The sequence below is a fragment of the Shewanella indica genome (assembly GCF_033842865.1).
GTDB lineage: Bacteria > Pseudomonadota > Gammaproteobacteria > Enterobacterales > Shewanellaceae > Shewanella > Shewanella indica.
On the sequence record NZ_JAWXXR010000001.1, the window covers coordinates 3354271 to 3469613 of the forward strand.

Genomic DNA, 115343 nt, shown 5'->3' on the forward strand with positions numbered 1-115343 from the left:
GCCTTCCACTTGTACCCAGTAGGTCTTGAAGGTGTGTTTATTGGGTTGGGTCAGTTTGGCCTGCAACTGACCGTTATTGGTGAGCAGTAACAGACCCTCGCTGTCTCTGTCCAGACGACCGGCGGCATAAACACCGGCGATGGGCAGCAGATCTTTGAGCGTGCGCCGTCCGCCTTCATCGGTAAACTGGCATAACACATCGAAGGGTTTGTTGAGCAGCACCACTTGGGTTTCTGCAATCGAGAGTCGTGCCACTTTTGGCCGTGATTTTTGAGGACCAGGGCGCTTTTTATTCAGGCCCTGTCTCTTGTTATTGGGGCTCTTGTTACTGGAACTCTTGCTGTTGGGGCTTGGATTGGTGGAGCGCTGACTCTTTTCTTGGCCAAATTCTTTACCGCCAGGGCCCTTGGGGTGACTGGGTTGGCGTTTGGGTTTACGTCTTGGTTGGGAGGCTGGCGAATTCATTGAGATATCCTGGCTGCTTGAGCTGTGTACTCTGACTATTTGCCAGAGATATGCCAGAGTGTAACACCTATGTCCTGCTTGGCGGCAGGGCGGGTTGGTGACTTTTACCCGAGTGTACCCGGCACTCGCCTATAGTGGCATTTGAATCTTGGCTGGAATGCTCTATGATGTTCGCCAAATTGTGATCTGCAACCAATTTTTGTGCCCGTCAACCGGATCTATGTCGACTGTGAACAACGGCGCTATCCTGGGCGGAAAGAGGCAAGGAAATTAAAGAATAACAACACTTATAACAACTCATTTTTATAAAAAGCGTAGGACTGAAAATGACTGATAAAACCCCCACTATCATCTATACGCAGACAGATGAAGCGCCGGCTCTGGCGACCTTATCTCTACTGCCTATCATCAAAACTTTTACCCAGGCAGCCGACATCAATGTCGAAACCCGCGATATTTCTCTTTCCGGCCGTGTGATTGCCGCTTTTCCCGAGCGTCTGACCGAAGCGCAGCGCATTGGTGATCATCTGGCTGAGCTTGGCGAGCTGGCGACTCAGCCTGAAGCCAATATTATCAAACTGCCTAATATCAGTGCGTCCATTCCTCAGCTGCAGGCTTGTATCAAAGAGTTGCAGGCCAAAGGTTATGATCTGCCCGACTATCCGGCGGAAGCCAAAACCGATGAAGAGCGGGAAATCAAGGCCCGTTATGACAAGATCAAGGGCAGTGCGGTAAACCCTGTGCTGCGTGAAGGTAACTCAGACCGCCGCGCCCCGACTTCGGTCAAGAATTATGCCCGTAAGCACCCGCATTCAATGGGTGCCTGGAGCAAGGACTCCAAGTCTCATGTGGCTCATATGCAACAAGGGGATTTCTACGGCAGCGAGCAGTCCGTTACCCTTAAAGATGCCGATACTGTCAGCATAGTGCTGGAACAAAACGATGGCGGCCAACTGGTGCTCAAGCAGGGGCTTGAGTTGCTGGCAGGTGAAATCATAGATGCGGCCGTTATGAGCAAGCGTGAACTGACCGCCTTCTTCGAGCGCGAAATTGAAGCCGCTCGCCAGGAAGATGTGCTGTTGTCACTGCACCTGAAAGCCACCATGATGAAAGTGTCCGATCCTATTATGTTCGGCCATGCGGTGAAGGTGTTTTACAAAGATGTATTTGCCAAACACGGTGAAACCTTGCGTGAGCTGGGCGTGGACGTCAACAATGGTCTGGGCGATGTCTATGCCAAGATAGCCAAGTTGCCGGCCGAGCAGAAAGCGGCCATTGAAGCCGATATCGCCGCCGTCTACCAGAGCCGTCCTGAGCTGGCGATGGTTAACTCAGATAAGGGCATCACCAACCTTCATGTGCCAAGTGATGTGATTATTGATGCTTCCATGCCTGCTGCTATCCGCTCCAGCGGCCAGATGTGGGGCCCGGATGGCCAGTTGAAAGATACCAAGGCGCTAATCCCGGATCGTTGCTATGCCGGTGTATATCAGGAAACTATCGATTTCTGTAAGGAGCATGGCGCCTTCGACCCTGCAACCATGGGCAGTGTGCCAAACGTGGGACTGATGGCACAGAAGGCTGAAGAGTACGGTAGCCATGACAAGACCTTTGAAATCCCTGCGGCCGGTACCGTCAAAGTACTGGACAAGGACGGCAACCTGCTTATGTCCCACGCCGTTGAAGCCGGTGATATCTGGCGCATGTGCCAGGTAAAAGATGCACCTATCCGCGATTGGGTCAAGCTGGCCGTACGTCGTGCCAGGCTGAGCAACACCCCGGCGGTATTCTGGCTCGATGAAAACCGTGCCCACGATGCCCAGGTGATAGCCAAAGTGAAGGCCTACCTGCCTGAGCATGATACCGATGGACTTGAGTTGCACATCATGTCACCGGAAAAGGCGGCCCGTTTCTCCCTTGAACGTATTAAAGCTGGTAAAGATACAATTTCGGTAACAGGTAACGTGCTGCGTGACTACCTCACCGACTTGTTCCCTATCCTTGAGTTGGGTACCAGTGCCAAGATGCTGTCAATCGTCCCGCTGATGAATGGTGGCGGTCTGTTCGAAACGGGTGCCGGTGGCAGTGCACCCAAGCATGTACAGCAGTTTGAAGAGGAAAACCACCTGCGTTGGGATTCTCTGGGCGAGTTCCTGGCATTGGGAGCTTCACTCGAGCACCTAAGCCAGACGACGGCCAATGCCAAGGCACAGGTGATGGCTGATTGCCTGGATCTGGCGATAGGGCAGTTCCTGGATAACAACAAGTCACCATCCCGTAAAGTGGGGCAGCTGGATAACCGCGGCAGTCATTACTTCTTGGCGCAGTACTGGGCCAGCGCGCTGGCCAAGCAGGACAAGGATGCCGAGCTGAAAGCTTATTTTGCGCCTCTGGCCGAAGGCCTGGTGGCTGCAGAAGAGCAGATAGTGGCTGAGCTCAATGGTGCCCAGGGCGCTGCAGTTGAACTGGGTGGTTACTACAAGCTGGATCCTGTTAAAGCCGAGCAGGCTATGCGGCCAAGTGCCAGCCTGAATCGCCTTCTGAGCGCGTGATACTGAAAGTTGAATGAGGGAACTCTCCCTCATTCAATTGCCAAGCAAGCATTAAAAAGGCGGGGATGACCCCGCCTTTTTTCATCTCTGTTCACCCGGTTATTTAACAGGAGAGATAGCCGAGGCATGCATACCCTTCGGGCCCTTCTCAACTTGAAATTCAACAGGTTGGCCTGCTTTTAGAGTTCTGTAGCCTTCCATTTCAATGGTTGAATAGTGCGCAAAAACATCCTCACCACCTTCATCAGGGCAGATAAACCCGAATCCTTTGGCGTTGTTGAACCATTTAACAGTTCCGCTTGCCATACTTCCACTTCCTTCTATTGTCTGCTTCCCAGTAAGATAGTACAACTTTTGAGCACTTCAGCAGGTGCTCAGATAACAGAATGTAAGTAGTGTTGCTGGATGTCAAGCCGAAATTAACAAAAAAACAACATTGCATATGGTTTCGCTGGAATCTTAGTTTGCCACTGGGAGCTTTTCTTCAATGGAAGTGTCTGGATATTTACTCACTTTATTATATTGAATCAATTTTAACCGATTGAAAAATAAGCATGAGTTAGAAACGCCTTAGACAAGCGCCGCCGCGCCAGAGTATAGTGTGACAAAGGGCAATACCGCCCAGGACCTGCCAAACGGTACTTTGAAACATGGCCGGGCATAGTGTTGGTAGAAGCCAAGTTGAGAGGCTAATATTGAATCATGGGTAAGACTGGACAGATAGAGCGCGTGGAGGAAGGGGTTGAGCAGGAACTGCAACCGCCTCCTATGTATAAAGTGATTCTGAACAACGATGACTATACCCCAATGGACTTTGTTGTGGAGGTACTTCAGCTGTTCTTTCGTAAGAACGAACAGGAAGCCACGGACATTATGTTGACCATACATCATCAGGGAAAAGCGGTTTGCGGTGTTTACCCATTTGGGATAGCCGAAACCAAAGTGGTTCAGGTGAATCAGTTTGCAAGACAAAACCAACATCCGTTACTGTGTTCGTTAGAGGAAGCTTAACCAGCCTGTCTCTGTAGTTTTTTAGGGGGTGCGTATGCTGAACAAAGATCTTGAAGTGACCTTGAACCTGGCATTTCAGCAAGCCAGAGATGCCCGTCACGAATATATGACGGTTGAGCACCTGCTGCTGGCGCTGACCGATAACCCTGCCGCAAGGGATGCTTTACTCGCCTGTGGCGCCAACATTGACCGCCTCAAAGAGGAGGTCGCCAACTTCATTACCCAGACCACACCTATTATCAGCGATCCCGATGATGAGCGTGAGACTCAGCCGACACTGGGTTTCCAGCGGGTGCTGCAACGGGCTGTATTTCATGTGCAGTCGTCAGGCCGCAATGAGGTGACCGGCGCCAACGTACTGGTAGCCATTTTCAGCGAGCAGGAGTCCCAGGCGGTTTATCTGCTGCGCCGTTACGACATTACCCGTCTGGATGTGGTGAATTATATTTCCCACGGCTTTGCCAAGAACGATGAGGCCGATGCACCAGGGTCGCAGGAAAGCCTGGAAGATCAATCAGAAGCCACAGAAGAGCGCAGCATGCTGGCTCAGTTTGCAAGCAATCTCAATGAGATGGCCAAGCAGGGCAAGATAGATCCGCTTATCGGCCGCGACAACGAAATTGAACGCTCGATTCAAATTCTTTGCCGTCGCCGCAAGAATAACCCGCTGTTGGTGGGCGAGGCCGGCGTCGGAAAGACTGCCATTGCCGAAGGGTTGGCCTATCGGATAGTCAATGAGTCTGTGCCAGAGGTGATCAGCGAAGCAACAGTTTACTCTCTGGATCTTGGCGCGCTGTTGGCCGGCACCAAGTATCGGGGCGACTTCGAGAAGCGCTTCAAGAGTCTGCTTAAAGAGCTGACAGCGGATCAGAATGCGATTCTTTTTATCGATGAAATCCACACCATTATCGGTGCCGGGGCGGCATCCGGTGGGGTGATGGACGCATCCAACCTGCTCAAGCCCTTGCTCTCCAGCGGTAATCTGCGCTGTATGGGGTCCACTACTTTTCAGGAATATCAAAGCATCTTTGAGAAGGACAGGGCATTGGCGCGGCGTTTTCAGAAGGTGGATATTCACGAGCCTTCAGTGGCCGAAACCACCAAGATCCTGCAGGGGCTTAAGAGCCGTTATGAAGAACATCACGGGGTGCGTTATACCCTGGCGGCCTTGGCCAGCGCCGCCAGTCTGTCGGATAAGCATATCAACGATAGGCACTTGCCGGACAAGGCCATAGATGTGATAGACGAAGCCGGTGCGCGGATGGCAATGATGCCACAGAGCAAACGCAAGAAAACCGTGGGCCAGAGCGAAATTGAAGCCATTATAGCCAAGATGGCCAGGATCCCGGAAAAAACAGTGACGTCCTCCGAGAAGGACTTGCTGAAGAACCTGGAGCGTAACCTGAAGATGGTAGTGTTCGGCCAGGACAAGGCGATAGAGAGTCTCAGCGCGGCGATTCGGTTGGCACGCAGTGGTCTTGGCAATGAAAACAAACCTGTGGGGAGCTTCCTGTTTGCCGGTCCTACCGGGGTGGGTAAGACTGAGGTGACCAACCAGTTGGCGGCTTGCCTCGGGCTCAAGCTTATCCGCTTCGATATGTCAGAGTATATGGAAAGCCATACTGTGTCGCGTTTGATTGGCGCGCCTCCGGGGTATGTCGGCTACGATCAGGGCGGTTTACTGACTGATGCCGTGATCAAGACACCTCATTGTGTGGTGCTGCTTGATGAAATTGAGAAGGCGCATCCGGATATCTATAACCTGCTGCTGCAAGTAATGGATCACGGTACTTTGACCGATAACAACGGCCGCAAGGCGGATTTCCGCAACGTGACCCTGGTGATGACCACCAACGCCGGGGTGCAGGAAACTGTGCGTAAGTCCATTGGCTTCAAGCAGCAGGATCACAGCTTGGATGCGATGTCGGAGATCAATAAGGTGTTCTCGCCAGAGTTTCGCAACCGTCTCGACTCTATCATTTGGTTCAACCATCTGGATATGACCATTATCGCCAAGGTGGTGGATAAGTTCCTGGTCGAACTGCAGGCACAGTTGGATCAGAAAGGGGTGACGCTGGAAGTCAGTGATGAGGCCAGAACCTTGTTGGCAGAGAAAGGTTACGACAAGACCATGGGGGCCAGACCTATGGCCAGAGTGGTCAAGGATCTGCTGAAACGACCGCTGGCCGATGAAATCCTGTTTGGCAAACTCGAGTCCGGTGGCATCGCCCATGTGGATGTCAAAGATGGCGAACTGGAGATCAATACGGAAGCGCCGGAGAAGATCTCTTGATAAGCTGAATTACAACAAAAAAAATGGCTGCCAATGGCAGCCGTTTTTATTCTGAATCCTGACCCTTATCCGACACATTGATGTCTGGATAGACAACGGCAGGCCAGGTGCGCCTGCTGCGCAGTGGGTCGCCCCCATGGGCTCACCAGCAAAAAAACCGGCACAGCCGGCTTTTGAGAAATAACTGGGATCTTAGCGTGAGCGGAAGACGATACGCCCTTTGCTCAAGTCGTATGGAGTCAGCTGCACAGTGACCTTGTCACCGGTCAGGATTCGGATGTAGTTTTTACGCATTTTACCGGAAATGTGAGCAGTCACAACGTGACCGTTTTCCAGTTCAACCCGAAACATTGTATTTGGCAAGGTTTCAAGGATAGTCCCTTGCATCTCAATGTTGTCTTCTTTCGCCATTAATCAGTTATCCCGTTAGCCTCGAATGTAAAAAACCGCCGTATCATGCCGCAAATTACAGCGGCTGTAAAGGGGAGGCCTCAGTGATTGTCGCTTTTCTGCCAGCCTTGAACGCCGAGGATCTCATAGGGGCGGTAGAGTCGCTTGTAACCCATTTTGTCGTGGTTATCTATTTGATATCCCAAATAGAGGAACGATTTCGACATCAATTTGCCCAGGCGGCATTGCAGCAGTACCAGCAAGATCCCGAGGGAGCGGTCGCTGTAGTCCGGGTCGAAGTAGCTGTAGATGGCTGACAGGCTCTGGGGCAGGAGATCGGTTACTGCCACGGCAACCAGTCGCTGACCGTGCCAAAGTTCGATAAACACCGGGCTGAGCCACTCACAGGCGAGAAAATGCCGGTACTGCTCTTCGCTAGGAGGATACATGGGGCCGTCACTGTGGCGGGCACAGATATAACGCTCATAGAGGGGATAGTGAGCCGGGGTTTCCTCGGTAACTATTCGAAAGTGCAGGTCACGGTTTTTGGCCAGGGTGCGTTTTTGTCTTTTGGACAGGCGAAATTCATCCAGGGGAACTCGGATGGGCTGACAAGCGTTGCAGTGGGGGCAACGGGGCTTGTAGATGGCGCTGCCACTACGACGAAACCCCAGTGCCAACAGGCGCTCAAACAGTGACAAGTCCAGCTCATCCTCCTGGATCACCAATAATTGCTCCTGTTGTCCGCTCAGGTAACTGCAGGCAAAGGGTTGGCTGAGGCCTATGGCAATGGCATGGTTATCAGAGTGCAATTTTGACCTCGTCGGTTTGCCAGCAATCCTTGGCGAGATTGCCGTCCCTGAACTGTCTCAAGAGTACGAGAAAATCTTTGCGCTTTAAACTCTTGGCTCCGAGGCTTTCCAGATGTGGATTCATCACTTGGGCATCAATCAGTCTGAAGCCCTGTTTGAGAGCGTATTGATGCAGGGCGATAAAGGCCGCCTTGGAGGCATTGGTTTTGCGGTGGAACATGGACTCGCCACAAAACACCTGACCTATGGCAAGGCCATACAGGCCACCTATCAGTCGACCATTGTCCCAGACCTCGAAGGAGTGGGCATGACCCAAGTGGTGCAGCTCCTGGTAGGCCAGACGTATCTCTTCGGTTATCCAGGTGCCGGGTTGATCTTTTCGCGGCATGGCACAACCGGCCATTACATCGGCAAAGGCTCGGTCGATACTGACAGTCCAATCCTGCTTTTTCAGATACTTGCGTAGACTGCGGGAGATATTGATGCTGCCCGGAACAAAAACCGCGCGGGGATCCGGTGACCACCAGAGGATGGGATCTTGACTATTAAACCAGGGGAAAATTCCCTCGTAGTAGGCGTTGAGTAACCGCTTGGGATGCAGGTCGCCGCCAATGGCCAGTAGGCCATTGGGATCCGTCAGTGCCAGTTCCGGTGACGGGAAAGGATCCAATTCATGATTTAAAAAAGACAGTAGGTTCACAATTGCGTATGATTCTGCTTAGGGCCTTCTTATAAGTTAGCGGAAAAACAGCTATGTGGAAACTGATACTGAATGCAATGCTGCTGCTCTCATTGTCCCTTGCAGCGGGAACCCAGCCCCTCTATGCCGGTTATGACAGAAACCAGGCACAACCGGTGGAAAAAGTGCTCTACGGCCAAGTGGAGTCGGTACGAAAAATTACCGAAAAACAGCTGATGGAAGACAGAAATCGCGGCTGGAAAACCTTTGGCGGTGCCTTACTCGGTGGCGTGATTGGCCATCAGTTCGGCGGTGGCAGTGGTCAGGATGTGGCAACCGCTCTGGGCGCTCTACTCGGCGCCGGCATTGGTCATCAATATGGTAATAGCAGTTACTATCGTGAGCTCAAGCTGGTGGAGTTGATGATACGCCAGGAAGATGAAACCCAGGTGATGATCATACAGGATGAAGATCCCGGCATGACGTTCAAGGTGGGCGATGAAGTGCGGGTGGTTTATCTGCAGGGCAGCGTCCGGGTTGACCTGGCTATGTGAGATGACAGTGTAGACTTTGAGCCAATAACAGATAAAACAAAGGCGCCGTTAGGCGCCTTTGTTTTGGATGGAGTAATTAAAAACCGCGAGGCAGTTTGTGATTACCGGCTGCCAGTTTTTCACGCCACAGCTCTTTGGGGGTTTTGCCCCCTTGGCCGTCGGCTAGGGCAGGCGCTGCCGGCTTTGGTGTTGCCTTTATTGCTGGCTTGGCCGCCTTGGGTTTTTCCTGTTTGGCTTCAGCCTTGGCCGGTTTGGCGCTATCCGCCAACATCTGTTCCAGTTCAGCGAAACGAAGTGATTTACCGCCATCGATTTTGTACCAGCTGCCATTTTGCTCAATGGTCACTGCTTTGCCCTGTTGCTTACTGAGGGCTTGCTGCAGTGCGCTGATAACTTCTTCTTTGGTCAGTTTTGCCATAATCATAACCTGTTTATTTTTAGAGTTACTTGGAGGTTTGCGATAATTTTATAAGTCAAAGGTTGGCAATGTCCAATTTGCCGGCCAAAAAGCAACAAACTTGTGCCCAAGGGCGCAGCTTTTGGTCGCTTTGGGGACTGAAACCGGCAATCTGGCTTAAGATTTGTGACCTCAACCCAAGGGCTTGCTGTGCTAGAATAGCGACATATATCTGCAACCGAATCGACAGGGAACCCTATGCAAAGAGAGGAACTCAAACAATATCTGCACGAGTTTTTACAACTGGACCAGTTTCGCGATTATGCCCCCAACGGTCTTCAGGTTGAAGGCAAGGCCGAAATTCGCAAGATAGTCACAGGTGTGACCGCTTGTCAGGCATTGATTGACCGGGCCGTTGAAGCCGGTGCCGATGCCCTATTGGTGCACCATGGTTTCTTCTGGAAAAATGAACCCGAAGTGTTGACTGGAATGAAACAGCGCAGGATCAAGACCTTGCTGCTCAACGACATTAACCTGTTTGGCTATCACTTGCCGCTTGATGCCCATCCCATGCTCGGCAATAACGCCGAATTGGGCCGGGTGCTTGGCGTCATTGAGCCTGAGGCGGTGGAAACCGTCGCTCAAGGTTTGCTTTGGCAAGGCGTACTGGACTCACCTATGACGGCCAAAGACCTGAGTGCCATGCTTGAGCAGTGTTTGGGACAAGTCCCCCTGCATCTGGATGGCGGTGACAGAAGCATACAGAAACTGGCCTGGTGTACAGGTGGTGCCCAGGATTATATCGATACTGCTGCGGCACTGGGAGTTGATGCTTTTATCAGTGGTGAAGTTTCTGAGCGTACCTTCCACAGCGCCGTGGAGCAGGGGATCCATTACTTCTCAGCCGGCCACCATGCTACGGAGAGGTTCGGCATCAAGGCGCTGGGGGAACATTTAGCGCATGAATTTGCGTTGGAGCATGAGTTTATTGATATTCCCAACCCAGTATGACAAGGCGCTAAAGAATGGCAGTATGGTGCATGGGTTGTTTACTGTGCATCACTGCCAGACGTGTGTGAAGCTTACAGTTTGTTGAGAGAGAATTACCAAGGTTCAATTGAACGAAACTGGAAGCTAATCCAGTAAAAGAAAATGCCGTTCAAACTGATTGAACGGCATTATACATCCGGTTGATGCTATCGGGTTTGTTATTTACGAACCCACTTGCCGGAAGCATCCTGCACTATATGGCCTTTGTCGGCGGCAGCAATCGCCTTGGCGCCGGCGAGTTTGGCAACATCATCCACGGAAATCCCGTTTTGACGGGCGATTTTTTCATAGTGTGCCCGGCGTTTGGCATTGACATCCTTAACCAGTGCCGTCACCTCGGCGCTGGATTTGACCACACCCAAATAGCCGTTTTGCTGTTCACCCACCAACCCTTGGCTCTTGGCGTCCTGCAAACCTATGGCAAAGACGCAGAAACTCATCAACAGGGCGGCAGTCAGGGTCATCAACTTGGTTTTCATCTGTGTTTTCCTTTCGCGAATTCTGGCACCTTAGAAGAGTTCATCATTGGTCAGCAGCTGATCCAACTCTTTATCGACCTTAATGCGAATTTCATGTTCGATTTTCACATTCAGGTTGATAACGATTGGCTTATCCGGTGGCTCAATCTTGACCGTTGGGGTACAAGCCGACGCCAGCAGCAAGGCTGCAGCCAGCGGCAGCAGAAATTTAGTCTGTTTCACATTCATGTCCTTTTGTGTCCTCACTGCATGGAAGCTTCAATTTGGGTTTGAAGCTTGTCACCTATGGTCAGACTCCTGAGGAGCTGCAGCATGTTCTCCTCATGAGAGTAGTTCAAGTGGATAGGGCGTTCAATCCCCTCGGCCTGACCTTTTACTTCAACCTTGAGCCAGGCCTCACCATCCGGTGCCATATCGTAAGTGCTGGCCAGGGTAGAATATTGCAGGTGTTCTAGGGTGGAAAAGGCAAAGTCCAGATAGGGTTGTCCGGCGCGCATTTGGGCGACAGCCGGATTATTGCCGACCTTGATAAGTCCGCCGGGGGCACGGGCCGCCAGGCGGCCACCTTTGACCGACACCTGGCCGTCGGTAATAAATACCGGTAAGACACCGTCGAAAATACCGTCGGCGTAGATGCCTTCCTGAGGCTGGATGGCCAACAGTTCTTCCAGGCTCAGGCCCTGCAACACCAAATAAGCATTGGATGGCGCGTTGAGCCGCAAGCGGAAGCTGGGCAGCAGCATTTGTCCCTTGAGTAACTCGCCTTGGCCGCGCACCTGAATATCGGCATCCCGAAACCCGGGCAACAGCTTGGCTTGAGTGCTTTGGTTGCTGTCGAGTTCAGGGGTCAGGCTGAGCTGGCCTTCTAAACCCAGGTTGGTCAACAGCACTCCGGGGTTGAAGGCCTGTACCGAAGCCTTGAGCTGCTGACAGTTGAGTTCGGCCTCTGCCGGCGCCTTGGCTTCCTTGGCCAGTGTCAAGCGGCACAATGCCGACAAGTTGGCGCCTTCAAATGGTAACTGACTGATACTGCCGGAGAGATCCGACAGCAGCGGGTTGAAATCCAGTTGCAATTGCAGCGCTCGCCCAAGCCCTTCGAGCTTGAGGTCGGCAATCATATGGGTCTCGCCCCTGAGTACCAACTCAGGAGGCAAGGGCAGGTTCTTGGCCGCCAGCGCCTTGATATCAGCGAGATCCGTATCCAGGGTCCAGCGACTGTTCAAGCGATAGCCAAGCGGATCTTTGGCCCGCTTGGGCCAGATGGGCATAAAGTCGTGGCGGCTGTGAAGCGGGATATTATCCAGTTGCCAGTTTTCTTCACTGATAAGACGGTTATCCTGCCAGTCAATGGTTTGGCTGAAGCTGCCATAGCCCAGATTGAGCAGGGTTTCGGTGCGAGGTCCGAGCTTGGTATGCCGGGTTTGGCTTAAGTTGAGCCCATCGAAGGCCAGATTCAGACGACTGGCAAAACGCTCATCCAAGAGTTGGCTCAAGAGTGGCAAGTGCCGTTTTTGATTTAGGTTGGCGTCCAGGGTTCGACTGAGTCCGGGGCTCAGGAGTGAGGTTTGGGCAATCGACAGTGCCAGCGGCCCGCTTTTAGCCTGCAATTCACCCAACTGGCTGCTGACCGCGGGTAAAGACAGCTTAAGTTTGCCTTGGTTGAAGCTGCCACTGAACGGGGCCAGCAGTGACAACTTAAAGCCGGAGAGTTGGATACTTTTATCCTCTATACCGGCTTGAATGGCGCCTGTGCTGAAGCCGGGATTGGCTGCGAGGCTGAAGTCCAGTTGTTGCCCTGCGTTTGTCGGCTCCAGGGCAAGCTTACCGCTAAGCGCCATTGATGCGCCCTGATTGAGTTGCAATTCAGCTACAGCCGACTGCCAACGAAAACCGCTCGGCAGGGAGGCTTCAAGGCGCCAGTCTGTGCTTGCTTGTTCCAGTGGCAGCTGCTCAAGGCTGAGTCGCAGCCCCTGAATGGCCTGTTGCAGCGCCAGTTCGAGTCGCTGCTCGGCCGACAAGGGCTTTGAGTTTGGTGAACTTGAGCCTGATGAGCCAGAGCTTGAGAAGTCAGAGCTTGAGAAGTCAGAGCTTGATAAACCAGAGCTTGATAAACCAGAGCTTGATAAGCCAAAGCCCGGCGAATTTAACCCTTGAGGCTTGGCGCTTTGCGGCAAAGAAACAGACGTGTTTTGCTGTGCTCCTGTGGCCTTTGGCAGTTGCAATTGCAGGTTTTCAAGGGCCAGCAGCAAACTCGGCCGCTTGCCATTACTGAGTGCGGATGGACTCAATTCCGCAATTCTTGGCCGATTAATTGGCGCACCGAACGACGCTTGCTGCTTCTCTGTCATCAGGGCGGGCAGTAGCGGCCGCACTGTCAGATTCGGCAGCGACACTCGCATGGATGTCTCATTGCCCGTTGCCGCATTGCCCTTTGTATTGTTGTCCTTGGCGGGTTTGAATTCGGCGCCGAGGCCCTGATCAAGCGCCAGCTCAATTGCGGCGATAAGGGGGGGAGCTTGGTTTTTTATAGCTGGCTCTTGCGCCAGGACTTGCTGCAGCTGCGCCAATTGCGATTCGAGTTCTGCGGCCTTGGTTGCTGATGCTTGCGCCGATGGGGAGTTTGCTGCGAGCAAGGCAAGCAGCGCTTGGCGCTGAGCCGGAGTGGTTGAAAGCGTGAGTCTCAGCGGCGCCAGCTCAAAAAGCTGCTCGCTGGTGGAGCCCGAAAAGCGAAAGTGTAATCCTGCGTCATCACTATCCTCAACCTCAGCCTCAACCCTGGCATTTGCACTGGCCTTGGCACTGAAACTGGCAGCAGCGTTGGAACTGGGGCACAGAGGGCTATCGGCCAATGAATTGTGTGCCTTAGCTTTAAGAGGCAGCGGCGTTATTTCAAGCGCCACTTGCTCGAGTCCCGGCATGGCAATAGTCGGCGCCGACCAGCAATGGCGCGAGTCTATGTTGCCTTGGGTCAAATCCAGAGTCAGTTGCGAGAAGAGATCTCCGCCAAGGCTCGGCATCAGCTCGGCATGCAATATTTCATCAAGCTTGAAAGCACTGATGAGGGGCGCTGCGGCCGGGTCCTGCTCAACACTTGCCAGCGCCTGTTGCAGCGCTTTGAGATGCAGTTGACTGGTCAGTCGCCAGGCGGGGGCACCGTTGGCGAGTTTGGCTTTCAAGTCGGCGGTTAATGCCAGCAGGGGCGTCTCTTGTCTTGTTTGAGTTCCTGAGTGAGTCTCTTGTTGCCCTCCTTGTAACCGGGTGGCCAGCTCAGTAACCAGTTGCCCGGAAGGGCTTAACTGCAACTTTTGCAGCAGCAGAATAAAGCTTGGGGTTTTACTTGCCTTATCCAAGGTCAGCGACGTATTGGGTGTATCGGATACGCCGGCCACGCGTTGCAGGCTTATTCGGGTCGGCCCCAGGGCTATTTCGGGCACAGAGTTCAAGTCCAGTGCCAGACTCTGACCGCCATCATCACCGCCGGGCAAGAGTAGTTCAGGCGTCAAACTAAAACCGGCGTCTCGATAGCTGACCTTTTGAAGTTGCGCCATCAACCAGTCGATGGAGCCAGGGGGCGGCGTCGATGCTTCGCCTGTCAGTAATTGCCAAATCCGTTTGGCACTGACAGGCGATTTGAGCTGGAGCCTGAGTTGATGAAACTCAAGCTCGCTGCCCTGGTAATCAAGCTTAAGGTAATCGAAGCTCAGTCTGTCCCAGCCTTCAGGCGCCAGGCGCAACTCGTCGATACGAATATCTTGCGCAGCCAGATATTGATTAATATGCGGCAGCAGCCACTGCGGCCTTTCATACAGGGACCAAGCCAGCCCCACAAGCAGGGCACCCGGAAGCAGTACCAGCAGAAGCAACAGGCCAACAGCCCAGACAGTCAGGCGTTTCTTGCTTGGGAGTCGATACCTCATTGGTGTTTCCCGGCCTTGGCCGCTCACTCCTGCCAGCGAATTTCTGTGGTCAGAGTGTGACTCTGTTTGGGGCCGAGCACCAGTTTATCTTCCAGCACATTGGCGGCTTCCAGGCAGACCATAGACAGGTAATCCTGCTCTTGGAAACGGGCCAGCCGCTTGGACTTGTCTATCCAGGGATTCCAAAGTACTGCCGAGTGGCTCTGCTCACGGCTGACAAGAATAGTGCCGTTGGGGGTATGCAGCTTTTGCAGCTCAGACAAGCCGGTGTAAACCCGGTCGGTTTCGCGCTCAAAGCGCACTTCGTCTTCGACTTGTGCATAGGGACCTTCACCAAACTCGATATACTGGCTGCCGGCAAAGCCGGTAGCGCGCAGTTGGTGGATATCGCCGATGGGGAAATAACTGTGCAATGCCTGGGTCAGCGTTACGTTTTGCTCGCTCAGGTTGCGGTTAATCAGGCTGACCCTGAGGCTGTCGCTGAGGACAAAGTCCAGCCGCACCTCGGTATCGTGGGGCCAGTAACGTCTGTCCTCGTCGCTAAGCTTAAGGACAAAGCTCAGCTCTACCCGTTCATTACTGATATGAGTTCGCTCAAGTTGCCACAACCGGGTGCGGGCAAAGCCATGCTGGGGCCAGCCCTCATTGGCATGCATGCCAAACCAGGGCCAGCAGACGGGAATACCGCCGCGAATACCACTGCCCGGTAGATAGTCATCGGCAGGAGAAACCCACAGCAGCGGCGCCTTGCCTTTGGGCACAAAGCTGTCTATCTGGGCACCCTGTAAAAAAATACGGCCGTAGCAGAGTGGGGTATCGATTTCGATATAGTCCAGACCATTGGGGTGTTTGCGGGTGTTGACGCTGGCCATGCAGGATTCCTTTAGCGGGCGAACAGGATAATGCCCCTAGCTTACAAAGTTTTACAGCCCGAGATAAGAGGCTGTTCAAGCGAATTTACGCAGAGCGCTGTTCTTGTATTAAAAAAAAGTGATATAAAACTGGTCAGAGGTGCTGAGTTTTTACTCAGAATTGGCTAAGGTGAGACATCAATCACAGGGAAAAGGAAATAAGCATATGGCAAGTTATCAGCCGCCGATGCGGGATTACCGCTTTATTCTTGAACAGTTACTGGATATTTATCAGCAGCCAAAGCTGCAGGGGTTCGATGAAATTGACCCTGAGTTGGTCAATGCCATTCTCGAAGGCATGGCCGATTTCAGCACTGGGGTGATGCTGCCGCTTAATAGTGTCGGCGATCTGCAGGGTTGTCGTCTGGAAGCCGATGGGGTGAAAACCGCCGAGGGCTTTATCGATGCCTACCGCCAGTATGTGGACAACGGCTGGCCGACGCTGACCTGTGATCCCGAGTTCGGTGGTCAGGGCTTGCCGGAAGTTGTGGGTATTTTTGCCACCGAAATGCAGACCTCCTCCAACATGGCCTTTGCCATGTATCCCGGGCTGACCCACGGTGCTTACAGTGCCATTTTTGCCCATGGCTCCGAGGCGCTCAAGGCCAAATATCTGCCCAAACTGGTGAGCGGCGAGTGGACCGGCACCATGAATCTGACCGAATCCCATGCCGGTACCGATCTGGCGCTGCTGCGTACTAAGGCCGAGCCCAGCACTGACGGTTGCTATCTTGTCAGCGGTGAGAAAATCTTTATCTCCAGTGGCGATCACGATCTGGCCGAAAACATAGTGCACCTGGTATTGGCCAGGTTGCCCGATGCACCGGCCGGGGTGAAGGGGATCAGTTTGTTCGCCGTGCCCAAGTATTGGGTCAAGGAAGATGGCAGCCTGGGCGAGGCTAACAATGTCAAGGCCAGCGGCCTCGAACACAAGATGGGTATTCACGGCAATTCCACTTGTGTGATGCTGTTCGACGGCGCCAAAGGCGAGTTGGTGGGCGAACCCCATCAAGGCCTCAGAGCCATGTTCACCATGATGAACCAGGCGCGCATGGGTGTTGGGGTTCAGGGGCTGGGCGTCTCTGAAATCGCTTACCAGAACGCGCTGGCCTACGCCAGAGAGCGGGTTCAGGGAAGGGCACTGTCCGGCACCAAGGCGCCGGAGCAAAATGCCGATCCTATTCTGGTGCACGGCGATGTGCGGCGGATGCTGCTGTCGCAAAAAGTCTTCAATGAGGGCGCCCGCGCTCTTATCGGCCAGCAGGCGCTGTGGCTCGATGAAGCTGAGCGCCATCAGGATGCCGAACAAAAGGCCAGAGCCAAGGCGTTGGCGGCGTTGTTTACTCCTGTGGTCAAGGGCTTTATCACAGATAGAGGCTTCAGCGCCTGTGTCGATGCCCAACAGGTGTTTGGCGGCCATGGCTATATCCATGAGTGGGGGATGGAGCAGTTTGTCCGTGATGCCCGTATCGCGATGATTTATGAAGGCACCAATGGCGTGCAAGCCCTGGATCTGGTGGGGCGCAAGCTGATGGGTGACAAGGGCGCGGCGCTTAAACTCTGGGCCGCAGAGGTGGAGGCCTTTATCGAAGGCGCCAAACCCAAGGCCGCTCAAGAGCCCCGGTTTGCCAAGGTGCTCGAAGGTTTGGGTCAGGCGGCAACGGATCTGCAGCGCGCTACCCAGAGCCTGATGGAGTTGGCGATGAAAAATCCCGACAACCTGGGCGCGGCCTCCATGCCTTATATGCAGCTGTTTGGCACAGCTGCGCTGGCGTGGATCTGGGCACGGATGGCCGAGCTGGCGCTCGACGGGCTGGCAGATGATGCCGACGGTTTCTATGCCGGCAAACTGGCCTCGGCGGCTTTCTTTATGGACTACTATGTCAGCAGCGCCAGTGGCTATCGGCGTCAAATTGCCGCGGCCAGTGAATCCATCATGGCCTTCGACGACAGTTACTTCGGCTAATTGCGGTAGCTTCAATACCAAAGGGTCGGTGCAACCGGCCCTTTTTTGTGGTACACCAATAGCTTCCAAGCCAATCGATTCGTCAGTATGGAGTGACAAGATGGATCTGAATTACGACAACAACAATATTTTCGCCCGCATTCTTCGCGGCGAGTTGCCCTGTATCAAACTCTATGAAGACGAGCATACTCTGTCTTTCATGGATATCATGCCGCAAACCAAGGGCCACTTATTGGTGTTGCCCAAGGAGTCGGCCGTGACCCTGTATCAGTTGTCCGATGAAGCGGCGGCGGCCTGCATGCGTACCGTCAAACTGATGGGCAAGGCGGTGGAAAAGGCCATGGGGATCCCGGGCTCCACTGTGTTCCAACACAACGGCAGCGCCGCCGGTCAGAGTGTGCCCCATGTACATTTCCATGTGTTGCCCGGCCCGCTCAAAGGCCTGATGGAGCACGCGGCCCATAAGGGGGATATGGATGAGCTGCACACTATAGCCGACAGAATTCGCGCTTGTATTGGATCTTGAGAGTTATTTTCTATGGGGCTGTTGACCCAATCAAAACTTGAAGAAAAGGAGAATAAAGAGTTCCAATAGTTCTTCTTGTTATTTGTTAGGCCGATATTCTCAGTGTTTATCTAAATAAAGCCTTGGCTCAAGTCAAGGCTTTATTTTGCGTTCTTTGCCTTGTCTAGCGTTATCATCTTCAATCCTTGCATTAATTTAACAAATCATCCTGGTTGTTAGCTTGATGGTGATTTTTTCTTGAAATGCATCCGTTTCTGGCAGCAGAAAAAACTATCTCCTTAGTTAATCATTTACTTTATTTTAGTACATATTGATAACAAATGTGTTGTTTGTATCGTTGTGGTGGCGCTTTAATTTGACTGAGTAGGCGAGTTTTATGCGTTGTTAGCCTTTGCCTGCAATTTAGGGGGAAGGAGATTGCCTAAAGAAATTTTTGGTGTCTCATTGTGATGTATCAGCATTGAAACAAATTGTTTTGTGATCTATATCACGTTTTAATGCTCCAGCCATGTTAATTAATGTGTTTTGAATTAACGAAAAATCAAAGTCTATTTTTAGGTTTTCCATCATAATTAGCTGCATATTTATTCGTTTATAAGTTTGCGGGCCACTATCCCTATAAAACAAAACATTAACGAAACATAAATAAAACATTTTGGTTTTTGCCAGATGAAAATCCTGTTATTGACGCTATTGAAACGAGGCGACAGTATCTTGGCAACGCTGCATTAATAAGTGCGGTGAAAATAAAAACAAACCAAGAAGTAAGGGAGTTTAAAATGACAAGAACCAATAAGCTGACCAGCTCAGTAAGATTGGCATTATTTGCTGCAGTATCAACGTCAGCTGCATCTGTCTCTCAGGTAGCTTTTGCTGCCGAAGAGGGAGCCAAGGTAGAACGTATTGAAGTCACCGGCTCACGTATCCAGCGTCAAGATATGGAAACCGCTTCACCAGTGACAGTGATCAGTGCCGACGCCATTCGAGCGGAAGGTTTCACTTCAGTGGATCAATTGCTGCAGGCACAAACCTCCATGGCCGGCGCTGCAGTGGGGTCCAGTACCAATAATGGAGCCGATGGTGTGGCTCAGGTCGATCTGCGGGGCATGGGCGCTGAGCGCACTCTGGTACTGCTCAATGGTCGCCGTATGGTCAATTCCGGCTCTGGTGCCGATAGCGCAGTGGATTTGAACTCTATCCCTGTGGCTATGATAGCTCGGGTAGAAATTCTTAAAGATGGCGCTTCTGCAGTATACGGCTCCGACGCCATCGCCGGTGTGGTTAACATTATCACCAAGAAAGACTTTGAAGGTTTTCAGTTGGATTTCAACGGCAGCGGAACCGATAAAGGCGACGGTGAGAGCGGTGAGCTGAGTTTGTTGTATGGCTTCAACACAGACAATGGTGGTAACTACACTTTTGGTGCGTCTTATTCTGACCGCCGTGGCGTAATTCAGGGGGATCGTGATTGGACCGAGCCAGGGGCCAGTTCCTTTATTCCTACCGGCTCTCTGAACGGAATGGTCAAAGACGCCAACGGTAACTGGGTCGAGCGCAGCACAGGTTATGATTATACTCAGGACAGTTGGTTCCAAACGCCTAGTGAGCGCTATAGCTTATTTGCCAACATGATCCAGGAGCTGGGTAATGAGTTGGTGCTGACAGGTGACATACTGTATACCAAGCGTAAGTCCGATCAGCAAATGGCGGCTCAACCAGCCGATATCATGCTGGGTGTCTGTGGCGAGGAAGGTATTGATGCTTCTCGCTGTCTCACGCTGGATCAATCCATGCTGGATGCCGGTATCAAGGCCGATAAGACCGGGCGTGTTAACTACCGTCGCCGTACCAATGACGTAGGACCTCGTATCTATAATCAAGACGTCGATACGCTGCGCGCCTCGATTGCCCTGCAGGGCACGCTGGATGTTCATACCGGCATGACTTGGGATCTGTCTTACACCTATGGCAAGAACAAGGCCGATACCTGGGTTGAAAACTCCATCAATGCCAAAAAGATGGAAAACTCAGTTTACAACAATCAAGGCGCCTGGCTCAGCGGTGCGCCATTGACCCAGGAGATCATCAACGATATCGGTTTCACCGAGCGTAACGATGGTGGTAACGAACAACATCTGGTTGCCGGGGTATTGAGTGGTGAGCTGTTTGATCTCGATGCTGGCCCGGTCAGCTTCGCTATCGGTGCCGAATACCGTTACGACAGCGGTTACTTTAATCCGGATCCTGTGATTGTCGCCGGTGAGGGTACCGCGGCCCAGCAAGACCCAACTGATGGTAACTACGACGTTATCTCTATCTATCAGGAGGTTAGCGTACCTTTTAGCGAAAAACTGACAGGTGAATTTGCGCTACGTTTCGATGATTACTCTACTTTCGGTAAGGCATCGACCTGGAAGATAGGCCTGACCTATGAAGCGACTGATGACTTAATGTTACGCGCCGTGGCAGCCACCGGATTCCGAGCGCCAAACGTCAGTGAACTCTATGGTGGTAACACAGGATCGTACGACTATTTGACCGATCCATGGGGTAACGAGCAAGATCCACAGATTTTGGTGAACTATACCTCGGACGAAAACTTGGAACCTGAAGAGTCTGAGTCTTACACTGCCGGTCTGGTTTACTCACCGCACTTTATTGACGGTATGTCTTTGACTCTGGACTACTGGCGTTTTCGGGTAACCAATGCCATTACCCGTCTGGATGCTCAGAAAGGGCTGAAAGATTGTTACGCCGGCAATCAGCTTGCCTGTGATACCTTCAAGATTACTTCTGACGGCGATCTATCTGACTTTACCAATCCGCTGACCAACGTAGGTAGCCAGAATACCAGTGGTATCGATTTCAACCTGGCTTACAGCTTCGAAGGCCTGGGACTGGACTGGAAGATTAACAACGACCTGACCTACCTTTTGGAGTTTGAGCAGGATGGCGTTTCCTATGATGGTACCATTGACGGTAACTTTGGCGCCTATGCAGAAGTTCGCAATAACTTCAGTATTCAAGCCAGTCGTGGCGACTGGAGCCTGATGTACTACAACCGTTATATCGGTAAGATGGATGATATTTATACTGACTATGATCAGAATGATAATCCATTTACAGCGGTTGCCAAGGCTGATGCCGTTATGTATCACAACATTGTCGGCACCTATCACTTCACTGATGGTTTGACAGCCTCGCTGGGTGTTAAGAACTTAACTGATGAAGAGCCGTCATTTGTATCCAACGGCAGTGATGCCGGAACTGTCCCTGAGGTTTATGACACCATAGGTCGTCAAATCTACGGTGGTGTGACTTACAAGTTCTAAGTCATCTCATAAAATGCCAAAGCGCCTTCGGGCGCTTTTTGGGTTTAATCTACAGTAGTGGCAAATACCGCTTTGACATTAAAAAAGTTGTTGCAATCTCGATAATCATAGTCTCGTTCACAGCAATCGTTTGATTTTGGTATTCATCCCTTGCCATAGTTATTGCGTCACCTATGGGGCGCTGAATGCATATTTCAAGCAGGTAAATTTTGAGTGGTTGGCAAGCTGTAATGAGTGCTTGGATGCTATTTCCCTTGGGCTAACTTACTCAAGTTTTCAGCGAATCATATGCAGAGTTACAGTCCGGTCTTGTCTGTTATGCTTCTTGCAAACGCGCAGGGCTATTTATTGTGAACCACGTCTTGCATCCACCTGTAAGCCCGCGAAGAGCACCAATGGGCCTTTTCGTATCTTCTTCACTGATGTTTGGGTTCAATCCAACTTTTTCATCAGATAAGAGAGGGCTTATTAATCGCCCCTTCTCCACATTATGAGCAAGCTCCTACGGCCTTGATTGAGCCGCTTAAGGGCGGTTTGTGCTCTTTTAATGGCGTTGCTGGCTCTAATTCTAGCTCGCAAATGAAATGATATAGCTCTTGGCTCCCTTCATTTTTGGACAATACCCCCGTTCCTTAAAATCAAAGATCTTATTTATATGCATAGCAGCCTGAGTGGCTTTATTACAGACACATTTACTCTGGTATACAGGCTTGAAGTGCTCTCTCTAAAAGAACAACCTCCGCAGCATAAAAAACTATTGAATAAAAACATATACAAGATGGTGTTAAACAGATTTGTAACATAACCATACTGCATACCGTTTGTAATATGACCTGGTTAACAGAGATGTCCATGCAAATATACCTAAAAGAGCTGGTAGTCAAACACGTCAATGAAGGGTTTTTCTTTGTGATATTGATAGCATATTCGGTATAAGCGTGCTGCAGATCGCACTTTTGATTAATGTAATTGTTGCGCAATTTGGGCTCTTTTAACAAAAAATTAAAGTTATTTTTTGACAAATTCAGCTATTTAAGTTTGCGGTTATATACTAATTCCAGGATAACTGAAGCTCATTAAAAAATAAACAATATAATTTCAATTTGTTAACAATGCGGCCTTTGTCAGATTAAAACTCTGTTATTGACGATTTTGCGACCAGGCGACAGTATCTTTGCTCGCCGCACCTAAAGAGGTCGGCGAACATAAAAACAATTCAGGAAGTAAGGGAGTTTATTATGACAAGAACCAATAAGCTGGCCAGTGCGGTTAAATTGGCGCTGTTTGCTGCTGTGTCAACGGCAACAGTATCTGTCTCTCAGGAAGCTTATGCTGCAGAGGAGGGCGACAAGGTTGAGCGTATCGAAGTCACAGGCTCACGTATTCAGCGCCAAGATATGGAAACCGCTTCTCCTGTAACAGTGATTAATGCCGATACTATTCGGGCAGAAGGTTTTACTTCGGTCGATCAATTATTGCAGGCACAAACCTCCATGGCTGGTGCGGCTATTGGCTCAACCACCAATAATGGTGCCGCTGGTGTAGCTCAGGTCGATTTGCGAGGTATGGGCGCTAAGCGCACCTTGGTACTGCTTAATGGCCGCCGTATGGTCAATTCCGGCTCCGGTGCCGATAGCGCAGTGGATTTGAACTCTATCCCTGTGGCTATGATTGCCCGGGTGGAAATTCTTAAAGACGGGGCTTCTGCGGTATACGGTTCTGACGCCATTGCCGGTGTGGTTAACATCATCACTAAAAAGGATTTTGAAGGTTTACAGTTGGATTTCAACGGCAGCGGAACCGACAAGGGGGACGGTGAAACCGGGGAGTTGAGCCTGTTGTATGGTTTCAACACAGATAATGGCGGCAACTACACTTTTGGCGCGGCGTACTCTGACCGTCGTGGCGTCATCCAGGCTGACCGTGATTGGACAAAGCCTGGTGCCAGTTCTTTCATCCCAACCGGTTCTCTGGCCGGTATGGTCAAAGACGCCAACGGTAACTGGGTTAAGCGCAGTACTGGTTATGATTTCACCAAAGACAGTTGGTTTCAAACGCCAAGCAAGCGCTATAGCCTGTTTGGCAACATGATCCAGGAGTTGGGCAATGAACTGGTATTGTCAGGTGACATACTGTACACCAAGCGTAAGTCCGATCAGCAAATGGCGCCGCAGCCTGCTGATATCATGTTAGGAGTTTGTGGTCAGGCAAGAGTGAATCCTAACCGTTGTATTACCTTGGATCAGTCTATGTTGGCTGCAGGTATAAAGGCGGACAAGACCGGGCGAGTCAATTATCGCCGTCGTACCAATGATGTTGGGCCGCGTATTTATAATCAGGATGTCGATATTCTGCGTGCTTCTCTTGCTCTGCAAGGCACGTTGGATGTCAATACAGGTATGACTTGGGATTTGTCTTATACCTATGGCAAGAACAAGGCCGATACCTGGGTTGAAAACTCTATCAATGCTGAAAAGATGACAAACTCGGTTTACAACAATCAAGGCGCCTGGCTCAGCGGCGCACCATTGACCCAGGAGATCATCAATGACATAGGCTTTACCGAACGTAACTATGGTGGTAATGAACAACATGTGGTCGCCGGGGTATTGAATGGTGAGTTGTTTGACCTGGCTGCCGGTCCTGTCAGTTTTGCTATCGGAACCGAATATCGCTATGACAGCGGATACTTTACTCCGGATCCTGTGATTGTCGCCGGTAAAGGAACTGCTGCTCAGCAAGATCCAACCGACGGTAACTATAATGTTATCTCAATCTATCAGGAGATTAGTGTACCTTTCAGCGACAAGCTGACCGGTGAATTTGCCCTGCGTTTCGATGATTACTCTACTTTCGGTAAGGCGTCCACCTGGAAGCTAGGGCTGACCTATGAAGCGACCGATGAACTTATGCTGCGCGCCGTGGCTGCTACCGGTTTTCGGGCACCAAATGTCAGCGAACTCTATGGCGGTAACACAGGATCTTACGACTATTTGGAAGATCCATGGAAGAATGCCCAGGATCCACAAATTTTGGTCAACTATACCTCAGATCTGAATTTGAAGCCTGAGGAGTCAGAGTCTTATTCTGCTGGTTTGGTTTATTCACCAGGTTTTATTGACGGTATGTCTCTGACCTTGGATTACTGGCGTTTTCGGGTAACCAATGCCATTACTCGCTTGGATGCTCAGAAAGGGTTGAAAGATTGTCATGCCGGTAAACAGGCTGCTTGCGACACTTTCAAAATCACTCCATCCGGTGACTTATCCAAGTTCACCAACCCGTTGACCAACGTGGGAAGCCAGAATACCAGTGGTATCGACTTCAACCTGGCTTACAGTTTTGAAGGCTTGGGGTTGGACTGGAAGATCAATAATGACCTGACTTATCTGCTGAAATTTGAGCAGAATGGTGTGGCCTATGACGGTACTATTGACGGTAACTTTGGCGCCTATGCAAAGGTTCGCAATAACCTCAGCATCCAGGCAACTCGTGGTGACTGGAGCCTGATGTATTACAACCGTTATATAGATAAGATGGACGATATCCATACCAAGTACGATAAGAATAAAAAACCTTACACTGCAGTTGCCAAAGCGGATGCTGTTTTGTATCACAACATTGTCGGTACCTATCATTTCACCGATGCCTTGACAGCTTCTCTGGGGGTGAAAAACCTGACAGATGAAGAACCTTCATTTGTATCCAATGGCAGTGATGGCGGAACTGTTCCTGAGGTTTATGACACCATAGGTCGTCAAATCTACGGTGGTGTAACTTATAAGTTCTAAGTCATCTCATAAAATGAAAAAGCGCCCGAGGGCGGGCGCTTTTGGCGTTTATTGTACGCCGTGGAAAACATAGTTTCGAACCACTAAAGATCAGCATCTTGCCAACCGGCTAGGTTGAATTCGCCGTATCAGTGTTTTATTCAGTCAAACCACTGACTTTGAGTTGCCTTAATCGTTATTGCCTGTCCCTGTCCATTGGATGTTGGCTTTAATCTCTTCCACCAAGCCGGCATCCTCTTCGGTAACATGACCTATAACACTGTAAATTTTGCCGACAACAGGCTGCTCGATATCGAATTGCGCCTGGCAGTATTCGATACCATTTTCTTCAGCGGGGAACAGATAGGCTGGAATGCGATATTCCATACCTTCGTAGCTGAGGTTGAGATCGTAAAACTCCCTCACCTCATCACAACTGAAGTCGGTGTTGGGTACATCGAAGTAGAGCCCCACCTTGGCGCCGCCATTATCCGCCGCTGTCATCTGCATGGTCAGGTGACCGAGCTGATAGATCGCTTCTGTGGCCGCTGGCAGCTCTGCTGTAAACATGCGACCTTGGGCATTATCATCAGATTCGATATCCAGACGTTTTTCAACATCATCGGCTTTGCTGAACAGGGTATAGCGACTGTCCCACATTTGGGCGACCTTGGCCCCTTTACCCACACCTGCAATGGCGTCGTTCAGCTTGATGGTTTCCTGACGTTCAACACCTTCATCATCGCCGTACTCCAGCACCATTTGGCCTAGTTCATTGATGGTATAAGTGGAGACTTCCACGGTTGCAATAGCGGAGCATTCGCTGAGGTTGTTTTGAGTGCGGACATTACGCAGCACAGAGCCGTTTTTGAACTCCAGAGTATCACACCACACTTGCATCACACCGTCGTCGTGTTCGTCTGCAGAACCCCATTCTGTGATGAACCAGGTGTTGCCTTCCAGCGGATGTTTGGGCTCTGGTTCGACACCGTTACCGGCAACCTTGACTTTAAGATCGGCTCTCACAGCTGCATGTTTGCCGTCATTGACTGTCACAGTGACAACAAAGTCGCCGGCAACCAGAGGCTTGCCGGACAAACGCAATGAGTCACCTTGCTCAATTTTCAGGTCGATACCTTGCATATCCGTCATGGCGCTGAAGGTCAGTTGATCTTTATCCTGATCGCCAAATAGCTCATCCAGGTCAATCACCTGATCGATTTGATTGCCTACTGTCAGCGCCATGCGTGCCAGTTCAGCTTCCAGTTTGGCTTTTTCAGCCGGGTTGATGACAGGAGCATGGTTGATACTGCTGACTTCAATCTCAATTTCCAGCGGGTATGAGCGGGTGCCCTTGCTGTCGGTGGCGTAAGCGTGCAGCTCAATTTCACCGGCTACCTTAGGTGTGCCGCTGAGAACGCCTGTTTTGGCGTCGAATGCCAGGCCCAGTGTTTGCAGTGCAATGTTGCCATCTTCCTCCATCAGGCTCAGAGTGAAGCTGTCGTTGTCCTTGTCGGCAAAAGCGGCTGACAAATCTACGGCAGTCATCGGCTGACCCAGTTCCACTTCAATTTGGGTCAGCTTGTCCAGTTCAGCCTGGCTCAAGACAATATGAGGTCTGTGGTTGGACTCTACACCGCCTTCTGGAGTGATCACCGGCTCGTAGTCGTCGAGTTTGTCACCGGTTTGCACCTTGGCAGCCACATCTTCAACCAAACTTTGCAGATGCGCTTCAGCCAGGCCCTGATGGCTAACCAGAGTCTCGCCGACAATGTTCAGCGCTTGAGCGACTTTGTTGGCGTTGCTCTTGGCCAGATAGTCACCAAACAGCAGCTCTGGTTCGGCTTTAAGTTCAGCAAATTGAGCCGACACGGCTTTTTCGGCATCCGCCTTGGATACACCTTGGTTGGCGTCCATATGCTTGACAACCAAGTCTGTCAGCGGGCTGATCACCTGGCTGTTGGCCTCTTTGCTTGCCGGGGCTTTGAGCTCAAAGGCTTTTTTCACCAAGCCGCGACTTTCATCCATGGTTTTGTCGGCAATGGCTTTAACACACAGTGTTTGTCCCTGATATTGGCCATCGATCCGGGCAATACCGCCTTTGCCGGTTGTCGCCACTTTGGTTTGGCAGTTTTCGCCGACATAAACGTCGGCATTCACCAGATAACCATCAATGGCTGTGACCGAAAATGATTTGGTTGTGGGGGTGTCATTGTTGTCGTTGCCGCCGCAACCGGCCAGAGCCAGTGCTATTGACGCTGCAAGCAAAGTCGTCTTCTTCATTCTTTATCCTAAAATAATTTGAGCGCCTTGATGACGCCCATCCACCTTTTTAGATACAAAAGTTCCATTTAAAGGGGGACGGATGATAACTTTGATAAGGAAAAGATAAATTGATTGGATTCACATAAAATAATGATTAAAAACAGTGTGGTAGATTGAATTTTAAGCTGTGATTTAATTTTGAACACATATTGGCGTCGCAATCGCCAAAAGTGCCGCTATCTGAGTTTTTACTTGTCAGAAGCAAGGAGTTGTGCCGCCTGAATGGATTGATAAATGCTTATAAATAAGAGGGTTATTGACAGCCTGTTAATTGCGTATCGGGTAGCGGAAATGAAAGCTCAGGATTGAATTAGCCCTGATTTGGCCCAAGCCAATGTACTGAGGTTAAGTCGCCGGTTTGTTAAAAGTTAACCTTGGTTCAGTTTAAAAAACAGCTCCGCAAGAGTGGCATCTGCGGAGCTGTTTTCAATGTAGATGAGAGTTAAGCCAAATTTAATGCTTGTCGCTCACTACTTTGTTTCAAAAACCTGTCTAAGGAGTTCTTTCAGTAGCTTAGGTTTTGGTAACTGGGCTCAGTAGCCTGCCGCTTCGCTGCCGGCACGGCGTGGATCCGATGCACCAAATTTACCTTCTTCGGTCACCATAATGCTCTGGGTGCTGCCCATGGAACTTTTGACCTTGACCTGGTGGCCCATGGCTTCCAGCAGCGCTATGGTGTCACCATTGAGGCTGCGCTCAACCCGAATTTCATCCGGCAACCACTGGTGATGCATCCGCGGCGCAAAGCTGGCTTCGGCGATATTCAGGTCGTGGTCAATCACATTCATGATGATCTGCAGCACTGTGGTAATGATCCTGGCGCCCCCCGGGCTGCCGGTAACCAGAAACGGCTGACCGTCTTTCATTATCATGGTCGGGCTCATGGAGCTCAGTGGCCGCTTGTTGCCCTGTACCGAGTTGGCTTCACCGCCCACCAGACCATACCCGTTGGGGGTGCCGGGTTTGGCTGAGAAATCATCCATCTCATTGTTCAGCAAAATCCCTGTGCCATCGGCCACCAGCCCAGAACCATAACTGAAGTTGAGGGTATAGGTGTTGGATACTGCATTGCCCCATTTGTCCACGACCGAGTAGTGAGTTGTCTGGTCACTTTCATAGGGTGCCAGCTTGCCGGGTTTGACCTGGCTTGAAGGGGTGGCGTGCTTGCTGTCGATGCTCTTGGCTAATGTCTTGGCATAATCCGGGCTCAACAGGGCTTTGACCGGCACAGGATAGAAATCCGGATCGCCGAGATACTCGCTGCGATCGGCATAGGCCCGTCTCATGGCCTCGGCCATAAGATGCAAAGTGGCGGCGGTGTTATGGCCCAGATCATGGATGGGGTACTGCTCGAGAATGTTGAGGATCTCTATGATATGAATACCACCCGATGATGGCGGCGGCATGGAAACCACCTCATAGCCTCGATAGTGTCCGCGCACCGGCTGGCGCTCTATGGCCTGATAGTTGTTGAGATCCTCAAGGGTCATGATGCCGCCGGCGGCCTGAATGGCTCTCACCAGTTTCTCGGCGGTTTCCCCTTGGTAAAAGCCTTTGCTGCCCTGTTTGGCAATCAGCTCCAGTGAGTGAGCCAACTCAGGCTGCTTGATGATGTCGCCCGGTACAAAGCTGCTGCCATCTGCCTTGTAGAAGATAGCGGCAGAGCTTGGCCATTGGGAAATGCGGCGCTTAACCCCATTGAGGGAGTTGGCCAGATCTGAAGTAACGCTGATCCCATCCCGCGCCAGTTTGATCGCCGGGGCTATCACTTGCTCCCGTTTCATGGTGCCATACTTGGACAGGGCCAGCTCCATGCCCATCACAGTGCCGGGAACGCCTACCGCCAGGCCGTGCTCGCGGCTGAGTTTATTGACCGCATTACCCTTGTCATCAAGGAAGATATCCCTGTGGGCCTTGGAAGGAGCCATCTCCCGATAGTCTATGGCTATGGTCTTGTTTTCCTTCGCCAGGTGTACCAGCATGAAACCGCCGCCACCTATATTGCCGGCCCGGGGCAAAGTCACTGCCAGGGCATAACCCACTGCCACTGCTGCATCTACTGCGTTGCCGCCTTGCTTGAGAATATCCACCCCGATACGGGAAGCCAGTGCCTCTTGGCTGGAAACCATGCCATGCTTGGCCCAAACGGGCTGGGCTGTGGCCATTTCACTGTAAATCGAGGATTCGTTGGCGGTAACTTGTGGGCTGTAACTCAGGGTGGAGGCTGCAGGCAGAGCCAGAGCGACGGCGAAGATCAGCGGTTTTATCAGACGCACTATATTTCCTTATACTGCTTTTGCTTAAGTTGCTATGCAATGTGCCGCCAATTATCCTTGATTGCAAGTTTGCCTCGGCATATGGAATAAATTTGGACAATAAGCACTGGCAGTGGCGTTTTGCCGCCGGCATTGATGAGATCCCCGCCGCCGAGTGGGATCTGTGTCTGGCTGAAGATGGCCAAACAGAGCCGGACAACCCCTTTTGCCGGCATGCTTTTTTGAAGGCGCTGGAGCAAAGTGGCAGTGTTTGCGCCGCAGCCGGCTGGCAACCCATGCATTTACAGCTGTTTTGCAACGACAGGCGTTTGGCTGTGATGCCTCTCTATCTCAAGGATCACTCCTGGGGCGAATATGTGTTCGACTGGGCCTGGGCCGATGCCTATCAGCGCCACGGTGAAGCCTATTATCCCAAGTTGGTCTGCGCCATTCCCTTTACGCCTGTCACCGGCCCAAGACTCGGGATAGCGCCCGAGGCCAGGGCGGCGGCCGCTGATATCCAGCAGGCGCTGGGGAAACTATTTTGGCAACTGCTCGAAAGCTATTCCTCCTGGCATTGGCTGTTTGTCAGCAAGGGGCAGCTCGAGTCATTGCGGCAATTGCCCCAGACCTTGTTGCGGGAAGGCACGCAATTTCATTGGTTTAACCGGGGTTACAGCCAGTTTGATGATTTTTTGGCGCGGCTCAACTCGAAACGGCGCAAGAATATTCTCAAAGAGCGCCGCGCCTTGGCTGACTTGCAGTTTGTCTGGCTCAGGGGCGATGAACTGCAAGATTGGCACTGGCAGCTTTTCTATCGCTGCTATCGGCAAACTTACCTGAAACGCTCCGGCCACCGGGGATATCTTCAGCCCGACTTTTTCAAGCTACTCGGTAAGTTGATGGCGGCCGAGGTGCGTTTGCTCCTGGTGCACCGAATGGGCGAAGCGCCGCAACAGGCGCTGGCATGCGCGCTTTATCTGCAGGGGAAAGATACGCTTTATGGCCGCTATTGGGGCGCACTTGAGGAGATCCCGGCGCTGCATTTCGAGGCCTGTTACTGGCAGGGGATTGACTATTGCATCAAGAACGGCCTCAGTTGCTTCAACGCCGGTGCCCAGGGGGAGCACAAGCTGATTCGCGGTTTTGAGTGTGTCACCACCTATTCGCTGCACGGCATAGCGCATCCAGGCTTTCGGGAGGCGATAGCCGATTTCTGTCAAACAGAGGCCGGCAACAACCGCTTGTATCAAGCGCAGTTGCAGCAGGCCTTACCTTACAAAAAGGGCGATTAACCCAGCGCCAGCCAGACACCGACCCCCAGCATCAGGCTACCGGCTATCCGGTTGAGCAGGCGGACATTGTTGCCACGGCTCAAAAACAGCCTCAGGCTCTTGCCGCCGTTGGCATAGGCCAGCATGCAGATGAGTTCGGTACACATGATAATGCCGATGAGTGCCGTCAGTTGCGGTGCCATAGGTTGCTGCAGATTGATAAAGGGAGGCAGCAAGGAAATCATAAAGGCCCAGCCCTTGGGATTGGCAATGGCGGTGACAAAACCTTGGGAGATCAACGCTGTGCGCTTAATGCTTCGTGGTTGGTCGAGATTGGCCATCTTGCCCTTGGCCCGCCACATATTGATGCCGAGCCAGATAAGATAGGCTCCGCCAAGATATTTGAGCCCCTGGAAGATCATCGGATGTTTCAACATAATCGTGGCCACCCCCAGCACGGCCGCCAAAGCCACCAGGGCGACCCCCACGACTTCACCCAGCATCATCCACAGAGTGCGGCGCACCCCAATGCTCATCCCCAGTGTCATGGCCAGGGTCATGCACATTCCCGGGGTGACGGAAACAAAGAAAAAGGTTGGAATAAAAGCGGCGAGCAGGGCGTAGTCTTGCATTTTGGGTACAGCTATCTCTCAAAAAGGGAGATCAGTCTAATGAAATCCTACCGGGTGACAAAGTAAAAAATTGCAGTGCTCAATATACTAACAAGAGACCGATCATCAGCTCGGTCTCAAACGGGGGATTTCGTTATCGGTTACAGCACGCCACGCTTCATTTGATCGCGCTCGATGGATTCGAACAACGCCTTGAAGTTACCCTCGCCAAAGCCGAGGTTGTTCTTGCGTTGAATAATTTCGATAAAGATCGGGCCGAACAGGTTTTTGGTGAAGATCTGCAGCAGATAGCCACTGTCATCCCCGTCCACCAGAATTTGATGATGCTTTATCTTGTCGCGGTTTTCCGTCACCTGCGGCACCTTGTCGAAGATGGTGTCGTAGTATTCAGGGATGATGTCCAGGGTCTCGATTGAGGTTCCTTCCATGGCATCGAGCGAGGCGACGATATCCCGGGTGCGGAATGCCAGATGTTGCACGCCCGGGCCGTTATATTCGCGCAGGTACTCATCAATCTGGTTTTTGTCGTCACCCTTGCCCTCATTGATGGGGATACAGAAGCTGCCATCGGGAGAGCGCAAGGCGTAGGAGACCAAGGCGGTTTGTACGCCGCTGATATCAAAGTAACGCACTTCGGTGAATCCGAAGATATCCTTATAGAAATCAGACCATTGTTCCATAGTACCCTTGTGGACATTGTTGGTCAGGTGATCCACTTCCATAAAGCCTTTTTCAGGGACTATCACAGGGGCAGGTAGGTCGACAAAGTCTGTCTTGTAGATGTTGTCCTGCTCGCCGAAACGGTCGATGAAGTAAATCAGGCTGTCGCCTATACCATAGATTGCCGGGTAAGGCAGGTCAGTGTGGGCCTGATCCGCCGGGCGGGCGCCGCGGGATACCGCCAGTTGCAGGGCATAGTTGGCATCTTCTACCCGCCAACCCATGGAGCAGATGGCCGGACCATGGTGCTTGGCAAATTCGGCGCTGAAGCCTTGACGCTCCTTGTTGAGCAGAAAGTTAATGTCGTTCTGCTTGTAGTAGAAAATCTCCCTGTCCTTGGCTTTTTTCAGCATGGAGAAACCAAAGTCGATAAAGACCTGGTGCATGAAATCACTGTCCGGGGTTGCAAACTCGGTGAATTCGATACCGAGCAAACCCAGTGGATTCTTTTCGCTTGCCATTTCTATGTCCTCTTCAATGATGTTGCTTGCGGCCATTCTCTGATGGCCTTGCTGGATATTCGGGTCCGGGCTCAGCGTTCGAGCCAGGAGCGGTTGTAATCTGTACTCATGCAGCTCTGCACATGGGTGGTTAATTGCAGCGGGGCAAAGGTGTCCACCATAACGGCGTATTCATAAGTGTCTTTCTTGCCGATGGAGGCTTCGGTGCGCCCGGGCTGCGGCCCATGAGGCACGCCTTTTTGATGCAGTGTCAGGTAACCGGCTTCTATGCCGGTGCGGCTCATAAAGTCGCCATCCACATAGTAGAGCACCTCGTCACTGTCGATATTGTTGTGGTAGTAAGGTGCCGGGATAGCCTTGGGATGGAAGTCGTAAGGTCTGGGAACAAAGTTGCAGATAACAAAGTTGTGGGCGGTAAACACCAGATGATCCGAGGGGGGCAGGTGAATCTTGCCTACCTTGGGCGCGTACTCTGTGATATTGAAGGCCCAGGGGTAGACAAAACCGTCCCAACCCACCAGATCAAAAGGATGCCATTCCAGCTGAGTCAGCTGATACTTGTCGCCAAACTTGCTGACCAGTGGGAATTCCCCTTGCTCGACCCTGGCCTCTGTCAGTTCGGGTACCCGGATATCCCGCTCGCAATAGGGGGCTGACTCCAGCAACTGGCCATAGTCATTGCGAAAGTGTTTGGGGATCTCCACCATGGAGAAGGACTCGATCACCAACAGGCGCACATTAGTGTAGTCCTTGAATTTCAACTGATAGGTGGTGCCGCGGGGGATCACCAGATAGTCCCACTTTTGCACCTTGAGCTTGCCGTATTCACTTAAGAGTTCGCCTTCACCCTCGTGGACAAATACCACCTCGTCGGCGTAGGCATTGCGGTAAAACAGCTCGGTATCCTCGGTGACTCTGGCGGTATAAATCGCCAGATCCTGATTGAAGAAAATCTTGTTGCGGGCACAGAAGAAGTGCCCCTGCCTGTCGGCCTGTTTGCTGTCCAGCTTATAGTTCTGTACCAGGGAGTCCTGCCACACTTCACCATGACTGAGCTTAAAAGGCTCAACAGTTAACGCCTTCGTAGGCATATTGTGGTGGTACTTGTTGGAATAGATATTGGAAAAGCCATGGGTTGAAAACAGCTCTTCACGGTAGAGTTCACCGGATGGCTTCTCAAATGCGATGTGGCGCTTGTTGGGAACCTGCCCCTGTTTTACATAAAATGGCATTTGACTCTTCCTTGGTGGCGCTTGCTGTTAACCTTCTTTGGGAACCTTCGGCGGCCACTGTTGTTATTCTTGTTCTCTTTGCGCTCTTGTCTGTCGGAATTACCGGTCGCTGGCAGCGCAAATGAGCCGTTTTTGTGATCTATCTTTCAATTTAGTTGCGTGCTTGTACAAAAAAAAGAATAATTATTCGGCATACTCAATCTAAAAATTTGATTGTCTTGTTGGATTTACGGGAGTGTAAACCTTGCGTATCGATATCGACGCCTTCAATGTGCTTAAGGTGGTGGTGGAAGAGGGCAGTTTTGCCAAGGCGGCAGAGCGTCTGCACAAGGCGCAGTCGGCGGTGAGCTATCAGATAAAGAAACTGGAACAATATCTTGGCGTTAATCTGCTGGACCGTAATCAATACCGGGCCGAGCTGACTCACGAAGGGCGGGTTATTCTGGCCGAGGGACAACGCTTACTGGCGCATCTTGGCAACATAGAACATCTGGCCAGCCGTTTCAGTGAGGGTTGGGAGCCCAGGTTGGAGCTGGTGATAGACGGCGCTTTGCCGATGGAGCCTATCATGACTGCCCTCAAGCGCATGACAGAGCATAAGATCCCGACCAAAATCCAGCTTAATATGGAGTTTCTCGGTGGGGTACAACACAGGTTTGAGCGCGACAGCGCTGATCTTATGTTGGTGAAAGACTATCGCAGCGGCCCCAGTTACCACCCCAAGCCCCTGCCTGCCATCACCAGTGTGTTGGTGGCAGGTAAAGACCACCCCTTGACTTCGCGCCGCGGCATAACCCTGTCTGAATTGCAGCAACATGTGGAGCTTACCATCGAAGACTCATCACCGGTCAAGAGCCAGCGCGATGAGCTGCAGTTTGGCGGCGACAAGGTCTTTTATCTTTCCGGTTTTATTATGAAAAAGAACGCCTTGCTCAAGGGGCTGGGTTTTGGTTGGATGCCGGATTTTCTGATAACCGAAGAGCTGGCTTATGGTGATTTAAGTGAGCTGGACTTTGTCGGCGGCAGCCGTTTTCGTTTTATTCCTCAGTTGGTGTCGACGCTGGAACGCCCCCTTGGCCGCGCAGGAAGGCTGTTTACCGAGCTTATTCTGGAGGAGTTTGAGCGCTTTCAAGGGGATAACGCCAGCGGTTTGGGTTGAAGCATTCTGTTACTTTTTACTCAAATTACATCCACCTCCTCACTTGCCGTTTTGACATTTTATGTCATAGACTGAGTGCCAGGTCATTCAGACCCTAAACCATTGAGGGGGAGTTTCAATGAGCAAGAACAGCCATGAAGTGGATTATGAGATCAAGGGCGAGAGCATGCAGCTGGTTGAGGTGGAGCTGGATCCCGGCGAAACCGTGATAGCCGAGGCCGGCGCCATGACTTACATGGAGGAAGGGATCAGTTTTGAAGCGCGCATGGGCGATGGCTCAGAGCCGGATTCGGGCTTTTTTGGCAAGTTGATGGGGGCCGGTAAACGTATGCTGACAGGTGAAAGCCTGTTTATGACCCATTTCAGCAATCAGGGCCAGGGCAAACGCCGGGTGTCGTTCGCCGCACCTTATCCAGGCACTATTCTGGCAATCGATCTCGATGAGGTCGGCGGTGAACTCATTTTGCAGAAAGACAGTTTCCTGGCCGCGGCTATGGGGACCCAGGTGACCATGAGATTCAATAAGCGCCTGGGAACCGGTTTCTTCGGCGGTGAAGGCTTTATTTTGCAGAGTCTCAAGGGTGATGGCATGGCCTTTATTCACGCAGGTGGCACCTTGATCCGTAAAGAGCTCAAGGGCGAAACCCTGAGAGTGGATACCGGCTGTCTGGTGGGCTTTACCAATGGCATCGATTACGACATAGAGAGAGCCGGCTCTCTCAAGTCCATGGTGTTTGGTGGTGAAGGCTTATTTCTGGCGACACTTTCAGGCCATGGCACAGTGTGGCTGCAGAGCTTGCCGTTTTCACGTATGGCCGACAGGATCATTGCCCATGCGCCTTCTGCCGGTGGCAGTGACAGGGGCGAGGGCTCAGTGCTTGGCGGAATTGGCCGTATGCTGGATGGGCGCTGAGAAGCGCTATTGGTGAAATGACCGGCAAAGGTAGCAGTAAAGATTAAGGTAAAGATAGCAGCGAAGAAAGGCAGTCAAGCGCTTAACCTATTTTGCCGACAAACAAAAAAGCCATGGTTTCCACCATGGCTTTTTGCTTTGGAACTCAGGGCTTTGATAACGGCATCAGTGTTCCAGGATCTCAATGATCCTGCGGGTCTTGTCGTGCAGCTTGAACAGTGTGCCTTCTATGTCGACCGTTATCAGGCCATCATTGCCCAGGGGCACAACCACTCGGCCGCGGGCATAGATATCATTATCAAGGATATCGCCCCTGTGATAGCGCTTTTGCCAACCCGGAGGCAAAGGTTCACCCCGGGCGGCTTTCTTTTGCAGTCCCGGGGGTAAATCTTTATGGTCTTTATCCTGCTTGGCCAAAACGGCCGGACTGGCCAGCAGGGCACCCAGGCTGATTGCTACCAAGGTTTTGGATAGTTTGTTTGTCATAGTTTCTCTCCTGCGAGTAGAAGAATACGTTGCCATTCCTGCTCTGTGACCGGTTGCACGCTCAGTCTGGCCCCTTTTTGTACCAGATACATATGTTCGAGCTGCGAGTCTGCCTTGATCTCTTTCAGGCTGACTGTTTTGGCAAACTGCCGTTCAAAGCCGATATCCAGCTGGAACCAGCGCGGTGACTCTGGACTGGACTTGGGATCAAAGTAGGGTGATTCTGGATCCCAGGCCGTGGTATCGGCTTTGGCCTTTCCGACGACTCTGGCTGTGCCCACCACGCCCGGCGTTTTGCAACTGGAATGATAGAACAAAATGGCGTCGCCGATTTGCAGTTCATCGCGAATAAAGTTGCGAGCCTGATAATTGCGGATCCCGCACCAGGGTTCCACCTTGACCCGCTGTAGATCGTCGATGCTGAATTCATCGGGTTCGGATTTCATCAACCAGTACTTCATGCTGGCACTCCTTGAGTGTTTTTACCAGAAAAGCTTACCAGCCTGTTAAGCACTTATTCAGCAAGGCAGGGGCAGACTGACCTCATTAGATTGGTAGATTATGCATTATTGTGATAATCGATGTAAAAGATTAGGAGTCGCCTATGGCCACACTTAGCCTGACAGCTTCAACTGCTGATTATCAAACCTATCGCCATGATTTTGCCCGCGGGGAACAGGATTACGACCCCGCGACAGTCCATAAATTTGTTGCCGAAATGAAGCGCCAAGGCATGTTGCTCAACGAGTTCAGTTGGGATGATTGGTATCAAAACAGCCATATGGTCGACAGGCCTGAATATATCGCCGATGCTTCCTTGTATGAATGCCGCTTGCTGCTCAGTGCCATGGCGCGCTTAGAGCGTTTCAGCCCGGGTGTCCTGCAGAACATGCGCCGTCAGGGGGTCATGTTGGCTTTACTGGAAAGAATGCAGCAATTGCAAAAGGCGGCCTGAGGATATTCGGTCGCTGTTACCGTGCATTTTGCGGCCATGATCCGTCATCGGCAGGCTTTTTATTCAGGGCTCCTTTGGGGGCCCTGATGGTTTTTGAGCCATTATTCTTTAGTCTAAAAGCCGGTTTCCTTGCTTGTTATTCCAATACGCCATTCGTTAGAGTCGTTATGAACCCTGCGCCCAGGCCGCAGTGAAAGCCGATCATTGCCGCTGTTTTTGATGCTTTTCAGACGCTGTCAATATGGCTTCACACTGTGAGGGGAGGGCCGTCGGCTCAGGGTGACAGACTCTTCCTATAACGATAAAACAACGCACGGAGGCTTAGATGTCTGCCAACAAGACAAGCAAGCAACTCAATGATTTACCTCTGTCACAGAGCCGTTATCTGGGGCACAGTAATACTCCCTTGATAGACAAGACCATAGGTCAGTATTTGCAGGATATCTGCAACCGCTATCCGGACAATACAGCTGTGGTGATGCATCATCAGCAACTGCGCTGGAGTTATGCGCGCTATCTTGAAGAGATAGATAAGTTGGCCACAGGCCTGTTGGCACTGGGTATCGGCCCCGGGGACAGGGTCGGGATCTGGTCGCCCAATAATATCGAGTGGTGTCTGACTCAGTTTGCCACCGCCAGAATTGGCGCCATCATGGTGTGCATCAACCCGGCTTATCGCCCGGAAGAGCTGGAATATGCACTTACTAATGTGGGCTGTAAGGCTCTGATCACTCACGATAAGTTCAAGTCCAGCGATTACCTGGCGATGCTGAATGAGTTGGCGCCGGAGCTCAGTGATGCCGAGCCCGGTAAGCTGGTGTCCAGTCGTCTGCCGGAACTGCGCTGCGTTATTCGCACCGGCAGTGACAAGACGCCGGGCATGCTGAATTTCCCCGAGGTATGTGCCATGGGCTCTGAGGCGGAATATGCCGATCTCAAAGGCATAGGTGAGCGTCTATCGGCCAATGATGCCATCAACATCCAGTTCACTTCAGGCACCACGGGTAACCCCAAAGGCGCCACGCTGACCCACCATAATATTCTCAACAACGGCATGCTGGTGGCCGATGCCATGGGCTTTGGCCCGGATGATAAGCTTTGTATTCCAGTGCCCCTGTACCACTGTTTTGGCATGGTGCTGGGGAATCTGGTGTGTCTGGCCAAAGGCGCCACGGCCGTATTCCCATCCGATGCCTTTGACCCTACGACTACCCTCAAGGTGGTCGAGCAGGAGCGCTGCACTGGACTGCACGGGGTACCAACCATGTTTATCGCCGAATTGGAGCTGGCCAATTTCCAGGATTATGACCTCAGCAGTTTGCGCACCGGGGTGATGGCCGGCGCCACCTGTCCTGAGGAGTTGATGAAACGGGTGCATAAGCTGATGCATATGACAGAAGTCGTTATCGCTTACGGCCAAACTGAATGCAGCCCGATCAATAATATGACAGAGGTGGAATCTTCATTTGAGAAACAAGTCACTACCGTTGGCCGGGCACTGCCCCATACCGAGGTGAAGATCATTGATGAATTCGGTGAGATTGTACCTATAGGGCAGCCGGGGGAAGTATGTAGCCGAGGTTATTGTGTGATGCAGGGTTACTGGAACGATCCGGCCAAAACCCAAGCCACCATAGATAAAGAAGGCTGGCTGCATTCGGGCGATCTCGGAGTGATGGACAGCGAAGGATATGTACAGATAGTCGGTCGCATCAAAGACATGATTATCCGGGGCGGTGAGAACATCTATCCACGGGAGATTGAAGAGAAACTCTACACCCATAGTGAAATTCAAGATGCAGCAGTATTCGGGGTACAGAGTGAAAAATACGGTGAAGAGGTGTGCGCCTGGATCAAGATACGTCCCGGCAGTACAGTCACTGAAGATGAAATCCGTCACTTCTTGACCGAGAAGGTGGCTTATTTCAAGGTGCCGCGTTATATCAAGTTTGTTGAACAATACCCTATGACGGTCACAGGCAAAATCCAGAAGTTCCGCATGCGAGAGCTGATGTATGAAGAGCTGCACCGGGATATCAACGCTTGAGTCATTTAAACCGCAACAGTAAAAGAGAAGCGCCGCATTGCGGCGCTTCTTTATGGTCATGAATTACTTGCCGAATGGAATCGGTCTAGGGGTGTCTTTGTTGGATGGCGGCAGAATGGGCATTTCTACCTTGGGCTGTTCGCCGGTCAGCGACTTGAGGAAAGCCACCATCTCTTGGGTTTCTTTCTCGGTCAGCTTCTGACCCAACTGGATATCCGACATGGTGTTGACCGCCTCTTCCAGCTCCCAAACACTGCCGTCATGGAAGTAGGGGTAGGTGAGTTCAATGTTACGCAGTGTCGGCACCTTGAACACCATCTTGTCGGCTTCCTTACCCGTTACCGCCTTGCGGCCTTCGGCAGGGTTATCCGTGTGGAAAGGTTTGATAAGTCCCATCTTCATATACATGGTGCCACCGACCGCCGGACCATTATGGCAAGCGACACAGCCCTTGTCCTTGAACAGCTGATAACCCGCTTGGGCTTCGGCGCTGATGGCATTTTTGTCGCCTTCCAGATACTTGTCAAAGGGGCTATTGGGGGTCACCAGTGTCTTTTCAAAGGCGGCAATTGCATCTGTGATCCTGTCGATGTTGACCTCTTCAGAGCCGTAAACCTGCTTGAAGCGGGCGCGGTAAGCCGGCATGGAGGCAACGGTTTCGGACGCCAGTTCATGAGTAAATCCCATCTCCTTGGGGTTGGCTATTGGACCTGCGGCCTGTTCCTTGAGATCTTTGGCGCGGCCATCCCAGAACTGTGCCAGCATATAATCGGCGTTCAATACGGTAGGCGAGTTGATAGGGCCTTCTTGCCAGGCATGACCGATAGAGGTTGGCAGGGCATCTACCCCTCCCATTGAAAGATTGTGACATGAATTACAGGAGATAAACCCGGACTTTGATAATCTGGGTTCGAAGTAAAGCATTTTTCCGAGTTCGACTTTTTCCGGCTCGGTGATTTTCACCGGCTTGATAATTTCGATAGGCTCAGCCGCCTGAGCCGCAGTCATCCCGAGGGCTGCCGTTACAGCCATGACCAGTGCTTGATATCTCATTGCTATCACCTCTAATAGGCTTACTTTGTGTGTGGTTATTTGCCCATCATAGTGATAGAAGGAGAGCTTTGACAGCTGTTAATATCGATTGGCTCTATCGTTGATTTAGATAGGTTTTTTGTGATGATTACCGCGGTTTTAGCCTCCAATTTTAGCTATCTTACCCAAATCGAACTTTTTCACATTTTCATCTCTCGTCACACTTTGATTTAAAGTGTGCGGTAAGCTGTGTTTTTTTGTGTCCGGCGCTGATTGAGACTGGTAGCTGCCAGGCGTCGACAAGCTATACTCTGTTAACTTCCGGAATGCTTATGGGGTTGGCCTTGGCAAATGGAGTGGCATTATGGCAAAAACAGCTATTACCTTTTTCGGCCGTTCTGCGCTGCACGTCCTCTTGTTGTTGCTACTTTATAGTGGCAGCTCTTCTGTGCGCGCCGATACCCTGCAATTGAGCTCGCTTAATTGGCCCCCCTACACAGGTCAGATGTTGCAACAACAGGGAGCCTGTGTTGCCGTTGTCAAGGCGGCACTGGCCGCCATGGGCCATGAACTCAAAATTAATTTTTACCCCTGGAGCCGGGCAGTGAAGTTGGCAGGCATGCCCGGATCTCCCTATCTTGGTTACTTTCCAGAGTATTATCACCAAAGCGATAAGTTTATCTTTTCCAAGCCATTAGGCTTTAGTCAATTGGCCTTGGTGGAGCAATCCCAGCGGCCAGTGAGCTGGCAACAGTTGCAGGACTTGCAGCGTTACAATCTCGGGGTGGTCAAGGATTATGTTAATACCGAAAGTCTGGATCGGGCCATGGACTCAGGCCGGCAACCCTTCGAGCTGGCCAATTCCGATGAACAAAACCTTCGCAAATTGGCGGCCGCCAGAATTGATGCCGTGGTGATCGATGCCAATGTCTATCGTTACCTGCTGCGGCAAAAGGGGATGGAGGAGTTGGAGGGCAAACTTAAACTGAATCGGCAACTGCTGGCCAGCAAGGGCTTGCTGGTGGCTTTTCGAAATTCTGCAGAGGGACAACGCTGGCGGGATATTTTCGACCAGGGGCTGGCCCGTATCGATGCCAAGAGCATATTGGAGCAACACTTAAAGTATCATTGAGTTGTCATCCAAAGCGGCTAAATTGAGCACTTTACCCCAGATGGACGTGTCTGTGACAGAAAGTGCCTATGAGCTTGAACTGCTTGCCGAGCTGGAGCATAAATACCAGCAACACTTGAATGCCAGGTCTTTGGCCCAAGTCGGCTTTGCCGGGAAGACGCACGATGTGCGGGCGCTGGAGCTGGGGAACCCAAACGCCAGGGTGCCCACAGTGCTGTTCGTCGGCGGCGTTCACGGGATAGAGCGCATCGGCAGCCAGGTGATACTGGCGCTTCTTGGCAGCCTGTTGACCCGCTGCAGTTGGGATAAACATCTGCAGTTGATGTTAACTCAGATACGGCTGGCGTTTGTACCTGTGTTGAATCCCATCGGCCTTATCCGGGGAACTCGCGCCAATGGCAATGGGGTCGATTTGATGCGCAATGCTCCCATAGATGCCCGCGGCTCAGTGACTTTTATGGTCGGCGGTCAACGGCTTTCCCGCCATCTTCCCTGGTATCGGGGCCGCAGCAATCAGCTGGAAGCCGAGACCCGGGCGATTATTGACTACAGTAATGATCTTATGGCCCGCGGCAGCAGCTTGATTGTGCTCGATGCTCACTCAGGTTTTGGCCTGGTGGATCATATCTGGTTTCCCTTTGCCTGTAAGGACACGCCTTTTGCCCGCTTGGGGGAGGTGTATCATCTAAAGCAGTTGTTCGAAATGAGCTACCCCCATCATTGTCATTATCATATTGCGCCTCAAAGCCGCTTCTATCGCACCCACGGCGATATTTGGGATTATTTGGTCAGTTGTAACCCCCAAGTGCCTTTCCTTCCTTTAACGCTGGAAATGGGCTCCTGGGCCTGGGTTAAAAAGAATCCCAGGCAATTGCTGCGCTTCTCCGGTTATTTCAACCCTCAAAAGCAGCACAGGCTGCAGCGTATTTTACGGCGTCACTTTACCCTGATGCAGTTCTTGCTCGATGTGGGGTATGCTCAGGTACTGGAACAACTGCCTGAACTTCATCGACATCACCTGGACTATCAGGCACGAAACTTTTGGTATCCACAAGCGGCGGAGAAACCAAGTCATGACTGAGCAGCAAACCTGGGTGCTGATCCGTGGCCTGATGCGCGATAAACGTCATTGGCAAGCCTTTGCCGATAATCTGCTGGCGTTGGGGTTTCGGGTGGAGCTCATCGATCTACCTGGAAATGGCGATAGGGTGGCGGATATCAGCCCCTGGGATATTCAGGATTATGCCGACTTTGTTGCAGATGAACTACTGCGGCGCAAGGTGGCTAAATGCCGAATATTGGCTATTTCCATGGGCGCCATGGTGGCTATGGCACTTGCCGGGAAAAATGACGCTGAAGATGGCCGCCAAAAGGAGTTTCAGATTGAGGGGCTTTTATTGCTCAACAGCAGCGCCGCCGATCTTTCGCCTTGGTATCAGAGATTTCGGCTGCAAGCCCTACTACAAGCCTTGTGCTTCAGAGTCAAAGGTGAGGGCATTCAATGGCGCGAGGCGACGATTCTTGCGCTTACCAGTCTTGCCCATGCCAAAGACAAGTCTCTGTGCCGTCACTGGAGCCAACTGGCGCTTGAGGCCAAAACTACACTCGCCAATGGCCTGCGACAAATTGTTGCCTCGGCCCGCTTTCGCTCACCGGCTAACTTGCGGATGCCGGCAGTCATTGTTTATGGCTGTGATGATCGCCTGGTTTCGCCCAAGTGCAGCGTTCGCCTGGGGGCCAAATATCGGCAAAAGCCGATTCCTTTTTGCCGCTGCGGTCATGATGTGGCGTTGGATAGGCCTGAGTTATTGCTGGAGTTGGTGCAGCGTTTGAGTCGACAAACGCCTTAGACTTGCTTGGGGAAGTTTGAGCCCAGGTCAAAATCGAGTCAGATATCCGACCTGGGCTTTGTGATTAGTGGGAGGCGACCACTGTCTTGCCTATGGGCGTTAAAGAAAGCAAGGCCAGCTTCAGATGCTGAATGCCAAAAGGTATGCCTATGATGGTGACAAAGCAGGCCAGGGCGTGGGTCAGGTGGCCTATCGCCAACCAAATTCCGAACAGCAGGAACCAGATGATGTTGCCGACCATACCCAGGGCGCCGGTGCCCAAGTCTTCGCGGCCAGAGAGCCTGTCGCGGTTGATATGCTCCTGACCGAAGGGCCAGAATGCCAGTTCACCTATGACAAAACAGGCGCGGCCGAATGGGATACCTATGATACTGATAAAACAGAGCAAGCCGACAAACCACCAGGCCAGTCCCATGACAAAGCCGCCAAGAATAAACCAGGCAATATTAAAAATAAGACGCAAAATAGCCATTGAGTGCTCCTTTAAATGGCAGATCAGCCGCACAGTTTTACTGTAAAGCTTGGGGATATTTCGATTAATAGCCAGAAGCGTGCCATAATTATAACCTGTTGAATAATATGGGTTGTTGCTATTTCTAAGCCTGGGCGGATGGCGGGGATTGGTGATTTATACCAATAAGTGGCGATAATCATCACAGAGTGAAGCCGCAATGAATTAGCTACCAAGCCATCACTTGGTTGGCATAAAGCCTACTGGTGCCTGTGAGGATTTGTGGCCTGAACCCTGTCCTCCTTGGCGGCAAACACATACAATAGCTATCCCTTGCACACCTTAGCCTTGAAATATATCGCCACTGCCATGCCTTTAGCCGATTTCAAACTGGATAAAACCCCGGTTCAAGCCTTTGAGTTTCGGGGACATCAGCTGTTTATCAAGCGCGATGATCTACTTCATCCCAGTTTCAGTGGTAATAAGGCGCGCAAGTTCCGTTATTTCCTCGACCATGACTTTCCCGGTATCAAGCGCCTGATAGGTTATGGCTCGGCCCAGGCCAACTCACTCTACTCTATGGCGGCGCTGGCCAAACTCAAAGGTTGGCAGCTGGACTTTTATGTGGATCACCTGCCGGACTGGTTGCAGCAGCGCCCCCTGGGTAACTATCGCGCCGCGTTGGAATTGGGCGCACGGGTGATTGCCGTAAAGAATACGCCCAAGGCCGAGTTGATGACCGGCATGACCCTGGAGAACTTTGTCAGGCAGCATATTGTACCTGAGTGCGAGCACAGCCTGTTCGTTCCCGAAGGGGGCCGCTGTAGTTATGCCGAATACGGCGTAGCTCAGTTGGGCGCCGAGATTTTACAGTGGCAGCAGCAACAGGCTGCCCATAACCTCAAGCTGTTTCTGCCATCGGGAACTGGTACAACGGCACTGTTTCTACAGAAGTATTTTTGTGAGCAACAGGCTGATATTGAAGTGCTGACCTGCGCCGTGGTCGGCGGAGACAGTTACCTCAAGACCCAGTTGCTTGAGTTATCGCCCGATGAGGCATTGCATCCAACTATTGTTACACCCGAGCGTAAGTATCATTTTGGCAAGTGTTACCCCGAGTTTTACCAACTTTGGCAAGAGCTGGAGCAAAGCGGTATCCGCTTTGAGCTTTTGTACGATCCGCTCGGCTGGCAAGTGTTGCTCGACTTCTTGCAACGTGAGGGCGACTGCCAGGTACTGTATCTGCATCAGGGGGGGCTCCTTGGTAATGAGTCCATGCTTCCCAGATACAGGCGTAAATTCGGTTGAGTGGGAACCTTGACTTCAGATCAGCTGGTTGCGCTTGAGGATCTTATGAGTACGCTCTGCCAAACGTTGCAAGGATTTGAGATCGGCAAGCCCAGGCACCTCGTCATCGAGACGGGACTCCCAAAAGCATACCTCAGTGTCCAACATCTCCAACATTTTCTTGGAGCAACCCAGGCATTTCCCACCGCATAGGCTGGCTTCCGGCAAATTTAGTGGAATACAACGCCGGATCTCGCCCAGCAATGAACGCATCGCTTCCGTGGTATTCGGTTTAATGGATCCGGGTTTAGTCGCGCTGCTTTTAGCGGCTGTGATGGATTGATTCAAGACAACACCGACAGATGAATTTGTTAAGCATCAGCTTAATTCAAGTGGAAGGCTTGGATAATGATCTGGCGCTTGATTTGCTGTTTATCGCCATTTGGTCAGGCTGCTTCCCGGGATCACGGGAAAAGGCCTTGACCAAATGTGATGTTTACCCGATTGCTGCTGGATAACAGTCCAATCTGCCTGAGCGCTCGATACAGTGAGAGGATAGGGGTATCGAGTGGGTATTTCGACAGTCTTACTTATTGGCGCTCAGCAACCACTTCATAAACTTGAGGGTTTCTGTACGCTTTGAGAAGGTTTGCTTCTTCTTGCCTTTGCTGTCGGTAAAGGCGATTGAGTTTTTGTTGATGGAAATTGAATCTACAGGAAAACTTACTGCGATTTCATGTCCGTTTACTTTGTATGACATAGGCCACACTCCTTATTTCTGTTAGCGCCGGTATTGGCGTATATAATCTTAACTATAGAAAATCCTTAGCATTTATTGCGAAAGATGCGTTGCTTGACTATTGAATGTACCCAGTTTGTCACCCTTTATCAAGCCCCCCGATAGACTGAAGTGCATAAAGGCACTTCGGGTGTCAGTAGAACATCAGACCATCGCCGCAGCACAGAGTTCACCACAGCTGTGTGACATTTCAATTAAACTCAAGAATTATTAACTGAACGGACTTACTTAAGAGGCCTGGAGCGAGATGGGACGAGCTGAGGATACCTTAATAATTCAGCTTATTGTATAGATAATTTACTACAAGTCAAGCAGTATAAATATTGGGCCGACATATCCGGAACTACATGTTTCTGCTACTCTTTTTTCTGATGGTGCCAATGGTTCCCTGACGCACTTTGGCTTGAACACAACTTGAAGTGATTACACCGGATGGATTGGTACCTTACCTTATAGTGGCAAGGAGTGCGTTAATGAATAGAGTGTTGATTGGCATAGGATTATTTATTCTTTTGCTCTGGCCAGGGTTGTGCCCGGCGGTCGAACCTGAGCCGGAAACGTCAAGCGAGCAAAGTGCTGCTGGGGCTTATGAGTACCGCGATCCCTTGCTCCGGGATACCCCCAGAGGTGCCCTGCAGGGCTTTATGCATTATGCCCGAGAAGGGGATTATCAAACCGCGGCCGAGTATCTGGATCTGCGTTTTCTTCCCGCCGGTATGACTGCGGAGCAGGGGCCACTCTATGCCAAGCAGTTGCTGGCGATTATCGAGCGTAATCTCTGGCTCAATCCTCAGGAGCTTGATGATACCCCAGAGGGTAAAACCGACGACAAGCTGCCCGCTTACCGGGAGGGGTTTGCCCGTTTGGAAGCCGAAAAAAAGGCCTATCAGCTCCTGTTGCAGCGGGTGCCGAGCTCTGAATACGGCAGTCTGTGGAAGGTTTCCAATGCCACGGTTGCCAAGCTCCCAAAACTTTACCAGGCCTTGGGCTATGGCCCTGTGGTGGAGTGGTTTATCGAGCACATTCCTGAAGGACGCCTGTTTACCCTGAATCTTTGGGAATGGGCCATGATGCTGGCCTATCTGGCGCTGGCATTCTTATTCGTGGTACCTGTGACCTGGTTGCTGCAATGGCCACTTTCACGTTCATCACACCCGCTCAAGGCTGAATTGGGCGCCTTTATTCGCGGCCCACTCAGGTTCTTTGCCGCTGTGGCACTCGATAGGGCCATGCTTGCCAACAGTACCTTGAGCGCTGCGATGCAGGAGATAGTCAACACAGGCTTTTTCTTTATTCTGGCCACGGTTTGGTTGATATGGGCGCTGGTGGGGCTGGCACAGAGCAGTCTTAGGGAGCGCTGGATAGCCAAAGGCAACAAACAGGCGGCCTCCTTGTTGCGTCCTCTTGGGAATTTTTTGCGGGTGGCCCTGCTCAGCCTGGCGACCTTATTATGGCTCGAGCACCTGGGGTTTAATGCCGGCACTATACTGGCCGGGATGGGCATTGGCGGGCTGGCAATCGCCTTGGCCTCGAAGCAGTCGATAGAAAACCTTATTGGCACCATTACTCTCTATTCGGCCGCGCCTATCAAGGTTGGCAATATTGGCAATTTCGGCGGCGTTCGCGGCACAGTGGAGGAGATAGGCCTACGCTGTACCCGCATTAGAACTCTGGATCGCTCTGTCATTCATATGCCCAACGCCAAGTTGGCCGAAATGGAGATAGAGAATATTTCAGAGCGGGAGAAAATCCGTTTTAAGACAGATATCCGTCTCGATTACAGCACTGATGCCAAACAGTTGCAGGCGATCATCAATGATATCAAAGCCTTGCTAAAGCAGCATGAGAAGGTGGATGAGTCACCGATGCGGGTCACCTTCAAGGGCTTCGGCAACGCCGGACTCGAGTTGAATGTACTGGCCTATGTCGGCACCACCAGTTTACCTGTTTATCAGGAAGTCGCCGAGGAGTTGCAGCTGGGGATCATGGCGATTGTCGCCGAGCACGGCAGTAAGATGGTACCTGTATGGCCGGTTTCACCTTAATGCTACTCAGATTCCGTATTGATTCGGTTTGAAAATACCGCTCACGGTAAAGTGAACGGTATCAGCAGGGTCTTCAGTCCCGGATTCAAGCTCGCATCGCTTTTTCACCCCTGGCAAGGCCTACCACGCCGGAGCGGGACACTTCCACTACCTTGGTGACCTCGGTCAGCGCGGCAATAAAGGCGTCCAGTTTATCGCTGGTGCCCGCCATCTGTACTGTATAGAGATTGGCGGTTACATCGACAATTTGGCCGCGGAAGATATCGGCGGTGCGTTTTACCTCTGCCCGCAATGCGCCGCTGGCCTTGACCTTGACCAAGGCAAGCTCCCGTTCCACATGGGTGGACTCTGTGATGTTGGATACTTTGAGCACATCGATAAGCTTGTGCAGCTGCTTCTCTATCTGCTCCAGAATGCTCTCATCGGCCTCTACTGCGACTGTGAGCCGGGAAAGTGTCGGATCATCGGTGGGAGCCACAGTGAGGGTTTCAATGTTGTAGCCACGTTGGGAAAAGAGACCGACAACTCTTGACAGGGCGCCGGGCTGGTTTTCCATCAATACAGATATGATTCGACGTCTCATCAGCTTTTCTCCGTCTTGCTCAGCCACATTTCATTCATAGCGCCACCACGAATTTGCATCGGGTAGACGTGTTCGGTTTCATCGACACTGATATCCACAAACACCAGCCTGTCTTTCATGGTCAGGGCTTGTGCCAGTTTGCTCTCCAGCTCATCCACATGGTCGATATTGATCCCAACGTGGCCGTAGGCTTCGGCTATTTTGGCAAAATCAGGCACTGAGTCCATATAGGAATGGGAGTGGCGGCCGGAGTAGATCATGTCCTGCCACTGTTTCACCATCCCGAGGAAACGGTTGTTGAGATTGATGATTTTCACCGGCACATCATATTGCAGTGCGGTGGAAAGCTCTTGAATATTCATCTGAATCGAGCCGTCGCCGGTGACGCACACGACGGTTTCATCCGGCATCGCCATCTTGACCCCCATGGCGGCCGGCAAGCCGAATCCCATGGTGCCCAGGCCGCCTGAGTTGATCCAGCGCCGCGGCTTGTCGAAAGGATAATAGAGGGCGGCAAACATCTGGTGCTGGCCAACATCGGAGGCCACATAGGCATCACCGTTTGTCAGGCGATAGAGGGTTTCTATCACTTGCTGGGGCTTGATCCGTTCAGCATTGCGCTGATAGTCGAGGCAGTTGCGGCTGCGCCAGGAGGCAATTTGCTGCCACCAGTGTTGCAGCGCCTCGTCATCCTGAGGCGTTACCTTGTCTTCATCCAGTAATTGCAGCATCTCGTTCAGCACCTTATCGGCCGAGCCCACAATCGGAATATCCACCTTGATGGTCTTGGAGATGGATGAAGGGTCGATATCTATGTGCAGTATGGTGGCATCCGGGCAATATTTGGCGACATTATTGGTGGTTCTGTCATCGAACCTCACCCCAATACCGAAGATTAAATCTGAATTGTGCATGGCCATATTGGCTTCATACAGGCCGTGCATCCCCAGCATGCCCAGGTTGTTGTGATGAGATCCGGGAAAGGCGCCCAGCCCCATAAGCGTATTGACCACAGGCAGTTTCAGTCGTTCGGCCAGAGTCAACAGCTGCCGGTGGCAGCCGGAGATAATGGCGCCGCCGCCCACATACAGCACTGGTTTTTTGGCGGCCATCAAGGCCTGCAAACCCCGGCGGATCTGGCCCTTGTGACCCGAAAGCGTCGGGTTGTAGGAGCGCATCTTAATCTCTTCCGGGTATTGATACTCGTGCAGTATCGCCGGGTTGAGACTGTCTTTGGGGAGATCCACTACCACAGGGCCGGGGCGGCCGCTGGCCGCAATATAGAAGGCTTTCTTGATAATGGTGGGAATTTCGGTGGGGTCTGTCACCAAAAAGCTGTGTTTCACCACAGGGCGGGAGATCCCTATCATGTCGCACTCCTGAAAGGCGTCATTGCCGATCAGGTTACTGGGCACCTGGCCCGAAAGCACCACCAGAGGGACTGAATCCATATAGGCGGTGGCGATGCCGGTAATGGCATTGGTCGCTCCCGGGCCGGATGTCACCAACACCACGCCGACCTGGCCCGTGGCTCTGGCGTAACCATCGGCCATGTGCACGGCCGCCTGTTCATGGCGGACAAGAATATGTTCTATATCGGATTTTTGATGCAGGGCATCATAGATGTCGAGAACTGAGCCACCTGGGTAGCCGAATATATGTTTTACGCCTTCGTCAATTAACGAACGCACTATCATGCTGGCGCCTGAAAGCATCTCCATTTGGTACTCCTTGATAAGATACCGTTACGGTAAACAGTAACTTTTACAGCGACGGTTATCGCTCTAATCCAAGCCGGAAGGGTAGTTCCGGCCAGCTGTCGACCCGGCCCTGGGGGCTCACCTCCCTGTAGGGAAGGGGTCTCTGTCACCAATGGACAGAATTTCATCATATTGGAAAGAGAGAAGTTTTCAAGCCCCTGGAAGCGGCTTTTTTATGAGCATGAATAAATTTCATTTTTGCCGCCGAAAAGCGGCCTTGATTGCGGTAGGTTATTGCGAAAGTATAATTTGTTATGTATTGAATTAATTATATTTTATTATTAATTGAGGATATTTTTAGACTTTAGTCTAAAGCGCTGCCGATTCTATGTGTATGACCCCAATCTTTGAAAAATTGTGGTTCTTGGGGGTGCGGAAAATCGACAAACGGCGTTTTGCGCTCAAGCGGTTTCAAACGCTTGAGCGTGATTTACCGCCAGCTTTATTTTAGGAGCCGGTACTGCGGCATTCGGGCAAAGGGCGGCGACTGACGGCGAACTGGCACAGACCCACCAGTAGCACAGAGGCCAGCATCAGCGCGGCAAAGGGCACGGCAGTCCCCGTGTAAAACAGCGCCAGCAGCGGTCCTGCCAGAGCACCAAAGCCAAACCTCAGGGTGCCGATAACCGCGGTGGCTGTGCCGGTTTCCTGCTGAAACTTCATCAGTACTATGGCGTCGGCGTTAACCGACATTACCCCCAGGCATCCCATCAGGGGGATCAGCATGGCCACGGTAAAGTGGTAACTCAAGTCGAGCAGGTTCACCAGTAACAGCCCGGCAGCGGCAATACTGCCGAGCATAGTGGCGGCAACCAACATGCGTCTTGAACCATAGCGACCAACAATGCGTGAGTTGATAATATTGGCCAGCATCAAAGCGCCTACGTTGGTACTGAATAGTATGGCAAACAGAGACTTATCCAAGTTAAATACCGACATATAGACAAACGGCGAGGCTGTCAGGTAGCAGAAAAAGGCGAATGAAGTCAGCACGCCGCTGCCAATATGCAGCTTGACCCCGGGCCGGGTAAAGACGGTGGCATAGGCGCCAAAGAATGACTTGCGGCTGCGCTCGGCGCCTTGCATATCCGATGGCAAACGCAGTTTCAGCAATACCAGCATGAGCAGCAGCAGGGCATAGCAGGCTAGGATAAAGAAAATCAAATGCCATTCACCCAGCTCCAAAATTAAGCTGCCTATGGATGGAGCCAGCAGCGGCGCCAGCATCATTATTAGGCTGACATAGGACATGCCCTTGGCCGTATTGTCACCATAGACCTCCTTGATATAGCCGGGGATCACCACGGTAGCGGCGGCGCCGATAAACGCCTGGAAAAATCTGAGGCTTAAAAACATTTCTATCGTTTGCGACAGCGCCAACCCCAGGCTGACCAACATAAATCCCGATAGGCCAATGATCACCAAAGGACGACGGCCGAAGCGATCGGCCAAAGGCCCAAAGGTAAGCATACCCAGAGAATACCCGGCCAGATACAGGCTCAGAGACTGCTGTACTGTCGTGATATCGGAATGGAAACTCTCGGCTATGGTAGCCATGGCCGGCAGATACATGTCGATGGCCAAAGGCGTTATCGCCACGATGGCCGACAGCATGGGAATAAGCAAGGCCAGATGCAGCCCTTGGGGCGTGCGCCTGGTTATCTGGGGTTGGGTATCCAATTTAACCTCATTATATTGGCCAAAAAGCATTGGATGCTTGGTCAGGAGTGTGATTTATGCCACAAAAAAGGGCTGAGGGTTTATGTTAAGTCGTGGCGGCCAATAAGCCAATCCCCCAGAGTCGTTTCTTTACATTACTGACAAAGGAAGATGGAAAGGTGAATAGTGAGAATATTTTATTTCGCCCTGGATGACTTCCTGGCATAAGCTCACTACATTATCCACTCAGGACAGAATGCGCTTAAATTGACGGAGTTGAGTGCTGAATATGCGAGTTAATTTTCCACAATGGAACACCAGGGAGTCGCTGACTCAATTACTTCCCGGGCTGGCAGGATTACTGCATTACCAAAAAGAATGGTTGCGGGATGATCTGCGCGCCGCCTTGTCGGTAACCGCGGTGGCCTTGCCTGTAGCTATCGCCTATGCCCAGCTTACCGGGGTCAGCGCCGTTGCCGGGCTATACTCCTGTATTTTACCTATGTTGATTTATGCTTTGTTTGGTACATCGAGGCAACTGATAGTGGGTCCGGATGCCGCGACCTGCGCCGTGATTGCTGCTGTGGTGACGCCACTGGCCGCCGGCGATGCCAAGGTGCACTGGCAGTTGGTGATGACCATGACCCTGATGACGGGCGCCTGGTGCCTGCTGGCCAGTCGCTTTCGGCTTGGGGTGCTTGCCGAGTTTCTCTCACGGCCGATTTTGATGGGGCTGCTCAACGGGGTGGCGATAACTATTATCGTCGGCCAGTTTTCGAAGATTTTTGGCTTTAGCTTCGAATCCCGCTATTTGCTGGAGCGCCTGGCTGGCGGCGCCGAGTATCTGTCGCGCACTCACTGGCCAACATTGGGCATGAGTCTGGTCACCTTACTGGTGTTCCTGCTGGTCAAGCGTCTGCGGCCGCAATTGCCTGCTTCTATGGTAGCGATAGCTGTGGCCGGATTATTGGTATGGCTGCTAGATTTGCAGCAGTATCAACTGGCGGTGGTCGGCACTATTGAAGGCGGTTTGCCGGAGTTTCAGGCACCGGTATTTGACTTGGGGCTGAGTCGTGAATTGGTGATGCCGGCGCTGAACCTTGCCATGGTGAGCTTTGTCTCGATGATGCTGACGGCGCGCAGCTTTGCCGCCAAAAATGGCTACGACATAGATCCCGATAAGGAGTTTCGCGCGCTTGGATTTGCCAATATCGCCTCGGGTTTGTCCCAGGGGTTTGCTATCAGCGGCGCCGATTCGCGCACCGCGGTCAATGATGCCAATGGTGGCAAATCGCAGCTGGTTTCTGTGATAGCGGCGCTGCTGATAGCCCTGGTGGCCCTGTTCCTGACTGCGCCGCTGCAATATATCCCTTCGGCGGCGCTCGGGGTGGTGCTGGTTATCGCATCACTCTCTTTGATTGATATCAAGGGGATCTGGAAACTGAGAAAGCGTGACAACGGCGCCTTTACCCTGGCGCTGATCACCCTGTTGGCCGTGCTCTTTATCGGGGTGATCCCGGGGATCACCCTGGCGGTGCTGCTGGGCTTATTCCAATTTATCCGGGTAGTGATGAAACCCTCGGAGCAACTGCTCGGTGTCGATCGCAAGGGGGTGCTGCGCAGTATCGACCGCAGTGACAAGGCCACGGCGATCCCGGGGATCATGATTTACCGTTTCAACTCACCCTTGACCTATTTCAACGCCGGTTATTTCAAACGCCAGCTGCTGCTCAGGTTAAAAGAGCAGCCCGAGCCGGTGGACTGTGTGATAGTCGATGCTGTGGCCTGTTTCAGTCATCTGGATATCAGTGTGATGGCCATGATTGCCGATTTGGCGCACCTGTTGAAGCGCCGCGGCGTCAGTTTGGTACTGGCGGGCCGTAAACGTCAACTACTCAGCTGGTGTGAAGCCAGCGGTATAGATGTGGCGGAGGATGGTTTGATCATCAGGCCTGATTTGGCCTTGGCGGTGCGTATGCATCAAAACTATAAACAAGCGGTCGCTGAAGGTCAGGCACCCGAAGTGCGGCGTTTGGCCGGCGATGATACCAGCGCTCCCAGACCGTCACACCTGTAAAACCTGGCGGGATCCCGCCAGCTCGCAAACGCCTACCCAGATTACTCGGCAGGCGCTAAAGCGGCTGTTGCTCGCCGCTTTCCAGCCACAATGGCTTGGGTTTCATGGCGCGGATAAACCAGGGGTGATCGAGCCAGGCCTGCAGCCATTGATTAAGACAGGGCAGGGGGGCTGCATTGAACCTGGCTCTATCCACATGGGCAAATTGGCGCACAAAAGGGAAGATGGCGAGATCCGCTGCGCTCATACGCCCGAGCAACATGACCTGCTGTTGTTGCTCTTTTTGCCCCTGTAGCTTTTGCTGCCCGAGATGTTCTTGAGCCTCAACCAGTCTCTGCTCCAGTGGCAGCAAGTACAGGAGCGCTTGCTCGAAATAGCTTTGCTGGCTGAACTCAGGGTAACGGTCAAAGTATTTGTATCTGTCCAGCAAGGGCTTGAATGCCCTGTCATTGGTCGCTATCAGGGTTGAGATAAGGTTTTCTTCCTCAGGATTTTGCGGCAGCAATGAGTGGGGGTCGGCTTGTGCCAGTGCCCAGAAAAGGATATCCAGGCTCTCGTCCAGTACCCTTCCATCAGCGAGTTGCATCACAGGCACAGTGCCTTTGGGCGATAGTTCCAGCATCTGCTGCGGCTTATTTTTCAGCAGAATTTCCCGCACTACAACAGAGTAGTCGGCGGCAATTAAGCCCAGTCTGGCGCGCATGGCATAGGGGCAGCGGCGAAAGCTGTACAGAATAGTTTGACTGCTTACTTGAGTCACAAGAGTCCCTTGGAATTCAATGAAAACAGCCATTGTAGGAATCACTCGGGTGGCAGGCAAGGTTGCTGTTCATAACCGCATGTAAAGGATTAAACCGCTACTATATGGCGGCCTGCTGTAGGAATCGCCGAATAACCCTACTTTTGCTGTCTATTTGCGCTACTGTGATTGGGATAGAATGGCGCCCCCATTTTGGGAGGCAAATCACTTAAGAAAAGTTTCAGAAGGTGACGCCGTTATGCACTGGAAATTAGGTTCCAGCCAGCAGAAGTTGAGGTAATGATGTCCAAAATAGTTGTATGTGCTTTATATAAGTTTGTTTCCCTGCCGGATTATGAGGCTTTGCGTCAGCCGTTGCTCGAGACCATGGAAGACAATGGTATTCGCGGCACCTTGCTGCTGGCTGCCGAAGGCATTAATGGCACTGTGGCCGGCTCGGAAAACGGTATCAATACCCTGATGGCCTGGTTGGATGCCCAGAATGGCCTGGATAATATCGTCTCCAAGCGCTCATTTGATGATGAGATGCCGTTCTATCGCACCAAGGTCAAACTCAAGAAAGAGATAGTCACCATGGGGGTGGAAGGCATAGATCCCAGAGAAGTGGTCGGCACCTATGTCAAACCTCAAGACTGGAATGCGCTGATCTCCGATCCCGATGTGCTGCTGGTTGATACCCGCAATGACTATGAAGTGCAAATTGGTACCTTCAAGAATGCCGTCAATCCCGAGACCGAGACTTTCCGCGAGTTCCCCGAATATGTGAAGCAGCAGTTGGATCCGGCCAAGCACAAGAAAGTAGCCATGTTTTGCACCGGCGGGATCCGCTGTGAAAAGTCCACTGCCTACCTTAAGCAACAAGGCTTTGATGAGGTATATCACCTCGAAGGCGGGATCCTCAAATATCTGGAAGATGTGCCCGAAGAGCAGAGTCTGTGGCAGGGAGAGTGCTTTGTTTTCGATAACCGGGTTTCAGTGGATCACCAGCTGCAAAAAGGTCAGTACGATCAGTGTAATGCCTGCCGGATGCCGATAACCGAGGCCGATAAGCAGAGCCCGGCCTACGAGCAGGGGGTCAGCTGTCCCCATTGCATAGATAAGCTGGATGAAAAGCAGCGCCGGCGCTTTATCGAGCGTGAGCGACAGATGCAACTGGCCAAGCATCGCGGTGAGGCCCACATAGGCGCCGATGTCAAAGAAGTGATCCATAAGCGCCGCGAGCAAAAACAGCGTCAGAAAGAGCAGGCCAAGCAAACGTCCTGATAGCGCTAAGAAATCTAATCATCGAAGGAGCCCATTGGCTCCTTTTTTGATATGCAGATGATTTAGGTGCCTCCAGTCATTATGGTTTTTCGATACCGGAACAAACAGCAGCCTTCCCCCCACTCAATACCCATTCAGGTTTCTTGGCCAAAAAAAACAGCTTTTTCTTTAATTTGTGCCGTCCAGACAAAGCCCTTCACATAACTGCAATCTTGATTAACCAAATCTGTCATCTGGATCTTAGACAATCAGGCCGCTCTACCTTTACTTGCGACCAATTTACTTCAACCCAATACGGATGATGAAAGTGATGAAAAATAGATTAGCTGCGTTGATCTCTTGCAGCCTGGTAAGCATGGCGGCCAACAGCGCCGTGTTACCCAGTGTTCAAACTGACAGCCATTGGTATAAGGAAAGCGCTCAGCGCGTGTCAGACAAGGCTACATTAGAATCAAAAGCAAAAGCCAAAAACGTGATTTTGTTTGTCGGTGACGGCATGGGGATCTCCACTTTGACTGCCGCGCGTATCTTCCAAGGACAGCAGATAGCCGGTAACCAGGGCGGTGAAGAGAACTTCCTGAGTTTTGAGAAGTTTGATCATACCGCATTGATCAAGACCTATAACACCAACCAGCAAACACCGGACAGTGCCGGCACCATGACGGCCATTGCGACTGGGGTAAAGTCCAAAGCGGGGGTGATTTCGGTATCCGAACAGAGCCTTCGTGGCAACTGCCTGTCATCCAAAGGTAATGAGCTGGTGACTCTGGTGGATCTGGCCAATGCCAAAGGCTTATCTACCGGTGTGGTGAGCACTGCACGTATCACCCACGCCACCCCGGCAGCAACCTATGCCCATAGCCCGGAGCGCGACTGGGAATCTGACGCCAAGCTGCCTGCCGAAGCGGTAGCCAACGAGTGTAAAGATATCGCCTACCAGATGGTGATGCGCGATAAAGACAATGCCCTGTCAGTCGCCCTGGGCGGCGGTCGCCGCGCCTTTATTCCTGAAACCGTGACTGATGGCGAGAACAAGAAAGGGCAACGTAAGGATGGCCTGGACTTGACCAAGGCTTGGGTCGACAACCTGGACAACGCCGCCTATGTGTGGAACAGCACGGAGTTTGACGCCATAGATGCCGGCACCACAGATCACCTGCTGGGCTTGTTCAACTCCTCCCACATGGAATATGAAGCGGACCGCGCCGATGATGTGGGCGGTGAACCTTCATTGACCCAGATGACAGCGAAATCCATCGAGATTTTGCAGAAGAACGACAAGGGCTATCTGCTGATTGTCGAGTCGGGTCGTATCGACCATGGTCACCACGCCGGTAACGCCAAGCGCGCCCTGGCCGATGCGGTGGAACTCTCCAACGCCGTTAAGGCGGCGGTAGAAAACACCAACCCGGAAGAGACGCTCATTCTGGTCACCGCCGACCACAGCCACGTGTTCACCATCGCAGGTTATCCGAAGCGGGGTAACCCTATTCTGGGTCTGGTACACGGCGTAGACGGAAACCTTTCTACTGCCCTTGACGGTAAGCCATACACTACCTTGGGTTACACCAATGGCCCGGGCGCCGTTGTGGGGAACCGTGACGACCTAACCTCAGTGGACACTCAAGACAAAGACTTTATCCAACAAGCTCTTATTCCTATGGGAAGTGAAACCCACGCCGGTGAAGACATCAGTCTGCACGCCACAGGCCCCGGCGCCAATCTGGTGCAGGGTGTAATGGAGCAGAACGTGATTTTCCACATTATCAATCAAGCCCAAGAGCTTGGCGGTACTAAGTATTAATTGGGAGCAAGGAAATGAATAAGAAATTACTGGTACTGTCTTTGGCCGCGATTCTCGGCCTGGCGGCCTGTGGAAGTGACGGTGACAACGGCAAGGACGGCAACGCAGGCACTCCGGGCACAGATGGAAGCAACGGCAGTGACGGAAAAGACTGGACCGCCGTTAATCAATGGTATGTCGATGGTCAAAACCGCGTCACCAAGGCGTCCAATATGAGCAATAACACCCAGGCGGGTGCGGCGAAAAACATCATCTTGTTTGTCGGTGATGGCATGGGCGTTTCAACTGTGACTGCGGCGCGGATCCTCGATGGTCAGCTCAAGGGGCAAACCGGAGAGGAAAACTCACTTTCCTTTGAGACTCTGCCTTATCTTGGCCTGGCCAAGACTTATAATGTCGATGGTCAAACCCCGGATTCGGCCGGCACCATGACGGCCATGGTCACCGGGGTGAAGACGGACGTTGGCGTGATCTCACAGGCTGAAGGTGTTGAGCGCGGCGTTTGTTCTTCCACCAGGGGTCAAAACCTGGTGACTTCGCTGGAACTGGCCGCCATGGCGGGTATGGCTACAGGTGTGGTTTCGACCGCACGTATCACTCATGCTACCCCGGCTGCCACTTATGCCCATGTGCCGGATCGCGACTGGGAAGCGGACAGCAACTTGCCGGCCGAAGCCGTCAGCAACGGCTGTAAAGACATTGCCGCCCAGATGCTGGACTTCAATAACGGCAAAGGGATCAATGTGGTTATGGGCGGTGGTCGCCGCGCCTTTATTCCCAAAACCACTATCGATCCAGAAGGCAAAGCGGGTAAGCGTAACGATGGTCGCGATCTGACCGCCGAGTGGTTGTCTCAGTACTCCAATGCCAGTTACGTTACCGACCGCGACAGTTTCCTGGCGATGGATACCGGCACCACAGAGCATGCGCTGGGGCTGTTTAATTCCTCTCACATGGAATATGACTACGACAGAGTCGAGACCGGTGTTACCGGCGAGCCTTCTCTGGCAGAGATGACGGCCAAGAGTATCGATATTCTGAAAAAGAACGACAAAGGCTTTGTCCTGATCGTTGAAGCCGGTCGTATCGACCATGCTCACCATGCCGGTAATGCGGCCCGCGCTCTGTACGACACCATAGCCTTGTCTGAGGCGGTACGTATCGCCATGGAGAAGACCTCGGCCAATGACACCTTGCTGATGGTTACTGCTGACCACAGCCATGTGTTCACCATCGCCGGCTATCCGACCCGAGGTAATCCTATCCTGGGTCTGGTGAAGAGTAACGACGCCAACGGTCAGCCGTCGGTCACCAACTCTACCGATGCCAACGGCATGCCTTATACCACTGTTGGTTATGCCAATGGTCTGGGCTTTGGCTCGCTGGCGACCGGTGGCGATGAGCGATACAACTATGCCGCCGAGCCTGGACGCGTGGATCTGAACTACATAGACACCCAGAGTGTGGGGTTCCATCAGGAAGCATTGGTGCCGCTGGCAAGTGAAACCCATGCCGGTGAAGATGTGGCCATCTTCGCTCGCGGCCCGGGTGCCAGCCTGGTTCAGGGTACGGTTGAGCAGAACCACATCTTCCATGTGATGAACTTTGCCGGTGATTTGGTTAAAAAGGCCGAGGCCGCCGCGGCGCAATAAAGTTTAGCGTTTCGCAGCCTGATGCCCCTGCCTGCCTCTAGTTTCAGGCAGGGTGCCAGGCTGCTTCTTTGGTTTTAGTCTTTTGTTTTAGAGTCATATCAGTAGGTTTATTATGTCCCGTGTAACATTCAAGCCAGCGTTTCCCTTTTTTTCCCGCGTAGCGCTTCATATCGCTCCTCGCACAGCTCATTGCACAGCCCCTCGCGTTCTTTGTCGCCCACTCACGTTTTCACTCGCTTTGGGGCTCACAGCTTCGCTGGGGCAGTTTGCCATGGCCAATACCCAGTCTGCCAGCAACCAGCCAGGCAGCCAGGAGCACGCCCATGTCAAAGCGGGCGGCTCAATTGGCAATGATGCTAATGTTTGTGCCGCCAAACCCGGCCGTTTTCAAGCCAGCTATCAGATCACTGTTGGCAGTGGTGAGCAGGCCAGGCAGCAGCAACTGATCCTGACGCGCTTTGACGATACCATCATCTATCAACGCAGCCCTGTCAGCTATGAGGCTTGGCATAAAAATGGCGAGTATGTGCGTTATTTCCCCCAGGAGAAACGCTCTATCAGCTATCGCCGCGGCGATCTCTTGGCGCTGAACATTCGCACCGATCTCGATAGGCAGTTTCATCTGATATCGCCTGCAGCCTTGAGTCAATTTGAAAAGGGCCAAAGCCTGCAAGATAGCTGCTTCACCCGTCAGAGCTATTCCTTTAAGAGCAAGGGTCATGAAGAAAACCATAGTCACGCGAACAAAAGCGCCGCTAACGAGCCGCAGTCTATGCAACTGAGCTGGATAAGTGAGCTGGAACTGCCGGCCGAGATGACCATCACTCAAGGTGAGCAGCATATTGTTTATCGGCTCAGCAAACTGACGCCTGTGAGCCAGGAGAGTTTCAAGCGGCTTACCTCAGGTTTCCAGGATCTCGACTTTGCCGATGTGGGCGACAGTGAGTCTGACCCTTTTATTGCCAAGATGATCACCCAGGGCTTTATTCAACATGGCAGCTCAGGCTTCTACTCGGCAGATGGGCAGCAGCTTGAAGGTGGGCATCACAGCCACAGTCATTGATTAACCCCAGCCATTAATTAACCCCAGCCATTAATTAACCACAGTTACGGATATAAGAAGAGCCTAGTCACACATCGACATAACTTATCTGCAGCTCAAAGCCTAACTGGGCGAGCTGCTTTTGCTCCCGCTGCAAGTCTTTGGCAAACAGGCTGATACGTTGACGCGGTTCGGGCAGGCTTATCTGCATCCCTGTTGCCGTGGGTTTTACCCGGGTGATTTTCAAGCTGCGGGCGATACGGCCGAGATTCAGCAGTACGGCGAGCCGCAGCAGCGCCATTAGGCGGATGAGGCGTAATTTCTGAGCGGGCTCCAGTTGTGCCAGCGCCTCCAGGTTGGGTTTCTTGCGCTGGTTGCCAATCAGCAGTGCCAACAGCTGTTGCTGCTCTTGGCTGAAACCGGGCAGATCGCTATTGGCTATGATGTAGGCACCGTGTTTGTGGTGAGCGCGGGAGTTGATATGGATCCCTATCTCATGCAGTTTCACCGCATGTTCCAGCAGGGCGCGCCAGGACTCGAGTTGCCAACCGTCGGCCACGGCATCAAACAGCTGTTTGGCCGAAGTGGCCACCTTGGCGGCATGGTTCAAGTCCACATGATAGAGTTTGGCCATGCTTTGGACGGTGCGGCCGCTGACATCACCGAATTGGCTGATCCCGGCAAGTTCGTAAAGTACGCCTTCGCGCAGTGCCCCTTGCGCAAACTGCAACTCGGTGACCGGCAGCCTCTTGAAGAAACTGATCAAGATAGCCAGCCCAGCCGGTAGCAAAGGTGCACGTTTGCTGTCCACCTGCGGCAGTTCAATCTGATCCACATGACCCCAGCTGAGCAACTGCTGTTTTAACTGCTTGAGCCTGGGCAGAGTGATGGTTTCATCGTTGAAGAAGTGCTGCATCGCTTCGCAGATGGCCTTGACACTGCCTGAGCTGCCGAGAGTGAGGTCCCACTGGCCGCTGAAATATTCCTTGGCCAGCGAGGCAAACTGTTTATCGGCCGCTGCCTGGGCGGCGCGAAAGTTCTCCAACGTCAGCTTACCGTCGACAAAGTATTTCTGGTTATAACTGACGCAGCCACAGCGCAGGCTCGAGAGTATCTGTGCCTGAGTCTTTTGGCCAAGCACCACCTCGGTGGAGCCTCCACCGATATCTATGATGAGGTTGCGCTGTGCCAGCTCCTGGCTGTGGGCTATGCCCTTGTAGATAAGGCGCGCCTCTTCATGGCCGGATACCACTTCGACCGGGTAGGGCATTATGGCCCTGGCGGCCTCGATAAAGGCCTCACGGTTACGGGCAACTCTCAGAGTGTGGGTGGCCACCAGTCTGACTCTGGCCTGATCCAGAGTAGAAAACCTGAGGTTGAAATCCTTGAGGCAGGCGAGACCGCGCGCTATGGCGTCATTATCCAGCCTGTTGTCCCGATCTAGCCCCTCGGCCAACTGTACCAGACGTTTCTCTTTATGCAGGATCTGAATGCTGCCATCCTGCTCGCGGGCTATCACCAGATGAAAGCTGTTGGAGCCCATATCCACGGCGACAAAATGCTTAGGTGTTGCAGTCAAGGTGGTCCTCATTTTGCTATTACTTCGGTTCCTGGGGTTGGGTCAGATCCAGTTGCCGCTGTTTTTCGTAGTTGCCCAGATACTGATGTATGGCTATCTGGGATCTTACCTTACGCTTGTTACCCCGCTTACGGTAGGGGTTGGATTGATCTTTGTTGATCACCCGCGCCTTGATGTTGTCGGCAAATTGCAGCGCCAGGGTATCGAGGATCATCTGTTTGAGAGCGGGATCATAAACCGGAGTGCTGACTTCAATACGGTTATCGATATTACGTCCCATCCAGTCGGCAGAGCAGAGAAAGAGTTTGTTTTCGCCGCCTGAGTGAAACAGCATTACCCGCGAGTGCTCGAGGAATCTGTCCACTATGCTGAAGACCTCAATATTGTTGCTGATCCCGGGAATATTGGGAATAAGCGCGCACATGCCGCGAATAAGCAGACGGATTTTGACGCCGGCGCTGGAAGCCTCGTACAGCTTTTGGATCATCGCCTCATCCACCAGATTATTGAGCTTGAGGGTGATGGCGGCCTTGATGCCGCTTTGGGCATTGATGATCTCCTGCTCGATAAGGCCGGTCAGCTTCTGGCGCGCATCATAGGGAGAGACTATCAGGTGCTGGAAATTATCTCGTCTGTAGGGGTGCTCAATCAACTCAAATACCTGTTCTATCTCGGCGGTAATTTCCTGATTGGCGGTAAACAGCGAAAGGTCGGTATACACCCTGGCCGTGCCCTCGTTAAAGTTGCCTGAGCCAATATGGCCATAGAGTCGAATGGCGCCGGCTTCTTCGCGGCCGATAAGGCACATCTTGGCATGAACCTTCAAACTTGGGATCCCATGGTGTACCTTGACACCAGCCTCGGCCAGCACCCGACTCCACTCGATATTGGCCTGCTCATCGAAACGGGCCCTGAGCTCAATCACAGTGGTGACCTGTTTGCCGTTCTTCACCGCATCTATCAGCGACTGGATGATATGGGACTTTCTTGCGACCCGATAGAGGCTGATTTTGATGAACTTGACGGCAGGATCATAGGCCGCCTGGCGCACCAGCTCGGTAAAGTGGGAAAACTTGTGATAGGGGTAATAAAGCATGATATCGCCGCGGCGAATGGCGTCAAACTTGTTGGCACAGACACTGAATCCGGCCGAGTCCAGTGCCGGAAGCTTGTCGTTTTCCAGGTATTTGCGCCCTGGATTGGGAAAGCCGATAAAGTCCTTGAAGCTGTGGTAACGGCCTCCGGGGATCAGGCACTCGGTATTGGAGATATTCAGCTGCGCCGTAAGCATGCTCAGCATATGCTCCGGCATCTCTTTGTCATACACCAGACGTACCGGCTCGGCAGTGAGGCGCTTTTTCAGGCCCTTGGTGAGCTTTTCCAGTTGGCTCTGTTCCAGCTCATCGGTGAGATCGAAGTCGGCGTCGCGGGTCAGCTTCATTGAGAAGACTTCGATCTCTTCATATTCGAAGAAGGGGGAGAATAGCTCATCGACACAGTGCCTTATTATGTTATCGAGCAAGATCAAATGCTTGCGTCGCTTTGAGGTTTCTGCCGGCAGTTGGATGAAACGTGGCACATTCTTGGTGGGTACTTCCACAAGGGCGTACTGACGTTTTTCCCGGCTGTATAGGCATACCGCCAGATAAGTGGTGTCATCGTTGAGTTGTTTGAACAGTTCGGAACGGTTACTGAGGATAAGCGGAGTGATGTGGCGCTTGAGCTGATCCTTGAAGTGCTTTTTCAGCCATTGGCTATGAAAGTCGCTCAGTTGTTTCTCATTGATGAGAAAGATGCTGTGTCTTGCCAGTTCCCGCATTAACTCGCCGTAAATGGCATCGAAACGCTCTTGCAGTATCAAGACCTTGGTCTGGATCTTGGCCATCAAATGGCGACTGGAGTTGCGACCTTCCTGCAGGCTGGATAACAGAATCGAGCGGCGCACCGCAGCAACCCTAACCCGGAAGAACTCATCCATGTTGTTGGAAAATATGCCCAGAAAGCGAACCCGTTCCACCAGAGGAACCAGAGGATCGGCCGCTTCCTGCAAGACTCTTTCATTGAAAGACAGCCAGGAAAGCTCCTTATCCAGAGAAAATTTTTCGACGGACGGTGACACGGCAAAGACTCCTCGTGAGCAGACGCCGGGCATAGATAAAGCCCGGCAGATATACAATAACACTCCGATATCCGCTTGTAATCAGAGAATAAAGGCGGGGCGCAGTTTCAGGGTTTTACGCTATTTGGGCCCGGCTCAGGTTTGAATTCGGGGTTGCGCCGGCGCTAAGGAAGGTGCGAACAATTCCCATCTGTGCTCCGCGTCGGCTTACAGACCTGGATGCAAGGCGTGGTTCCAGCAAATGGTTTTAGTCCTTTGTCCTTTGCCAGAACGCAAGAAGCGTTCCCTAAGGGTAGAGCGAATTTATGTCGAAAGAATGACAATCCCCCACTTTGGTCAAAGAGAGCGATATTGACGATTGGGTTTTCTGCCCTGCTTATGCTATGTTGCGCTCTTTTTTCTCGGTCGGTTTCCTGGCCGGGAGCGGGCGCTGAGGCTTTGTCTTCAAAGCAAAAAGCGGCGCCCTGGCCACTTCGAGCCAGCGAAAGCAGGAGGACGGAATGTTTGCAGGTTTTGACTATGGCAGTGCCAACTGCGCTATTGGCGTGATGGAGGAGGGCCAGACCCGGCTTTTGCCTCTGGCCGAGGATGGCAACTATATGCCGTCGACCATTTATGCCATGGAGCGGGAACTCATTTCCGAATCTGTGCTGCAGCGCTTGCCTTTGGCGGCCCAGGCTGATTTCAAACCCAAACGCGCCGCCGAGTTGAGTCGCGCCAGAATCGCGCGCTTGGAGCTGGATTTACTTGCCAATGAGCAAGCGGTATTCATCGGCAATCAGGCGATTGAAACCTATATGGAGATGCCGGAAGAGGGCTTCTATGTTCGCTCACCCAAGTCATTCCTTGGCGCTTCGGGCCTGCTCAGCAATCAGATGGCGTTGTTTGAAGATATCGTCACCTTGATGATGCAGGAAATTCATACCCGGGCGCAGCAGAGCCTGAAACAGGCGATTTCCCAGGTGGTGATAGGGCGCCCGGTTAACTTTCAGGGCATTGGCGGCGAGCAAAGCAACAAGCAAGCCGAGGCTATTTTGACCCAAGGGGCCCAGCGCGCCGGGTTCACCGATGTGGCCTTTCTGTATGAGCCTATGGCAGCTGCCCTTGAGTTTGAGTCGACATTCACCCGGGAGCAGCGGGTGCTGGTGGTGGATATTGGCGGCGGCACCAGCGACTGCTCGTTTGTGCGCATGGGGCCTGAGCTTAAAGACAAGAAAGATCGCAGTGACGACTGCCTGGGCCACAGTGGTCAAAGGGTAGGGGGTAACGATCTGGATATCGCCCTGGCGATGGCCGGTTTTATGCCGCACTTGGGGCTCGGCAGTGCGCTGATCACAGGCAAGCCTATGCCAAGGCAGCCTTTCTGGAATGCGGTCGCCGTCAACGATGTCAGTGCCCAGCGGGAATTCTCTGCCTTGAGTAGTCGCAAGTTGATTGAGGAGCTGCAACGGGATGCCAAAGAGCAGGCGAAACTTGCGCGCTTATTAAAGGTGCAAAAAGATCAGCTGGGTTATCGTTTGGTGCGCAGTGCCGAGCAGCTTAAAATCGCCCTGAGTGACAGTAAGCAAGCCGCTATGGATATAGGTTTTGTCGAAGCGCCCAAACCGCAGCCTTTGATGGTGAATGTTGATGCCGCCACCTTTGTGGCCGCCATTGATGAATCGCTTGAAACTGTGCACAAGCTCATCACCCAGGCTTTGGCGGAAGGGGGATGTCAGCCGGATGTCATTTATCTCACAGGTGGCAGCGCCAAGAGCCCGTATATTACCGAGCAGATCCGCGCGCGTTTCCCGGATGTGACTTTGGTCAGTGGCGACCACTTCGGCTCTGTGGTGGCCGGCTTGACCCGTTGGGCTGAGCGCCTGTACCGTTAAATTGCACTTTAATTGAAAGAGGATTCTTCATGGCACTGAAAAAAACGCCACTCTTGGCCGCCTTGGTTGCTACTGTGGCGACAAGCTTGCTCGCCGGGTGCGGCGATGATGTGGGCAAGGTCAGCCTGGGCGTATTCACTACCAAAGATGTGATCATAGATGCCAAGACAGATCCCAAACTGCCCGGTGTTACTTGTCATATCAGCCGCATAGAGGCCAATTTGGATTTTGCCGATCCATCTGATATGAGTATCAGCTGTCGCCAGACCGGGCCGATAACCAAGGCGCAACTGGCCGGTATCGAACTGGGTAAGAAGGGCGAGATAGTGTTTACCGAGTCCTTGAGCATCTTGTTCAAAAGCCTCAAGGTGAGGCGTATCTATGACAGTGAACACCAGACACTCCTGTATCTGTCTTATTCCACCAAGGAAACCAACGGCAGTCACAAGCACGCCCTGTCCACTGTGCCGCTGTGGGGAACCGACGCTTACGAGCCAAGGTCACAGGCGCTAAACTGATAATTCCGGGGGCAGATAAGAATCACCTGGGAATAGGCTTTTTCTTCTTTTTCATTGCATTGTCATACACAGAGGCGGTGATGGTTAGAAGGAGACTTAGTCTGTTCCTTGTTCAGCTAGTCTGAATTAATTAGAGTCAAGGATATCAGCCCTTTGATTCTGCTTTATGCCTCGCCATAGCAGCTGACCACCGAGTATCAGCACCAACATAATCACGGGCCCACCGACAGCATAATCGTTCAAGGCGATCATCGGCGGTAACTGGACCGTGTCTTGGTATGATGCATCGGAAACTATGATCAGAAGCGCCAAACCTGCTGCCGCCAACAAGGCGATACCGCTTGAGCGGCGCCAGTTACGGCGGCGGTTGAGAAAACCGGCGAGGGTGAGACTAACAGCCGCCAGCAAGGCACCAAAGATAACCATAAAGTATTTTGCCGGTTGTTGCTCCGGCAGGCTCTGGAAGGCACCAAAAATACAGACATAAGCCGAAAATGCGCCAACCAGCAGTAATAGGTGAGCAAACAGTAAACGTAGCAGTGACATACGGGTCCTTGTTGTCTTTGGAAAAGTTGATTTCAGAGCTAGGTGCCGTATCCGCGGTGTGGCTCAGCAAAGCGCGTAGGGCTTATAAGGTTTTGCAAATCAAACCTTCAAAAAGAGATTAAAACATAAAAAAAAGCCCGCTTGAAACAAGCGGGCCGCAAAAAATAAAATCATTGCAATCAACAAATTGAAGGAAGGAAGTCAAGCATAAGAACCAGGGAAAACTGCCATGAAAGCTACACAACAGTTTTGAAGTTCTTGGTTTTCATATTTACCGGGGTAAATACTTCCTGAAAACGAGGCATATTTTAGTGACAGAATGTGTCAGCAACAAGCGAGAAAAACTACGTCATGAGATAAGTAAAACTAATGTCACAAAGGTGATGTAAATCACGTAAATGCAGTTATAGCCCGTGTTTCGCTTCTTTACTCAATGTGGCTGCATAAATCTGCAATTTATATAATTAATCCTTGTTGCCGTTTTATTAACATTTGTCATTGTTCAATCCTTGCACAGATTGCAATTTGACGATTGTGTCGGTTTTTTTTGCTTGTATAGTACTTTGCAAGTCGCTGCGTTTGCATTTTTTTGCTAAAACGCCGCTGTACGCCTCTTTATTTAGTCGGACAGGAAGTTTCCATGACAATAACTACAAAATTGGCTCGCCCTATGCTGTTGGCTGTAGGCTTGAGCCTGGCGCTCGGCGCCTGCCAGAGCACAGATACCCCAAATGGCCAGAGTTCGCTGGCTGCTGTTAAATCCCAGTATCCGGCGACCCGCGCCGAAGTGCTGGTTGAAAACATTCACGGTGTTCAGGTTGCCGATCCTTATCGCCACCTGGAAGAAAGCACCCCGGAAACAGAAGCCTGGGTTAAGGCTCAGCAAGCTTTTGGACAGGAGTATCTGTCGGCTATCCCCAACAAACAGGCGGTAGTCGACAGGATCACCACCCTGTGGAACTACGAAAAAATCTCTGCCCCTTTTGAAAAGGGTGACAACACCTTCTACTACCGCAATGACGGCCTGCAGGCCCAGTCAGTGCTCTATGTTAAAGACAAACAGGGTAATGAGAAGGTGTTGCTGGATCCCAACGCTTTCTCCGACAAGGGCACAGTTGCCCTGTCAGGTGTGTCAGTGAGTGACGATGGCAAGGTGCTGGCCTATGGTGTCTCTGAGTCCGGCTCCGACTGGCAACAGTGGCAGTTTATGGATATTGCCAGCGGCAAGCTGCTCAGCGACAAACTGGAGTGGATCAAATTCTCCTCTGCCGTGTGGGATCACGCCAATGAAGGCGTATTCTATGCCCGTTATGATGCCCCGGCCGGCGGAGACAAGATGGCCGATGTCAACTTCAATCAGAAGGTTTACTACCATAAGCTGGGCACAGATCAGAGCCAGGACAAGCTGGTTTATGAAAGACCGCAAAACAAGGACTGGGGCTTTGGTATTGGAGTCTCTGAAGACGGTGACTATCTGTTGCTGTCCATCTCCCAGGGAACCGACAGCCGCAACCGCTTCTTCTATAAGTCACTCAAAGATCCAAAAGCGGAAGTGGTTGAGCTGATTTCCGAGTTGGAAGCCGAGTACAGCTTTATCGGTAACGACAAGTCAGTGTTCTACTTCAAGACAGATCTCGATGCCCCCAACGGCAAAGTGATTGCGATAGATTTGCGCCACCCGGCCAAAAAAGACTGGAAGACAGTGATCCCTGAGACAAAGGACCCTATCGCCAGTGTTGGTATCATTAATGATCACCTGGTGGTGAGCTCACTGCATGACGTGCTGGGGCAGCTGTCCATCTACTCCATGGGCGGCGTCAAGCGCCAGGACGTGACTCTGCCGGGTAAAGGCAAGATTGCCGGCCCATACGGCAAACGCAGCAAAGACTACTTCTATTACACCTTCAACAGCTATGTGCAGCCGCAGACCACCTATAAGTTTGACTTCAAGACAGGTGAGTCCGAGCTGTACCAGAGCCCTAAAATCGCCTTTAATCCGGATGATTACGTATCCGAGCAGGTGTTCTACACCAGCAAGGACGGTACCAAGGTGCCCATGATGCTGTCCTACAAGAAAGGGCTGAAGAAAGACGGCACCAACCCGACACTCCTGTACGCCTATGGTGGTTTTGCCATCTCCATGACCCCAAGGTTCAGCCCGGCCAATATCGCCTGGTTGGATATGGGCGGCATCTATGCTGTGCCCAGCCTGCGTGGCGGCGCCGAATATGGTGAGAGCTGGCACCAGGCAGGTATGTTCGACAAGAAGCAAAATGTGTTTGACGACTATTTTGCCGCTGCCGAATACCTGCTGGACCAGGGCTATACTAACAAGAGCAAGCTTGGCGCCTATGGCCGCAGTAATGGTGGTTTGTTGATGGGCGCCGCCGTGACCCAAAGACCGGATCTGTTTGCCGCCGTGCTGCCCGCCGTTGGGGTACTGGATATGCTCAGATTCCACAAGTTCACCATAGGCTGGGCCTGGACCAGTGAATATGGCAGTGCCGACAATGCCGAGCAGTTCCCGGCGCTGCTGGCTTACTCGCCATATCACAACGTCAAGTCTCAGGCTTATCCTGCGACTATGGTGATGACAGCCGATCATGATGACAGGGTGGTGCCGCTGCACAGCTTCAAGTTTGCCGCCATGATGCAGGCCAAGCAGCAGGGGGATCAGCCGGTTATCATGCGTATCGAGTCCAATGCCGGTCACGGCGCAGGTAAACCCACGGCGATGAAGATAGATGAAGCGGCGGATATCTTCACCTTCCTGTGGCACAACTTTGGCTTGACCCTGCCGAGTAAAATCGACGGTTAAGCTTAAGTTAAGCCTTGAAAAAATAAACTGGGGCCTGCGGGCCCCTTTGCTTTTTCCGCCATTCACAAGCGGATTGTGGATAAGGTATAGTAGGCCTCACTTTTGGCGCATTAAAAGCAAGTGGAAGCATGTTTCGTTGGCCTATCACTGTCTATTATGAAGACACAGACGCGGGTGGGGTGGTTTACCATTCCAACTATTTGAAATTTTTTGAAAGAGCCCGAAGTGAGTGGCTCAGATCTATGTCGGTGAGCCAAACCGCTCTGTTGCAGCAGGATATCGCCTTTGTGGTACGCCGCGCCGAGCTGGATTTCTGCAAGGCGGCGCGATTTGAGCAGAACCTTTGGGTGGAAACCCGTGTCTCAGAAGTGAAGCGGGCATCTTTGGTGTTTGAACAGCGCCTGGTAGATGCCGAGGGTGAGTGTTATTGCGCGGCCAGCATTCTGGTTGCCTGTATTTCACTCGAGCGCATGCGGCCACTGGCCATTCCCCAACACATATTGCAGGAGTTTAAAAAAGGTGGAAGCTGAGATTTCGTTTATTGGATTGTTCATGCAGGCCAGTTTGTTGGTAAAACTGGTGATGCTCACCTTATTGTCTCTGTCTATCGCGTCCTGGGCTGTGATTATCCAGAGGCGCAAACTCCTGAAAGCGGCCAGGCAAAATGCCGAACGCTTCGAAGAGAAGTTTTGGTCCGGTGTGGATCTCAATCGTTTGTACCAGGAGCTGTCGGCCCGCCAGGAAAGCAACTCAGGGCTTGAGTCCATGTTTGTATCCGGCTTCAAGGAATACGCCCGCCTGTCGAAACTGAACGGCCGGGTGCCAGAAGCCATTATGGATGGCAGCTACCGCGCCATGCGGATCTCTCTCTCCAAAGAGTTGGATAAGCTGGAAACTCATCTGCCACTCTTGGCAACCATAGGCTCTACCAGTCCCTATATCGGCCTGTTTGGTACAGTTTGGGGGATCATGAACTCCTTTATCGCCTTGGGCGCGGTGGAAAATGCCACTCTGGCCATGGTGGCACCGGGTATTGCCGAAGCGCTTATTGCTACCGCCATGGGCCTGTTCGCCGCCATTCCTGCGGTTATCGCCTACAACAGATTCTCTACTCAGGTGGAAAAGGTCGAGTCTTCCTACGCCAACTTTATGGAAGAGTTCTCCGGCATATTGCACCGTCAGGCATACAGCGATAAGGAAGCCGTATGATGCAGGGATATCAGCGCAAGCGGCGTCGCCCCGTCGCTGAAATCAATGTGGTGCCCTATATCGACGTGATGTTGGTGCTGTTGATCATCTTTATGGTGACGGCGCCGATTGTGACTCAAGGGGTGAAGGTGGACTTGCCTCAGGGTGAGGCCGAACCGCTGCCCGCCGACAGCAAGCCGCCAGTGGTGGCCTCTATCAATGCCGAGGGTGAGTATTTTCTCGACTTGGGTGGCTCACCCAATAATGAGGTGCTGGATCTGGAAGAGATCAGCACCCGGGTCAGCGCCATCATTAAGATGGAGCCGGATCGCCCCGTGGTGGTCAAGGGCGATCGCGCTATTCCCTACGAACGGGTAATCCAACTGATGGTGTCGCTGCAACATGCCGGCGTGCCTTCGGTCGGTTTGATGACAGATTCGCCAGAGGAGAAGTAAGTGGCTGGGAAATCTGATTTTACTGTCCCCTTTATCATCTCAGCTGTGCTGCATATTGGGGTTATTGCGATTCTGGCCATGGGCGTGGACTTTCAGGACAAACCCAAATTGCCGACACCACAGGCCCAGTCTGCGCCTGTGCAGGCCGTGGTGGTCGATCAGCAGAAAGTGGATGACTATGTCCAGAAGCTGAAACAGGACAAGGCCGACGCCGAGCGCCGCGAGCGCGAACGGCAGCAGGAACTGGATCGCCAGGCCAATGAGGCCAAAAAGGCCCGCGAGCAGGAGCAGGAACGGATCCGCAAACTGGAAGCCGAGCGCAAGCAAAAAGAACTGGAGACCCAGAAAGCTGCCGACGCTGCCAAAGTTGCCAAGCTGAAAGAGCAGCAGGAGAAAGAAAAGGCCCAGAAAGCCGAGGCCGAGCGTAAGGCCAAGGAGCAGCAGCGTAAGGAAGCCGAAGAGGCCGCTCTTAAGGCAGAGCAGAAACGCAAGGCTGAAGAAGCAGCCGCCAAAAAAGCGGAAGAGGAGCGCAAACGCAAAGAAGCTGAACGTAAGGCCAAAGAAGAAGCCGAGCGTAAACGCAAGGCCGAGGAAGAGGCCCGTCGCCGTCAGGAGCAGGAGTTGGCCGATGCGCTGGCCGCCGAGCAAGCCGCCTTGTCGGCGACTCGCAATCGTCAGGTTATGAGTGAAGTCGACCGTTATCGAGCGATGATCACCGCCACTATTCAGCGCAATCTGGTAGTGGACGAGTCGATGCGCGGCAGAGTCTGTAAGGTCAAGGTGCGTCTGGCCAAAGATGGCTTTGTTACCAACAGCCAGATCATCGAAGGGGATCCTGTGGTATGTCGCGCCGCCAAGGCCGCCATCAATAAAGCCGGGCGTTTGCCGGTTTCCCAGGAGCCCGATGTGTATCAGCTGATGAAAGAGATTAATTTAGAAGTTAGACCGGAATTCAACTAAGGGAGCCCCATGAAACGAATTGCCAAGAGTCTTATCTGTTTGCTGGCCGTGCTGGTGCTGCCGGCCAAGGCGGCACTGGATATAGTGATCACCGAAGGGGTGGACGCCGCGCGTCCCATTGCCGTGGTGCCATTTGTTTGGCAGGGCGCCGGGCCGGCCCCAGAGTCGATTTCGGATGTAGTGATGTCCGATTTGACCCGCAGCGGTACTTTCAAGCCATTGGATGAATTGTCACTGGGTCAGCGTGCCATCAGCAAGATGGACGAGTTCAATGCCGCCGCCTGGAAGAATGTTTCTGCCGAAGCCGTGGTGATGGGCTATGTGAAACCCTATGGCGCCGGTAAGTATCTGGTGAGCTTTGACCTGGTGGACTTGGTCAAGGCGCAGATGCAGTCCGGTGGCCCTCAGTCCCGCAGCGAACTCTTGCTGGATAGCCGCGAAACCGTTATCAGCGAAGCGCAATTTCGCCAGTATGCTCACAGGATCAGTGACATAGTTTATGAGAAACTGACCGGGATCCGCGGTGCCTTCCTGACTCGTATCGCCTATGTGGTGGTCAATCACCAGGAGAAAAACCCTTACCGCCTGATGATTGCCGACTACGATGGCTACAACGAACAGATGCTGCTGCGCTCGCCTGAGCCTTTGATGTCTCCGGCCTGGTCTCCGGACGGGCGTAAGTTGGCCTATGTTAGTTTCGAAAACAAAAAGGCCGAAGTGTTTGTCCAGGATATCTACAGTCAGAGCCGCACCAAGGTTACCAGTTTTCCCGGTATCAACGGCTCGCCAAGCTTTTCGCCCGATGGGACTAAGCTGGCGCTGACTCTGTCCCGCGACGGTCAACCTGAGGTCTATGTAGTAGAGATTGCCACAGGCGCGCTCAAGCGGATCACCAACCACTATGCCATTGATACTGAAGCCACTTGGTTCCCCGATGGTAAGTCGCTGCTGTTCACTTCCGAGCGGGGTGGCAGGCCCCAGCTATATCAGGTAGAGTTGGCCTCAGGCAAGGTGACCCGCCTGACATTCGAAGGCGAGTGGAACCTGGGGGGAACTGTGACCCCTGATGGCCGCAGTATGATTTTCGTCAACAGAACCAACGGCAAATACAATATTGCCCGTATGGATCTGCAGACGCGTTTTATGCAGGTGTTGACCTCAACCCGGCTCGATGAATCACCCAGTGTTGCCCCTAACGGCACCATGGTGATTTATGGCACCACCTATAACGGCAAGCAGGTGCTGGCAGCGGTATCTGTCGATGGCCGCTTCAAGGCGCGGTTGCCTGTGGGGCAGGGTGAGGTGAAATCACCCGCTTGGTCACCGTTTCTATAACTTATATTTCAGAAGGATAACATGATGGATCTCAACAAGTTGTTTAAGGCAATCGCAATCGCTGTGCCATTACTGGCTCTGGGTGCCTGTAGCTCAACTTCAGAATCAGAAACGGACGCCAGCGGTTCGACAACTTCCGGCAGTGAGTACGGTAGTGGTGCCGGCGGTGTGGAAATTGGTGGTGCCAATCCGGTGCTGAGCCCTGAAGAACAGCAGCGCCTCAAGTTCCAGGAACTGCGTAAAGAACACGTCATCTACTTTGATTTTGACCGCAGTGAAGTGCAGACAGAATTTGCTGAAATTCTGGAAGCCCACGGCACTTATCTGGTTGAACACCCTAACGTACGCGTGTTGATCGAAGGCCACGCCGACGAGCGCGGTACGCCTGAGTACAACATAGCTCTGGGTGAGCGCCGCGCTAAGGCGGTAGCCAAGTACCTGCAGGGTATGGGCGTACTGCCAAGCCAGATGAGCATTGTCAGCTATGGTGAAGAGAAGCCGCTGGATATGAGCCACACAGACGAAGGTTTTGCCAAGAACCGTCGCGCTGTGCTGGTGTACTGATCCCGGCATTAGAGGGATATTGAAGAATGAAGAAAGCCGTTATTATCACGGCCATGCTTCTGGGAACTGGGGTCGCTTATGCGGCCCCAGCGCCCGTTGAAGACATTGGTGGCGGTTCCAGTGAGGATCGCATCGCCCGCCTTGAGCGGATCATCAAGGCCCGTCAGCAAGCCGAGTTTGAGACCATGCGCAGAATGGATACCCTGCAGCAAGAGGTGCTGGAACTCAGAGGCCTGACCGAACAACAGAACTATCAGATCAACCAGATGCTGCAGCGTCAGCGCCAGCTCTATGACGAAATCGCCAACCTGCAGAGCAAGCCGGCGGCGCCCGCCGTCAGTCAAACCTCATCCAATCTGGTGGCCAGTTCGTCTTTGTCCGAGACCGACAGTTATCAAAGGGCGGTCGACCTGGTACTGAAAGAGCGTCAGTACGACGCTGCAATTCCGGCATTTCGTGACTTTATCAAGCAGTATCCCAATTCGGGCTTTGCCGATAACGCCAACTATTGGCTCGGGCAACTGCTCTATAATAAGAATGAATTTGCCGAAGCCAAAACTGCGTTTGCCAATGTGGTCGATAACTTCAAAGAATCGGGTAAGCGGGCCGACAGTCTGGTTAAACTTGGGCTGATTGCCGAAAAAACCGGTGATAAAACGGCGGCGAAGAACTACTATCAGCAAGTGGTGAAACAGTACGCAAACAGCGCTGCAGCAAGGATTGCACAGCAGCAATTGGCGGCAATTAAACCATGATTTAACTAAAAAACATCCGCCCAGTTTGTTTTTCATGCAAACAACAAAAAATCGGGAATTTACACTTGCATGAGAATCACAAAGCGGTATTATAGGCGCCCTCAGCACGGCATGGCCTGCTGAGGCGAAACTTGAATGGGTCGTTAGCTCAGTCGGTAGAGCAGTTGGCTTTTAACCAATTGGTCGAAGGTTCGAATCCTTCACGACCCACCAAATTCATGTTTCGTAAACCTTTTTAGTGGGTCGTTAGCTCAGTCGGTAGAGCAGTTGGCTTTTAACCAATTGGTCGAAGGTTCGAATCCTTCACGACCCACCACTGATTTATTGCGGTCTGCCTCGGCAGTTATGTCGGGTCGTTAGCTCAGTCGGTAGAGCAGTTGGCTTTTAACCAATTGGTCGAAGGTTCGAATCCTTCACGACCCACCATCGCAATTTAAATCAACAATCTGGCAGTATATCCGTGGGTCGTTAGCTCAGTCGGTAGAGCAGTTGGCTTTTAACCAATTGGTCGAAGGTTCGAATCCTTCACGACCCACCATTTGCCTGAGAATAGGGTGACACCCAGATGGGTCGTTAGCTCAGTCGGTAGAGCAGTTGGCTTTTAACCAATTGGTCGAAGGTTCGAATCCTTCACGACCCACCATTTCTCAGCGTACTGCAAAAGGTAGATCTTCCTGCGGGTCGTTAGCTCAGTCGGTAGAGCAGTTGGCTTTTAACCAATTGGTCGAAGGTTCGAATCCTTCACGACCCACCATCAGGAAAGATAGACCACAACATTCAGTGGGTCGTTAGCTCAGTCGGTAGAGCAGTTGGCTTTTAACCAATTGGTCGAAGGTTCGAATCCTTCACGACCCACCACTGAATGCTCCATCTGTATGGGTCGTTAGCTCAGTCGGTAGAGCAGTTGGCTTTTAACCAATTGGTCGAAGGTTCGAATCCTTCACGACCCACCATTCAGAATTCCTTCTGCAAAATATTAAGTCTGTTATTCCCAAACCACAAAAATAATCAAGCTAATTTAGCTAACACTTTTCTACTTTTGTCTTATAGACCTATTGCCAATGTTTCAATTCTGTTAAACATCGGATAGTGCTTCTTGCTAGCTCAATCTGTCTCGGCTGTTGTGCGTTTTGCCGGGTGGATTGGCATAACAACAAGGAGACAATCCAAGATGAAACAAGCAAGACTCACCGGGGTGTGTGCAGCAACCCTTTTGGTACTGGGCGGTTTGGGGACGGCTCAGGCATCGGTATTGGACAAGACTGATATGCAGTTTGGCGGTTATCTCAAGGCCGATATCATGTTCAGCGATTACAGTAATGGCGCGCCCGACTCCAACAACGTCTCACGCCAGTTTTACGTGCCAGGCGCCATCTATGGGGTAGATGGCAACGGCAAGCAGGTGACCGACTTCCAGGCACGGGAAACCCGTTTTAACTTCAAGACGGTAACAGATCTTGACGGCCATACGCTCACCGGCTTTATTGAGCTGGACTTTATGACTCATACCGATGGTGATGAGCGGGTATCCAACAGCTATTCACCGCGGATTCGTCATGCCTTTATCAGCTATGACAACTGGACCATAGGCCAGACCTGGACCACCTTTATGAACCCGGGGGCACTGCCGGAAAACCTCGACTTTGTCGGCGCCACCGAAGGTACGCCCTTTGCCCGTCAGGCGCAGCTGAGATACAGCAATGGTGGCTTTCAAATCGCCATTGAAAACCCGGAAACCACTATTACTCCCTATGGCGGTGGCAGCCGGATCACCAGTGGCAATGGGGTAATGCCGGATCTTATCGCCCGTTATAACTTTAAGACCTCAGGTGGCGCCAGTTTCTCTGTAATGGGGATGCTGAGGCAACTTGAGCTTGAGACCCGTATCGCTAATCAGGACATAGACAGCACTGAGCTCGGCTATGGCGCCAGCGTGGCCGGGATCATTCCTGTGGGCCGTGATGATATCCGTTTCACCGCCACCTATGGCGAAGGCCTGGGTCGCTATGTGGCGCTCAACTTTGCCAATGGCGCGGTACTGGACAACAACAACGATCTGCAGGCGATAGAATCCTACTCAGGTTTTGTGTCTTATCGTCATTGGTGGAACGAGCAGTGGCGCTCAAGCTTTACCTTGTCCGCTTTCAGCGCCGATAACGATGTGTCTCTGACCGGAGGCAGCGCCAACAAAGAATCCTATTCAGGTTATATCAACCTGCTTTACTCGCCGGTGAAGGCTCTGACCTTTGGGGTAGAGTATATGTATGCCAAGAACGAGCGGGAAAACGGCACAGATGGTGAGCTTAACCGGGTCACCTTCTCAGCCAAATACGTGCTCTAACCTTTGTTGCGACCGGGAGCTGTGACGCCCTATTTATAACTCCCTATTTATACTCTTAGCCAAGCCACCTCAGGGTGGCTTGCTTTTTAACTCTGGCCCTAAATATCCCGGCAATGGCGAAATCTGCCTCAAAGGTTTAGGGGCTGTAATAAATGACATGGTTTTCCTTTATTGCCAAATCCCGTCCTCGGGGGCCATCAACGGCATAAATGGGCTATGACCGATTTCGTTGCTGATTGTTGCGTCTGGCTTGCCAAACACTAATTCGCTATTCATGCCGTTGATAACATGTGAAAAGTTATTCTTCACGTGTTAGCGCTTTGAGGGAACTGGAGAGATAATTGAAATGTATGAGCGGCTTACATAGCTGAACCGTTTAAGCCGCCCTTGGGGGATCCAAGCTGAAAGTAAAAAAATGCCCCTCAAGGAGGGGCAATGAGGAGGAAGTACGCTTTTACTCTGTACGGTTGAGCCGCGACTCAATCAGAGTATCAATCACGGCTGGGTCGGCCAGAGTTGATGCATCTCCAAGGTTGGTAATCTCGTTGGCGGCAATCTTACGCAGAAAGCGGCGCATGATCTTGCCGGAGCGGGTCTTGGGCAGGCCGCCGGCAAACTGGATAAGATCCGGGGTCGCCAGGGCGCCAATCTCTTTGCGTACCCATTGTCTCAGTTGCTGTCTCAGCTCTTCAGTAGCTTCTATGCCCTTGGTCAGTGTGACATAGGCGTAGATCCCCTGGCCCTTGATGTCATGGGGATAACCCACAACGGCGGCCTCGGCCACCAGATCGTGCGCCACCAGTGCGCTTTCAATCTCGGCGGTACCCAGACGGTGACCGGAGACGTTAATCACATCATCGACCCGGCCGGTGATCCAGTAGTAGCCATCTTCATCACGGCGGGCACCGTCACCGGTAAAATACATGCCGCGGAAGGTTTTGAAGTAGGTCAGGGCAAAGCGTTCATGGTCACCGTAAATTGTGCGCATCTGCCCCGGCCAGGAATCCAGCATCACCAGGTTGCCCTCGGTAGCGCCTTCCAGAATATTGCCCATGTTGTCTACCAGCGCTGGCTGTACCCCAAAGAAGGGGCGGGTGGCCGAGCCAGGTTTGGTATCAGTGGCGCCGGGCAGCGGGCTGATAAGAATGCCACCGGTTTCGGTTTGCCACCAGGTATCAACAATCGGACACTGCTCATGACCTATGACCTCGTGGTACCAGCGCCAGGCCTCAGGGTTGATGGGTTCGCCTACAGAGCCCATGATCCGCAGCGAGCTGCCGTTAAACTGGTCAAACTGCTCCTTGCCTTCGGCCATCAGGGCGCGAATAAGCGTAGGAGCCGTGTAGAGTATGTTGACCTGGTGGCGGTCAATCATCTCGCCCAGGCGGGCTGGGCTTGGGTAGTTGGGCACACCTTCGTGAATAAGCACTGTGGCGCCATTGGCCAGCGGGCCGTAAATCATATAGCTGTGGCCGGTGATCCAGCCCACATCTGCGGTGCACCAGTAGACTTCGCCTTGCTTGTAGTCGAACACATATTCGTGGGTCATGGAGGCGTACACCATGTAGCCGCCTGTGGTGTGCAGCACACCCTTGGGGTTACCGGTGGAGCCTGAGGTGTAGAGCAGGAATAGGGGATCCTCGGCGCCCATCTCTTCCACTTCGCAATGTTCGGAAGCGGTTTCGGTCAGTGATTCCCACCAGACATCACGGCCTTCGACCCAGTTGATATCATTGCCGGTGCGTTTAAGCACTATCACCTTCTCAACCGTGGTGACATCCGCATGGGAGAGCGCCTCGTCGATATTGCGCTTGAGCGGAATAGCCCTGCCGCCGCGCAGGCCTTCATCTGCGGTCAAAATGACTTTGGAGCGGCCATCTATGATGCGTGAGGCGATGGAATCCGGGGAAAAACCACCGAATACCACGGAATGTACGGCGCCGATGCGGGCACAGGCCAGCATGGCGATGGCGGCTTCCGGCACCATGGGCATATACATGGTCACCACGTCGCCGCGGCGCACGCCCTGGCTCTTGAGGGCGTTGGCAAATTTGCACACTTCTGTGTGCAGCTGGCTGTAGCTCAGGGTGCGTTGATCTTTGGCATCATCGCCTTCCCAGATGATGGCGGTCTGATCGCCCAGTTTCTCCAGATGGCGGTCGAGGCAGTTGGCCGAGGCATTCAGCGTGCCGTCGTAGAACCAGTTGATCGACAAATTGTGATCGTCAAATGAGGTTTTCTTGACCTTGGTATAGGGCTTGATCCAGTCAATACGCTTGCCATGTTCTCGCCAGAAACCTTCGGGGTTAACCACGGACTCCTGGTACATTTTCTTATATTTTTCATCATTTACCAGTGCATTGGCCGCAATCGCTGCGGGCACTTTATAAAGAGACTGAGTACTCATTGGGCTTCCCCTTGTTTTTATCATACGTGAGCCAAAGTATGGGTTGCTTGGCTGTGCTGTCTCTATTAGACATTGGTCTAGTGATGAAAAAATGTTATTTATTAATCGGTTATTGCGTTTAAAACGCACAGCTTGAAGTGCTTGAGCCAGCGTGGTTTTTTAAGGTTTGCGCGGGTTTAGATTGGCATCCAATAAAGGTTTTTTGCCCCCAATGGGCGCCCAATAAGATGCAGAACGCCGCAGAGGTTCATCAAACCCCTTGGCTGGTGTAATCTAGCCGGGATAACAACAGTCGCCGAAGGATACGGCGACAATAAAGAGAACCCTATGAATTTGACCCTTTTTGTGGCGGTGATCGCCGTCTGTTATGTCTGCTTGCTGTTCCTGCTTGCCTGGGGCGCGGAGCGCTGGTTCAGTGGTGTCACCCGCAGGTTACAGAAATGGATCTACGCCCTCAGCCTGGCAGTGTATTGCTCTTCCTGGAGCTTTCTCGGCACGGTTGGCCAGTCGGCCAATGACTTTTGGTCCTATTTGCATATCTTTATTGGCCCCATCATCATCTTTACCCTGGGCTTTGGCATGTTGCGCAAAATGGTGGTGGTGTCCAAGGCGCAAAATATCACCTCGGTGGCTGACTTTATCGCCGCCCGCTACGGCAAGTCGCAGCCGCTGGCGGTGATCATCACGCTCATCGCCCTGTTCGGCATCATGCCCTATATCGCGCTGCAGCTGAAAGCCATGGTGTTCAGTCTAAGCCTGTTCCAAAGCCCGGATGATCCGCTCGATGGTGCCAAAGTCGCGCTTATCATTGCTGTGCTGCTGGCCATCTTCGCCATCCTTTTCGGCACCCGCAAACTGGATGCCACCGAGCATAATCCGGGGATGATGCTGGCCATCGCCTTTGAATCTTTGGTTAAACTGGCCGCCTTTGTATTAGTGGGCGGTATAGTGGTCTTCGGGGTATTCGGCGGCTTTGGCGACCTCTGGAGCCAGGCCAGCGCCAAGGGCGTAATAGTCAATCCCAATCTAAGGCTCGAAGCGCTGATGCCCGAGCTGATAGTCGGCATGGCGGCTTTTCTCTGTATGCCGCGGCAGTTCCACGTCATGGTGGTAGAGGCCGAAGGCGAGCAGACTCTGTCCAAGGCGCGCTGGTTGTTCCCGCTTTATATTGGCCTGTTCGGTTTGTTTGTCGGGCCGCTGGCACTGGCGGGCAAGGTGCTGCTCGGCGACAGTGTCTCTGCCGATACTTATGTGATCAATCTGCCGCTGGCGCTGGACGCACCTTGGCTGGCGATAGTGGCGCTGCTGGGAACCCTCTCGGCCGCCACTGGCATGGTGATAGTGGCAGTGGTGACCATCAGCGTGATGATAAGTAATGAGTGGCTGGTGCCGGTACTCTTGCGTACTGGGCAGATCCGTCGTAAGAACTTCAGTCAGTTTTCCCAGCAACTGCTCTATGCCAGACGTCTCTCCATCGCGCTGATCCTGGCTTTCGGGTATTTCAGTTACCTGAGTTTTGACAGCAGTGATTCTCTGTCCAACCTGGGCATGCTGTCTTTCGGCGCCTTTGCCCAGTTGGCACCGGCCTTGGTGGGCGGCCTCTACTGGAAACACGGCAATCGCGCCGGGGTGTTTCTCGGTATGGCGGCGGGCTTTGGTCTGTGGGGCTTTTTGCTGCTCAAGGGCTCTGGCGCCTGGGAAGGCGTGCTGGCAGGTCAGTTTGAACTGTTAAAGGCGCTTAAGCCCAATGTCAACGATACCCTGCTTGCACTCGGTGCCAACCTGATTGGCTATATCGGCGGTTCTATCTGGCTGCGCGCCGGCTTGGTGGAGCGTATTCAGGCCAGCGCCTTTGTCACCCCGGGTGAACTCAAAAACACAGGTAATCGCAAGACGGGCCCCATTAGTCAGCAGGACTTGCTGATCCTGGCCAGTCGCTTTGTCAGCCCGACCCGGGCCTATGAGAGTTTCTCGCGCTTTTCTGCCGATGCGGTGCGCAGCGATAGCTGGCACAAGACGGCACCGGCCGAGCTTATCGCCCATACCGAACATATGTTGGCCGGGGTGCTGGGGGCTTCCAGCGCCTCTTTGGTGATGGACTCAGTGCTGCAGGGACGGGATCTGGCCCTCGATGAAGTCTTTAGCCTGGTGGATGAGGCCTCATCGAAGATTATTCTCAGTCAGGACATGCTGCGCGCCGCCATAGAACACGCCTACGAGGGCATGAGTGTGGTCGACAAAGATCTCAACCTGGTGGCTTGGAACTACCGCTATGTAGAGCTTTACGACTATCCGGAGGATTTCCTGCAACCGGGCATGCCCATCAGCGAGGTGATACGTTTCAATGCCGCCCGCGGCTACTGCGGCCCGGGGGATGTGGACGAGCATGTCGAGCGCCGGGTACAGCATATGCGCAACGGCACCGCCCATAGCTCAGAGCGGCGCAGGCGCGATGGCAAGGTGATCAAGATTCAGGGCAATCCCATGCCGGACGGCGGCTTTGTGATGACCTTTACCGACATTACCCAATATCGCGAGCAGCAACAGGTGTTGGAGCAAGTCAACGAAACCCTGGAGGCCAGAGTCAAGGAGCGCACCTATGAGCTGGCGCTGCTCAACAGCAAGCTGCTCGAAGCCAAGGCTCAGGAGGAGATGGCCAACGCCTCCAAGAGTCGTTTCCTGGCGGCGGTGGGGCATGACTTAATGCAGCCCCTCAACGCGGCCAGGTTGTTTACCGCCTCTTTGAGTCAGTATCCCGGGCTTGACAGGGAAGGGCGGCTGACCCTCTCCCATGTCAACAGCTCACTGAAAACAGCCGGTGAACTGCTGACCGATCTGTTGGATATCTCCAAGCTGGATTCCGGCATGGTGGAGGTAAAACGGCGCGACTTTGCCATCTCCGAAGTACTCAACACCCTGGCGGTGGAGTTTGAGGCCATGGCCAAAGACTGCCAGATCCATTTTGCCATGATGCCCTGCAGCCTGACGGTCAATTCAGACCCTTCACTGCTGCGGCGGGTGCTGCAAAACTTTCTCACCAACGCCTATCGCTATGCCAAGGGCGGGCGGGTGCTGATGGGCTGTCGCCGCCGCGGTAGTGAGCTTGAGGTGCAGGTGCTGGATACCGGCTGCGGCATTGAAGCCGGGCAGCTTAGGGAGATATTTCACGAATTTAAACGCCTTGATAACCCCCATTCCAACAGCGTCAACGGCCTGGGGCTTGGGCTGGCGATAGCCGACAGAATAAGCAAGGTGCTGGAGCATGATATCCGTGTATCTTCGGTGCAGGGCAAGGGCTCTGTATTTGCCATTCGGGTGCCGCTGGGTGCCACTGTCAGCGTGCCGCAGCCCAAGGCCATCTCTTCTGTGTTGCAGCCGCTCGCCGGGGTCAAGGTGCTGTGTATCGACAACGAAGAGGCTATCCTCGCCGGGCTCGAAAGCCTGTTGAGCCGCTGGCAGTGCGAGGTGATCTGCGCCCGGGATCTGAGTGATGCCAGGATCAAGCTGGGGCTCAAAGGGGTGGCGCCGGACATCATGCTGGCTGATTATCATCTGGATAAGGGCCAAAACGGCGTCGATGCCATGGATGAGCTCAGGGCGCTGTATGGGCAACATCTGCCCGGCATTTTGATCACCGCCAACACCCGCAAGGATCTGGTGGAGGATGTCGAGCGCCGCGGTTACCACTATATGGCCAAGATGATTAAACCGGCGGCGCTCAGAGCCTTGATCTCCAGCCTGGTGAAGAAGGCGTAATTCAAAAGCTCAGTGAAATAGCCTTTGGAAACGGGACCAGATTTATCGGCAATAAATCTGGCCCGGTATTTTAGTGGGTGACTTCTGTTTGTGTCTGTATCTGTATCAGTGCCTGCGTCTGCGTCTGCGCCGGAACCCCTGAGTATCCATCAGCTCGCCAGGGGCGGTAAGCCAGACCGTAGCTCAAGGTCGCCATGGTCCAACCGATAAGGGCGCTGGCGATATCGTGCGATAAAAAGTGGGCGCCGCGAAACTCCTGACACAGACTGAACACGGCGCCTATCAGCAATACTGCGCCGAGTAACTTAAAGCGCCATTTTGGCTTCAAGACCAATGCCAGATAATAAAGTCCCACCCAGGCAAAGGCGCCGCTCGAGTGGCCGCCGGGGAAACACTGGCCCAACTCAGTGTCAACGCTCAGGCTCATGGGGAAGGGCAGATAAGGCTTTTGGCCTCCAAATAGACTGAGATCCCAGGGGCAGGCAACATTGGTTATGCTCTTGCCGATACGTACCAGAAGTACGGTTGCCAGGGCGCTTGTAAACAACATCAGCAAGGGCCGGCGCCAGCGTTTCATTGAGGCTTTGAAACTGCTCAATACCAAGCTCGACAGCAACACAACTGCCGCCAGCACCACCAGATCCCGTCCTCCTGTGTGCAGCAGTTTGTCTGCGACAAAGGCATGGCGCCAGGGCCAGGCCGTGTCGGTGCCCTCAAATGCCAACATCCACTGTGCCAGCAGCAGGTCGGCATTAGTGATGTGCAGCAAGATAAGCAGGCCAAGCCCTACCGATAACGGCAACAATAGATGATGTTTGAACCAGTGTTGAAAACTCAGCGGGTGGCTTGCAATGGGCATTGTGATTCCTGTGACATAGCGCGAGTTTAAACCGAGTCGCAGCTGAGATCTGTAAAATAAAAAGCCTGAAAAGCGGGTGTTGAACTCATGGCGTTGAATTCATGGTGTTGAATTCATGGCCCGGCTGGTGGATAGGAATTATTCTGGCCGGCTCAGATTAAGGTCTGCTTAAGGCCGGGGATTTTTGTCTCAATTGCCCGGAATGGCGTATTGCAATGAGTTGAAACAAAACCTTTTTTGCGTATTTTTTTGCCACTGGTTATGTTACAGGGGTAGCTCTGCTATGGCGCTGGTTAAGTTGCGGTTTTGGCGGGGGATCCCCACTGGTTTGCTGGTATTCAAATACAAGGAACAGGAATGAAGCTCAATAAACTCTTTTGGCTGACGGCCCTTGCGCTCGGCAGCCCCAATTTGCTGGCTGCCGAGGTCAAACTCCTGCGGGAGCCGGATCTTCGCGGTGATACTCTGGTGTTTTCCTACGCCAAGGATATCTGGAAAGTGTCGCTCAAGGGCGGCGAGGCGGTGCGCCTCACCAGCTTCCAGGGCCAGGAGATGCAACCCAAGCTGTCGCCCGACGGCAAGTGGGTGGCTTTTACCGGCGACTATGAGGGTAATCAGGATATCTACCTGCTGCCGATTGCCGGTGGCGAGCCCAAACGCCTGACCTTCCACCCGGATGTGGATCAACTGGTGGGCTGGAGCCCGGACAGCAAATCGGTATTGTTGCGATCCGGCAGGGCCAATGCCCCAAGAGGCTGGCAGCAGCTGTTTACCCTGTCCATCGAGGGCGGCAATCCCAAGCCTTTACCCATGAACCGCGCCTTTGACGGCAGTTTCTCTGCCGATGGCAAGCAGTTGGTTTACCGCCGCGCCGGTCTTTGGGATCCGGGCTGGCGTAACTACCGCGGCGGCCAGAATCAGCCGCTCAGGTTGATTTCGCTCGATAGCCTGGAGGAAAAAGATCTACCCTGGGACAACACCCAGGATCTCGAGCCCCAGTGGCACGGCGACTATATCTATTTCCTCTCCAACCGCTCTCAGGTCACTAATATCTTTCGGGTAGCGGCCAAAGGCGGCGAGCCGGAGCAGGTGACCCATTACCAGGATGCCGATGTCAAAGGTTTTACCCTGGATAACGACACTCTGGTATACGAATACCGCGGCGAGCTGGTGAAAAAATCGCTGGCTAATACCAATGCCAACGACAAGGGAGAGGCACTGGCCATCAGCCTGCATGCCGATTTCCCCTGGGTGCGGCCACGCTTTGAAGAGGTTGAAAAGCAGATAGAGTCGGCGGCCATTTCGCCTACCGGTAAGCGCGCCCTGTTTGTGGCCCGCGGCGATGTATTTACTGTGCCCGTGGAGCACGGTGATGCCCGTAATCTTACTGAAAGTTCAGACAGCCGCGAAGTGGGCGCCGCCTGGTCCAACGGCGGCAAACAGCTGGCCTGGTTCTCCGACAAGAGCGGCGAATATCGCCTGGTGATAGCGGATCAACTCGGCAAGCCGCAGCAAGAGATCAAACTGGCTGAGAAGGGCTTCTATAGCGGACTTATCTGGTCGCCCGATGATAAACAGCTGGTGTTCAGCGATCAGCGCCAGCAACTCTGGCTGGCGGACTTGTCCAAGGGCAAGGCGCAGGTTATCGACAGCCAGCCGGTAGTGAATCCCGACTGGGAAATGGCCCCCAGTTGGTCGCCTGACAGCCGTTATCTGGCCTACAGCAAGCAGGATGACAGCTTCTTCCGCAGTCTCTACCTGTTCGATAGCCGCAATAATCAGAGTAACAGAATTACCCAGGGCATGGCCGATGTGCGTTACCCAGTGTGGGACCGCGCCGGCGACAAGCTCTATTTTGCCGCCAGTACCGATTATGGCCCTCATGCTGCCTGGTTGGATATGACCTCGGTTGCCTTCACCCCGACTTACGGCCTCTACACCATGCTGCTCAATACCCGCACCGAGGCGCCCATGCTGCCAAGAAGCGACGAGGAAGAGGGCAGCACTGAAGAGGAAGCCAAAGGCTCAGATGCGCCACCTGCGGTGCGAATCGATCTCAACGGTATAGCGCAGCGGGTGCTGCCTCTGGGTGAGAGCGGTAAAATCCACAGCCTGAGCGCCGGTAAGCCAGGTGAGCTGTTCTATATGCAAGACTTGGATGAAACCACAGAGCTTCGCAAGTACAGCACTGAGGAACGTAAGGCCGATACCCTGGCCGGTGATGTCGATGAGTATCACCTGAGCCACGACGGCGAGAGCCTGCTGGTGAAAATCGGCGACAACTGGAAGCAATTTGCCGGCGCCGCGCCCTTGGGGGACGATGCCAAGACGCTTAACGTCAAGCTGACGGCCCGTATCGATCCCAAGGCCGAATGGCAGCAAATCTTCCGCGAAGCCTGGCGCTTCCAGCGCGATTACTTCTATGTCAGTAATCTGCACGGTGCCGATTGGGACGCGGTATACAAGGAGTTCCAGCCACTGGTTGCCCATGTGCGCCACGGTGCTGACATGACCTATCTGCTCGATAACATGGGCGCCGAAACCTCTGTGGGCCACTCCTTTACCAATGATGGCGATCTGCCGGAAATTGCCGACAACCGCACCGGCCTGCTCGGCGCCGATGTTGAGGCGACCGACAAGGGCTACCGCTTCAGCCGCATCTATCGTGGCGAAAACTGGTATCCGGCGGACCAAGGAAGTGCGCCGCTGGCTCTCTATCCCCAGGTCAAGGCGGGCCAGTATCTGCTGGCAGTCAACGGCAAGCCGCTGGATAACAAGGCCAACTTCTATCAGGCCTTCCAGGGGACTCTCGGTAAACAGACCCGTCTCAGCATCAGTCCGGATGGCAGCGACAAAAAAGCCTTCGAAGTGACTGTGGTGCCAACGGCCAGCGAACAGGCATTGAGACGTAACGCCTGGGTTGAGGATAACCGCAAACGGGTGGATGAAGCTTCCGGCGGCAAATTGGCTTATGTCTGGGTTCCGGATACAGGCGAGAACGGCTTCAGCTATTTCAACCGTTACTTCTTCGCCCAGAATCAGCGCCAGGGAGTGATCATAGATGAGCGCTTCAACCACGGCGGTTACATTGCCGAGTACATCATAGATGTGCTACGCCGCGAGCGTAACGGCTACTTCAATAACCAGATGGCCGGCGATCACCCCATGACCAGTCCGGGCAGCGGTATCTGGGGGCCCAAGGTGATGCTGATCAACGAAGTCTCCGGCTCGGGCGGCGACATGCTCCCTTATATGTTCCGCTATTACCAAGTGGGCAAGCTGGTGGGTAAACGCACCTGGGGTGGCTTGGTCGGTATCTGGGGCGTGCCTTCCCTGATGGATGGCGGCCATATCACGGCGCCGCGCAGCGGTTTCTTCAGTATCGACGGCCAGTGGCGGGTCGAGAACGAAGGGGTGGGCCCGGATGTGGAAGTCGAGCAGTGGACCAAAGACACAGCCAAAGGCATAGATCCTCAGCTGGAAAAGGCCATCGCCATTGCCTTGGATGAGCTGAAATCTGCCGCGCCTGTGAAGCTGCCACAGCCCGCCGATCCAGTGCGGGTGCCTCAGATGAAATAGCTTTGATGATATGGCTCTGATGAAATAGCTCAGGGGAAACTAGCCCAATAACTTGCGCCGCTTGCCTTAGTCTTACAGGCAAGCGGCGCTTTTTGTTGGAAAACTATCAAAACTCAGCCAATTATTTTGTAAAAAATAACCAAGACAGGCTTTTATGGCTTTTGTCGAAAACTTGACCTATGACTAATTGTTTTAACAAACAGTACTGAGTATTGTGTAACTAATTCAGGTGCTTATCTTTAGCCTTTACTTAAACTCAAGGTCGGAAGCTGTTGCATTTTTCTGTTTTCAGCGGAATTCAGGGACGAACAACATTCGCGCCCGTGCGGTAGCTATGAGGGTTACTCAGCTTTTGTAGAACGCTTGCTCATCGAATTAAGATAGTACCCAGAAGTTTGGAGATGATTTTGCGCGTTATTTCTGCAACATCACAAAAAATAACTTAAAATTCATAAAGATATAAAACCATTTTGGTAGATAATAGGTTTGGAAACCGCGCATGCGCGTTTTGCTGCAAGGGATATTCGGGCTAAACTCTATTATATTTAACTAATACAAAGAGATAGCGATGCGCGTTTACACTCATCCGATGACTAAAACGCGCATGCGCACTATACAGCTGTTAAGCTTCAATGAGAACAATGTGGACTACGAAGAAATAAAACGACAGGGTATCGCTGATTTTGTCGAAGATGAAGAACAAACTAGACCAGATCGTATTGTTAGATTTGTCGAACTAAATGAACTGTTTGCGCTACAGGGAGATATGCTGTTAACCGGAGGTTTACAGTCTCACTTAGCTTTTCATGAATTGGCTAATAGTTACGTTAATGGTAATTACATGGCAGTCGTATTACTGTGCCAAGCGTTTATTGAGCACTCATTGTCCGGTGAGTTCATCATGAGAGGGCAGAGTACGATAGCTGAATCCTCATTTAAGATAATCCTCGAATCTGCAAAAGCCGCTGAAATTATCAATGGAACGCTTTTTGAACAATTAGAAGTATTACGGAAAATCCGCAACCCCTATGTTCATGCGAAAGCGGGGCTTAAAAATGGCTCATTGGCTAAAAAAATGATCGATGGTCGATTTGAATCTGCTGAAGAACTAGCTAAATCAGATGCATTAAAATCACTTGGTATACTAAAGTCTTTTGTTCATCAAAATGTATTCATGTGGGTGCCTGAGCCTGAAGCTTAACAGTTCAAGAGGGATTCACAACGCTTGGCATTTTTGCTTCTACTTCAAATTTAGTGTTTATGGCACAATACGTTAGGTTGGGTGGAGGCGTTGTTCACCCCTTAATTGGGCGTTATATGCCATTCGGAGAAAATAGGAAGTTAAGTATGTTTGGTGAGTTGAAGAAAGTGCCGTTACGAAATATCTGGGCACATGAAGCGCAAGATTTTACTCCTTGGCTAGCGGAAAACATCGAAGAGCTGGGAAACGCTGTTGGTTTGGAGCTTGAGCTAGTTCAAGAAGAAGCAAGTGTCGGGAATTTTTCTCTTGATATCTTAGCTAAGGATCTTGGGTCAGCTGAAAACGTCATTATAGAAAACCAGTTTTCTCAAACTGACCATGATCACCTAGGTAAGCTACTTACATATGCGGCTGGGTTTGATGCTTCATTCGTCATTTGGGTTGCTGAAACTATTCGTGAAGAGCACCGTCAAGCCTTGGACTGGCTGAATCACCGAACAGACAGTCAGACTCAATTCTTTGCGGTTGTTGTTGAAGTTATTCAAATCGATGACTCAAAACCTGCTTTTAATCTAAAGCCTGTAGTATTTCCAAACGAATGGCAAAAGAGCAAGTCTGCGAACAAGTCTGTTCAAAAAACGAGTGCCAAATCCGAAAAGTACCGCGAATATTTCCAAGGGTTAATTGATGAGCTTCGATGCGAGCATAAATTTACGTCAGCCAAGGCTGGTCAACCTCAGAACTGGTACGCATTTGCTTCTGGAACCACTGGTATAAATTATGGTGCAAACTTTTGCCAAGGCAATAAAGTTCGTACAGAACTTTATATCGACTTTGGCAATGCTGAGCAAAACGAGTCGTGCTTGAACTATTTGCTCGAAAGTAAAGCTGAAATTGAAGATGAATTTGGAAGTGAACTTTCTTGGGAACCAATAGATGGTAAGAGAGCTACTAGAGTGGCTGTTTATCGTGATGGTTCAATTTCTGACGGAAGTGACCTCTCTGAGATAAAAATGTGGCATATTGACAACCTACTCAAGTTCAAATGTTTGTTTGCTAAAAGGGTTCGTCAGCACTTGAAATAAGAAAGATAGGAAAGCCATATCTTATATCTTTTGAGAAATACGACGAAATACTGAAGAAAAACAGGACAGCCAAATCTTTTTGATGTTTCACACAGCCTCAACTAAATAGGCCCGAATTCAGATAATAAGTGCACCACTCATGGTTAAACGGTGAGGAGAGATCAACTGCCTGTTGGTGATACTCTGTAGTCGCCAAACAAACATGAGTAGTTACCATGAATTACAAGCAGTTGATCGAGGGACAACGATACCAGATTGAGGCCTATTTACGCGAGGGTTTCAGTTATCGGGAGATAGGAAAACGTCTGAAAGTCAGCCACAGCACAATCAGCCGGGAAGTAAATCGCAATCGAATTCGGGATAACCATAAGAATACAGGACAGCCATATCTTTTTGAAGGCAAATACAGGACAGCCAATCCTTTTTGATGTTTCGCTCAGCCTTGACTAGGCTTTGAAATACCCATCAAAGCTCAGTCGAGGTTGGTTATGACCACAGCCCGCCGCCAGTTGATAGATGTTGAAAGTACGCCCTTTTACCACGTGATTAATCGCTGCGTGAGAAGGGCATTTTTGTGTGGTGAAGATGCACTGTCGGGGCGCAGTTACGAGCATAGACGTGGCTGGATAGTGGATAAAATCAGGCAGTTGTCGTCAATATTCTGCATCGATGTTTGCGCTTATGCGGTCATGAGTAATCACTACCATTTGGTGCTCAAAATCGACCTTGCTGCGCAACAATCATTGTCGCCATTTGAAGTCATCGAGCGTTGGACCGGGCTCTTTAGTTGAAATATAGGACAGCCATATCTTTTTGATGTTTCACACAGCCTTGACTAGGCTTTGAAATACTCATCAAAGCTTAGTCGAGGTTGGTTATGACCATTACGTCCGAGGGTAGTAATCCTTTGCACCTTCTTTAACGAACTCGATTATTGAGGATGTCGACACATATTAGCTGTACCACCATTACATTCTGTGATGGTTATCGTGCCTCGAGGGACTATTCTTGTTGTCTCACCCACTACAGCTAACCCATATGCTCTAAATGCGCCATAGAGTGTTTGCCATGATTGTAGTGACAGGTTTGATACATCCATCAATTTTGGAAATGGATTCTGAGCTTTAAGATCTATTTGATTTCCATTTGTATCAATAACCTTCGTAAATTTGTAATGGAGGTTGTCATCCATATCGTAAAAATCAACCTCAGCATAAGCCTTAGAACCATCAGAGAAAGAAAAAACTATAGCCGGAGCACTGACGTTAATGCCTTTAGAGACGATCTTTGTAGCTGCCTCTACAAGTCCAACATATCTTTCAGTGATTGTACTAGAATTTACCTGTGACTTGTAGTAGTCAATAACTTTACCATGATTATATGATGCACCAATAAGGTCATACCCACTGGGGACGACGGTTTCAGGGATTGCAGTAGCATACTGCTTTACCACCGACTTATAGTCATTGAATGAAGTTGCAAAACTCATCAGAGCATTAATCTCATCATTAGTGAGTTCTTCTTTTGTAGCTGTATGAGTCCTTATTATTTTACAGTCTTGAATAAACCCACCTCGACCATCAGGTTCCCTACTTTTAGGGTCGCATACGTTTTTATGCGTTTTGGTTACTTTATACTTTCTGAACTCATAGTTCTCAAAGTTTATTACATTGACATAAATCGTTTGTCCTTGAACAGCTTCGTCTTTAGCTGCTTGATTGAACTGTTCCTCGCTAACACAGGAATTACATTCTACATGGTAGCCATCAATAGCAAACGCCGATGCTGGCAAGGAAACAACTGCTAAAAACCCTAACGCCTTGAATAATCTCATTGTTACCATTCCTTAGCAAATAAAACTTAATTGAGACATTGAGGTTGCATATGTAAGTTGTTTTGCCAGTGATGTCAATGTGGGAAGTGCTTATGTTTTATATATCTTGAATGTTTCTCCTAATCGCCAAATCAATTAACAATTAATTAAAATAAATAAAGTATTCATGATACATCGTTGATACATTTTAACTTTGTTTTATAGTTATTCATGCGGAATACTGGTTGAATCTTTAGTGAAGAAAGACGAAGAAAGACAGGACAGCCATATCTTTTTGATGTTTCGCCCAGCCTTGACTAGGCTTTGAAATACCCATCAAAGCTCAGTCGAGGTTGGTTATGACTACAGCCCGCCGTCAGTTGATAGACGCTGAAAGTACGCCCTTTTACCACGTGATTAACCGTTGCGTGAGAAGGGCATTTTTGTGTGGTGAAGATGAACTCTCGGGGCGCAGTTACGAGCATAGACGTGGCTGGATAGTGGATAAAATCAGGCAGTTGTCGTCAATATTCTGCATCAACGTTTGCGCTTATGCGGTTATGAGTAATCACTACCATTTGGTGCTCAAAATCGACCTTGCTGCGCAACAATCGTTGTCACCATTTGAAGTCATCGAGCGTTGGACAGGGCTCTTTAGTGGTAACCCTGTGGCGGCAAAGTTCCTCAAGGGCGATAGTCTCTCAGAAGGCGAGCGAATACTGCTGGATACGCTGATTAGCGATTGGCAGGAACGGCTTGGCAGTATCAGTTGGTTTATGCGCTGCTTAAACGAAGATATCGCCCGCAAGGCCAATCGAGAAGATGGCTGCAAGGGCGTATTCTGGGAAGGGCGCTTTAAGTCGCAGGCGCTGCTCGATGAACAGGCGCTGCTGGCCTGCATGATGTACGAAGAAAGACAGGACAGCCATATCTTTTTGATGTTTCGCCCAGCCTTGACTAGGCTTTGAAATACCCATCAAAGCTCAGTCGAGGTTGGTTATGACTACAGCCCGCCGTCAGTTGATAGACGCTGAAAGTACGCCCTTTTACCACGTGATTAACCGTTGCGTGAGAAGGGCATTTTTGTGTGGTGAAGATGAACTCTCGGGGCGCAGTTACGAGCATAGACGTGGCTGGATAGTGGATAAAATCAGGCAGTTGTCGTCAATATTCTGCATCAACGTTTGCGCTTATGCGGTTATGAGTAATCACTACCATTTGGTGCTCAAAATCGACCTTGCTGCGCAACAATCGTTGTCACCATTTGAAGTCATCGAGCGTTGGACAGGGCTCTTTAGTGGTAACCCTGTGGCGGCAAAGTTCCTCAAGGGCGATAGTCTCTCAGAAGGCGAGCGAATACTGCTGGATACGCTGATTAGCGATTGGCAGGAACGGCTTGGCAGTATCAGTTGGTTTATGCGCTGCTTAAACGAAGATATCGCCCGCAAGGCCAATCGAGAAGATGGCTGCAAGGGCGTATTCTGGGAAGGGCGCTTTAAGTCGCAGGCGCTGCTCGATGAACAGGCGCTGCTGGCCTGCATGATGTACGTGGATTTAAATCCCATTCGCGCCGGTATTGCAGATTCGCTGCAAACTTCTGATTACACATCCATTCAGGAGCGCATAGAAGAAGTTGCTGAGCCTGCAACTGCCAACGCTTCACTTAAGCCACTGCTTCAATTTGATGGTGCAGCCACTGCTGCCGAACAAAGCGGCATTCCGTTTCACTTTGCCGACTATTTGGAGTTGATTGATTGGACAGGCCGGGCGGTGCGGGAAGACAAGCGTGGCTATATTGCCTGTTCCAGGCCCAAACTGCTGCTTGAGCTTGGTATCAGCGACGATGCCTGGATAACTTCTGCCAAGGAATTTCGCCGTCAGTACAGTGGCATGAGTGGCCGATGGGATGCAATGTGTGCCATGAAGGCCAAATATGGTGGTAAATGGTGCCGGGGTAAGCAACAAAGCCAAGCAATACACCCCCATTAACCTTAAACCCTTGGTGATTTTGCATAAACAGGCCTAAGCCTGCCGTTGGCATGCCTGGCAACCGCAGTTTTGTATGAAGCACGCAGATTACTCGTCTTAGAGAGTCTACTTCTAATAATTCATCGTTATTTATAAGCGATTGAGACTGAATGATATACTTCCTCGTAGCTCGCAAAGTGTTTAGGGTGTCCTGAATTTTCCTCTGATTACTCGTCTTAGAGAGTCTACTTCCAATAATTCATCGTCATTTATAAGCGATTGAGACAGAATGATATACTTCCTCGTGGCTCGCAAAGTGTTTAGGGTGTTCTGAATTTCTGCCCTGAATTTCTGAATTTTGATTTGTTAACGGGTGTGTGGATAGATGTTTTTGTGGTGGTTTTGTGTGACTTAAATGTTTTGATTTTGTTTATTTTCATTGGGGTTTTTCTTGTTTTTTTACGAGTGTTTGAGGTGCTTTTGAATTGATTTGAAATATCAATTCACTTTTGATGGCGTCTGTCTTAGATTGAGCAGGCTTGAATCATTCTATCTTTAGCTACTAGTCTTAGATCTTAGTCAGACTAGAGTTATAGCAGAGAATTTGATGTTTTGTTAACGAACCCGTTTGAACAGTTAGGTGTAATGAAATATATTTTCGTGGTAAGGCATATATCTCCCGGTGGAGTTGAAATGGCAACATTGATATTAGTGAAAGAGTTGGTTGCCAGAGGTAATGAAGTTGAAGTTTGGAATTTAGGTGAGCAAAGTAAAACGGATTTGGAATGTTGGTCATCATGGGTCAATGTTAAGAAAATTAGCAAGGTTAAGCTTTTGCTTTTTAAGCGCTCCATTGTTAAGGGGGAGGTGATGGTTCTTGTGAATAATGCCGCAAGTCGTTACGCTCCGGTAAAAGGGGTTGTTTCTATTATTCATGGTGATCCCTTATATAAGTTTAAATGCAATAAATCTTTAATAAGTAAGTTCAAGGAACTTGTTAAAGTAAAGTTTTCTCTAGGTCGTAGGAAGGTTATTTTTATTTCTAAAAAGCTTGGTGATGAGATTGATGGATTTATTAAATGTCCAGTAAAACATATACCAAATCCTTTTGAGCCAGCTGTAATTCAGGCCAAAGCTAATGAACCATTAACTATGAGCTTGCCAGAAGATTTTATTTTACATGTTGGTCGGATCGCTCCAGAAAAACGCCAGGATTTACTGTTAAAAACTTATATTGATAACAAAGCATTACACCATTCAACGGATTTAATTTTTGTCGGGGCTGAGCCTAAACATGATGGTCCTATTACCTGTAAATTGCGCAAAATACTAGATCAATGTGATATTAGTCATCGCGTACATTTTTTAGGTGAGCTTAAAAATCCGTGGAATATCATGCAGAAAGCTAAGTGTCTTGTGTTGTGTTCAGAGTTTGAATCTATGGGGTATGTTTTGCTTGAGGCTATGGCACTTAAAATTCCTATTGTAGCGACAGAAGCTGTAGGTCCTCTTGAGGTATTAGGAGAAGACTTTGCGGGATTGGTTAAAGAAGGTGAAGATCTAGGTCTTAGAATCAAAGATGCACTAAATCATCCTGATAAATATATTAAGGAGTTACCTTCTAAATATAATAAAGACGAGGTGGTTGAAGAGTTTGAGTGTTTTATTGAATCACTATCAAATTGAATCTTTGTTGGTTGAATTTTATTTTTTTGATGATTGGGCTATATGAAAACATTGATTTTTAAATGAGCGGCTTGTATTCTCAGAGTATAGCTCTTTATTAGAATGAACGCGATTAACCGCCTAAGCAGCTCAATGGTGTTGCAGTTTTGTTGAGGGGTTGTCTTGAATGCATGTATGATGCCTGCCGGTGTATTTTTGATGATAAACGTATCGCTATTTAGTTAAATGAGCAGCCAAGCTGCAGGTGTGGTGAATATCCATCATGATAACTGGCTCAGGCTTGCCGCTGAATTTGGAAAACTATTTCCCGGGCCGATAGGGACGTTGCAATAACTCACTTGCTACTACGAACACTTATAGAGGCGACCACGGCATTTTGCAACCAGTTGTCAGTATGTTAAACCAGCCTTATCCCAAGGCTATTTATGTCAATCACAGTGATTGCAACCCTCTGAACCGGGGGGAGTATTACGGCTCAAATCTCTCACTTTTACTTGAAATAGGTTCGATTTCATCAAACTTCAGCCTCTCAAGGATACCTTTTACTTCAGTATGCTCAAATTACTTGACGGTACTTGAACGCAAACAGAAATAAAATTAAGTTATTATTTTATGATGGGTGGCTTGATTCACGTGTGATTCTTACGCTCTCCATAGGGATAGATAAAAAATAATATAGGTTAAAGGGAAGCCGTTTCATCGAGAACAAGGAGAGTGTGATGCAAGAATTAAAGGGATTTTTGTTGTCTTCTCTGTTGGCATTGCTGGTGGGTTGCATTTGGGCGGCCTTGGCGGGCATTGTTGGATTACTCCTGTTGCCTTCCATTTTTCCATCCAAGGGGTGGTTGGATCTGACCTATATGTTAGTGGGGTCTATTTTGATGCTACAAGCATTGATCGCCGGATGTTGGGCCGGTTGGTTGAGGGGAAGCGGGGTATTGATTCGGCAAACGGTAACCCAAAATGCCTTTTGGAAGACCAACTTGTCTATTGCCATTGGAATGTTGCTGTTGTTTGCGTTATTGCATTAGTTTTCTGTATCCGCCAAGGGTAACCTTGGTCATCGAGTGGACCGTTAATACCCGCTTAAAATATCCTCAACCATATTGTTTTTTAATTGTTTGCGGGCTGTGAGTCTACTCACGTTTTGGGTTATCTTCGGTGGCAACAGTCGGCAAAATGATAAGATCCTCTTTTCTTATTATTGTCTGTATTGGTGGAGTGCCATGCGTAGTTTATGCTCTTGGAGTTTGGTTCTTTGTCTGTCGTTACTGGCTTCGGGTTGTTCATTGCTTGAGGTTAAATTGGAAAGCGGTATTGAGCCGCTGCCGCAAGAACAGTTGAGCATGCGGGTGTTTACCCGGGAATATGCCAGCAGCTTTTTTGCCGGAGTAGAACAAAGCGCCGATCTGATACTGCAGCGCTCTGATGATCTGCAGATCAAATCCAATGCCCTGATGTGGAAAATTAATGCCGAACAAACACTGGGACAAACCATTTTTCAGGTGTCGCCGCTAGCCGCCATGATAGACACTTGGGCTTTTACTGCTCAGATGGCGCAGTTTTTTGAGTCCGGTAATGGCAAGGCATTGTTTGGCGAGCAAACGCAACTGGCAGCCAACACCAGTCAGCAGTTGTTGGCTGATTATGAGCGCCGCATGCAAGGGCTGATGAGTAAAGCCGATTTTGATGCCAATCAGCAGTTTATCCGCGAATATGCCATGGCCCACCCGCTGTTTGATGTTAGCTTTCCGCGGGTCTCCGCGTTTAACGACTGGTTGAGCTTCCGTAAGATTGGCGAGTTTGATGCTGTGACTACTTTCGGCAGTGTGCCTGAGGTGATGAGCGATATGTCCGACCGTATGGCCATGCTGGCGAGCCAAACGCCAAAACTGCTTGGCTGGAAGGCAGAACTGTTTGCCCTTCACTCTAACATCAACTCAAAAGAGGTCCAGCAAACCCTAAAAGATATCAGCGAAACCTCGGCTAAATTTCAGCAGCTGATGAATGAAAGCCCGCAGTTAATGTCTGAGCTGGCAGTGGATCTGCGCCGCGAGCTGACGCCGCTGTTGGCACAATTGGATGCCAGTGCCGAGCGCAATCTGGCGCAACTGTCGGTTGAACGTCTGGCATTGGAAAAAATGGTGGAACGTGAGCGCATTGCGCTGGAACAGATGGTGGATAGAGAGCGCCAGGCCGTGACCAAAGAAGCCGACGCGCTGGTGCAACGTACTGTGACTCAGGTGTTTGAAGAGCTCACTGGCGTGATTAAAAGCCTGATCCTCTATATTGTGCTGTTCTTACTGGTAGTGTTCTTTGCGCCACTGGGCTTGGGTGTTTGGTTGGGCAAGCGTATCGGCTTGAAACAAGCCAGTATGACGAAGCAATAGTCAGTCAAATGGTGGCAAGTGTCTTATAGTGAGGCGTAGAAGGTAGCGTAAGTTGTATTAGTCGCAAGAGGGTGTTAACACGCGGCTTAGGACTTCAAACAGATACTTGCCACCACTTTTAAGCCCAACTGTCCGAGGGTATTTGCAGGGCTGGTTACTTATTTCTACAGATCAGCTTAACGTGTGCCTGCAGTTTCTTTAGGGCCCGAGGACTTACTCGTACCTTCCTTAGCTGTATTAGCTCATGTGTAGACTTGATGAAACCATAAGTATTTCGATTATAGTCCTTTTAATTAGATGATCTTTTTACCAAACTTATCCATTTTGCAATTGCATTTAGGACAAGTCCAACCACCCCACATCAGTTGATTTATATTTTGGGGGATACGAATCTTTGGCATTATTTCGCCGCATTCTGGGCACTTGATCTCATGTAAATTTATATCCATTTTAGACTGCTTGTTTTCAGTCATGGTGTTCTCCTTTTAAATTATTTTTGTGTTGATTTTTTTGGGAACTGGCATGCCAGCCGTCCTTGTGGTAGCCGCATGTTATAACTGGTTGAATCGCCTTTAAAGTAACCAAGTCATCTTAACAAAACAAGAGGTGTTATCTGCCTGGATAGTTTAGCAGTAAGCCGGCACAGGTTTTATTGGCGAAATAGCAGTAGTAAGAAAGGATAGAGGAAAGGGCCAAAGGCATTATTGAAGCGATAGCCCTTGGCCTTAAGTTTTACAAGTGCAGTTCAACACAGATAGCGGCGCCGCTTTGCTTGGGCAGGTTTAATCTGTAATTAACTCGAGTTGCATCAATAGCATATCTTCACCGTCTATGACCCGGGTATCCTGGCTGTGGCAGTGGGGACAGATGACGGTGCGCTCCTCTGGTGTGCTTTGCTGCCGGCACTGGTTGCAGGATAGCGTCAGCGGCGCTATGTCGATATCGAGCACGGCATCGTGACAGACACTGTGCTCACGAAAGGTGTTGAAGGCGGTGCGAACCAACTCAGGCTCGACGCCGCTCATGGCGCCTATCTTGATGGCGACCCGGGCAATGCCCTTGGCGCCGTGCTCGGCGGCGAGTTGCTGGCACTGCTCTATCAGGGCACTGACGATAGAGTACTCGTGCATCAACAGATCCTCGGCAATAGCTCGCCCTGTGGCAGATCCAAATAACGGCGACTGCCCCAGGCCGATTCCAGTACCACTTTACCCGGATGTTGTTCGCCTACTTCGCCTATTATGCAGGCCTGATCGCAATGACCGAAGCGGCGCATGATTTCGACCGCGCCTTCGGCGAGTTCGCGGGGCAGGGCGATGACAAAGCTGCCTTCGTTGGCGAGATCCCAGGGCTCAAAACCGTAGAGTTCACAGACGCCGCGTACCTCATCACAGACGGGAATGGCGGTTTCTCTGAGGGTAATGCCCTTGTTAGAGGCCTTGGCCCACTCGTTGAGCACAGCCGACAAGCCGCCGCGGGTGGCGTCACGCATGGCGTGGATCTCCAGATTGGCGGCGATCAGTTGTTCCACCACATTCCAGAGCACGGCGCAGTCTGAGCTGAGTTCAGACTCCAGCTCCAGCCCTTCTCGGGCACTCAGGATGGCGGCGCCGTGACGGCCTATGTCCCGCGAAAGCAAGATGGCATCGCCGCTTCTTAGTGCATGAGCCGAAATGCCCGGCTTGAGAATACGGCCCACCCCTGAGGTGTTGATGAAAATGCCGTCGGCGCAGCCTTTGGGCACTACCTTGGTATCGCCGCAGACGATGCGGGCTCCGCATTGAGACAGGGCATCGGCCATGCTGGCGACTATCTGTTTCAGACGGCTGATTTCAAAGCCTTCCTCTATGATAAAACCACAGCTTAAATATTGCGGCTCGGCGCCCATCATAGCTAAGTCGTTGACTGTGCCGGCAATGGCCAGCTTGCCGATGTCGCCACCTTTGAAGAATAGCGGCGCTACGGTAAATGAGTCTGTGGTAAAGGCGCAATCGCCGCCAAGATGCAAACAGGCGGCGTCTTCTTCGCGTCTGAGAATGGGGTTGTCGAAGGCATCGAAAAACAGCTTGTTGATAAGCTCAGCCATTTCCCGGCCACCGCCGCCATGGCTCAGTTGTACTCGTTTATCGGACATCAGTTTACTCCGGCATATCTGTAGTAGGCATTGCAGGCGCCTTCAGAGCTGACCATGCAACTGCCGAGCGGTGTTTGCGGGGTGCAGCCGCGGCCAAATACTTTGCAATCCTTGGGATTGGCCATGCCACGCAGAATATCGCCGCATTGGCAGGCCTTGTGATCGTCTATCTGTTTCACCGGCAAGCGCTCGGCAAAGCGTTGTTCGGCATCCCTGTGACTGTATTCGGGTTTCAGCATCAGTGCCGAGTCGGCAATGGGGCCAAGGCCGCGCCAACGAAAACTGGGGCGTACCTTAAAAAATTGCGTTACCTTTTGCTGCGCCAATAGATTGCCCTGTTCGCTGACGGCGCGTTGATACTGGTTTTCCAGTTCACAGCGGCCGCTGACTTTCTGTTTGACCAGCGCGAGAATGGATTGCATGACATCAACCGGCTCGAAGCCCGAGACCACCACAGGGGTGTGATAACGTTCCACCGCCGGGCGATAGATGCGGGCGCCGCTGATAACGCTGACGTGGGCCGGGCCGATAAAGGCGTTGACCTTGGTCTCGGGGTGGCTCATTACCGCATCTATTGCCGGTGGTACCAGCACATGGTTGATATGAAACAAGAGGTTACTAAGGCCCTTGGCTTCTGCTTGCTCCAGCAGTACCGCCGTCATCGGCGTGGAGGTTTCAAAGCCGATGGCGAAATAGACTATGGTCTTGTCCGGGTTATCGGCGGCGATTTTCAGCGCATCGAGCGGAGCATAGACGGCGCGGATATCATGACCTTCGGCGCGCACAGAGGCGAGCGAACCCTTGGAGCCGGGAACCCGGATCATATCGCCCAGGGTCACCAGTATCACATCATCGAGACGGGCGAGGGCGGCGGCCTGATCTATCCGCTCTTTGGGCATGACACATACCGGGCAACCCGGGCCATGAATGAAATGGATATTTTCTGGCAGCAGCTGCAGTAGACCATATTTCATTATGGTGTGGGTGTGGCCGCCGCAGACCTCCATGATATTGAGCGGCTCGGTCAGCTTGGGAGCCAGTGCGGCGATTTCCTCGGCCAGATTACGGATAGTGGCCGGGCAGCGAAAGCCGTCGTACAGTTGCCTGAGCTCAAGCTCTGCCATCTTCCGCCTCCAGTTTGGCCGCTATCTCACGGTACAGCGCCAGGCTCTCGGCGGCAGATTCGGCATCTATCTTGTTCATCACAAAGCCGATATGGATAAGCACATAGTCACCAATGGCAAGCGGTTCATCCAATAGATGGCAGCTCACTGTGCGTTTAACCCCCAGGGTCTCCACGGTAACGCTCTGACTTTCGGGGTGTAGCTCCACTACCTGGGATGGGATAGACAAACACATCAGCGGGCCTCCTTGGTGCGCTCGGCAAAGGCGGCGAGCTGCTTATCCAGCCACTGGGCGACCCGGGTCAAACTGGCGGGATCTTTGGTAGAGACTTCCAATACCTCGGCCTTGGGGTTGAGCTTACTCACCTGGGCACGGGCCTCGGAGACATCAAAGTCAAAGTAGGGCAGCAGATCGCACTTGGTCAGCAGCACCAGATCGGCGCGGTGGAACATCACAGGATATTTTTCTATCTTGTCGTCGCCCTCGGGGATGGAAACCAGCACAATATTCATGTGGGTGCCAACATCATAACTGGCCGGACACACCAGGTTGCCGACGTTCTCGACAAAGCAGATGTCCATGTTGTCGAGCGCTTGCTGGTGCAGGGCACCGTGCACCATAAAGGCATCCAGGTGGCAGGCGCTGCCGGTTTGGATCTGAATCGCTTCTATGCCCTTGGCCTTAAGGCGGTCGGCATCCCGCGAGGTTTCCAGATCGCCTTCAATGACGCAGTACTTTTTGTCTGTATAGGCACCGAGATGCTCCAGCAGGCTGGTTTTGCCGCTGCCGGGGCTACTCATGATATTGAAGGCCATCACCCCGTGGGATTCGAAGTGTTCCCGGTTGTGCTGAGCTTCGATGTCGTTTTTGTCGAGGATCTTGTGGATCACCGACAGTGTCTTGCTGTCGTTCAGCTGTGGGTTGGTGTGTACTGTGCCTTGGCTGTGAGAATGGCTATGAGAATGGCTGTGAGAGTGCTCATGGGAATGGCCATGAGAGTGATCGTGACTGTGACCGTGATTGTGATCGTGACTGTGAGAATGACCATGCTCGTGAGAATGATGCCCGCCGTTGCCCCTGGGCAGTGAACATCCGCAATCTTTACACATAATGAACTCCCTTTGGTTCCTTAATCTGAGCATGCGCCGCTTTGGCGGCAGATGCCTTGATATCAATCAGTAATTTCAACGTTCGGCCTGGCTCTGTGTGAGCCCGGGTTGATGTAATCCATACCAGAGCTGCCCGAGGGCGATACCGCCATCATTGACCGGCACCAGGCCGGGTTTCAAGCGGTGAAATTCAAGCCGGGCGAGTTCCCGGTGGCAGTATTCACTGAGAAGCCTGCTTTGAAACACGCCGCCGCTCAGTACCAGCGGTAGATCTTCTATTCCTTCGGCCTTGAGCCAATCACGGGCCTTGAGCGCCGCGGCGATAATCCCTTTGCCTATGGCCTGAATAAAGGCCAGCGCCAGCAGTTCACTGTCCGGCTCGGTGCGCCAGGCTTGCAGCAGCGCCGAAAATAACGGCGCGCTTTGCCACTGCCCAAGCACCAGCTCGGCGCGAGTGTTTGTCGGTTCGAGCTCATGTTCAAGCTTCAGCTCTAAGCCAAGCTTCTCGGCGCCTTGCTGTTTCCCGGCGGCAATGGCTCTGCGGGCAAGGGTTTCCAGGATAATCCCGGCTTGGCCTTCATATTGGCTGAGTCTCAAGTTCGCCAGCATAGCGGCGGCGGCATCGAATAAACGGCCGATGGAGTGGCTCTTGGGACCTATGCCACCGCTGGCGAGCTTGCCAAGGTTGGCCAGCTTGGCTGCAGGCTCGGCGGCAAAGACCGCCAATTGCTGTAATTCTTCAATGCCATGGTTTTGCAACAGCAGGCTATAGAGTAGGCGCCAAGGCTCGCGAATGGCCTGCTCGCCACCGAGCAGTGTCATCGGGCTCAGGGTTGCCAGGCGCTGAAAGCCCTGACAATCTGCCAGCAGCAGTTCGCCGCCCCAGAGCTGGTTGTCATCTCCAAGCCCTGTGCCATCAAAGCTGAAGCCCAGCACCTTGCCGCTGTAATCATTGGCAGCCATCACCGCCAGCAGATGGGCGAAGTGATGTTGCACCTCAAGCTGCCGAGCACTTTGCCGCTCGGCCCAGCGGCTGGAGGCGTAGTCGGGGTGTTTATCGCGGATGATGGCCTCGGGTTCAAAGCGGTACAGGTGATGGAAATTCTGCAAAGTGCGCTCGAAATAGCCTTCAGCCTCAACACTGAAAAGATCGCCGATATGGGGGCTGAGATAGAGCTGATTACCGATATTGAGCGCCAGGGTGTTTTTCTGTTGTGGGCCCACGGCCAGCAGTGACGGCAGCTTGTTGGAGCAGTTGTCTCCAGAGTCCTTACTCGCCAAGCTCTTGCTTGCTTTGTTCATGCTCGCCAAGCTTTTGCTTGGAAGGCTCAGCGGTGCATAACCGCGGGCGAGACGCAGTATTTGCAGTTCATCATCCAGCATCTGCACCACAGAGTCGTCACAACCGTTGATGATGGGGCGGTTATGATCCAATACTGCATCGACCACAGCCAGAGGCGGCTTGCCGAGTTGCTGCAGCACCTCGTCGCCGTCTGTGATAATCGGCTCACCGGAGCGGTTGGCACTGGTGGCCACCAGCGGCCGCTGCAGACCATCGAGCAGTAGGGTGTGCAGCGGCGTATAGGGCAGGAACAAACCCAGCCGGTCGATATCCGGGGCTATGGCGCTGCTGAGTGCCGGAGCGTCAGCCTGGTGTTGCTTCTTGCCCATAAGCACTATTGGCCGCTCTTGACTACTGAGCAGTTGCCATTCGGCGCTCGAGCCTTCGGCATACTGTTTGGCGAACTCGATTGAGGGCATCATCAGTGCCAGCGGTTTGGCCGGGCGGCACTTGCGGCGCCTAAGTTCAGTGACTGCGTCATGATTACCGGCATCACAGATCAGATGAAAGCCCCCTAGGCCCTTGATGGCGAGGATTTTGCCCTGTTTTATAAGGGCAATGGTTTGCGCCAGCGCTTGCTCTCTCTTGGCGAGGATTTCGCCGCCTGCGCCACGCAGTGTCAGCTCGGGGCCACATTTTGGGCAACTGACCGGCTGGGCGTGATAGCGCCTGTCCATAGGATCTTCATAGGCTTGGCGACAGGCATCACAGAGCGCAAAGCCCGCCATGGCGGTATTGTGTCTGTCGTAGGGCAGGTTGCGGATAATGGTGTATCTGGGGCCACAGTGGGTGCAGTTGGTGAAGGGGTAACCGAAGTGGCGATTATCGGGATCGCGTATCTCGGCCAGGCAGGCATCGCAGCTGCTCTTGTCGCTGCCCACAGTGACTATGGCCGCCGCTTGCCCCGCACTGCTGTGCGCTATGGTGAAATCCTGTAAGTCCTGCACTTGGGCATGGCTGACGGTGAGTTCATCAATGCGGCACAGCGGCGGGCGCTCGGTATCGAGCGCGGCTCGAAAGCCTGCCAGCGCCATCTCCGGACCTTGCACCAATATGCTGACGCCCTGCCCATCGTTGAGCACATGGCCCGTGAGCTGAAAGCGTTTTGCCAACTGGAAAATCCAGGGGCGAAAACCCACCCCCTGGACTATGCCTTTGATATTAAAGCTTTGGGCAACAAGCGCTGTCATCAGCGCCTCCTTTGCCTGAGCCAAAGTGCGCCGGCGGCGAGCAGGGCGCCGTCGAGATCGAGCAGCTGACTGGCCGCCAGCGGGAAGTTTTTGCCGATGCGGATGGCGATTCTCTTGCTCAGAACCGGGTTGGCCATGGCGCTGCCGGCCAGAAACACACAATCTATGCCAACGCTGAGATCCAGATGCTCGACCCAGTTGGCCAGATAGTCGGCCAGTGAATCCTGGGCGGCGAAGCAGAGCTTGGCGGCATCTGTGTCGCCGGCGAGGCGGAAACTCATGACAGTGCCCAGCGTTTTGCACCAGTTAAGGCCGCGCACCGCTTCGCCTTTGGCCAAGGGGTAATCGATTCGCGGTGCGTTGGCGCCCTTGTAACTCATGGCGGCGGCAATAAAGGCATCTTTAAGCTCTGTGGCCGACTGGCCCTGTTGTCCGAGCCCACTGATGATGGCGATAACGGCCCACAGTGCATCCAACCCGGGGAAGACAGATAGCTCGCGACTGCCAATATCCAGCAGGCGGTTATAACACTCGGGGAATTGGTTTTTGAATTTTTGCACCACAGTGCGCTGCGGACTTTGCTCCAGTGCGTGTACTATTTCATAGCCGCTGGCGGGCAGTTGAGTCAGTTCAAAGAAGCACTCTTGTTTGCCGTCCTTATCCAGATAGCGTATTTGTGAGGGATTCGAGCCGCTGAAATAGAGCAGTGCAGCTTTTTTTATACCGCAGAATTCGGCCTTAAGCGCGTTGAAGGCGCATTCGGCGCCGTGCTCTGTGGCCACTTGCCAGATATTAGCGTCATTCTCCGTGGCCGCTCTCAATACAATTTGCGGCTCTTTTTTGTTGCCCAGGTTTTGGACGGTCGCCACTGAATTGCCGAACCTTGCCTCATCGTGCAGGGTTTCCGGCAAGGCATGGCCTGAGCTTACCTTACTCAGCTGCGCCTGGTGAGCATAGAGCGGCAGATAGTGACCGGCTATCCAGCATAGCTCTACACGGGATGGCTGGGATAACTCAACCGCAAACAGATAGTCGCAGCCCTTGATACGCAAATACTCGCAGATGATCAGCAGCAGTCTGCTATCGGCAAACGCCACTGAGTACAGGGGCTGTGTGAGCCTGGGATGCTGCGAGCAGGGCCTTAACCGCAGCGCAGGTTTTTCCATCGAAGAAAGCGCCAGCACTTCGGCATCGCTCAGCAGGAAGTGGGCGTTGAGGCTATTGGGATTACAGCAGATAAGTGTTTGGCCGTTGGATATGTCCTGAGGCATATCATCTTGTTTGAGACTCAGTTTTAGGCGCCGATTGCCGCTGTCGGTAAGCGTGAGCGATTTGCCCTCAAGCAGTTGCTCGGCCATGGCACGGATATCGCTTGGTTGCAGGGCGCAGAGCTCCGGCTCGGCCAATACCGCCTCTTCACCATGACAGTGGGGGCAGGGCAAACGGATATTGGCAAAATCAGGGTGTTGGTTATCGCCCAAACGTGGCTGGCAGTGCTGACAAAACGCCAGGCTCGGCCGAGTGGCTGCATTGGGAAGTACGTCGGCTAAAGCCAATGGTGTGGCGGCGCCGAGCCTTTCCTCTGCCAGTAAAATACGTGAGTCCAGTAAGCTGGTGCTCAAGAGAAAATCACCTGCAATCTCATCGGCGAGCTGCTCAAGCTCACTCTGGCTCCCCTCTGCTTCGAGAATATATCGCCAGCTGATCCTGGGCGCTTGATGATTGTGCTCAAGGGCGGCAGCAGCGCTTTGCTTGGCCGCTGATTTCAGCGGCAACAGGGCGATAGTGATATTCAGCTTATCGTAATTAAGATATTGGTTACATAAATGCCCATACCAAGGCTGCTGCGAGGCGCAGTCAAATTCGAATCTAACGAGTTTCATGGGATGTTTCCGGCAGTTTGTCTTCTTCATCGACCGTTGCAGTTACAGACAGCTTTGGGCGATAGGAGTGGGGAATAAGGGCTTCTATGTCAGTGTTACCGGTTTTTTGGCATTGCCAGCCAAGGTGCTGCAAATAGTTGATAAGCGTGGTTTCCATCAAGGGCACGGCGGCGGCAATTTGCGGTGTGAGCCCAAGGGTCATGGGTTCAATCACGGTTGGGGTGATCCCAAGCACCATGGTGTGGGGCCTGTCGCCAAGCATCTCCATCATAATCAGGGTTTGCAGCATTTCCACTTCATGGGCGCTGCCTTGCCAGTCGATTTCAGGGGGAGCCTTATCGAAGTCGAAGAAATAGACTTCGCCGGGTTTGGCGCCTGCGGCATTGACGGTATCGACCAAGAGCAAAGCGTCGTACTTGGCGATGATAGGGGTAAGCCCCTGTGCCAGGGTGCCGCCGTCGAGGAGATCGAGCTGATCGCTTGGGTGAGTAAATTGATAGTTTTCATTGAGGTAATTGACAAAATGTACGCCGATACCTTCATCGGCGTACAGGACATTGCCAATACCCAGCAGCAATATCTTCATCTGACCTCTAGTGCTTGTCCGGGTGATAGTCATAACCCGAGACAATAGAGTCCACTGAGTTATGTTTGAAGCGGATACCTGTCCAGACCGCCATATAAACGTGGATAACCACGAAGATGACAAAGGCCCAGGTCAGATAGTGGTGCCAGATCCTGACCATGGCCAGACCACCCATCTGCGCCGTGATCCAGCCGGAGATATCCCACAGCCAGCCACCCATACCTTGATGGTAGACGTTGGCATAGAGTACCAGGCCGGTAATACAGATCACCGCAGCCATTACAGACACTGCCAGATAGGTCATAAACTGCAGTGGGCCATAGACACCGGCCTTGTTCAGCTTACCCATCCACAGATAGGACTTGAGCTGAACTATCCAACTCTTCACGCTCATCACATCCCGAAACGAGCGCCGCTCAATATCGCTCTTACTGAAGAAGAACAGATAAGCTCGGGCCAGGGTAATGGCACAGAGGATAAAGCCGAAGATCAGGTGGGCAAAGCGGATCCAGCCTTGCACCAACACATCACTGGACTCGGGCGCCACCAGAAATGGCCAGGCGATATAAAAGCCTGTCACTACCAGTACCAAAATGGCCAGCGCTCTGAGCCAGTGAAATATCCGGATCGCGGCGCTGAATACTATCTCCTGTTTATAGGAAACACTCGATGTAGCCATGACGCTTCCTCCTTAGCGGGCATTGGGATCGATACGGAATTCGCCCAAAGACTGCCCCTTGTAATCCATCACGTGTACGGCGCAGGCCATACAGGGATCGAAAGAGTGAATAATGCGGATCACTTCCAGTGGCTTGGTGGGGTCTTCGAGCTTTAAGCCTATCAGTGATGCCTCATAAGGTCCCATCTGTCCGTTGGCGTCCACGGGGCCTGCGTTCCAGGTGGTGGGCACCACGGCCTGATAGTTTTCCACCAGTCCCCCTTTGATGCGGATCCAGTGACTGAGCATACCGCGAGGTGCTTCGAGCATGGCGTGGCCGACATATTCCTTGTTACTGTCAAGTTCAGGCTTGATATAAGTGCTGTCGTCACTCTGGATATTGGTCAGCAGGGCATCGAAGGTGCGCAATCCCTCTTTGGCCACAATCGAGGTTTGCAACATGCGCGCTGCGGTGCGGCCAAGGGTGGTGAACAGGGCCTCAATCGGCAAGCCGGTACGTTGCAGCAAACCATTGACGGCATCGACCACCACTTGATTGCCTCTGGCATAGTTCACCAGCATACAGGCAAGTGGGCCCACTTCCACAGGTTCACCCTGGTAGCGAGGCGATTTCACCCAACTGTATTTGTTGTCGCCATCCAGGGTTGGCAGTTTGCCGTAAACCGTATCGCGCTCAACAAAGCCGGTGTAATCCGGAATTGTGGTGCCATCGTAAGGATGTTGCGGCTTATCGGCCTTATACCAGGCGTGGGTGACGTCTTCGGCAATCAGATCCGGGTTGATATCGCTGACACCGGCCAGGTCGCCCTTGAGGATAACCCCTTGCTCAAACAGATATTCACCATCAGCAGTGACAAAGTCGTTGGTGGCCATAAAGCTCTTGATGTTAACGCCGCCCAGTACCGAGGCTTCGCCGCCGAAGGCTTCGGCCGCCATTACGATATCGGCCTTGTAACCACGTTCAATAAAGTCGGCCACAATGGCATGTTTTTGTTTCCATTCCTGCAATCTTGCCGGGCTCAACATGTCACGCACTGAGGTGACACCGCCAACCACCAGAGACTGAGGGTGAGGCTGCTTGCCGCCGAAAATCGCCATCATCTCTGCCGCGACTCGTTGTACTTCCAATGCCTTAAGGTAGTGCGACAGGGCGATCAGGTTCTGCTCTGGGGTGAATTTATAGGTGCCGTTACCCCAATAGGCATTGGCGAAAGGTCCAAGCTTACCGGTTTCAACAAAGCCCTTGATTCTCTCCTGAACGGCTTTGAGCTCGCCTTCACCGGCAGCAATCGGCTTGTCAGTGTATTTGAGTGCCACCTGGGCCGCCTTGGCGGGATCGGCACTGAGGGCTGAAACCACATCGACCCAGTCCAAACCATGCAGATGATAGAAATGCACTATATGGTCGTGCATGATCAGCGAAGTATGCATCAAGGAGCGAAGATAGCGGGCGTTGAGCGGAATTTTCATCCCGAGGGCATTTTCCACCGCTTCGGTGCCGCAGCGATAGTGGGAATAGGTACACACCCCGCAGATCCGTTGCACGATAAGGCCCACATCCATAGGCGTACGGCCCTTGAGGATCACCTCAATCCCGCGCCACAGGGTGGAGGAGGACCAGGCTTTTTGTACCACGTTGTTTTCATCGACTTCCACCTCAACACGCAGATGGCCTTCGATACGGGTAATGGGATCTATGACTACACGTTGGTTCATTGATTAATCCTCCTTCGAACCGGCAAACAGACTGGCAACCGCATGGGCGCCGATACCCACCACAGTGGCACCGAGAATGACAGCGCCTATGGTATCGGCGGTGGCATCCAGGCCATGCAGCAGTTGTCTGCCAAGAGGTTTTTCAAAGTCAGCCATATCATCCCAGAAATTGGGCTCAGAGCAGCCCATGCAGCCATGACCGGCCAGCACAGGCCAACTGGTATGGTGATTGAAACGCTCGGTCGGGCAGTTGTTGTAGGTGTAAGGACCCTTACAGCCTACCTTGTAGAGACAGTAACCTTCTTTGGCGCCGGTATCACCGAATTCCTCGACAAATTCACCGGCGTCGAAACGGCCGCGGCGTTCGCAATTGTCGTGCACCCTGGCACCATAGGCCCACTTGGGCCGATTGAACATGTCCAGGGCAGGGAGCTTGCCGAACATGATGAAGTACATCAGGGTGCCGACAATATTCTTTTCACTCGGTGGGCAGCCACCCAGGTTAATGACCGTTTTGTTGACCACTTCATGGACACCCTTGGCACCGGTTGGGTTGGGCGCGGCGGCCTGAACCCCACCGAAGGCGGCGCAAGTACCCACGGAAATTATCGCAGCAGCGCCTTCGGCGGCATGCTTGACAATTTCGAGCCCGGTGTGGCCTTTACAACCGACCGTTAAGAAGGCGCCGTTGTTGGCCGTTGGCACGGCCCCTTCAACCGCCAGCAGGTAGTTGCCTTTGTAGGCTTCCAAGGCGTGTTCCAGATTCTCTTCTGCTTGCCAGCCGGCGGCAGCCATCAGGGTCTCGTGGTATTCCAGTGAGATATGATCGAAGATCAACGAATCCAGATTCGGGGTATCGGCGCGCACCAAGGATTCGGAGCAACCAGTGCACTCCGCCAGGTGTAACCAGATCAGAGGTACCCGATCGGCCAGTTCAGCGGCTTCGGCCACCAGATTGGAGAAGGGCAATGGCAGCGCCATCATGGCGGTAACCGAAGCACTCCACTTCATGAAATCACGGCGGGTCAGGCCGAGTTCCAGCATACGTTCCTGTAAAGATTTGTCCTGACGGGCAGGCAGCTGGCGCAACTTCTCCAGCCGTTGCCGTCCTTGCTCGTAAAGGGCTGCATGTGTGTCCATGGTTGAACCTTTTATTTATAAGAATGTAATAGCTTTTAACTCACACAAATCACGCCTATGAGTGTAGGTCGCAACAGAATGATTAAAGTTGATATGCGTCAAGATTTCTGCCGGGGTGTGATTTTTGATAAGTTTACTTTTTAATTACATGATCGGGATCAAAATGGTACGACAAGGGATTGGACAAATTGTCCAACTATCCCTTTTGAGGCATTTGAGATTTGTTATTTGCCAAACTTAAAATCCTTATCTATCCGTTTTATAGCTATTTTTTCAAAAACTGGAAATTGTGGGCTGCCAGTGAATCGAGAGGGTTCGACCTATGAGCGTCAAAAAATTGCTGTCACTGCTACTTGTGATACTTTTGTTGGTCTTTTGTGGTCAAGGGCATGCTAAACCGTTACAGTCCCCATTGGCACTGGCGTTAAGCCGTGATGATGGTACTCAAGTCAGCCTCAATGACTATAAGGGGAAGGTGATTTATCTGGACTTTTGGGCCTCGTGGTGTGCGCCATGTCGCAAATCGTTCCCCTGGATGCAGCAGATGTATCACAAATACCGAGAGACGGATCTCGCCATAATCGCGGTGAATCTGGACACTGACTCCCAATTAGGTAGAGAGTTTCTCCAGCAACTGGATGCCGACTTTGATGTGCTTTATGACCCAGAAGGGCGGCTGGCACGCAGGCTGGACTTGCAGGGGATGCCCTCAAGTTTTCTATTTGACCGGGATGGAAAACTGCTCGGTAGCCATGTTGGTTTTTTCACCGAGCGACAAAGCCAGTATGAGGCTGAACTCAAGCGTGCGTTAAAGGAGTAACAGATGCGTAGGATTCGTTTATTGGGCTTATCGCTTATTATCACTCTTGGGTTGACAGCTTGTGCTCAACTCGGGGTTGAACCTTGGGAGCGGGATCAGTTGGCGAGGGAGGATATGTCGCTGGCACACGAAAGGCTGGACTTGGCGCTGGACGATCATATCTACTTCAGCAAAGAGGGAGCCAGTGGTGGCCGCGCATTCGCCGGAGGAGGCTGCGGATGCAATTGAAGCGGCAAAAGGGCGAAACCAATATTGCCGCAGCGCTGACACTGGCCAGCAGCTCACTGCTTGCCAGTGGTGCGACGTATGTCGGAGATGATAACTTCAGCTATCCGGATAACAGTGCCGACAAGGCTACCGATTGGCAGTTGGAAGCCGCATTGATGTTTTATGGCGAGCAGGACAGGGTGACAACTCTTGAGGGAATTCTGCTGGCTAAAGGCGAATTTGATGACAGCAGTGGCCTGGATATTAAACTGGTGTTCGACAGCCTGAGCGGCGCATCGGCCACGGGCGCCGTGGTGCAGCAACAGAGCCAAACCCTGACCCGGCCTTCGGGCAACGGCGAATATCAGATAGCCGCCGGTGAGCAGGTGTTGGATGACAGCTTTGATGATAAGCGACTGCAACTGAGTGCCGATTGGTATAAGTTCTTTGAAAATAACTGGCAGCTGGCAGGCGGCTTTTATGGCTCACGGGAATATGATTACACTTCGCTCGGGGTCAATGGCGCGCTGGAGCATAGCTTCAACAAGAACAACAGTACCGCGTCCCTGGCGTTGGCTTACGGCCTGGATACCATAGATCCGGTCGGCGGCCGACCTTTGCCGCTTGCAACCATGGCAAGAAGAGTGGATTACGACTCGGAAACGGCCTTCAGGCAAGCCTTTGAGGCAAGTAGAGAAGGCGGCTCGGATCATAAGCAAACCCTGGATCTGCTGCTGGGTTTTACCCAGGTGCTCAACCGTCGCTGGCTGTTGCAGGGCAACTATGGGTTTTCCCTGGTTAAGGGGTACCAGACAGACCCCTACAAGGTGCTGAGCCTGGTGGACAATCTGGGTGTCACCCAGAGTTACCTTTATGAATCCAGGCCGGACTCACGGCAAAAGCAAAGCCTGTTTTTGCTGCTCAAGGGGGCGCTTGATAGGGGCGTGCTGGATCTTTCCTGGCGCTACACTTTCGATGATTGGCAGCTGGATTCTCATACGCTGGAGAGCCACTTCAGGCACTATTTCTCTGATGGCTTCTATGGTCAGTTGCACCTGCGTTATTACCGCCAGAGTGCGGCATCCTTTTATCGGCCCTTGTTGCTCCGCAATGAGGGCTCAATCTCCGGCTATTCAGCTGAATTCGCCAGCGCAGACCACCGCCTTGGTGAGCTGCAAGCCTATACGGTCGGAGTTAAGCTCGGACATAAGCTCAGCGAGGGTCGCGAGCTCAGCTACCGCCTGGAATATTATCAGCAGCAGGGTGAAAACAACGGCACCTTACTGCCCGGTGAGCTTGGCAATATGCAGCTGTTTCCAAGACTCAGGGCGGTGATTGCCCAGCTCAGCTACCGTTTTTAGTTAATAGACAGTAGAGGAAAGCTGCCTTTGATCAAGAGCCACACCTCAGCGCCAGAGATGAACCTTAGCCGTACCGACTTTGGTTTTCGTGGCCGTTTTCGCTCGATGGCTAGCCCCTGTGAGTTACTGATTGCAAGCGATGACGAGCGTTTGGCGCTTAGCCTCACTCAAGCTGCCATTAAGGAATGCCAAAGGCTTGAGCAGAAATACAGCCGCTTTTTAGCGGGCAACTGGCTATGGCAGCTCAATCATTCAGCCGGAGCGCCTATTATACTGGACAGCGAGGCGGCGGCGTTGCTGCAGTTTGCCAAACGCTGCTGGCAACTGAGTGAGGGCTTATTTGATATCACCGCCGGCCCTCTGCTCGCGCTCTGGTGTTTTGAAAAGGGAAAGGGTTCAGAAACTTCACTGCCGGGTTCGACTGATATCAAAAAAGCCTTGTCCCGGGTTGGCTTTCAACACCTCAAGTTCAGTTCCCATTTTGATGACAGTGCTGAAGATAAAAGCCCCCGAGAAATAGCTGATCCGCCCTGGATCATGCTGCCAGAGGCAATGCAGTTGGACTTCGGCGGCCTGGTAAAAGAATATGCCGCCGATAGGGTTGCCGGGCTGTGTATGACCCGGGCCGCAACCACTGAGGTGCTGGTCAATCTCGGTGGTGATATCGCCGTCAGTGGGAAAAAATGCTGGCAGGTGGGGATTGAAGATCCCGTCAATCTTGACCGAGCCGCGGAGCTGATGTCGCTCGATGTGGGCGCATTGGCCACCAGTGGCGACAGTCGCCGCTTTATCGAACATCAGGGGCATCGTTATGGTCATATTCTGGATCCTCGCAGCGGTTATCCTGTACAGGACGCGCCCCATAGCGTGACGGTTAAGGCCGCGAGCTGCATCACAGCCGGCATGTTGGCGACCCTTGCCATGTTAAAAGGCGCGGCGGCAGAAGACTTTCTCAAGGTGCAGCAACTGGAGTATCGCGTCATCAGATAACCTCTTCAATGAGTTGCGATTGCCGAAATCAGCAGTCTTCTCTTTGACTATTTGTAACTATGCTGCCATTTGGACCTTGTCTGGGCCACTTGATTCTTGCCTTCAGCTTGACACAGGCGCGGCGCTGCTGCGAAATAGGGGCAACCTAAACCGGATGTTATACCCATGAGAATATTGCTGATAGAAGACAATGAGTTGTTGGCTCAGGGGATCTTGCTTAGTCTTGCCAAGTTGGATATGCAAGTAGATCACGTCACCAGTATCAAACAAGCCGAGGCGGCAGTGGTGAATGAAACCTTTAGCGCTATAGTGCTGGATCTGGGCTTGCCTGACGGTAACGGCCGTCAATTATTGACCCAATGGCGCCGCCGCGGCATAGATACCCCGACTATAGTGCTGACCGCTAACACCGACTTTGATACCAAGCTTGCCTGCCTGGATCTCGGCGCCGATGATTACCTGGCCAAACCCTTCGATGTACGCGAGCTGGTGGCCAGAATTAAGGC

At 52.1% G+C, this 115343-nt stretch carries 91 protein-coding genes, 8 tRNA genes and 3 pseudogenes (2 of these 102 only partly in view); 59 read left to right on the forward strand and 43 right to left on the reverse strand.

Annotation, left to right across the window (positions count from 1 at the left end):
* Positions 1–465, reverse strand: the 5' portion of a protein-coding gene (locus SIL79_RS14980) for a pseudouridine synthase (RefSeq protein WP_319619432.1). Its footprint begins 351 nt before the window's first position; only the first 465 of its 816 coding nucleotides appear in the window; its start codon is at positions 463–465; its stop codon lies off the left edge, out of view.
* A gap of 326 nt (positions 466–791) precedes the next feature.
* Between SIL79_RS14980 and SIL79_RS14985 the strand changes: the two genes are divergently transcribed.
* Positions 792–3017 carry an NADP-dependent isocitrate dehydrogenase gene (locus tag SIL79_RS14985; RefSeq protein WP_101096769.1) on the forward strand — a complete coding sequence of 742 codons (2226 nt, stop codon included), beginning with the start codon at positions 792–794 and terminating at the stop codon, positions 3015–3017.
* 99 nt (positions 3018–3116) lie between these two features.
* Here SIL79_RS14985 and cspD read toward each other — a convergent pair whose 3' ends face one another.
* The gene (gene cspD, locus SIL79_RS14990) at positions 3117–3323 is read right to left on the reverse strand and encodes a cold shock domain-containing protein CspD (protein WP_025011178.1); all 207 of its coding nucleotides are present in this window, start codon (positions 3321–3323) and stop codon (positions 3117–3119) included.
* A gap of 396 nt (positions 3324–3719) precedes the next feature.
* On the opposite strand from cspD, the gene clpS reads away from it, so the two are divergent.
* Both clpS and clpA read left to right on the forward strand, forming a co-directional pair.
* On the forward strand, positions 3720–4028 hold the full coding sequence (clpS, locus tag SIL79_RS14995; RefSeq protein WP_025011177.1) for an ATP-dependent Clp protease adapter ClpS: 309 nt from the start codon (positions 3720–3722) through the stop codon (positions 4026–4028).
* Between the two features lie 34 nt (positions 4029–4062).
* A complete protein-coding gene (gene clpA, locus SIL79_RS15000; RefSeq protein ID WP_071475863.1) occupies positions 4063–6321 on the forward strand; it encodes an ATP-dependent Clp protease ATP-binding subunit ClpA in 2259 nt (752 codons plus the stop codon).
* Positions 6322–6513: 192 nt separating this feature from the next.
* On the opposite strand, the gene infA is transcribed toward clpA, so the two are convergent.
* From infA to aat, 3 genes are all read right to left on the reverse strand, one after another.
* The gene (infA, locus tag SIL79_RS15005; RefSeq protein ID WP_005500725.1) at positions 6514–6732 is read right to left on the reverse strand and encodes a translation initiation factor IF-1; all 219 of its coding nucleotides are present in this window, start codon (positions 6730–6732) and stop codon (positions 6514–6516) included.
* Positions 6733–6812: 80 nt separating this feature from the next.
* Entirely contained in the window at positions 6813–7523 is a 711-nt protein-coding gene (locus tag SIL79_RS15010; RefSeq protein ID WP_101096770.1) for an arginyltransferase, read from the reverse strand.
* Positions 7513–8223, reverse strand: coding sequence for a leucyl/phenylalanyl-tRNA--protein transferase (gene aat / locus SIL79_RS15015; protein ID WP_215774276.1), 711 nt, complete (start codon positions 8221–8223; stop codon positions 7513–7515). Before aat ends, SIL79_RS15010 begins: the two co-directional genes overlap by 11 nt.
* Positions 8224–8276: 53 nt before the next feature.
* Here aat and SIL79_RS15020 point away from each other — a divergent pair, with 53 nt between their 5' ends.
* Positions 8277–8756 carry an outer membrane lipoprotein gene (locus tag SIL79_RS15020; RefSeq protein ID WP_101096771.1) on the forward strand — a complete coding sequence of 160 codons (480 nt, stop codon included), beginning with the start codon at positions 8277–8279 and terminating at the stop codon, positions 8754–8756.
* A 76-nt stretch (positions 8757–8832) separates the two neighbouring features.
* Here the strand turns inward: SIL79_RS15020 and SIL79_RS15025 are convergent, their stop codons facing one another.
* Positions 8833–9174, reverse strand: coding sequence for a hypothetical protein (locus tag SIL79_RS15025; RefSeq protein ID WP_039033464.1), 342 nt, complete (start codon positions 9172–9174; stop codon positions 8833–8835).
* 237 nt (positions 9175–9411) lie between these two features.
* On the opposite strand from SIL79_RS15025, the gene SIL79_RS15030 reads away from it, so the two are divergent.
* Positions 9412–10164, forward strand: a complete 753-nt coding sequence (locus tag SIL79_RS15030; RefSeq protein ID WP_144360823.1) for a Nif3-like dinuclear metal center hexameric protein — start codon at positions 9412–9414, stop codon at positions 10162–10164.
* A gap of 197 nt (positions 10165–10361) precedes the next feature.
* Here the strand turns inward: SIL79_RS15030 and SIL79_RS15035 are convergent, their stop codons facing one another.
* From SIL79_RS15035 to SIL79_RS15050, 4 genes are read right to left on the reverse strand one after another with little or no spacing between them, the layout of a single operon-like run.
* Positions 10362–10682: a YdbL family protein gene (locus SIL79_RS15035; protein WP_039033385.1), complete on the reverse strand. Its 321-nt coding sequence runs from the start codon at positions 10680–10682 to the stop codon at positions 10362–10364.
* Positions 10683–10712: 30 nt separating this feature from the next.
* Positions 10713–10886 carry a YnbE family lipoprotein gene (locus SIL79_RS15040; RefSeq protein ID WP_224866993.1) on the reverse strand — a complete coding sequence of 58 codons (174 nt, stop codon included), beginning with the start codon at positions 10884–10886 and terminating at the stop codon, positions 10713–10715.
* A 38-nt stretch (positions 10887–10924) separates the two neighbouring features.
* On the reverse strand, positions 10925–14599 hold the full coding sequence (locus SIL79_RS15045) for a YdbH domain-containing protein (RefSeq protein WP_144360824.1): 3675 nt from the start codon (positions 14597–14599) through the stop codon (positions 10925–10927).
* A 23-nt stretch (positions 14600–14622) separates the two neighbouring features.
* Complete coding sequence (locus SIL79_RS15050) at positions 14623–15471, reverse strand: D-hexose-6-phosphate mutarotase (RefSeq protein WP_071475856.1); 849 nt, start codon at positions 15469–15471, stop codon at positions 14623–14625.
* A 205-nt stretch (positions 15472–15676) separates the two neighbouring features.
* Here SIL79_RS15050 and SIL79_RS15055 point away from each other — a divergent pair, with 205 nt between their 5' ends.
* The 4 genes from SIL79_RS15055 to SIL79_RS15070 all read left to right on the forward strand — a co-directional run bounded on the left by SIL79_RS15055 (position 15677) and on the right by SIL79_RS15070 (position 25125).
* A complete protein-coding gene (locus tag SIL79_RS15055; RefSeq protein WP_039033382.1) occupies positions 15677–17476 on the forward strand; it encodes an acyl-CoA dehydrogenase C-terminal domain-containing protein in 1800 nt (599 codons plus the stop codon).
* 100 nt (positions 17477–17576) lie between these two features.
* Positions 17577–18002 (forward strand): HIT family protein, encoded by a 426-nt coding sequence (locus SIL79_RS15060; RefSeq protein ID WP_186299982.1) that lies wholly within the window; start codon positions 17577–17579, stop codon positions 18000–18002.
* A gap of 779 nt (positions 18003–18781) precedes the next feature.
* A complete protein-coding gene (locus SIL79_RS15065; protein WP_039033381.1) occupies positions 18782–21334 on the forward strand; it encodes a TonB-dependent receptor plug domain-containing protein in 2553 nt (850 codons plus the stop codon).
* 1238 nt (positions 21335–22572) lie between these two features.
* Entirely contained in the window at positions 22573–25125 is a 2553-nt protein-coding gene (locus SIL79_RS15070) for a TonB-dependent receptor plug domain-containing protein (RefSeq protein ID WP_319619435.1), read from the forward strand.
* 168 nt (positions 25126–25293) lie between these two features.
* On the opposite strand, the gene SIL79_RS15075 is transcribed toward SIL79_RS15070, so the two are convergent.
* Positions 25294–27387: a putative Ig domain-containing protein gene (locus tag SIL79_RS15075; protein WP_319619436.1), complete on the reverse strand. Its 2094-nt coding sequence runs from the start codon at positions 27385–27387 to the stop codon at positions 25294–25296.
* Between the two features lie 575 nt (positions 27388–27962).
* A complete protein-coding gene (gene ggt, locus SIL79_RS15080; RefSeq protein WP_071475854.1) occupies positions 27963–29705 on the reverse strand; it encodes a gamma-glutamyltransferase in 1743 nt (580 codons plus the stop codon).
* A 92-nt stretch (positions 29706–29797) separates the two neighbouring features.
* Here ggt and SIL79_RS15085 point away from each other — a divergent pair, with 92 nt between their 5' ends.
* Positions 29798–30979, forward strand: coding sequence for a GNAT family N-acetyltransferase (locus SIL79_RS15085; protein ID WP_319619437.1), 1182 nt, complete (start codon positions 29798–29800; stop codon positions 30977–30979).
* Here SIL79_RS15085 and SIL79_RS15090 read toward each other — a convergent pair.
* The 3 genes from SIL79_RS15090 to SIL79_RS15100 all read right to left on the reverse strand — a co-directional run bounded on the left by SIL79_RS15090 (position 30976) and on the right by SIL79_RS15100 (position 34003).
* Positions 30976–31590, reverse strand: a complete 615-nt coding sequence (locus tag SIL79_RS15090; protein ID WP_039033377.1) for a LysE family translocator — start codon at positions 31588–31590, stop codon at positions 30976–30978. The two genes, SIL79_RS15085 and SIL79_RS15090, sit on opposite strands and share 4 nt — an antisense overlap.
* 140 nt (positions 31591–31730) lie before the next feature.
* On the reverse strand, positions 31731–32771 hold the full coding sequence (gene hppD / locus SIL79_RS15095) for a 4-hydroxyphenylpyruvate dioxygenase (RefSeq protein WP_045282736.1): 1041 nt from the start codon (positions 32769–32771) through the stop codon (positions 31731–31733).
* Between the two features lie 71 nt (positions 32772–32842).
* Positions 32843–34003 carry a homogentisate 1,2-dioxygenase gene (locus tag SIL79_RS15100; RefSeq protein ID WP_071475853.1) on the reverse strand — a complete coding sequence of 387 codons (1161 nt, stop codon included), beginning with the start codon at positions 34001–34003 and terminating at the stop codon, positions 32843–32845.
* A gap of 244 nt (positions 34004–34247) precedes the next feature.
* Here SIL79_RS15100 and SIL79_RS15105 point away from each other — a divergent pair, with 244 nt between their 5' ends.
* Together SIL79_RS15105 and SIL79_RS15110 are read left to right on the forward strand one after the other, a co-directional pair.
* Entirely contained in the window at positions 34248–35162 is a 915-nt protein-coding gene (locus tag SIL79_RS15105) for a LysR family transcriptional regulator (RefSeq protein ID WP_101096779.1), read from the forward strand.
* Positions 35163–35280: 118 nt separating this feature from the next.
* Positions 35281–36075 carry a TIGR00266 family protein gene (locus SIL79_RS15110; protein ID WP_039033374.1) on the forward strand — a complete coding sequence of 265 codons (795 nt, stop codon included), beginning with the start codon at positions 35281–35283 and terminating at the stop codon, positions 36073–36075.
* A gap of 165 nt (positions 36076–36240) precedes the next feature.
* On the opposite strand, the gene SIL79_RS15115 is transcribed toward SIL79_RS15110, so the two are convergent.
* Both SIL79_RS15115 and SIL79_RS15120 read right to left on the reverse strand, forming a co-directional pair.
* A complete protein-coding gene (locus SIL79_RS15115; RefSeq protein ID WP_039033373.1) occupies positions 36241–36561 on the reverse strand; it encodes a hypothetical protein in 321 nt (106 codons plus the stop codon).
* On the reverse strand, positions 36558–37022 hold the full coding sequence (locus SIL79_RS15120) for an EVE domain-containing protein (protein ID WP_039033372.1): 465 nt from the start codon (positions 37020–37022) through the stop codon (positions 36558–36560). The genes SIL79_RS15115 and SIL79_RS15120 overlap by 4 nt, the downstream gene beginning before the upstream one ends.
* Before the next feature lie 143 nt (positions 37023–37165).
* On the opposite strand from SIL79_RS15120, the gene SIL79_RS15125 reads away from it, so the two are divergent.
* On the forward strand, positions 37166–37516 hold the full coding sequence (locus tag SIL79_RS15125; protein ID WP_039033371.1) for a DUF6508 domain-containing protein: 351 nt from the start codon (positions 37166–37168) through the stop codon (positions 37514–37516).
* Between the two features lie 325 nt (positions 37517–37841).
* Positions 37842–39563 carry an AMP-binding protein gene (locus tag SIL79_RS15130; RefSeq protein WP_039033370.1) on the forward strand — a complete coding sequence of 574 codons (1722 nt, stop codon included), beginning with the start codon at positions 37842–37844 and terminating at the stop codon, positions 39561–39563.
* Between the two features lie 63 nt (positions 39564–39626).
* Here the strand turns inward: SIL79_RS15130 and SIL79_RS15135 are convergent, their stop codons facing one another.
* Positions 39627–40616 carry a cytochrome-c peroxidase gene (locus SIL79_RS15135; protein WP_101096782.1) on the reverse strand — a complete coding sequence of 330 codons (990 nt, stop codon included), beginning with the start codon at positions 40614–40616 and terminating at the stop codon, positions 39627–39629.
* A 343-nt stretch (positions 40617–40959) separates the two neighbouring features.
* Here SIL79_RS15135 and SIL79_RS15140 point away from each other — a divergent pair, with 343 nt between their 5' ends.
* The 3 genes from SIL79_RS15140 to SIL79_RS15150 are packed head-to-tail and all read left to right on the forward strand — an operon-like array spanning position 40960 to position 43577.
* Positions 40960–41727: a substrate-binding periplasmic protein gene (locus tag SIL79_RS15140; RefSeq protein WP_319619438.1), complete on the forward strand. Its 768-nt coding sequence runs from the start codon at positions 40960–40962 to the stop codon at positions 41725–41727.
* Positions 41728–41779: 52 nt separating this feature from the next.
* On the forward strand, positions 41780–42808 hold the full coding sequence (locus SIL79_RS15145; protein ID WP_039033458.1) for a M14 family zinc carboxypeptidase: 1029 nt from the start codon (positions 41780–41782) through the stop codon (positions 42806–42808).
* A complete protein-coding gene (locus SIL79_RS15150) occupies positions 42801–43577 on the forward strand; it encodes an alpha/beta fold hydrolase (protein WP_319619439.1) in 777 nt (258 codons plus the stop codon). Before SIL79_RS15145 ends, SIL79_RS15150 begins: the two co-directional genes overlap by 8 nt.
* A gap of 64 nt (positions 43578–43641) precedes the next feature.
* Here the strand turns inward: SIL79_RS15150 and SIL79_RS15155 are convergent, their stop codons facing one another.
* The gene (locus tag SIL79_RS15155; RefSeq protein WP_039033368.1) at positions 43642–44049 is read right to left on the reverse strand and encodes a YccF domain-containing protein; all 408 of its coding nucleotides are present in this window, start codon (positions 44047–44049) and stop codon (positions 43642–43644) included.
* 348 nt (positions 44050–44397) lie between these two features.
* Here SIL79_RS15155 and SIL79_RS15160 point away from each other — a divergent pair, with 348 nt between their 5' ends.
* Positions 44398–45336 carry a pyridoxal-phosphate dependent enzyme gene (locus tag SIL79_RS15160; RefSeq protein ID WP_039033457.1) on the forward strand — a complete coding sequence of 313 codons (939 nt, stop codon included), beginning with the start codon at positions 44398–44400 and terminating at the stop codon, positions 45334–45336.
* 15 nt (positions 45337–45351) lie between these two features.
* Here the strand turns inward: SIL79_RS15160 and SIL79_RS15165 are convergent, their stop codons facing one another.
* Together SIL79_RS15165 and SIL79_RS15170 are read right to left on the reverse strand one after the other, a co-directional pair.
* On the reverse strand, positions 45352–45588 hold the full coding sequence (locus SIL79_RS15165) for a hypothetical protein (protein WP_039033367.1): 237 nt from the start codon (positions 45586–45588) through the stop codon (positions 45352–45354).
* Between the two features lie 313 nt (positions 45589–45901).
* Positions 45902–46075: a hypothetical protein gene (locus SIL79_RS15170; protein WP_100145745.1), complete on the reverse strand. Its 174-nt coding sequence runs from the start codon at positions 46073–46075 to the stop codon at positions 45902–45904.
* A 512-nt stretch (positions 46076–46587) separates the two neighbouring features.
* Here SIL79_RS15170 and SIL79_RS15175 point away from each other — a divergent pair.
* On the forward strand, positions 46588–48159 hold the full coding sequence (locus SIL79_RS15175) for a mechanosensitive ion channel family protein (RefSeq protein WP_319619440.1): 1572 nt from the start codon (positions 46588–46590) through the stop codon (positions 48157–48159).
* A gap of 85 nt (positions 48160–48244) precedes the next feature.
* Here the strand turns inward: SIL79_RS15175 and ilvN are convergent, their stop codons facing one another.
* The 3 genes from ilvN to SIL79_RS15190 form a co-directional block, all read right to left on the reverse strand.
* Complete coding sequence (gene ilvN, locus SIL79_RS15180; RefSeq protein ID WP_039033365.1) at positions 48245–48742, reverse strand: acetolactate synthase small subunit; 498 nt, start codon at positions 48740–48742, stop codon at positions 48245–48247.
* Positions 48742–50463: an acetolactate synthase 3 large subunit gene (locus SIL79_RS15185; RefSeq protein WP_071475846.1), complete on the reverse strand. Its 1722-nt coding sequence runs from the start codon at positions 50461–50463 to the stop codon at positions 48742–48744. The genes ilvN and SIL79_RS15185 overlap by 1 nt, the downstream gene beginning before the upstream one ends.
* 486 nt (positions 50464–50949) lie before the next feature.
* A complete protein-coding gene (locus SIL79_RS15190; protein ID WP_071475981.1) occupies positions 50950–52182 on the reverse strand; it encodes a multidrug effflux MFS transporter in 1233 nt (410 codons plus the stop codon).
* A gap of 268 nt (positions 52183–52450) precedes the next feature.
* Here SIL79_RS15190 and SIL79_RS15195 point away from each other — a divergent pair, with 268 nt between their 5' ends.
* Complete coding sequence (locus SIL79_RS15195) at positions 52451–54238, forward strand: SulP family inorganic anion transporter (protein WP_144360837.1); 1788 nt, start codon at positions 52451–52453, stop codon at positions 54236–54238.
* A gap of 55 nt (positions 54239–54293) precedes the next feature.
* Here the strand turns inward: SIL79_RS15195 and SIL79_RS15200 are convergent, their stop codons facing one another.
* Entirely contained in the window at positions 54294–54998 is a 705-nt protein-coding gene (locus SIL79_RS15200) for a glutathione S-transferase (RefSeq protein ID WP_319619441.1), read from the reverse strand.
* Positions 54999–55280: 282 nt separating this feature from the next.
* On the opposite strand from SIL79_RS15200, the gene trhO reads away from it, so the two are divergent.
* The 4 genes from trhO (at position 55281) to SIL79_RS15220 (ending at position 60780) form a co-directional block, all read left to right on the forward strand.
* Positions 55281–56261, forward strand: coding sequence for an oxygen-dependent tRNA uridine(34) hydroxylase TrhO (trhO, locus tag SIL79_RS15205; RefSeq protein ID WP_144360866.1), 981 nt, complete (start codon positions 55281–55283; stop codon positions 56259–56261).
* A 301-nt stretch (positions 56262–56562) separates the two neighbouring features.
* Entirely contained in the window at positions 56563–58065 is a 1503-nt protein-coding gene (locus tag SIL79_RS15210) for an alkaline phosphatase (protein ID WP_071475843.1), read from the forward strand.
* Positions 58066–58079: 14 nt separating this feature from the next.
* Entirely contained in the window at positions 58080–59717 is a 1638-nt protein-coding gene (locus SIL79_RS15215) for an alkaline phosphatase (protein ID WP_144360838.1), read from the forward strand.
* 271 nt (positions 59718–59988) lie between these two features.
* Entirely contained in the window at positions 59989–60780 is a 792-nt protein-coding gene (locus SIL79_RS15220; RefSeq protein ID WP_319619442.1) for a hypothetical protein, read from the forward strand.
* 67 nt (positions 60781–60847) lie between these two features.
* On the opposite strand, the gene ppx is transcribed toward SIL79_RS15220, so the two are convergent.
* Both ppx and ppk1 read right to left on the reverse strand, forming a co-directional pair.
* Entirely contained in the window at positions 60848–62338 is a 1491-nt protein-coding gene (ppx, locus tag SIL79_RS15225) for an exopolyphosphatase (RefSeq protein WP_319619443.1), read from the reverse strand.
* Positions 62339–62357: 19 nt separating this feature from the next.
* Positions 62358–64490 carry a polyphosphate kinase 1 gene (gene ppk1, locus SIL79_RS15230; RefSeq protein ID WP_202932772.1) on the reverse strand — a complete coding sequence of 711 codons (2133 nt, stop codon included), beginning with the start codon at positions 64488–64490 and terminating at the stop codon, positions 62358–62360.
* A 467-nt stretch (positions 64491–64957) separates the two neighbouring features.
* Here ppk1 and yegD point away from each other — a divergent pair, with 467 nt between their 5' ends.
* Both yegD and SIL79_RS15240 read left to right on the forward strand, forming a co-directional pair.
* Entirely contained in the window at positions 64958–66331 is a 1374-nt protein-coding gene (gene yegD, locus SIL79_RS15235) for a molecular chaperone (RefSeq protein WP_319619444.1), read from the forward strand.
* Between the two features lie 29 nt (positions 66332–66360).
* Complete coding sequence (locus SIL79_RS15240; RefSeq protein ID WP_039033359.1) at positions 66361–66849, forward strand: CreA family protein; 489 nt, start codon at positions 66361–66363, stop codon at positions 66847–66849.
* 126 nt (positions 66850–66975) lie between these two features.
* Here SIL79_RS15240 and SIL79_RS15245 read toward each other — a convergent pair whose 3' ends face one another.
* Positions 66976–67395 carry a hypothetical protein gene (locus tag SIL79_RS15245; RefSeq protein ID WP_039033358.1) on the reverse strand — a complete coding sequence of 140 codons (420 nt, stop codon included), beginning with the start codon at positions 67393–67395 and terminating at the stop codon, positions 66976–66978.
* A 640-nt stretch (positions 67396–68035) separates the two neighbouring features.
* On the opposite strand from SIL79_RS15245, the gene SIL79_RS15250 reads away from it, so the two are divergent.
* The 17 genes from SIL79_RS15250 (at position 68036) to SIL79_RS15330 (ending at position 77811) form a co-directional block, all read left to right on the forward strand.
* A complete protein-coding gene (locus tag SIL79_RS15250; RefSeq protein WP_039033357.1) occupies positions 68036–70213 on the forward strand; it encodes a prolyl oligopeptidase family serine peptidase in 2178 nt (725 codons plus the stop codon).
* A 128-nt stretch (positions 70214–70341) separates the two neighbouring features.
* Positions 70342–70743, forward strand: coding sequence for a tol-pal system-associated acyl-CoA thioesterase (ybgC, locus tag SIL79_RS15255; RefSeq protein ID WP_071475837.1), 402 nt, complete (start codon positions 70342–70344; stop codon positions 70741–70743).
* Positions 70733–71422, forward strand: a complete 690-nt coding sequence (gene tolQ, locus SIL79_RS15260) for a protein TolQ (RefSeq protein ID WP_025011953.1) — start codon at positions 70733–70735, stop codon at positions 71420–71422. The genes ybgC and tolQ overlap by 11 nt, the downstream gene beginning before the upstream one ends.
* On the forward strand, positions 71419–71856 hold the full coding sequence (tolR, locus tag SIL79_RS15265) for a protein TolR (protein ID WP_071475836.1): 438 nt from the start codon (positions 71419–71421) through the stop codon (positions 71854–71856). The genes tolQ and tolR overlap by 4 nt, the downstream gene beginning before the upstream one ends.
* Complete coding sequence (gene tolA / locus SIL79_RS15270) at positions 71857–72816, forward strand: cell envelope integrity protein TolA (RefSeq protein WP_039033354.1); 960 nt, start codon at positions 71857–71859, stop codon at positions 72814–72816. It abuts the gene before it with no gap.
* Positions 72817–72825: 9 nt separating this feature from the next.
* Complete coding sequence (tolB, locus tag SIL79_RS15275) at positions 72826–74151, forward strand: Tol-Pal system beta propeller repeat protein TolB (RefSeq protein WP_039033353.1); 1326 nt, start codon at positions 72826–72828, stop codon at positions 74149–74151.
* 24 nt (positions 74152–74175) lie between these two features.
* A complete protein-coding gene (gene pal / locus SIL79_RS15280) occupies positions 74176–74715 on the forward strand; it encodes a peptidoglycan-associated lipoprotein Pal (RefSeq protein WP_039033352.1) in 540 nt (179 codons plus the stop codon).
* A 26-nt stretch (positions 74716–74741) separates the two neighbouring features.
* The gene (gene ybgF / locus SIL79_RS15285) at positions 74742–75470 is read left to right on the forward strand and encodes a tol-pal system protein YbgF (protein WP_039033351.1); all 729 of its coding nucleotides are present in this window, start codon (positions 74742–74744) and stop codon (positions 75468–75470) included.
* Between the two features lie 137 nt (positions 75471–75607).
* A tRNA-Lys gene (locus tag SIL79_RS15290) sits at positions 75608–75683 on the forward strand.
* A 27-nt stretch (positions 75684–75710) separates the two neighbouring features.
* Positions 75711–75786, forward strand: a tRNA-Lys gene (locus SIL79_RS15295).
* A gap of 34 nt (positions 75787–75820) precedes the next feature.
* Positions 75821–75896, forward strand: a tRNA-Lys gene (locus tag SIL79_RS15300).
* A 36-nt stretch (positions 75897–75932) separates the two neighbouring features.
* Positions 75933–76008: transfer RNA gene (locus tag SIL79_RS15305), tRNA-Lys, on the forward strand.
* Positions 76009–76037: 29 nt separating this feature from the next.
* A tRNA-Lys gene (locus SIL79_RS15310) sits at positions 76038–76113 on the forward strand.
* A 35-nt stretch (positions 76114–76148) separates the two neighbouring features.
* Positions 76149–76224: transfer RNA gene (locus SIL79_RS15315), tRNA-Lys, on the forward strand.
* Between the two features lie 28 nt (positions 76225–76252).
* Positions 76253–76328 (forward strand) — tRNA-Lys (locus SIL79_RS15320).
* A 19-nt stretch (positions 76329–76347) separates the two neighbouring features.
* Positions 76348–76423: transfer RNA gene (locus SIL79_RS15325), tRNA-Lys, on the forward strand.
* 218 nt (positions 76424–76641) lie between these two features.
* Complete coding sequence (locus SIL79_RS15330; protein ID WP_039033350.1) at positions 76642–77811, forward strand: DcaP family trimeric outer membrane transporter; 1170 nt, start codon at positions 76642–76644, stop codon at positions 77809–77811.
* Positions 77812–78265: 454 nt separating this feature from the next.
* Here the strand turns inward: SIL79_RS15330 and acs are convergent, their stop codons facing one another.
* Positions 78266–80218: an acetate--CoA ligase gene (gene acs, locus SIL79_RS15335; RefSeq protein WP_039033349.1), complete on the reverse strand. Its 1953-nt coding sequence runs from the start codon at positions 80216–80218 to the stop codon at positions 78266–78268.
* Between the two features lie 327 nt (positions 80219–80545).
* Between acs and SIL79_RS15340 the strand changes: the two genes are divergently transcribed.
* Positions 80546–83974 (forward strand): hybrid sensor histidine kinase/response regulator, encoded by a 3429-nt coding sequence (locus tag SIL79_RS15340; RefSeq protein WP_039033348.1) that lies wholly within the window; start codon positions 80546–80548, stop codon positions 83972–83974.
* A gap of 70 nt (positions 83975–84044) precedes the next feature.
* On the opposite strand, the gene SIL79_RS15345 is transcribed toward SIL79_RS15340, so the two are convergent.
* Positions 84045–84833, reverse strand: a complete 789-nt coding sequence (locus tag SIL79_RS15345) for a phosphatase PAP2 family protein (RefSeq protein WP_251767050.1) — start codon at positions 84831–84833, stop codon at positions 84045–84047.
* A gap of 357 nt (positions 84834–85190) precedes the next feature.
* Here SIL79_RS15345 and SIL79_RS15350 point away from each other — a divergent pair, with 357 nt between their 5' ends.
* The 5 genes and pseudogenes from SIL79_RS15350 to SIL79_RS15370 all read left to right on the forward strand — a co-directional run.
* Positions 85191–88412, forward strand: coding sequence for a S41 family peptidase (locus SIL79_RS15350; RefSeq protein ID WP_162207256.1), 3222 nt, complete (start codon positions 85191–85193; stop codon positions 88410–88412).
* 568 nt (positions 88413–88980) lie between these two features.
* Positions 88981–89613 carry a hypothetical protein gene (locus tag SIL79_RS15355; RefSeq protein ID WP_202932965.1) on the forward strand — a complete coding sequence of 211 codons (633 nt, stop codon included), beginning with the start codon at positions 88981–88983 and terminating at the stop codon, positions 89611–89613.
* Between the two features lie 146 nt (positions 89614–89759).
* Positions 89760–90698, forward strand: a complete 939-nt coding sequence (locus SIL79_RS15360; RefSeq protein WP_162207257.1) for a DUF4268 domain-containing protein — start codon at positions 89760–89762, stop codon at positions 90696–90698.
* A 215-nt stretch (positions 90699–90913) separates the two neighbouring features.
* Positions 90914–91066, forward strand: a pseudogene (locus tag SIL79_RS20705) (helix-turn-helix domain-containing protein); the annotation flags it as partial.
* Positions 91067–91186: 120 nt separating this feature from the next.
* Positions 91187–91471 (forward strand): annotated as a pseudogene (locus SIL79_RS15370) (alpha-amylase family glycosyl hydrolase); the annotation flags it as partial.
* Between the two features lie 158 nt (positions 91472–91629).
* Here the strand turns inward: SIL79_RS15370 and SIL79_RS15375 are convergent.
* Complete coding sequence (locus tag SIL79_RS15375) at positions 91630–92532, reverse strand: hypothetical protein (protein ID WP_039033346.1); 903 nt, start codon at positions 92530–92532, stop codon at positions 91630–91632.
* Between the two features lie 338 nt (positions 92533–92870).
* Between SIL79_RS15375 and SIL79_RS15380 the strand changes: the two are divergent.
* From SIL79_RS15380 to SIL79_RS15400, 5 genes and pseudogenes are all read left to right on the forward strand, one after another.
* Positions 92871–93419, forward strand: a pseudogene (locus SIL79_RS15380) (alpha-amylase family glycosyl hydrolase); the annotation flags it as partial.
* 91 nt (positions 93420–93510) lie between these two features.
* Complete coding sequence (locus tag SIL79_RS15385; RefSeq protein WP_144360844.1) at positions 93511–94500, forward strand: transposase; 990 nt, start codon at positions 93511–93513, stop codon at positions 94498–94500.
* A 672-nt stretch (positions 94501–95172) separates the two neighbouring features.
* On the forward strand, positions 95173–96165 hold the full coding sequence (locus SIL79_RS15390; protein WP_071477380.1) for a glycosyltransferase: 993 nt from the start codon (positions 95173–95175) through the stop codon (positions 96163–96165).
* Positions 96166–96884: 719 nt separating this feature from the next.
* Entirely contained in the window at positions 96885–97196 is a 312-nt protein-coding gene (locus SIL79_RS15395; RefSeq protein WP_039035919.1) for a hypothetical protein, read from the forward strand.
* A gap of 195 nt (positions 97197–97391) precedes the next feature.
* Entirely contained in the window at positions 97392–98555 is a 1164-nt protein-coding gene (locus SIL79_RS15400) for a hypothetical protein (RefSeq protein ID WP_039035918.1), read from the forward strand.
* Between the two features lie 293 nt (positions 98556–98848).
* Here the strand turns inward: SIL79_RS15400 and SIL79_RS15405 are convergent, their stop codons facing one another.
* The 12 genes from SIL79_RS15405 to hyaA all read right to left on the reverse strand — a co-directional run bounded on the left by SIL79_RS15405 (position 98849) and on the right by hyaA (position 111459).
* The gene (locus tag SIL79_RS15405; RefSeq protein ID WP_100143774.1) at positions 98849–99028 is read right to left on the reverse strand and encodes a hypothetical protein; all 180 of its coding nucleotides are present in this window, start codon (positions 99026–99028) and stop codon (positions 98849–98851) included.
* Between the two features lie 309 nt (positions 99029–99337).
* Positions 99338–99685 carry a hydrogenase/urease nickel incorporation protein HypA gene (gene hypA / locus SIL79_RS15410; RefSeq protein ID WP_162207258.1) on the reverse strand — a complete coding sequence of 116 codons (348 nt, stop codon included), beginning with the start codon at positions 99683–99685 and terminating at the stop codon, positions 99338–99340.
* The gene (hypE, locus tag SIL79_RS15415; protein WP_071477384.1) at positions 99685–100689 is read right to left on the reverse strand and encodes a hydrogenase expression/formation protein HypE; all 1005 of its coding nucleotides are present in this window, start codon (positions 100687–100689) and stop codon (positions 99685–99687) included. The genes hypA and hypE overlap by 1 nt, the downstream gene beginning before the upstream one ends.
* Positions 100689–101813 carry a hydrogenase formation protein HypD gene (gene hypD, locus SIL79_RS15420; protein ID WP_093982776.1) on the reverse strand — a complete coding sequence of 375 codons (1125 nt, stop codon included), beginning with the start codon at positions 101811–101813 and terminating at the stop codon, positions 100689–100691. The genes hypE and hypD overlap by 1 nt, the downstream gene beginning before the upstream one ends.
* Entirely contained in the window at positions 101800–102048 is a 249-nt protein-coding gene (locus SIL79_RS15425; protein ID WP_025010286.1) for a HypC/HybG/HupF family hydrogenase formation chaperone, read from the reverse strand. The genes hypD and SIL79_RS15425 overlap by 14 nt, the downstream gene beginning before the upstream one ends.
* Entirely contained in the window at positions 102048–102923 is an 876-nt protein-coding gene (hypB, locus tag SIL79_RS15430; protein ID WP_162207259.1) for a hydrogenase nickel incorporation protein HypB, read from the reverse strand. Before hypB ends, SIL79_RS15425 begins: the two co-directional genes overlap by 1 nt.
* A gap of 75 nt (positions 102924–102998) precedes the next feature.
* On the reverse strand, positions 102999–105455 hold the full coding sequence (hypF, locus tag SIL79_RS15435) for a carbamoyltransferase HypF (RefSeq protein WP_319619447.1): 2457 nt from the start codon (positions 105453–105455) through the stop codon (positions 102999–103001).
* Positions 105455–107338: a NiFe hydrogenase gene (locus SIL79_RS15440; RefSeq protein ID WP_319619448.1), complete on the reverse strand. Its 1884-nt coding sequence runs from the start codon at positions 107336–107338 to the stop codon at positions 105455–105457. Before SIL79_RS15440 ends, hypF begins: the two co-directional genes overlap by 1 nt.
* The gene (locus tag SIL79_RS15445; protein WP_025010289.1) at positions 107325–107924 is read right to left on the reverse strand and encodes a HyaD/HybD family hydrogenase maturation endopeptidase; all 600 of its coding nucleotides are present in this window, start codon (positions 107922–107924) and stop codon (positions 107325–107327) included. The genes SIL79_RS15440 and SIL79_RS15445 overlap by 14 nt, the downstream gene beginning before the upstream one ends.
* 7 nt (positions 107925–107931) lie before the next feature.
* Complete coding sequence (cybH, locus tag SIL79_RS15450; protein WP_028779964.1) at positions 107932–108603, reverse strand: Ni/Fe-hydrogenase, b-type cytochrome subunit; 672 nt, start codon at positions 108601–108603, stop codon at positions 107932–107934.
* 12 nt (positions 108604–108615) lie between these two features.
* On the reverse strand, positions 108616–110319 hold the full coding sequence (gene hyaB, locus SIL79_RS15455; RefSeq protein WP_319619449.1) for a nickel-dependent hydrogenase large subunit: 1704 nt from the start codon (positions 110317–110319) through the stop codon (positions 108616–108618).
* Between the two features lie 3 nt (positions 110320–110322).
* Positions 110323–111459 (reverse strand): nickel-dependent hydrogenase small subunit, encoded by a 1137-nt coding sequence (hyaA, locus tag SIL79_RS15460; protein ID WP_039035909.1) that lies wholly within the window; start codon positions 111457–111459, stop codon positions 110323–110325.
* A 322-nt stretch (positions 111460–111781) separates the two neighbouring features.
* Here hyaA and SIL79_RS15465 point away from each other — a divergent pair, with 322 nt between their 5' ends.
* From SIL79_RS15465 to SIL79_RS15485, 5 genes are all read left to right on the forward strand, one after another.
* A complete protein-coding gene (locus SIL79_RS15465) occupies positions 111782–112279 on the forward strand; it encodes a TlpA disulfide reductase family protein (protein ID WP_319619450.1) in 498 nt (165 codons plus the stop codon).
* 3 nt (positions 112280–112282) lie between these two features.
* Positions 112283–112507: a DUF4266 domain-containing protein gene (locus tag SIL79_RS15470; protein ID WP_039035907.1), complete on the forward strand. Its 225-nt coding sequence runs from the start codon at positions 112283–112285 to the stop codon at positions 112505–112507.
* The gene (locus SIL79_RS15475) at positions 112498–113847 is read left to right on the forward strand and encodes a DUF3570 domain-containing protein (RefSeq protein ID WP_162207262.1); all 1350 of its coding nucleotides are present in this window, start codon (positions 112498–112500) and stop codon (positions 113845–113847) included. Before SIL79_RS15470 ends, SIL79_RS15475 begins: the two co-directional genes overlap by 10 nt.
* Positions 113848–113904: 57 nt before the next feature.
* Positions 113905–114837: an FAD:protein FMN transferase gene (locus SIL79_RS15480; RefSeq protein ID WP_039035922.1), complete on the forward strand. Its 933-nt coding sequence runs from the start codon at positions 113905–113907 to the stop codon at positions 114835–114837.
* Positions 114838–115002: 165 nt separating this feature from the next.
* Positions 115003–115343: the 5' portion of a response regulator gene (locus tag SIL79_RS15485; protein ID WP_039035905.1), read on the forward strand. It continues 319 nt past the right edge of the window; only the first 341 of its 660 coding nucleotides appear in the window; its start codon is at positions 115003–115005; its stop codon lies beyond the right edge, outside the window.

Bases quoted from the DNA above. Each gene is read 5' to 3' on its own strand.
- SIL79_RS15340 (WP_039033348.1), top strand. From the start codon at position 80,546: ATGAATTTGACCCTTTTTGTGGCGGTGATCGCCGTCTGTTATGTCTGC.
- SIL79_RS15465 (WP_319619450.1), top strand. From the start codon at position 111,782: ATGAGCGTCAAAAAATTGCTGTCACTGCTACTTGTGATACTTTTGTTG.
- SIL79_RS15135 (WP_101096782.1), bottom strand. From the start codon at position 40,616: ATGAGATATCAAGCACTGGTCATGGCTGTAACGGCAGCCCTCGGGATG.
- SIL79_RS15250 (WP_039033357.1), top strand. From the start codon at position 68,036: ATGACAATAACTACAAAATTGGCTCGCCCTATGCTGTTGGCTGTAGGC.
- acs (WP_039033349.1), bottom strand. From the start codon at position 80,218: ATGAGTACTCAGTCTCTTTATAAAGTGCCCGCAGCGATTGCGGCCAAT.
- SIL79_RS15440 (WP_319619448.1), bottom strand. From the start codon at position 107,338: ATGAAACTCGTTAGATTCGAATTTGACTGCGCCTCGCAGCAGCCTTGG.
- SIL79_RS15120 (WP_039033372.1), bottom strand. From the start codon at position 37,022: ATGAAGTACTGGTTGATGAAATCCGAACCCGATGAATTCAGCATCGAC.
- hppD (WP_045282736.1), bottom strand. From the start codon at position 32,771: ATGGCAAGCGAAAAGAATCCACTGGGTTTGCTCGGTATCGAATTCACC.
- SIL79_RS15475 (WP_162207262.1), top strand. From the start codon at position 112,498: ATGCAATTGAAGCGGCAAAAGGGCGAAACCAATATTGCCGCAGCGCTG.
- SIL79_RS15125 (WP_039033371.1), top strand. From the start codon at position 37,166: ATGGCCACACTTAGCCTGACAGCTTCAACTGCTGATTATCAAACCTAT.
- SIL79_RS15350 (WP_162207256.1), top strand. From the start codon at position 85,191: ATGAAGCTCAATAAACTCTTTTGGCTGACGGCCCTTGCGCTCGGCAGC.
- SIL79_RS15110 (WP_039033374.1), top strand. From the start codon at position 35,281: ATGAGCAAGAACAGCCATGAAGTGGATTATGAGATCAAGGGCGAGAGC.
- clpS (WP_025011177.1), top strand. From the start codon at position 3,720: ATGGGTAAGACTGGACAGATAGAGCGCGTGGAGGAAGGGGTTGAGCAG.
- hypE (WP_071477384.1), bottom strand. From the start codon at position 100,689: ATGTCCGATAAACGAGTACAACTGAGCCATGGCGGCGGTGGCCGGGAA.
- SIL79_RS15245 (WP_039033358.1), bottom strand. From the start codon at position 67,395: ATGTCACTGCTACGTTTACTGTTTGCTCACCTATTACTGCTGGTTGGC.
- ilvN (WP_039033365.1), bottom strand. From the start codon at position 48,742: ATGAGACGTCGAATCATATCTGTATTGATGGAAAACCAGCCCGGCGCC.
- tolR (WP_071475836.1), top strand. From the start codon at position 71,419: ATGATGCAGGGATATCAGCGCAAGCGGCGTCGCCCCGTCGCTGAAATC.
- SIL79_RS15360 (WP_162207257.1), top strand. From the start codon at position 89,760: ATGTTTGGTGAGTTGAAGAAAGTGCCGTTACGAAATATCTGGGCACAT.
- ppk1 (WP_202932772.1), bottom strand. From the start codon at position 64,490: ATGCCCGGCGTCTGCTCACGAGGAGTCTTTGCCGTGTCACCGTCCGTC.
- ybgC (WP_071475837.1), top strand. From the start codon at position 70,342: ATGTTTCGTTGGCCTATCACTGTCTATTATGAAGACACAGACGCGGGT.
- SIL79_RS15140 (WP_319619438.1), top strand. From the start codon at position 40,960: ATGGCAAAAACAGCTATTACCTTTTTCGGCCGTTCTGCGCTGCACGTC.
- SIL79_RS15390 (WP_071477380.1), top strand. From the start codon at position 95,173: ATGGCAACATTGATATTAGTGAAAGAGTTGGTTGCCAGAGGTAATGAA.
- hypA (WP_162207258.1), bottom strand. From the start codon at position 99,685: ATGCACGAGTACTCTATCGTCAGTGCCCTGATAGAGCAGTGCCAGCAA.
- SIL79_RS15070 (WP_319619435.1), top strand. From the start codon at position 22,573: ATGACAAGAACCAATAAGCTGGCCAGTGCGGTTAAATTGGCGCTGTTT.
- SIL79_RS15115 (WP_039033373.1), bottom strand. From the start codon at position 36,561: ATGACAAACAAACTATCCAAAACCTTGGTAGCAATCAGCCTGGGTGCC.
- tolB (WP_039033353.1), top strand. From the start codon at position 72,826: ATGAAACGAATTGCCAAGAGTCTTATCTGTTTGCTGGCCGTGCTGGTG.
- SIL79_RS15470 (WP_039035907.1), top strand. From the start codon at position 112,283: ATGCGTAGGATTCGTTTATTGGGCTTATCGCTTATTATCACTCTTGGG.
- ybgF (WP_039033351.1), top strand. From the start codon at position 74,742: ATGAAGAAAGCCGTTATTATCACGGCCATGCTTCTGGGAACTGGGGTC.
- SIL79_RS15240 (WP_039033359.1), top strand. From the start codon at position 66,361: ATGGCACTGAAAAAAACGCCACTCTTGGCCGCCTTGGTTGCTACTGTG.
- SIL79_RS15130 (WP_039033370.1), top strand. From the start codon at position 37,842: ATGTCTGCCAACAAGACAAGCAAGCAACTCAATGATTTACCTCTGTCA.
- clpA (WP_071475863.1), top strand. From the start codon at position 4,063: ATGCTGAACAAAGATCTTGAAGTGACCTTGAACCTGGCATTTCAGCAA.
- SIL79_RS15060 (WP_186299982.1), top strand. From the start codon at position 17,577: ATGGATCTGAATTACGACAACAACAATATTTTCGCCCGCATTCTTCGC.
- SIL79_RS14985 (WP_101096769.1), top strand. From the start codon at position 792: ATGACTGATAAAACCCCCACTATCATCTATACGCAGACAGATGAAGCG.
- SIL79_RS15330 (WP_039033350.1), top strand. From the start codon at position 76,642: ATGAAACAAGCAAGACTCACCGGGGTGTGTGCAGCAACCCTTTTGGTA.
- hyaA (WP_039035909.1), bottom strand. From the start codon at position 111,459: ATGGACACACATGCAGCCCTTTACGAGCAAGGACGGCAACGGCTGGAG.
- SIL79_RS15100 (WP_071475853.1), bottom strand. From the start codon at position 34,003: ATGCCATTTTATGTAAAACAGGGGCAGGTTCCCAACAAGCGCCACATC.
- SIL79_RS15405 (WP_100143774.1), bottom strand. From the start codon at position 99,028: ATGACTGAAAACAAGCAGTCTAAAATGGATATAAATTTACATGAGATC.
- SIL79_RS15175 (WP_319619440.1), top strand. From the start codon at position 46,588: ATGAATAGAGTGTTGATTGGCATAGGATTATTTATTCTTTTGCTCTGG.
- hyaB (WP_319619449.1), bottom strand. From the start codon at position 110,319: ATGAACCAACGTGTAGTCATAGATCCCATTACCCGTATCGAAGGCCAT.
- hypF (WP_319619447.1), bottom strand. From the start codon at position 105,455: ATGACAGCGCTTGTTGCCCAAAGCTTTAATATCAAAGGCATAGTCCAG.
- SIL79_RS15160 (WP_039033457.1), top strand. From the start codon at position 44,398: ATGCCTTTAGCCGATTTCAAACTGGATAAAACCCCGGTTCAAGCCTTT.
- SIL79_RS15165 (WP_039033367.1), bottom strand. From the start codon at position 45,588: ATGCGTTCATTGCTGGGCGAGATCCGGCGTTGTATTCCACTAAATTTG.
- hypB (WP_162207259.1), bottom strand. From the start codon at position 102,923: ATGTGTAAAGATTGCGGATGTTCACTGCCCAGGGGCAACGGCGGGCAT.
- trhO (WP_144360866.1), top strand. From the start codon at position 55,281: ATGTCCAAAATAGTTGTATGTGCTTTATATAAGTTTGTTTCCCTGCCG.
- SIL79_RS15075 (WP_319619436.1), bottom strand. From the start codon at position 27,387: ATGAAGAAGACGACTTTGCTTGCAGCGTCAATAGCACTGGCTCTGGCC.
- SIL79_RS15185 (WP_071475846.1), bottom strand. From the start codon at position 50,463: ATGGAGATGCTTTCAGGCGCCAGCATGATAGTGCGTTCGTTAATTGAC.
- SIL79_RS15375 (WP_039033346.1), bottom strand. From the start codon at position 92,532: ATGAGATTATTCAAGGCGTTAGGGTTTTTAGCAGTTGTTTCCTTGCCA.
- SIL79_RS15195 (WP_144360837.1), top strand. From the start codon at position 52,451: ATGCGAGTTAATTTTCCACAATGGAACACCAGGGAGTCGCTGACTCAA.
- SIL79_RS15045 (WP_144360824.1), bottom strand. From the start codon at position 14,599: ATGAGGTATCGACTCCCAAGCAAGAAACGCCTGACTGTCTGGGCTGTT.
- SIL79_RS15030 (WP_144360823.1), top strand. From the start codon at position 9,412: ATGCAAAGAGAGGAACTCAAACAATATCTGCACGAGTTTTTACAACTG.
- yegD (WP_319619444.1), top strand. From the start codon at position 64,958: ATGTTTGCAGGTTTTGACTATGGCAGTGCCAACTGCGCTATTGGCGTG.
- SIL79_RS15355 (WP_202932965.1), top strand. From the start codon at position 88,981: ATGCGCGTTTACACTCATCCGATGACTAAAACGCGCATGCGCACTATA.
- cybH (WP_028779964.1), bottom strand. From the start codon at position 108,603: ATGGCTACATCGAGTGTTTCCTATAAACAGGAGATAGTATTCAGCGCC.
- SIL79_RS15215 (WP_144360838.1), top strand. From the start codon at position 58,080: ATGAATAAGAAATTACTGGTACTGTCTTTGGCCGCGATTCTCGGCCTG.
- SIL79_RS15480 (WP_039035922.1), top strand. From the start codon at position 113,905: ATGAACCTTAGCCGTACCGACTTTGGTTTTCGTGGCCGTTTTCGCTCG.
- SIL79_RS15210 (WP_071475843.1), top strand. From the start codon at position 56,563: ATGAAAGTGATGAAAAATAGATTAGCTGCGTTGATCTCTTGCAGCCTG.
- SIL79_RS15025 (WP_039033464.1), bottom strand. From the start codon at position 9,174: ATGGCAAAACTGACCAAAGAAGAAGTTATCAGCGCACTGCAGCAAGCC.
- SIL79_RS15395 (WP_039035919.1), top strand. From the start codon at position 96,885: ATGCAAGAATTAAAGGGATTTTTGTTGTCTTCTCTGTTGGCATTGCTG.
- SIL79_RS15170 (WP_100145745.1), bottom strand. From the start codon at position 46,075: ATGTCATACAAAGTAAACGGACATGAAATCGCAGTAAGTTTTCCTGTA.
- SIL79_RS15055 (WP_039033382.1), top strand. From the start codon at position 15,677: ATGGCAAGTTATCAGCCGCCGATGCGGGATTACCGCTTTATTCTTGAA.
- SIL79_RS15220 (WP_319619442.1), top strand. From the start codon at position 59,989: ATGGCCAATACCCAGTCTGCCAGCAACCAGCCAGGCAGCCAGGAGCAC.
- SIL79_RS15425 (WP_025010286.1), bottom strand. From the start codon at position 102,048: ATGTGTTTGTCTATCCCATCCCAGGTAGTGGAGCTACACCCCGAAAGT.
- SIL79_RS15065 (WP_039033381.1), top strand. From the start codon at position 18,782: ATGACAAGAACCAATAAGCTGACCAGCTCAGTAAGATTGGCATTATTT.
- SIL79_RS15155 (WP_039033368.1), bottom strand. From the start codon at position 44,049: ATGGCTATTTTGCGTCTTATTTTTAATATTGCCTGGTTTATTCTTGGC.
- SIL79_RS15385 (WP_144360844.1), top strand. From the start codon at position 93,511: ATGACTACAGCCCGCCGTCAGTTGATAGACGCTGAAAGTACGCCCTTT.
- SIL79_RS15400 (WP_039035918.1), top strand. From the start codon at position 97,392: ATGCGTAGTTTATGCTCTTGGAGTTTGGTTCTTTGTCTGTCGTTACTG.
- SIL79_RS15020 (WP_101096771.1), top strand. From the start codon at position 8,277: ATGTGGAAACTGATACTGAATGCAATGCTGCTGCTCTCATTGTCCCTT.
- SIL79_RS15035 (WP_039033385.1), bottom strand. From the start codon at position 10,682: ATGAAAACCAAGTTGATGACCCTGACTGCCGCCCTGTTGATGAGTTTC.
- infA (WP_005500725.1), bottom strand. From the start codon at position 6,732: ATGGCGAAAGAAGACAACATTGAGATGCAAGGGACTATCCTTGAAACC.
- pal (WP_039033352.1), top strand. From the start codon at position 74,176: ATGGATCTCAACAAGTTGTTTAAGGCAATCGCAATCGCTGTGCCATTA.
- SIL79_RS15050 (WP_071475856.1), bottom strand. From the start codon at position 15,471: ATGGCCAGCGTCAACACCCGCAAACACCCCAATGGTCTGGACTATATC.
- SIL79_RS15345 (WP_251767050.1), bottom strand. From the start codon at position 84,833: ATGCCCATTGCAAGCCACCCGCTGAGTTTTCAACACTGGTTCAAACAT.
- SIL79_RS15445 (WP_025010289.1), bottom strand. From the start codon at position 107,924: ATGAAGATATTGCTGCTGGGTATTGGCAATGTCCTGTACGCCGATGAA.
- hypD (WP_093982776.1), bottom strand. From the start codon at position 101,813: ATGGCAGAGCTTGAGCTCAGGCAACTGTACGACGGCTTTCGCTGCCCG.
- cspD (WP_025011178.1), bottom strand. From the start codon at position 3,323: ATGGCAAGCGGAACTGTTAAATGGTTCAACAACGCCAAAGGATTCGGG.
- SIL79_RS15150 (WP_319619439.1), top strand. From the start codon at position 42,801: ATGACTGAGCAGCAAACCTGGGTGCTGATCCGTGGCCTGATGCGCGAT.
- SIL79_RS15090 (WP_039033377.1), bottom strand. From the start codon at position 31,590: ATGCAAGACTACGCCCTGCTCGCCGCTTTTATTCCAACCTTTTTCTTT.